Origin of the sequence: Chryseobacterium oleae, assembly GCF_900115055.1 — a bacterium.
Lineage (GTDB): Bacteria > Bacteroidota > Bacteroidia > Flavobacteriales > Weeksellaceae > Chryseobacterium > Chryseobacterium oleae.
Genome location: NZ_FOVD01000007.1, coordinates 115,343 through 230,685, shown reverse-complemented (window position 1 = coordinate 230,685; position 115,343 = coordinate 115,343). Strand labels below are relative to the sequence as shown.

Here is a 115,343-nt window from a genome sequence, read left to right as displayed (position 1 = left end):
GGCTATAGGAGCTTCTTTAGCTCATCCGGGCAGAGAAGTAATTGCCCTGTGCGGAGATGGCGGATTGTCTATGCTTCTCGGAGATATGGCAACGATATTTCAATATAAACTTCCGGTCAAATTAATTGTTTTCAATAACAGAACCCTCGGAATGGTAAAACTGGAAATGGAAGTAGGCGGAATGCCGGATAATGAAACGGATATGATCAACCCGGATTTTGCCATGGTCGCACAGGCGATGGGCTATCCCGGAAAAAATGTTCACAAGCCGGAAGAAGTGGAAGACGCGATAAAAGAATGTCTGGCTTATAACGGACCATACCTTCTCAACATCTTTACGAATCCGAATGCACTTGCTCTTCCTCCGAAAATAGATTTCGATCAGGTGCTGGGGATGACGAAATCTATGGCTCAGCTCATGTTGGGTGGAAAAATGGAAGAAGTTCTGGATACGGTTAAAACGAATTACAAACATATTAAAGGACTGCTGTAATGAGTGCTTCCTTAAAAAGATTTTATATTATCGCCTGGGTATTCGGGCTGGTGTTTTACTTTCTGGATTATGTAGTCCGTTCGGCACCGGCAGTAATGATCCCGGAATTGGTCAGCAATTTCAGTACAACAGAACTGAAACTGGTCAGCCTGATCGGAACCTATTATTATACGTATTCCACCTGTAGCCTGATTGCGGGAATAGCTCTGGATAAATTCGGAGGGAAAAGGTCTCTTTTTGCAGGAGCTTTAATTCTGGGAATCGGCTGTCTGCTTTTTCTCGCGTCTGCCTATTCCGGTGGTGTAGCGGGAAGGCTGCTTCAGGGAGCGGGATGTGCTTTTGCGTTTCCGGGATGTGTCTATCTGGCAAGCAAAGGATTTTCTTCAAAATCCCTGGCAACGGCCGTTGGATTTACACAATGCATCGGAATGCTGGGCGGAACTGCCGGACAGTTTGTGGTAGGACCATGGGTTGAGGAAGGGATTAATATTGATACTTTCTGGCTTTGGTCCGGGATTATTACCGTAATTACAGCATTCTGTCTGTTTCTGGTCATTCCCGGCGAAAAACAATCTGAGGTACAGTCTGGAGAAGAAGTTAAAAAAGTAGGATATCTAGAACCGTATAAGATCGTTTTTAAAAACCCGCAATCCTGGCTGTGCGGCATTATTTCGGGACTTCTGTTTGCACCAACTACGATATTTGCCATGACCTGGGGCGTTGCATTCTTCGAAAAAGACAAAGGATTTGTATTTCATGATGCTGCTATAACGAGTGCTATGGTGGCTTTTGGCTGGGTATTCGGATGTCCGCTTTTAGGATTTATTACAGATAAAATAGGAAGAAGAAAACCCGTTCTGATGGGCGGGGCAATTCTGATGATTTTAAGCTTTCTGCAACTGATCTACTTTCCTGAGCTTTATCCTGCGAAGATCAGTATGTTTATTTTCGGGCTTGGTTCCGGAGCTGCAATGATTCCATATTCTATCATTAAAGAAGCGAATCCGGATTATGTGAAAGGAAGTGCTACAGGTGCTATTAATTTTATTACTTTCGGAGTAACTACCTTGGTGAGTCCGCTATTCAGTATATGGTTCGGGAAAAGTCTGGAAACTTCATCTGGAGAAATGCATTTTCAATATTCCATATTATTTTGGATCGCAGGAATTGTGCTGGCGGTTTTGATTTCATTTATGTTAAAAGAAACGGGAAGCAAAGCACAGACGCAAGCTTTGAATGCTTAAAAGAAATTTAAATAATTTATCAACTTCAGGTGAAAGCCTGAAGTTTTTCTTTTTAGTAAAGCATTTAAATAATTAACTTTGTATTAATAATCAATGAATACGGATCTATGAAAGCTTTTACATTATTTATAGCACTCCTTGTTGCCAATTTTACATGGGCTCAACAGGACGTTGAAGACAGAGACGATAATCCGATCACGGAGATCAATAAAAACTTATTGAAGATAGATATTAAGGAGCCTCTTTTACAGGTTGCGATTAAAAACTGTAACGATTTTAAACCTGCAGCATTTGAAGGCGGTGTTACGGTTTACAAAGAAACACTGCGAAAATTCATGTATGATTATCTGAATTCAGATTTTTACGTTCTGAACGGAGATTTTACATTCACTCTTACCGTAGATCAGACCGGAAAAGTAACCAATATCGAAGGAAGCCCTAAAGTTTCCAACAGTGCTTACTTTTTTGATGATATGAAATATGTGGTAAGACGTATCAAAAAAAGCTGGGTTCCTGCTTCATGCAACGGACAACCCGTTTCTTCACAAATCAAACTTAAAATGAGTTTCTCCTCTATAGCCACAGATCTCTAAACTCATTCTATGAAAAAATACCTTTTATTAGTGCCTTTATTGTTCATTGCAATTAATGGCTTCTCTCAACAGGCGACACAAACTGAAGTAACTTATACTCAGAAAGCAGAATTTCCGGGTGGTGATGAAGCTTTCCGTAAGCAGTTCATGGATATGCTTTATGCGTATGTAGATACCCAGAGCTATGCGATTAACGGGAAAGTTATTTTTTTAATCAATATCGCTCCGGATGGTAAAATGAATCGCCTGGATGTTCTTCCCAAAATTAAAAACAGTGAAATGTTTATAGATGATGTGAAGTATGCAATGAAAAAGATCAAAGGAAAATGGAAGCCGGCCATGAAAGAAAATACACCTGTAGATTCTAAAATTACGGTGAAGGTTAATTTCAGTACCCATGGTTATGATCATGATTAGAATACTGTTTTTATTGCTGACCGTGTTTTCTCTGAAAGTTTCAGGACAGGAAGCGCCAGTAGATTATCCAAAAGGGATGGATTCCTACGATGGTGGAGAAGTACAGTTTTATCGTGACTTTCACCAAATACTTATAGATAAAAGATTGAAACCTTGCAAAGACAAGAATGAGTTGTATAATCTTAAGTTAGTTGTATACGAAGATGCCTCTGTAAAATATGGTATAGATAATTCATCAGCCGCATCCAACAATAAATGTGCTTTCGAATTGGGAATAAAAGTTCTGGAGTACATGAACAAATGGAAACCTGCAGTTATTAATGGAATAAAAAAACCGGCAGTAACAAGTTTTCTTATTTCACCTGATATTATGTTCAATAGATATAAAGATGGATATACTACACAGGACATTGCAACAATCCTGGAAATGCCAGGAGGGATGAGCCGTTTTAGAGCAGAAGTGGCAAGGCAGATTGATATCAGTGATTTTGTGTGGAACAAGCCTTTTAAGCTCGTGGTAACTTTTGTCGTTAGCAATGAAGGGAAAATGGAGAATGTACAACTGAAAGAATCTTCAGGAAATTCTGAATTCGACCAAAGGATACTGGATGGTATTAAAAGAATGCGAAAGAAAAAGTGGACTCCTGCAAAAAGAAACGGAGAGCCTGTAGAGTCCTTTTATACACTTCCATTAAACTTTAATCCGCCAAGGTAGAAATAAGTTTGTCGTCTCTGTTCAGTATAATCCAAATATCAAAATCATGATGAAAAAATTATTTAAGATCATTTTTTTTCTATTCATATCTGTTTTCGTCAAAGCGCAAACCTTTGACCTTCTGCCTGAAAACACGAACCCCTATGAAGGCGGCCCCGTTCAATTTTATAAAGATTTGAACGATATTCTGATTAAAAATAATTTTAAGCCATGTAATAATAAGCCATCTGAAATGTTTTTGGCTGCCATAGAAATTGTAAATGGTGAAGCAAAAGTTGTAAATAAAAAGTTCAATGAAGATTGTGTTACAGAACTTTTTTTGAAAGCTTTTCAAGAAGTGAATAAATTGAAAAAATGGAGTGATAATTCGGGAAAACAAAAGAAATTTTCGATCCTGTTTTATCCAATAGATTATTTTGCAAATTTTAAAGAAGGCTATACTACGGAAGGATTAAAAAAAGAAGCTCAATTTCCTGGTGGGATAGAGGCGTTTAAAAGTAAGCTAAGTAACAACGTAAAAAAGCAAAAAATCAAAAATGCCAACGGATTGAAGGTGAATATTAGATTTAAGGTAAATCAGGAAGGCATTCTCAATAATATATATGTTGAATCTGGCGATCTGGATTCATTAGACAAAGAAAAAATTGTAGAAGCGGTAGAAAAAATTGATAAAAAATGGAGCCCGGAAACATTCAGAGGCCAGCCACTAATTTCAACTTATCAACTGTCGTTAAGTCTTTAATTTTCTCAAAATAATCTCCTGCCATTCTGTCACAATATTTTGTATCTTTGCAGACTAATCTGTTTAGGAGTGAAAATTCATGAATCAAGACTGAACTTTACCTCTTAAACATTGAACTTAAATTGATCATTGTGCAGGAAAAATATATAGACGAAACAAAACAGGGAGAAGCTTTTGCTATCGCTGAACGTCCTGAGAATTCTAAAAAGCTCTTTCTGGAAAGCTACGGCTGCCAGATGAATTTTTCTGATTCTGAGATTGTTGCATCTATTCTTAATGAGCAGGGGTACAATACCACGCTGAAAGTAGAAGAAGCAGACCTTATCCTTTTAAATACCTGTTCTATCCGTGAAAAAGCGGAGCAGACCGTAAGAATGCGCCTTGCCCAGTTCAAAAGACTGAAGAAAGAAAAACCAAGCATGACGGTTGGGGTTTTAGGGTGCATGGCAGAACGACTGAAAACCAAATTCTTAGAAGAAGAACAGCTGGTAGATCTTGTTGTAGGCCCTGATGCGTACAGAGACCTTCCGAACCTGCTTAAGGAAACGGAAGACGGAAGAGATGCCATCAACGTAATCCTTTCCAAAGAAGAAACGTATGCAGATATCAACCCGGTCCGTTTAGGCGGAAACGGCGTTACGGCATTTGTAACCATCACCAGAGGCTGCGATAATATGTGCACGTTCTGTGTGGTTCCGTTTACCAGAGGAAGAGAAAGAAGCCGTGATCCGCACTCTATCATTGAAGAATGTAAAAATCTTTTAGATAACGGATATAAAGAAATTACCCTTTTGGGCCAGAATGTAGACTCTTACTTATGGTACGGAGGAGGTCCAAAGAAAGACTTCGTTAAAGCTTCTGAAATGCAGAAAGCTACAGCGGTTAATTTTGCACAGCTGCTTGATTTAGTGGCTAAAGCCGTTCCGGAAATGAGAGTGAGATTCTCTACTTCCAACCCTCAGGATATGAGTCTGGATGTATTCAGAATGATTGCAAAACACGACAACATCTGTAACTACGTTCACCTTCCTGTACAGAGCGGAAGCAACAATATGCTTCTTGCCATGAACAGACAGCATACCCGTGAGGAATATTTAGATTTAATCAGAAAAGCAAAGGAGATCGTTCCAGATATTGCTTTTTCCCAGGATATGATCATTGGTTTCTGTAATGAAACGGAAGAAGATCACCAGGATACACTAAGCCTGATGAAGGAAGTGGAATATGACTACGGTTATATGTTCGCTTATTCAGAAAGACCGGGAACGCCTGCGCATAAAAAGATGGAAGATAATATTCCATTTGAAGTGAAGCAGAGACGTCTGAATGAAGTGATCGAGCTTCAACGTGAGTTATCCAGAAAAAGAATGGAGACTTACGTAGGAAGAACACACCAGATTCTGATCGAAGGGACGTCCAGAAAAAATGAAAACCAGTGGAAAGGAAGAAACTCTCAGAACGCGGTTTGTGTATTTGATGTGCTGGAAGGACAGAAAATAGGTGACATTGTGAACGTTTTTGTCTATGACAATACACAGGGCACACTTTTAGGGAGAACAGCAGAATAATTTGAGATCTTGATCAGGGCGGTTTGTTTTTTTGCATTATTTTCTTTTGTGCTGATGTCATGTCAGACCGAAAAAAGCATGAGCAAATATCCTTTAACCGTTGGAGATATCGAATTTGATGAAAAACTGGATGATCCTGCATTTAAAAGATGCACCACGGAAAAGCTGGTCAATCTTCAGTATTATCAGGGATCAAAAGAGTTTGACTATAAAGGAGAGAAAATCGCCATTATAGAAAAACTTGAAAAAGAAAAAATATCTTCCGAAACTAAAACGAACGGGTACATTACCGTAAGATTTTTAGTAAATTGTGAAGGAAAAACAGGACTGTTCAGAGTTCAGCAAATGAATGCAGAGCTAAAGGAAACAGTTTTAGATAAAGAACTGGGAGACCGTTTGCTGAGGTTTACAAAATCTCTGGACGGCTGGATCCCGAAAGAGATAAAAGGTTTTAAAGTAGGCTATTATCAGTATTTAACCTATAAAATTGAAAATGGAAAAGTTTCAGAGGTATTACCTTAGCTTTTTGATGCTTATCGTTTACACCAATACTATTGCGCAGGTCAACTGTAACGCAGTAGAGGGTGAGAACTGCAAAAAAGCTTGTGAGTTATACAACTGGGCTTCGGACAGACAGGGCAGCAGGGAATCTCAGGAAGCTTTTGATAAAGCCATCGGATTGTGCCCCGATTTCTCTAATTCCTATATGGAAAAAGCCGTTCCATATCTTAAGAACGGAGATTTTGTAACCTGGAAAGTCCTTATTGATAAGGCGGTTGCCGTAGATCCTAAAATGCATCTGGGCTACAGAGGCTGGTGTAAATTCCAGTTTCTGCGCGATTACAACGGAGCTGTTCAGGATTTAGAAGCATTAAAAAAATACTATCCTGAAGACTTAGGAAGATCTTTAAACGGAGATTATCACCTGGAAGTGGTGAAAGCCATGGCTTACAGTGCTTTGGGGCAGAAAGAAAAATCGGCAGCCATCATTGAAAAAGCTTTATTGTCAAAAGGCTATTTCAAAGGGATGTATGACCATTACCAGCTGGGAGTGACCTATTTCGAGCTGGGCAGATACGACAAAGCTTCAGAAAATTTCGAAAAACAGAGCAAAGAATACGACTTTGCGGAGAATATATATTTTAAAAGTAAAGTTTCTAAGATCAGAAACAAAGATTATTTGGATTTAAAAACCTTAGCATTAAGGACTTATGATGAGGGCAAGACCATGAAAGATGTCTACACTCATCACTTTAACAAAGTCTACAGGAAACAGATTGAGGCCCTGTAGATTATTATTAAATCAATAATCAAAAATTTACTTATGAGCAACGACTTACAAAACATAAAAAACCGCTTTGGAATCATCGGAAACTTTCCTGCACTGAACAGGGCACTGGAAAAATCAATTCAGGTGGCACCTACAGATATTTCCGTTCTGGTCATCGGAGAAAGTGGAGTAGGGAAAGAATTTATCCCGAAAATCATCCATTCAGAATCCAAAAGAAAACATCAGCCTTATATCGTCGTCAACTGTGGAGCTATTCCGGAAGGAACGATAGATTCTGAACTGTTCGGGCACGAAAAAGGTGCATTTACCGGAGCTACAGCCACCAGAAAAGGATATTTTGAAGTAGCAGACGGTGGAACCATATTCCTTGATGAGGTGGGAGAACTTCCCCTTCAGACCCAGGTTCGTCTTTTGAGAGTCCTGGAAAGTGGTGAATTTATGAAAGTGGGTTCTTCACAGGTTCAGAAAACCAATGTGAGAATTGTAGCAGCTACGAACGTCAATATGATGAAAGCCATTCACGACGGACGATTCCGTGAAGATTTATTCTACCGTTTAAATACCGTTCAGATCGATATGCCTCCTTTGAGAGAAAGAAAAGGAGATATTCACCTGCTATTCAGAAAGTTTTCTATAGATTTTGCAGAAAAATACAGAATGCCGGAACTGGAGTTGGAGCCTAGTGCCGTTCATTATATTGAAAATTATACGTTCCCGGGAAACATCCGTCAGTTAAGAAATCTGGTAGAGCAGATGACTGTGGTAGAAAGAAACCGCGAAATAACAGTGGAGAAACTCGCTGAATATATTCCCATGGAAACCCATCTTCCGATGGTGGTCAATAATCAGAACTCTCAGAAGCAGAGTGATTTTGGAAGCGAAAGAGAAATCATGTATAAAATTCTCTTCGATATGAGAAGTGATATTAATGATTTAAAATCGCTAACTTCAGAACTGATCAAAAACAAAGGAACCGCTGATCTGAGTAACCAGGAGAAAAACCTGATCAATAGGATCTATTCTGCAGAACAGAATCAGCCTGTAGCACAGAATTCACTGCTCTATTTCGAAGATAAATCGCCGGTGGTACAAACGTCGCCAACCATTATTTCAAATGCTGATGACAGCTACGAAGATATTGAAGATATAGAAATAGAAGAGAACAGACCGGAATCCTTATCGCTTCAGAATAATGAAAAAGATTTAATTATCAAAGCGTTAGAGAAGCATAAAGGGCGCAGAAACAGAGCTGCGGACGAGCTTGGCATTTCACAGAGAACATTATACAGAAAAATAAAACAATATAACTTAGAAGACTAATACACAGGAATGAAGAATTTAGAAGTAAAAGATTATGATTTTAATATCGGGAAATATGTATCCCGGGGAACAGATCTGTTCAAAAAAGATATTGGTGGCTTTATCGTAGCTACACTGCTCCTGTTTGTCATAAGCTTTATCCCTTTCTGTGGGATTCTTGGACTGGGCAACTTCTATAAGATCTGCAAAAAAGTAGATGAAGGTCAGCAGGTTTCAGCAGGAGATATTTTCGACTTTACGGATTTCGTAGTGTATCTGAAATTGTTTCTGCTTATTTTCGCGATATGTATGGTGGCCATGATTCCGATACAATTTATACTAGTCCCGTTTTTGATTGCTGCCGATAATGAAGGTGGACAGGTGTCAGATACCGGTGCAGCCTTACTGGCAGGTGGAATGGGATTGTGGGTGATGCTGATTATGATATTTATTATGATTCTGTCCATATCTATGTATTTTATACAGCCTTTGATCTCGCTGTATAGAATCACAAGCGTAAGAGAAGCATACAGACTTTCCTGGAAAATTGCCAAGAAAAACTTTTTTATGATCCTTTTATTCTCAATTGTAGTAGGCTTTATATCTCAGCTTGGAATCATCGCATGCGGAATAGGAATCCTGTTTTCTATACCTTTGGGAATCTGCATTAAGTATGCTGCTTATAAAGATGTTTTGGAGTCTTTAAATCAAAAAATGGTATGAGTAAATTAAAAATAATATTTGGGTTGGTCATTCTTTCGCTGTTTCATCAGTGTTACTCATTTACAGGATCTTCACTGACGGATGAGAAGACCGTTCAGATCAATGAATTTCCCAATAATGCAGCCCTTGTGAACCCAACACTTTCCCAGCAGTTTTCTACGGATATCCAGAACAGATTCCTGCAGAGAACCACTTTAAAAGGAACAAAATCAAATCCTGATATTTTGATAGAAGGTGAAATTTCCGACTACGGTTTCTCACCTACTACGATCAGCTCCAATACCACACAGAACCCTTCGGGTGGTGTAGTACAGCAGGCACAGAGCAAACTGACGATCAGTGTGAAAGTACATTACGAAAACAAAGTACATCCGGATTCCAGTTTCGACAGAACCTATACGGATGAAGCGGTTTTCAACAGTGACCTGACGCAGAGTCAGATAGAAGCTTCCCAGGTGAAGCTGGTGACAGACAGAATTATTAACAAGATATTTAACGATATTGTAGCCAATTGGTAAGATGAATCCCAGAGTTTTAGAATTATTAAAGAACCCCAAAAATATTCAGTCAGAAGATCTCGGTCTTTTGAAAGAAGAAATCCATGCTTTTCCTTATGTCCAGAACATCAGGGCACTTCATTTGTTTGGGGTACACCTTTATGATAAAGAAAACTATCAGAAAGAACTTTCTACAACGGCGGCCTATACCACCGATAAAAAACTTCTTTATCAGCTGATCAACGGGAAGATTCAGCGCGAACCGAAACCAGAAACGGCAGAAGAAAAACAGCCTTCCAAAACCACAGAAAAGGCTGTGAAATATTCCTACAAAGACAAAGCTTTCCCTATAAAGAGAGAAGAGCCTTCCGATAAAAAGCAGGATCAGTATGAGGCAGTGGCCTCTATGATACCGCCTGTTCAGGAGATCAAACATATCCATGTGGATGGCGAGAGAAACAGAATTCTTTTTGAAGGAGAAGAAAACTTCCTGGATGAAACCCATTCCGAAGTCATAGATCTTGAATCCACACTGGAATCAGGGGTAATTGTGACTCAAAAAACAGAACCTGTTACAGAAAATCTTAAAGAAGAATCTGTACACGAAGTAGAAGCAGAAAATAATGAACCGTCAGAAAATTCAGAAGCCGGAGTAGAATTCACTCCTGAATTGATTATTGATGAAGATCAAATCGATGAACCAGTTGAGGAACAGGAAATCGATAATAAGGAAGAAGTAAGCTTCCACGAAGTAGAAGCAATCGAACCGGAAACAGAAGAACAGAAAGAAACTGTTGAAGAACCGGTAGTCATTGAAGCAGAGGAGGACTCTGAAGTTATTGCTGAAGCTGAAAATGAAGATGAACCGCATGCGGAAATCAGTTTCCATGGAATGGATGAATTCCTGCCGGACGTTAAAATCCAGGCAAACAGTGATGATGAAGCGATAGCTCCGGAAGTCTCTAAACCGAATGTGAATAAGCATGAGGAAGAAATGAGACGCCTGATCGAAGAGGTCGAAAAGAAAATGAAAGAAGCTCAGTCAGCTCCAAAGGTTGACCATGAGGAACCTGAAACTGCCGACCACGAGATCAGTTTTGCCGAGACCCAGAATTTCCACTTCTGGTCCACTGAAAAAGAAGAACCGAAAACGACTGAGGAATCTGCTCCTGAAAAACAAGAAGAGACCACAGAACAGCCTATACAAAATGAAGAGCCGGAAGTAATAGTAGAAAAATCGGAAGAACAGAAGATCGTCGCTCAGGAAGTCTCCGCATGGAAACCTATGAGCCTGGAATCTAATGTACCGGATTCTATGATCTCCAAAGAACAGACAGTTCCCGCTCCTAAAACTGAAGCTCCAAAACAGGAGGATATCTCTGTTGTAGAAGAAAAGCAGGAAGAAGTTGCTGCAGAAATGACCGAAGAGCCTCAAAAAGAAGCTGAAACAGTTTCAGAAGAGCAAATTGTACCTGCCGCAGAAGAAACGCCTGAAACGATAGAAGAACAACATACAGATGGTAAAGTCTCTGAAGAAGTTACTGAAATAAAAACACCTAAAGGAGAAGAAGCTCCTGTGATGAATGTTTCTTTCTTCGGTTCAGATATCTCAAGTTTATCCGTAGAAAAAAGAGAAAAAGAAAACATACAGCCAGAAGAGCCCGTTCAGGAAGTTAAAGCTCAGAATACTGTACAGACACCGTCTGACAGCAATGTTCCCGGTTTTATCAATACATGGCAGAGCTGGCTTAAAATAGACCGACCAGCAGAAGAAGAGGTTGTTGTACAGAAAGAAGAGGTAGAAGAAGAAATAATCCCTATCCAGGAAAAGGTTATTGAAGCCTTTATCGAAAACAATCCTAAGATCAGTCAGTTAAGAGACGAAAGTACCTATGTTGTCAGAGAAAAGAACGATGATATTTCTCACCTGATGACAGAAACACTGGCCAATCTGTATCTGGAACAAAAACTGTATTCAAAAGCCATTAAAGCCTTTGGTATTTTAAAGAAAAAATATCCTGAAAGAGTTGCTTATTTCGACAGCAGAATTGAAGAGGTGAATATCATCAAAAGCGGAAAATAAATGATTGTACGCTTAGTCTGTATTTTTCTGTTTGCTTGTTTATCCTTTGCTTCGGCACAGGTAAATCCGGGTGAAGTATTTCCCGTAGCTACTTTGACTCATGAATTTACAGTTCCTGCAAAGAACCTTAAGGAAGAAACCGTGATCACGAGACTCCTTGAAATACCAAGGGCAGCACTATTTAAAAATAAAGACTGGAATGAATCATCATCTTCCTTTACTTCATTTGAAAAAATAGAATCGGTAGTCATTTTTCAAAAAATAAATAAAACAAAAGACAGGAATTATAATTTTTCCTGCGCAGCTACCATACATTATGTGAAAGGAGAGTTTCAGGTAGAACTGATTACCCATAATTTCGAAAAATTTCTTGAATCAGACGGAAAACCCAATTCTTTCTATGATGTTAAGTATCTTGAGTATTACCAGGCCATGTCACAGGAATTTAAGTCCTTGGTGACCAAATACCTTTCAGGAAACACCACTGCTGCCGAAAATAGAGATATTCAGCTGAATAAAGCAGCTGACCTTACATCGTCCGGAAAGAATGAAGATGCTTTAAAAATCAATAACAAAATTCTGGCATCGGATCCTCAAAACAGCCTTGCTCTTTTCAATAAAACTCAACTTCTTTTTGCCAAGAAAAAATATGCAGAGACTCTGAATACGATTAACTTAGCGGAGAAGAATACAGAATTGGATGACTTTGAGATATTGACCTATAAAAATATTAAAATCCAATCTTTTATGGCGACCGGACAGAATCAAAAAGCTCTTGAGGAAACCCATAAAACAGTACAGCTCACAGCTGAAATAGATCCCGAAAAAGCTTTTGAAACCATTGAGGATGAGAATGGAAAAGAGACCTTTGCTCCTACAGACAGGACAAAATTACTGTTGCTAAGTGTGTTCAATTATGAGCAGCTTAAAAAAAATAAAGAAGCTGTAGAAAGTCTGAAAAAATTTGAGGCCCTTATTCCCAACAATGATGTTAGTCTTTTAACAAAGGTGTTTAAATTCTACTGCCTTCTGAAATCCAGAGAAAATACAGAAAGAGTCCGTTCAATAATTCTCAAAGATAGCCCCAAAGCGAATCTTCAATGTAAGAATTAAAGCTGTTCTACATTTTTTTTCCTGAATTTCCGCCATATTTTCCGGCCGAAAACAACGATCAGAATAATCAGAATAACAGCAAACAAAGCCGCAATCACCGGTGCTGCCATTGCCAGTATGGACATAATGCCCGCTCCGGCTGTTTCAGTAGTTCCCACCACCGAATTTCCCAAACCACCCGTTGTAGCGGTAGAAGCCGCCCGAATCCCCGCAAAACCCGAACTTATCGTAGCTGCAGTTCCTCCCCCGGCAATCAGTGCAAGACCCCACTGTGGAAAAGTTCCCAGATCTGCAAACTGACTGGCAAATAAAACAGAGCCTGCTACAGTCGCCAGAGGAACCGAAATGGTATCCAGCAAATGATCTACAAAAGGGATGTAATACGCTAATATCTCAGCGATAGTCGCAATACCGGTGGTAATAAGTGCAGGAAGGCCGGAAAGCCATTCAAAATGCTCATTCATCGGGATCCAGTGGAAATAAGAAGCGAGACTTACCGCAAACATTGGCAGAAAAACTCTGAAGCCGGTTGCCGCTGCCAACCCGATACCGATAAAGGCACTCAGAACGTAAGAGAGGTAGGGAATATGATCTAACATTTTAATTTTCAGATTTATTGTTTTCCCTAAAATTACAAAAACTATACAAGTTTTTACAAAAATTTAAACCTCTATCATTTTTTTAATAGACAAATACCCGAATTCCTTTATAAAATTTCGTGCATCGTGACAGAAAAAAGTGACGGTATATTTTGGAGAAGGAACATTTATTTCCCCCTTCCCATCTGTGAAAATCTGTGTAATCCGTGGTGAAAAAATAAAAAAGCATTAAGCAAAAACAAGTCTCAGTTTTCAGCTTTCCTCAGTGAAATATGTCTAATCAGCGGGGAAAAATAAAAAGCCTCACATCTTACGCATTATTTCATTGGTAAACTTTTACACTGCTCCATTGTTACATTATTAAGATCTTTTCTGCATCTGGCACAGCTTAATAAACTGCTCCTCTACATCCTGAAACTTAGCCGGCATTTCAGGTGAAACCCAAAACATCATCGCCAGCGTTTTTTCTCCGAAAGCCTCTTTAAATAAATCTTTATTCAGACGGTAACATTCTCTTAAAAGCCTTTTGACACGATTTCTGTGCACCGCCTTCTTAAAATATCTTTTAGAAACAGAAACTCCAAATTTATGGCTGTCTACCTGCAGGTTGGGTTTATCTTTCAGAATGATAATCCTTAGATTTCCACAGGTTCTCCATTTACCTTTGTCAAAAAGTAAAGCAATCTCAGTGTTTTTCTTGAGTTTTTCTTCTCTGGAGTAGGTGTAGCTCATTAATCTTGTTTCACTAAATAATTAATCACTTCAGCAGCTGCATACAATCCGAAGATCGCAGGAATATAGCTGATAGTGCCGTAGAAAGACCTTTTATAGTTGGCCCCGTCTGTTAATTTCAGACTTTCCTCCTGTTGAAGTTCATTGGAAAAAACACATCTGAAACCTTTATTGATATTTTCTTTTTTAAGTCTTTTTCTGATTTGTCTGGCAAGGAAACAGTTCTGCGTTTTGCTGATGTCTCTTACCATGACCTTACTTGGATCTGTTTTTCCGCCGGCTCCCATAGAGCTCACCAGTTTTATTTTTCTTCTTTTGGCGGCTTTAATTAAAAACAGTTTTGGCGTAATGCTGTCAATACAGTCTAAGATATAATTAAATTTATCAGAATCAAGCACTTCGTCCATTCTTTCCGGATTCAGGAATTCATTGATTTTGATTAATTTAAGATCCGGATTGATGTCCAATAGTCTTTCTGCCACGACTTCTACTTTATGCTGTCCTACTGTCGAGCGCAATGCCGGAAGTTGCCTGTTGATGTTTGTAATGTCTACGGTGTCGCCGTCTACAATCGTCATATGTCCCACACCTGCTCTGGCCAAAAATTCTGCAGCGAAAGAACCTACGCCTCCTAAACCTATAACCAGGACATTGGCCTTATTAAGCTTTTCCAGTCCTTCTTCTTTCATCAGGAGCTCCGTTCTCTCCAGCCAGTACTTATCCATTCTTTATCGTGTCTAAATTTTCTAAAATCTGTTCGTTCAGTTGTTCCAAAGAAATCCCCTTTAACTCCGAAACTTTTGAATACAATTCTTCAATATTAAAGCATTCATTATCAGTTTCTAAAAACATTTTGTCCAGGGGAGTATTCCTTACAATTTCCTGCAAAGATAAATGATACAAAACAGCTTTTCCAAAACTCAAATAAAAATTATTTTTCAGCAGGTCTTCCGCAATACGTTCCTTTTTGTTGAAACCATGAATAATAACGGCCTGTCTGGCTTTCTTTTTAAAAGAAATCACCTCATAAAACTTTCTTACACAGTGTATAATCAGAGGTTTTTTGATCTCGTTGGAAATAAGAATCTGTCTTAAAAAAATCTGTTCCTGGATCTTTTGAGGAATCGGAACCATGGAATCCAGCCCGCATTCTCCGATGGCAAGGCAGTTTTCAGTGATGTTTGATTCCAGCCAGCTGAACTGTTCCTCCACAGAATCCACAGTGATATCTTTAGGATGTATGCCTATAGAATAAGGAGATTCCGGGGGAACCGTTCCGAAGTCTATATTGTAAATCCCATAGAGCGTATTCTTCTTATGGTGGTGAAAATCAAAAAAATCCATTAACAAAAGTACGATTATTCAGAAAATTAATTTAAAATTATTAAACGAACGTTTATAATTGTGTTAAAAATTTCTTAACTTTACTCAAAGTGCACTTCATGAGAAAAAAATTTACGGAAAAACAGATCCATATTCTGGACATTGCAGAGGAACTTATTGCCAAGAAAGGGTATGAGGGAACTTCTGTAAGAGATATCTGTTCCAAGGCCAATATCAATGTGGCCATGATTTCCTATTACTTTGGTTCCAAAGAAAAAATGATGTCTTACCTCTATCAGTACCGGGTGCTGAAGACCAGAGAGAACTTTTCAGAATTTGCAGATACCATTAAAGACGGTAAACCGGAAATGCAGCTGAGAGAGATCATCAAATATATTGTTTCCCAACTATTCAAATATAATTATTTCCACGGATTTGTCACTCAGGAGCTCAGACATACGGAAAATTTAAAAGACGAGCTGCTGGACTTCTATCAGCTGTTTGTAAAGAAACTGGATGATGTGATTAAAAAAGGTGTGGCTTCGGGCGTATTTACTTTCACTCCCAAGCCTGAAGATATCCTGACGATGATCATTGGTTCTACATTATTTGTTATCCGGAATAAAAATTTCTACGAGCTGTATGTTCCGAGTAAAAATGAGGAAGCTTATACAAAAGAAGCGGAGAAAAAAGTAAGAATGAATCTTTTGCTCAGTGTTTTTGCCATTTTGGGATACGCTGCAGACTAAATTTACGTTAAATATTCATAAAAAAAAATCTATTGACAAAAAAGTTATATTTTTGCAAATTAGTAAATCGGCTGTAGAATCCGAAAACTGTTGAATTTTTTATATGAAAAAATATATTTTAGGTCTTTTTGCTGTAGCAGTTGTTTCTTCATGCGTAAGCCAGCAGGAAAGGGCAATGAAGAGTGCTGACAAGAACGTCATCTTAAAAGCAGCGAATGAAAATTTCGCCAAAAAGAATTGGAAAAATGCATTAGCTCTCTATGACAGGTTGACTAACCTGGTAGCGGGAACGGATGATTTTCCAAACGTAGGTTTTAATACTGCTTATGCCAATTATTATGAGAAAAGCTATAAACTGGCAGGACACCAGTTTAAAAACTTTGCCGTAAACTTCCCGAAAGACCCAAGAGCTGAAGAAGCTGCATATATGTCTGCATTATGCTACTACGAAGGTTCTATGGATTATAATCTGGACCAGTCTACTACAGAAACAGCGATCAATGAGCTTCAGGACTTCCTGACGAATTATCCTAATTCTGAGCGATCTAAAAATATCAGCCAGCTGGTGGATGAACTGTCTTATAAATTAGAATTCAAAGCATACGAAAATGCAAGACAGTATTTCAAAATGGGTGAGTATAAAGCGGCTAATGTGGCTTTAGAAAACGTACTGGAAGATTTTCCAAGTACAAAACTTCGTCCGAAGATCTATGACTTTATCATGAAATCCCGCTATGAACTGGCTGCAAAATCAGTCTATGACCTTAAAGGAGAGCGTATAGAAAGTGCTTTGGCTTATACCAGAGTGGTAGAAAAAGAACTTCCGAATACAGAATATTCCAAAACAGCATTGGATCTGAGAACAAAACTGGAAAAGGAAAAAATCAATTTTGCAGTTGTAAAAAAACAAAATGATGCAAGAATTGCAGCATTAACGGCAAGACAGAAAAAAGAGGCGGAAAAGACGGCTGAAAAAAATAAAACGGAGCAGCAGATCAAAGATCAGATCAGCAATGAAAAGAAGGCAATGCAGATCCAGAGGGATAGTGCGGCACTTAGTACCCCTCCTCCGGCGGCCACTTTCAAAATCCAAAGATAATTCGTAAATTTGCCATCTTAAAATAAAATAATTTTCTCAAAATGAGTGTAAAAGATACAAAAGCAGAAGTAAATACTATTACTTACGATAAAGACAAGATTGAAGATAAAGTAGGTTCAATCTATGAAGCTATTGTTATCATGGGAAAGAGAGCAGAGCAGATCAACGCGGAGATCCGTACGGAACTTCACAATAAATTAGACGAGTTTGCTGTGCACAATTCTACATTGGAAGAAGTTTTCGAAAACAGAGAACAGATTGAAATCTCTAAACATTACGAAAAACTTCCTAAGCCTACTTCTATTGCTATCGAAGAATGGCTGAATGAAGATATCTATTTCAGAAAGACAGAAGACAGAAAATAATTATTTTTGTTTTTAATCATATGAAGGTCATAAGGGAATTCAATTCTTTTATGACCTTTGTCTGTTTGTACCCGTCTTTGTGCGAAAAAATAAGTAATTTAGTATTTCAAAAATTAAAACTAAATGAGTGTTTCCGGTAAAAAGATACTTATCGCTGTTTCTGGAGGAATTGCGGCCTATAAAATTCATTTCCTGATCCGGGATTTTGTGAAAAAAGGTGCCGAAGTTCAGGTGATTATGACGCCCGATGCAGAACAGTTTGTAACGAAACTAAGTCTTTCAACGCTTTCAAAAAAGCCTGTATATTCAGATTTTTACAGTGATAACGGTACCTGGAACAGTCATGTGGAAATGGCCCTTTGGGCAGATGTCATCATCGTTGCGCCATGCACGGCCAATACATTAGCCAAGATGATCCACGGAATGTGTGATAACCTGGTGATTGCCACCTATATGTCTGCGAAATGCCCCATATTTATCGCTCCAGCCATGGATCTTGATATGTATGTGCATCCTTCCACCAAGCAGAATCTTGAAATGGCGGAAGATTACGGACATTTTATCATTCCGGCAGAAAGTGGTGAGCTCGCCAGCGGCCTGATCGGGCAGGGAAGAATGGCGGAACCGGAGACGATTTTTAAAACCGTTGACCAATTTTTTACTTCGCAAAATCACAGCAAAAGCCTTGAAGGAAAAACAGTGCTGATCACGGCCGGTCCTACTTATGAAGCCATTGATCCTGTAAGATTTATCGGGAATCATTCCTCCGGGAAAATGGGGTTCTCTCTTGCGGAAGAAGCTTCAAAGAGAGGGGCAGAAGTGATCCTGATCTCCGGACCTAGTTCTCAGACGACTACTGATAAGAATATTAAACTCCATAAAGTAACCTCTGCCAAAGAAATGCTGAATAAAGTTTTTGAATTTTATGACCGCGTGGATATTGGTATTGCGAGCGCTGCAGTAGCGGACTACGCTCCAAAAGAGGTGGCAAAAGAGAAAATTAAAAAGAATGATGATAATTTAACCATCGAACTGGTGAAAAACCCGGACATTCTTAAAACCATGGGCGAAAAGAAAACCCATCAGTTTCTGGTAGGCTTTGCGCTGGAAACCCAGAATGAAGAAGAAAATGCGAAAGGAAAGCTGGAAAAGAAAAACCTTGACATGATCGTCCTGAACTCCCTTCGTGATGAAGGCGCAGGCTTTAAAAATGACACCAATAAAATCAAGATATTTACCAAAACTGGAAAACAGGAATTCGACCTGAAGTCCAAAGATGAAGTGGCTAAAGATATTCTGGATTTTGTTGAGTCTCAGATTTTAAAATAATTTTAATAAATTTCCGTTCTCAATTTTTAATAGATAATGAAAAAAATCATAAGCCTATTCTTGCTGCTTTTTATATATAATCTGAGTTTTTCCCAGGAACTGCTTGCAACAGTACAGATCAACTCCCAACAGCTGGGAGGAAGTAACCAGCAGGCCTATAAAGCGCTGGAGAAAAGTCTTAGAGACTTTATCAACAATACCAGCTGGACGGGGAAAAAGCTTCAGAATTTCGAGAAGATCAAATGTAATTTTGCAGTCGTAGTTGCTGAAAGAGACGGAAACCGTTTTAAAGGAAGCATTGTGATCCAGGCTGTGCGTCCGGTGTACAATACAAGTTATGAGTCACCGTTAGTCAACCTTCAGGACCAGAGATTTGCATTTGAATATGTGGAAAATGAAAACCTGGTGTTTAATGAAAGACAGTTTTCTGGAAAAAATCTTATTGATGTGATCAGTTTTTATGTTTATGTCATCTTAGGGTATGATGCAGACAGCTTCCAGTCTATGGGAGGAACGGCATGGTTCTCAAAAGCACAGCAAATTGCTCAAAATTCGCAGAACAGAAACTATGAAGGGTGGAATGTCATCAATGAGCCGCGAAGCCGTACCATACTGATCAATGAGATCATCAATCCGAACTGGAGCCAATTAAGGTCTACGATGTATACCTATCACAGGGCAGGTTTGGATAATCTGTTCAATCAGGATCAGACGGCCGCAAAAAAAGTGATCTTTGACGCACTCATGCAGTTGAAAATGTATGAAAACTCATTCCAGCAGTCTTATTACTTCAATCTTTTCTTAGATAATAAAAGTGACGAAATTTTCAATGTTTTCAATTCAGGAAACAATGGAGGGCTTGTCATGAATGACCTTAAGCAGCTGATGATGATCTTTACGCCCAAATATTCTGAGAATAAATGGAGCAAGTGGAAATAAAATCCACCGGCTTTAGCCATTGAATACCGAATACTAAATTCTATATTTGCATTACTTAAAGTAATCAGCTAATCCATGCTTTCGAGAATTTACATTAAAAATTTTGCCCTGATTGATACCCTTGAAGTATCACTGAATAACGGTTTGCAGGTAATTACCGGGGAGACCGGAGCTGGTAAATCCATTATTTTAGGGGCCTTAAGGCTGATCCTTGGCGAAAGGGCAGAAGTAAAATCTATTTCCAAATCGGAAGAGAAAAGCATTGTAGAGACCGAATTTGATCTCAATAACCAGTTCAAAAAATTCTTTATCGAAAATGACCTGGACTATGAGCATCACACCATCATCAGAAGGGAAATTCTTCCTTCGGGGAAATCCAGGGCGTTCATTAATGATGTGCCGGTGACCCTTGATGTGCTTAAAGAACTGTCTTCAAAACTGATCGATATTCATTCCCAGTTTGAAACTTCTAACCTTTTTACTTCAGAATATCAGTTTAAAATTATTGACGGACTTTCTGAAAACAAGAAGGGCATTGAAGACTATCAGAATGAATTTTCAGACTACCAGAGTTTAAAAATACAGCTTAAAAAACTTCAGACCCAGCTTTCTGAGAACAGAAAAGAAAGTGATTACAAAGATTTTCTCCTGAACGAACTGGAAGAACTGAAACTGGATGATGTAGATTATGAAGACCTTCAGAATCAGTTATCTATTCAGGAAAATGCGGAGATGATTTCCGAAAATCTGGTACAGATCCTTTCCAGATTTCATCAGGAAGAAGTAGGAATTCTGTCGTTTTTTAACGAAGCTAAACATAAACTTTCCAGAATTGCAGAAGTATCCAATGGTTTTTCAGAACTTGATGAAAGGCTGGAAACCTCTTTTGTAGAACTGAAAGACATCATTTCCGAACTTGAAAATGAATCGGAAAGAATAGAAATCAATCCGGCCAATCTCGCGATTCTTGTTGAGCTTAATAATAAAATCAATGCTTTATTTCTGAAGCATAGTGTTTCTGATCTGGATGAACTGAAAGCGCTCAGAGATCAGCTGGCAGGTGAGCAGAAAGGTGCTTCGGAACTCGAAGATCATATTGCGGAGATTGAGGAAAATATTTCCAAAAAAGAAAAAACACTTCAGACTCTTGCTGAAAAACTCTCAAAAAACAGAAAAAAATCCGTTCCTGTCTTCATCAAAAAAGCAGAAGGGCTTCTGAAAAAACTGGGTCTTGAAAAAGCGAAAGTGGATATTGAACTTCAGGATACAGCTGAGTTTAATGCATTCGGAAAAGAAAATATACAGTTACTCTTCCAGGCTAACTCAGGTTTTCCTTTAAAACCTATCCAGACGGCTATTTCCGGTGGTGAAAGATCCAGAGTAATGCTTGCGGTGAAAAAGATCATTGCAGAGAGCGATGAACTTCCAACCCTGATTCTGGATGAAATTGATACCGGAGTTTCAGGGAAAGTAGCCGAAGAAATAGGAAATCTGATGCGAGAAATGTCTGCGGATATGCAGCTTATCGTTATTTCCCATCTCGCACAGGTTGCAGCCAAAGGAAATGACAATTATAAAGTTGTAAAACGTGATATTTCCGGCAAAACACAATCTACCATCATTCCTCTGAATGACGAAGAAAAACTAAACGAAATCGCCCAGCTTCTGTCCGGAAGCAAAATTACTGAGGCTGCTCTGGCACAGGCAAAAGAGTTAATTGGCTAAAAAACTGTAACATATTTTACTTTATATTTACTAATATAAAAAAACTAAGATATGTTTCTAAAGTTCCTCAGACTGGAAATCAAGAGCTTTTTCCGCGGTACTTCTGTAGGCGTGAATCTGGCCATGAAAATCCTTCGTTTTATAGGAATCCTTTATTTTATGGCCTGTCTGGCAGGAGGCGCTTTTGCAGTGTTCTTCTACGTACGGGACGAAATGCATCAGGATCCTTTAAAAGTTGTTTCAAAATTTTTAGTAATAGCATGGGCTGCAGATTTGATTTTCAAGTATATCTGGCAGGAAATGTCCACCCAGAATATCAAGCCTTTCCTGACCCAGAATATTCCCAAAAATACGCTGGTCAATTATATGCTTGTGAAAACCTTTCTTTCCGCATTGAGCTGGCTGAATTCCCTGTTCTTCATTACATTTTCGATCATTGCAATGTTCAATGGATACAGTATTGTAGGTATTTTAACCTGGTTCATCGGAATTTCCTTTTTATTTTATCTGAATAATTTTATCAATATCCAGTTCAATGATAAAGAAACGATTGCGATCATCATAGGCTGTGTATTTGCCGGGGTGGGTGCGCTTGGCTATTACAATATTGTACCCGTACTTTCTTACTCGGAAAAATTTATTTATAGTTTCTACCAGACTCCTTACTGGATTATAATTCCAATTGTTCTGTTCTTTGGCTTATGGCGAATCTGTTTCAGCTACGTTCGTAAAGAATTCTATCTGGATCAGGGACTCGAAGCGAAGAAGCAGTTTGGGAAAACTGAAAATATTGCCTTCCTAAATAAATACGGTGTCATCGGAACATTTATCAACAACGATATCAAAATGCTGAGAAGGAATAAAGTCACCAAAGGAATTCTGATCGGAAGTTTTTTCTTCCTTTTCTACGGATTGCTGATGTTCTCTTCTACAATTTACAAAACACCGGCCATGATGATGTTTATGGGGCTGTTTGTGACCGGAGGTTTTCAGTTTCTTTTCGGGCAGAGAGTTCCTTCGTTCGACAGTTCTTATTACCCCTTAATGATGACTCTGAATGTTCCTTACAAAGAATATCTCAAAGCAAAATGGTGGCTGATCAACATCATGACAGCAGCTTCAATTATCATTGCCTTATTTTACGCCTATTTTGGTTGGGAGCTTTATATCACATTTTTTGCAGCAGGGATTTATAATATCGGGGTGAATTCCCAGCTTACCCTATGGTCTGGTGCGTATAATAAAACGCAGATCGATCTTAATTCAAAAGAAAAAAGGATAGGACAGAAAAACAGTTTTAATCTGAAATCTATGCTCCTTCTGATTCCGAAAATGTTACTTCCTATGGGCGTTTTTGCTCTGTCAAAATACTTCTTTGGAATCACGGCAGGTGTTGTAAGCATTGCTATTTTGGGACTTGTAGGATTTATGCTGAGAGAAAGAATATTCGATATCATCGTTAAACAATACAAACGCGAAAAATACAGTACGCTGGACGCATTTAAAAACAAAGACTAAATTATGATTACCATCAATAACTTATCCAAGACCTACGGAACTGCTACAGTTCTTAATATTGAGCATCTTGAAATTCCTAACGGTGAAACTTTTGGGCTGGTAGGAAATAATGGAGCCGGGAAAACGACGCTTTTTAGTCTTATGCTTGATCTGATCCAGCCTACGACAGGTTTTGTAAGCATCGAGGATATTAAAGTCAATGAATCTGAAGCCTGGAAAAACAAAGTGTCTGCTTTTGTAGATGATACTTTCCTGATCGGCTATCTGACGCCTGAAGAATATTTCTATTTCATCGGAGAACTGAGAGGGCAGAATAAAGCTTCTGTAGACGAATTTTTAAAACCTTTCCATGATTTTTTCAATGGAGAAATTCTTAATTCTGGAAAATATGTCCGTGATTTATCAAAAGGAAACCAGAAAAAGGTAGGAATCATAGGAGCTGTCATCGGAAATCCGGAAATCATTATCTTAGATGAACCTTTTGCGAATCTGGATCCATCAACCCAGATTAAACTTAAAAACTTAATTAAAGAACTTTCAAAGCAGGATGGGGTTACTTTTCTGATCTCTAGCCATGACCTTTCCCATACGACAGAAGTCTGTAACAGAATTGTTGTTGTGAATAAAGGACAGCTTGTGAAAGACATCAAGACCAATCCGGAAACATTGAAGGATCTTGAACAGTATTTTGCAGATCAGGTGTCTACGCCGGCAGAAGTTTAACTGATATAAAAAATAATGAGTATAGAATCACAAAACGTCACAGACTATCCTAACAGCAACACTATTTTCATGGTGTGGAAACTGAATAACAGCCCGCAGCTGAAAGATGTTTTCCAGCAGCTTTGTGCTTTGGTCCTCAATCTTAATAATTCAGCTTTTAACAGGTTTCCGGACAGTAGAGTAAGCTGCGTGATGGGAATTGGTGCTGATGCCTGGAAAAAACTGGAACTTCCGACACCGTTGCCGAAAGAACTGATCAGTTTTGAAGAAATTAAAGGCGTAAAACATACGGCCGTTTCTACGCCCGGAGATCTTCATTTTCATCTGAGAGCAGATAATAAAAGTCTTATTTTCGATATGGCGATAGAGATCTCAAAACTTTTGAGCTCCGTTGCCGAAAGTATTCTTGAAATCCATGGATTCAAATATTGGGATGCCCGTTCTATTCTTGGCTTTGTAGATGGAACTGAAAATCCGCATGGAGAAGACCGGGATTATTTTGCAAAAATCGGGGATGAAGATCTTCAGTATAAGGGCGGCAGCTACTTATTTGTTCAGAAATACCTTCACAATATGGATGCCTGGAAAGGGCTGTCCACAGAAGAGCAGGAAAAAGTGATCGGAAGGTCAAAAGAAAATGATATAGAAATGTCGGATGCTGTAAAACCATCCAATTCCCATATTGCTTTGGCTAATATTGAAGGGGAAAACGGGGAAGAGCTTAAGATTGTAAGAGACAATATGCCTTTCGGAAACCCTTCTTCCAATGAGTTCGGAACGTATTTCATAGCTTATGCCAGTACATTCAGCACAACGAAGAAAATGCTGACGAATATGTTCATCGGAGATCCACCGGGCAATTACGACAGAATTTTAGATTTCAGTACAGCAGTTACCGGAACGCTTTTCTTTGTTCCTACCAGAAATATGCTGGATGAATTTTCAGGATAAATAAAAAGGCCGGAAACAAGTTCCGGCCTTTCCATCAATTATTTTAAATAGGATCTTCCTCGATCGGTGTAGCACACATATCAACATGCACCATACACATTCCCTGGCAGGGATTGTCTGTAGGAACGCTACAGCATGCGTAATAACCGTTATATTGGACAAGATACCAGTTCGGCGGACAGCGTGGAACAACAGCCCCTCCAAATACTTCTTTCAGGCTGGCTCTGTTGAATTTTTTCAGGTTTTTCATGGGAAAATAGTTTAATTAAAGTTTTATTTTACATTGGATCTCCTGAACACGTTCCTTCTTCAATAAGACATAATGTCCCTTTACATGGATTACCACCGGGAGGCATTCTGATGCAGCAGACATGATACCCGTTATATTGTAAATGAATCGTAGTACCCGGACAGGTGTGCCCTCCTAGAACTTCTTTTAAGAGATTTCTGTTTAGTTTTTTTAAATTTTTCATAGGGAAATAGTCTAATTAGCGTTTTATCTTACATAGGTTCACTGGAACACATTCCCTCAGGAATAAAGCAGAATTTTCCTTTGCACGGATTTCCTTCAGGAGGCATATTCAGGCAGCATGCATGATAGCCGTTAAACTCTACATGAACGAGATTGTTCGGGCATGTATGTCCTCCCATTACTTCTCTTAAATGATCTCTGTGTAATTTTTTTAAATTTTTCATAGATTAAGTTTTGTATATCACTAATATAGGAAAAAATAAAATTATAGCATATGTTTTTATAAAAAATTGTACGTCAGTGTTTTACTAAAAATAAAAACCCCAGAATTTCTGAGGTTTTCTTATTGTTCAATCTATTTAAATGTAAGGGAAATTAAAGTTGTTATGGTCTAAAACATACTACAAAGCATTTTTATTAATTCTTAAATCACACTTGATATATTGTAAGGGATCTCTTAAAAATTAATGGCGAATAGTATCTTCCAGCCTCCATCGTCCATCTCCCAAACCTTTATCTATTTAAGGCTTCCCACCATATCTTCCGGCTTCACCCATTCGTCAAACTGCTCAGCTGTTAAAAAGCCAAGGCCTACAGCTTCTTCTTTTAAAGTCGTTCCGTTTTTGTGGGCTGTTTTTGCAATCTTCGCTGCATTTTCGTAACCTATGTGGGTATTTAAGGCGGTAACAAGCATTAATGATTTGTCTACCAGTTCTTTAATTCTCTCATGATTCGGTTCAATACCTTCCGCACAGTGATCATTGAATGAAATACATGCATCCGCGATTAACTGAGCAGACTGAAGGAAGTTGTACGCCATAACAGGTTTGAACACATTAAGCTCATAATTCCCCTGAGTTCCTGCAAAAGAGATTGTCGTATCATTTCCAAGAACCTGAGCGCAAACCATAGTCATTGCTTCATTCTGCGTAGGATTTACTTTCCCGGGCATAATAGAAGATCCCGGCTCATTTTCAGGAATATGAATTTCCCCGATTCCCGAACGTGGACCTGAAGCCAGCAATCTGATATCCTGAGCTATCTTGAATAAAGAAACAGCCAGTTGTTTTAAAGCACCGTGGGATTCCACAATAGCATCGTGAGCAGCCAGAGCTTCAAATTTATTCTCAGCTGTAACAAACGGGTGATTGGTAAACTTCGCAATATATTCAGCAACTTTTACATCATAACCATTTGGGGTGTTTAGTCCCGTACCTACGGCAGTTCCGCCCAAAGCAAGTTCAGAAAGGTGAGGAAGGGTGTTTTTCAACGCTTTCAGACCATATTCAAGCTGAGCTTTGTAGCCTGAAAATTCCTGTCCAAGCGTAAGGGGAGTGGCATCCATAAGGTGAGTTCTCCCGATTTTTACAATATCTTTAAATGCTTCCGCCTTTGCTGCAATTGTATTTTTTAATTTTTCAACAGCCGGAATCGTTACTTCAACCACTTTTTTGTAAGCAGCAATATGCATTGCCGTTGGGTAAGTATCATTGGAAGACTGGGATTTGTTCACATCGTCATTCGGGTGAATTTCAGATTTATCGCCTAAAGTTCCGCCATTATTTACGTGAGCTCTGTTGGAAACCACTTCATTGATATTCATATTGGACTGTGTCCCTGAACCCGTCTGCCAGATCACCAGAGGAAACTGGTCGTTAAGTTTTCCTTCCAGGATTTCGTCACATACTTTAGCGATCATATCTCTTTTTTCTGCGGGAAGAACACCAAGATCCGTATTGGTATAAGCAGCTGCCTTCTTTAAAAATGCAAAAGCTTCAATGATTTCGTGAGGCATAGAACCCTCAGGTCCGATCTTAAAATTGTTTCTTGAACGTTCAGTCTGTGCTCCCCAAAACTTGTCAGCAGGCACCTGAACCTCCCCCATAGTATCCTTTTCTATTCTGTAATTCATTGTGATTGAAATTTTTATAAAGTTAATCATAAACGCAGAATCCCGCAATTTATAACCATTATAAATATCAATATGGATGAGTGATTTTACTCATGTTTTTTTAAGGATGACGTATTTTTGCACAAACAAAAATTGAATGGATTTTAGATATCAGGATCCGTATCCGATCCAGAAAGATGATACGGTGTATAAAAAATTGACATCAGACTATGTAAAGGTTGAACAATTAGGAGAAAGAGAGATCTTAACCATTGATCCGAAAGGACTGGAGCTTTTGGCCGAAGAAGCTATGGCGGATGTTTCTTTCATGCTTCGTTCTTCTCACCTTGAAAGTCTCAGAAAAATCATCGATGATCCGGAAGCTACAGATAACGACAGGTTCGTTGCTTACAATCTCTTGCAGAATGCTGCTGTGGCGGTGGAAGGCGCTCTTCCTTCTTGCCAGGACACAGGTACGGCGATTGTCATGGGTAAAAAAGGAGAAAGTGTTTACACAGGAGTGGATGACGGAGAATACCTGAGCAAAGGAATTTACAATACTTATCAGAAAAGAAACCTAAGATATTCTCAGGTGGTTCCTTTGACGATGTTTGACGAAAAGAATTCCGGTTCTAATCTTCCGGCACAGATTGATATTTATGCTAAAAAAGGAGATTATTACGAATTTTTGTTTTTAACGAAAGGAGGAGGATCTGCCAACAAAACATTCTTATACCAAAAGACAAAATCATTATTGAATGAAAAGTCTCTTGAAGCATTTGTAAAAGAAAGAATCTCAGACCTTGGAACGGCTGCATGCCCGCCTTATCACCTGGCGCTTGTCATCGGGGGAACTTCTGCTGAAGCGAATCTTGCTGCTGTGAAAAAAGCATCTGCAAAATATTACGACAACCTTCCGACAGAAGGAAATGAAGGCGGACAAGCTTTCAGAGACCTTGAATGGGAAGCTAAAGTTCAGAAAATCTGCCAGGAAAGTGCTATCGGAGCACAGTTTGGAGGGAAATACCTTACCCATGATGTAAGAGTGATCAGGCTTCCGCGTCATGCTGCTTCTTGCCCTGTAGGAATGGGAGTTTCATGTTCTGCAGACAGAAATATCAAAGGGAAAATTACAAAAGAAGGTATTTTCCTAGAGCAGTTGGAAGAAAATCCGAAGAGATTCTTACCGGATACGCCACCACACCTGGAGGAAGCTGTTGAAATCAATCTGAACAAGCCAATGCCTGAGATATTGGCTGAGCTGTCTAAATATCCTATCAAAACAAGATTAAAATTAAACGGAACGCTTATCGTTGCCAGAGATATTGCCCACGCAAAAATCAAAGAAATCATCGACAGCGGACAACCGATGCCGGAATATTTCAAAAATCACCCGATCTATTACGCAGGACCTGCAAAAACTCCGGAAGGAATGGCTTCAGGAAGTTTCGGACCTACCACTGCCGGAAGAATGGATGTTTATGTAGACGAGTTCCAGAGCCATGGCGGAAGCATGATCATGCTGGCCAAAGGAAACAGAAGTAAAGACGTGACCACGGCTTGCGGTAAATACGGAGGCTTCTATCTGGGATCTATCGGCGGACCGGCAGCGATTCTTGCCAAAGACAATATTGTGTCTGTGGATATCGTAGACTTCCCTGAATTAGGGATGGAAGCAGTAAGAAAGATCGAAGTAAAAGACTTCCCGGCGTTCATCATTACGGACGATAAAGGCAATGACTTCTTCGCTGATCTTGCCCATTAATTAGTTTAAAATCAAAATAAATTAGAAAATAGGGCGTGTATGTTTTGTGTACAACGCAAAAAAGTCCTATTTTTGCCTAAAATCTTTAAGAGAATGATAACGATTTTATCAGCATTTTGGCCGTTCTACCAGTTCCTATGGACTGTATTCTTTATAATTATGTTCTTAGTAGGGTTCTGGTGTATCTTCATGTTCTTCGGTTTGGTAATCCCTATGTGGTTAACTGAAGGTCTGAAAGAATATTTCGGAAAAGTAAAACCTTTTGATCCTGAAGATATCAGAAGAAAAGAACTTAATGAGCAGGAAGGCGTAGAAGTAGTCTTCAGCAATCCTAAAGGAAACGGACCTTTCCTACACGATCACGGACATCATCATTAATTGACTGTCATTGCTTTTTCACCTTAATTCTGAAAAAGTAATATCAAAGCAAAACAACATATATAAACCGCTTAATTTTTTAGGCGGTTTTTCTATTTATTATCCGTTTCTCAGTTTTTCCGGAGAAACCCCGAATTTTTTTTTGAATGCCCGGGTGAAGTTCTGCACATATTCATAGCCGCATTCAATCGCAATTTCTTTGATCATAATACCTTTGTCGATGATCATTTTCTTCGCTTTCAGCATTCTCAGTTCTGAAATATAATCGGAAACCGTCATCTGATATTGGGCTTTAAATTCTTTCCTGATCTTATTCTGATTGATTCCGGTAAGCTTTCCGATATCTTCCGCACGGATATTTTTATGATAATTTTCATCAATGAATTTTTTAATCACAAACGAAGTTCCAGGCTCCGTCTGTATGGTGTTTTTTTCATTGAACTGTTCAAAAATTAAAATTAGCAGCTTAATGATCTTGGCTTCTACAAATAACCGCTGCACCATTCCTTTTTTAGAATAACTGATCAGCTCGTTCAGGATCATATGCATTTCCACAGTCATATAAGGTGGCGTTCTTTGATGAAGAAAAATATAATTGTTCCGGATCATGTTTTCCAGAATATCTGCATTTTCCTTGCTCGATTCCGGATCGATGAGGTTAAAAATATATTGATAATTAATCTGAATCTGAAAATATTTTAAGGCTTCCTGGCTTTCTGTCCAAAGCTCTGCGGTACTTTCCTGTGATGAATAATGAAGAATATACTGGTTTTTCCTGAACAGAAATTTGGTCTCACAGTCATTGGCTTCCAGTTTAATATTGGGACTTAGCAGAAAAAGGAGGCTGAAACTTGCCCTGCTTTCAATCATATGCAATCTTGAAAACTTTTCAGGCTGTGGGTCTTCCTGCATGACGATCTTGATGTTGTCGGAACTGAATAACAGTCCATTCCTGGAGAGATTCTTCATAGGAAATGATTTTACGGGTAGGGTACAATTTGAAACAAAAGCCTTACATCAGATAACAAAAAGTTTGGAAATGATAACTCAGGGTTAAGAATGTAAAGTAATTTTGCGCAAAATTAAATTAAATTTAGAATAATTAAAAATAATATTAGATATGTTTCAAAATTTACATTTTGCGATCCGTAAAATAGGAGCAGGTTTGGCCTTGCTAACCATCGCAGGAAGTTATCTATATGCCCAGCAATGGGAAGATGTAGGAGGTGCGCAGGGAGTTTCAGCAGGAGGAAGCAGCTATAACAATCTGGCAGTAGATCAGGCTGGGAACTATTATCTTTCTTATTATGATACCTCAGTGGCTAAAGGTTCTGTGCAGAAATTCAACGGGACTTCATGGTCTTATGTAGGAGGTACAGCAGGAATTACAGAGGGTACAGCAACCTTTAATTCATTATCTCTTGACGGTTTAGGAAATATTTTTTACACCAATCAGGTAGGATATCCGGGATCCGGAATTGCAGTCCGTCAGTTTAACGGTACTTCATGGACACAGCTTCCAAAAGCTACGGAATCTGCTGCCAACTATCATGCTTCCGCGGTTTCTCCATCCAATGTACTGTTTACATTCGGGGGACAGAACTCAGGAACTGTACAACGTTATGCAAACGGAGCCTGGGAGCAGGTAGGAAATACAGGCTTTTCAAACGGAGCATCATTTGCAGAAATGGTGATTGGGTCCAATCAGAAAATTTATACATGCAATATCGCATCGGGTGTAAGAGTATATGAGAACAGTACATCAGCGGTAGCTACAGATACGTGGACATTGGTGGGAGGAACGATCGTAGATGCGGCTTCTTCTTCAGAACAGTATACCTCTGATATTGCGATCGATGGTAACAATAATCTTTATGTGGCTTACGTTGCCAGTTCAGCAAACGGTCAGAAACTTAACGTTAAGAAATTTAACGGAAATGCATGGATACAGCTTGGTCAGGCTGATTTTTCTAGTGGGAGAGTACAGCATGTAGCGATTACAGTGACGGCATCCGGAGAGCCTTTTGTAGTAGCCAGCCGTTTTGAAGACAACGACTTATTAAGAAATACGGTCTATAAATTCGATACTGCTGCGCAGAATTGGGTAACCTATGGTGGAGATTTTATTTCCACAGGAGAAGCTAAATATAATGACCTTGCAATTGATAAGGCTAATAATTATTTAGTACTTGCTTATTCAGAAGATGGTACCAAAGTGAAAAGAATTCCACTGAACGGAACGCCTCCGGGATGCACCAATACAGATCCTGGAAACAATGCAGGAGATACGGGTTGTGTAACTTTTACTTATCGTGGACAAACGGTAACGTATTCAACGGTAAGAGGAGCCGAGGGAAATATCTGGATGCAACAGAACCTTGGAAGTTCCCAGGTAGCATCTTCATTAGGGGATGAAGCATCGTACGGAGATCTTTTCCAGTGGGGAAGATGGGATGATGGTCACCAGCTGAGAAATTCGGCTACGGCAGCGCCTACAACACCGAATTCACCGGACGGACTGGCTGGTTCTAATGCTTTCATCATCGGATCATGGTGGAGTACTTTTGCCGCTACCGACAAATGGACGGCTTCCAATGCAGCGAATGTTTCCAACAATGTAGGAGTAGATCCTTGTATGGCTGTAGGACCGGGTTGGAAAATGCCTTCCCAGGCTGAGTGGGCAGCCGCTGTGGAGTCAGATCATATTGCAAATCCGGGAACGGCCTACAACAGTTACCTGAAGCTGCCTGCATCAGGATACAGAAGCTCTTCCAACGGAGCCCTTACGTTCGCAGGGCAAAGAGGATATTTCTGGAGCTCTGACACCTCCAACTCAGGTGGGAAATACCTATACATAGGGGCTACTATTGCCAATCCTTCTTCAGGAGCGATGAGAGGGCAGGGGTCTGCAGTAAGATGCATCAAGACAGGTTCTGCTTTAGGAACATCAGATATCATCAAAAATACATCAGCAGTAGGATTTTATCCAAACCCTACGAACGGTGTTCTTAATATCAAAGCAGATGCATTGATCGAAAGCGTCAGTGTCATCAATATGGTAGGACAGAAACTGAATAATATCCAGTTTTCCAATAACCAGATCCATATGAACGGACTTCCGAATGGAATTTATATTGTAGAATTAAAGTTAAAGAACGGACAGGTTTTTTCTAAGAAAATTATTAAAAACTAAGTCCCGATACGTTTGATTGATCAGCAGGGGCTTTTTTAGGAAAGCCCTTTGTTGTAAAGGCATACATTGATTTATTTTAAAAAAAGTTCATTACAATTACTTTTATCGTAAAGGCTCATGGAATTTTTCATGGGTCTTTTTTTATGACTTATTTTTTCACTGTGAAATGAAGTATAAAAAAGAAAATTAATACTATATTCGATAAAAATAAAGAAATGAAGAAGTTTTATTCCCTTGTTTATCTGCTTGTTGCAGCGTTGGTTTTCGGGCAGATCAATTATACCGTTACTCCCAGTCCGTTCAATGAAACGGATGCGGTTACCCTAACCATTCCGGGAGATCAGATCGATGAATCAGCCTGGAATGTTTCAAATAATGCCATCTACATTTGGTCATGGTCATTTGATACCAATTATCAGAACAGCCAGGATTGTCCTACCAATGGAAGCTGGAACAGTTCCAGTGATCTGAATAAACTCACTTACAATTCAGCTGCAGATACCTATTCCTTAACCATGACTCCAACAGCTTTTTTCGGAAGAACGGGAATCGGGAGGTTTGGATTTCTGCTAAAAGATAAAACGGGCTCCCATCAGACCTCCCCGGATATTTTTGTTAATGTTGGTCTTTTAAATTTAACGCTGACCAACCCGGCAGCGAATAGCCTGACTACAATTCCGGCAGGAACGTCTGTTAATATTACAGCGACGACTAATGTAGATGCGACGTTTCAGTTAAAGGCAAACGGAACAGTTGTGAATACTGCATCTGCTCCTTCACAATCTTACACCTATAGCTATACGGTGACTCAGGATGCCAACATGGAACTGATTGCTACTGATATAAATTCCAACTCAAAGAACGCTGCTTTCCTGCTGCAGATTCCCAGGACTGTAGTTTCAGAAACTATTCCCGGCTGGATCAGACAGGGGATTAATTATCATTCTTCAGACCAGACGAAAGTGGGACTTGCCCTGTACGCGCCTCATAAAAATTTTGTGCACGTTATCGGAAGTTTTAATAACTGGGCGGTAAATGATGCTTATTTAATGAAAAGAGATACCGCGAATCCTGATCTTTACTGGATTGAATTAAATGGCCTGACTCCACAACAGTTATATACTTTCCAGTACAGAACCAATGATCTTAAAAAAGTGGCGGATCCTTATTCACCGCAGATTTTATCGTCCTATGATGATCAGTGGATTTCAAGCACAACCTATCCCAATTTACCTCCATTTCCTGCAGGTCAGGGCTTTGAAGTTTCAACCTTTAAAACCGGTCAGACTCCTTACAGCTGGCAGGTGACCAATTTTCAGAGACCGGCAAAGGAAGATTTGGTGGTGTATGAATTATTACTGAGAGATTTTACACAAGAAAAAAACTGGCAGTCACTCATCAATAAGATTTCCTATTTGAAAAACTTAAACATCAATGCCATTGAACTGCTTCCGATTATGGAATTTGAAGGCAACTTATCCTGGGGTTATAACACATCTTTTCACTATGCGCTGGATAAAGCGTACGGAACGCCTGAAAAATTCAAAGAATTTGTAGATCTATGCCACCAGAACGGAATCGCTGTTATTTTAGATATCGCCTTTAATCATGCAACAGGACGCTCTCCACTGGCCAGACTGTGGAATATAGATCCTGATGGAGATGGTTTCGGGGAGATTGCAGCCAACAATCCTTATTTCAATCAGGTTCCCAAGCATTCCTATAATGTATTCAATGATTTTAACCACACAAGTCCTTCAACTCAATATTACGTTGAAAGAAGTCTTCAGCAATGGCTGACTGAATATCATATCGATGGATTCCGTTGGGATTTAACGAAAGGTTTTACCCAAAACTGTTCAGAAAATGATGAAGCCTGTACCAATGCTTACCAGCAGGACAGAGTAGATATTATGAAACATTATGCAGACAGGCAGTGGGCCATAGATCCTAATTCTTATATGATTTTCGAACATTTGGGAACAGATGCGGAAGAGCAGCAGTGGGCGAACTACAGAGTTGCTGAAGGAAAAGGCGTAATGCTGTGGAATAAGCAGACTGATCCATACAATCAAAACACGATGGGGTACGCAGAGAACAGCAATTATGACAGAATGAATCACTCCCTTCACGGCTTTACCAATATGCATGCTGTAGGATATGGAGAAAGTCACGATGAAGAAAGACTGATGTTCAAGAACCTTGCGTACGGAGCGGTGAACGGAGGCTACAATGTCACCAATCTGAACACGGCTCTTGAAAGAATGAAGACATTCGGGGCGACCTTCTTTACCATTCCAGGCCCGAAAATGATCTGGCAGTTTGGAGAACTGGGGTATGAATTCAGTATCAACCGTTGTGCAGACGGAAGCATCAACAGCGGTTGCCGTACAGATGAAAAGCCTGTTGCCTTCACATTGGGCTATGATACCAATGCAAACAGAAAAGCGGTTTATGATACCTGGGCTAAAATTATCAATATAAGAAAGACTTATCCCGTTTTCAAGTCAAAAACCTATACGATAGAATCAAATAACCTGACCAATGATCCGCAAGGTCTTATTACAAGGATCTATGTGTACGATAATACCATAAACGGAATGAAAAATGTGGTGGTTCTTGCCAATTACAGCACTTCGGCGCAGAATGTAGTCCCTTATTTTCCATACGCAGGGCAATGGCAAAACTTAATGGATCAATCCATCTCAAATTTTGCTTCTACAACAGCTCCGGTTATGCTGCAGCCGGGAGAGTTCAGGATTTTTGGAAATTACACAGGAGCATTGTTAACAATGGATGTGAATGCTGCCAACAAATTATCCCTTCAGATTGCAGATAATCCTGTGAAAAACGGCTCTGCAAAATTAATTTACCATAAAGCGAAGAACGGAGAGATCGTCATTTTTGATTTGAGTGGTAAAAGAATGGATTCATTTAAATTAAATCAGGAAAACGGAACCTATGAACTCAAAGCGGATTACCCACCGGGAACCTATCTCGTTCATCTCCGCTCTGAAACAGGTACAGCCATTCAGAAGATGATCATTCAATAATAAAAACAAAAGGGGTAATGAAAATTATCCCTTTTTATTTTTTTAGACCCCTAATTTCTCAGATGTACATACATGATTGAATCAAAATTAATATTCATCTATAAATTATACTGAATAAAACAACCTTAATAAAGTGCAAACATCTGTGTGCATCTGAGAAATCTGTGGTTAATTTAAATTATTTTTCGGATCATTATTTCAGCGATTCCTCTTTTGGTCAATTAAAAATATTAGTCTACTTTTGCAGTAGATTTATCAAGAAAGGTGGAGGGATTTGGCCCTATGAAACCTTAGCAACCTGCACGTCTCTAAAAAGTGTAAAGGTGCTAATTCCAGCCCGTTGCGGGGAAGATGAGCAAAAGTCACTATTCTGACAGCAATTCCATTTCTTGAAGTCTTTTTTATTAACTGCGGATCAGGTCTGCGGAAGCATTTTATTATTAATTTACAAGAACGAAAGATGAAAAAATTAAGTCTGTCTGTGATACTCCTGGGAGCTGTTTTGGTGAATGCACAGGAGCAGGAGAAAGGAACTCAGATCGAAGACGTGGTAATCGTAGGAAACCGGAATGCCAAAAGAACAAAACTGGAAACCCCGGTTCCCGTAGACATTATCAATATAGAAAAGCTGCAGAGATCTGCTCCTCAGACTACCGTTCAGGACCTTCTAAACTATGTGATACCATCATTTAATGCCGTGCGACAATCTGCTTCAGATGGTACGGAACATATCGATCCGGTGACTTTAAGAGGAATGGGGCCTGACCAGGTTTTGGTGCTGATCAACGGCAAAAGAAGACACAGTACTTCATTAGTCAATTATCAAAATACGGTAGGAAACGGGTCTGTAGGAACGGATTTAAGTACCATTCCTGTGATTGCTATCGACAGGATTGAAGTGTTAAGAGATGGAGCCGCCGCTCAGTACGGTTCAGATGCAATCGCAGGAGTGGTGAATATTATTCTCAAAAAAGACATCGGAGCATCAGCTTCTGCGTCCTACGGAATCAGTGGGAGAAATGATGGGGAAACCTATCAGGCAGGAATCAATTACGGATCTTCTTTGGGTAAAAAAGACAGCTATGTGAATCTTTCACTACAGCTGAGTCACCGGGGAAAGACAACAAGAACTCAAAATCATGATCTTGACATCTTCGGGGAAAATTTTGCCTATGAATTTGCAGATGACCCGGAAGGAGCGAGGGCACTTGATGATCAGAAATTAATAGAAAGAGGGCTTACCCGTGATGATTTTAATTTTCAGATTGGCGATGCACAGATCAGACAGGCACAGTTATTTTTTAACTCCGAATATCCGTTAAGTGAAAGCCTGAAACTCTATTCTTTCGGAGGTTTCAGTATTAAAGAAGGAAAAGGGTTTGGCTTCAGAAGACTTCCAAGTGAAACATCCAATGTGGTGTCTTCTATTTATCCCAACGGCTTCCAGGCTTCTCTGGGCTCGCAGGTTTATGATTTTTCATATGCTGTAGGCGCAAAATACAATGTGAATAACTGGTTCGTTGATTTAAGCAACACATTCGGAAGCAATACATTCAATTACAATGTTAATAATACGAACAACGCTTCATTAGGCGCAAAGTCTCCCACCAGTTTTTATGCCGGGGCGCACAGTTTTCTTCAAAATACGGTTAATCTTGATGTTTCTAAAAACCTGAATAAGTTTAATATCGCATTTGGTGGAGAATTCCGTTTTGAACAGTATGAGATCAAGCCGGGAGATGAAGCATCTTATACACGCTATGACATCAATGGAAATCCGGCCGTTCCGGGTTCTACAGTGGAAGGAAATGGAGGTTCACAGTCGTTTATCGGTTTTTCACCGGATAATGCTGTAAAAAAATCAAGACATTCAGCGGCGGTGTATGCCGATGTTTCTTATGATATCGCTAAAAAGTTCAATATAGACCTGGCCGGAAGATTTGAAAATTATTCAGATTTTGGAAATACCTTGAATGGAAAACTGGCGGTGAGGTATGAGTTTGTAAAAAACTATGCGGTACGGGCGGCTGTGGGAACAGGTTTCAGAGCACCTTCTCTTCAGCAGCAGTATTTTAATAATTCCTACGCAGATATTTCTACTTCAGGATCGGGAATTGTGACCAAAGGAATTTTCAGGAACGACAGTGATGCGGCAAAAGCACTCGGATTTGATCAATTAAAACAGGAAACTTCTGTAAATGCCAGTGCAGGATTTACACTGAAACCTGCCAACAGATTGTTTATAACCATTGATGGATATTGGATCAAAGTAAAGGATAGAATTGTCATCACGAGTAATATCGAAGATCCCAGACTGGCTCAGTACAATGTAGAGAGCGGAAGATTCTTTGCGAATGCCATTGATACTGAGACAAAAGGAGTTGATGTTGTGGTCACTTACGACTGGAAACTCGGCGGCGGAAATTTGAATATCAACTTAGCAGGAAATTACACAGAAACGAAGATCAAAGATTTCCATTTTCCTGAAAAGCTCGTGCCTACGCAGGATCAGTTTTTCGGCCCGGATCAGATCAACATCATAGAAACCCTTTCACCCAAGACAAAAGCTTCACTGGGACTGAATTATGGCATTGGAAAATTCAATTTCATGGTAAGAAATACGTATTTTGGTCAGGTCATCAGAGACGGTTATCCGTTCGGAAAAGTACAGAACTTCTCTCCAAAGGTGGTAACGGATGTGAGCGTGGGATATGACATAACGAAAACCATCAACCTGACCGTCGGAGCCAATAATGTATTTGATGTTTTCCCGGATCTTCAGATCTATGCGAATTCTTACTATGGTGTGTTTAAATACGCGCCGGTTCAGATGGGAACGCTGGGGAATTACTTCTTCGGAAGGCTTAATTTTAATTTTTAACAGATCAATGAGTACTTCTACACACCAGATCGGCTGGAAAACCGCTGCTGCTATCGTCGTTTCCAATATGATTGGGACGGGGATATTTACCACTTTAGGTTTTCAGCTGTCTGATATTACCAATACCTACAGCATTTTCCTGTTGTGGATCATTGGCGGGATTCTCGCTTTGTTCGGGGCATTTTGCTACGCGGAGCTTGGATCCTATTTCAAAGGAAACGGGGGAGATTATATTTACCTCAAAGAAACTTATCATCCTGTTTTCGGATATCTGGTCAGCTGGATCTCCCTGATTATCGGATTTTCTGCACCGGTTGCTCTGGCTGCCCTGGCGATGTCAAAATACCTCTCAGCTTTTAATTACACTTTTGGAAACGGTTTTGCGATCGGATTCATATTTCTGGTGGCTGCGACATTATCATTCAGCCTGAAGACTTCGAGCAGGTTTCATAATTTTTTCACCTTTATCAAAATTGCTTTTATCATTGTTCTGGTCATCCTTGGTGTTGTACTTCCGGGATCTGCGGCAGGAAACAGTCTGGAATTTGGAAACAGCTGGCAGGATGAAATCATGCTTCCCGCTTTTGCCACCTCGTTGGTTTTTGTCACTTATTCTTACACAGGTTGGAATTCTGCATCATACATCGCAGGAGAAATAAAACAAGTTCAGAAGAACCTTCCCAGGGCTTTGATTGTGGGAACGGTATTCGTAACGGTAAGTTATCTTCTGGTCAATTTTATTATGCTGAAACATGCGCCTGTAAGTCAGATGGCCGGAAAAGAAGATGTGATGGGTGAAGCAGCCGGAAATATGTTGGGAATCGGTTTCGGAAAAATCGTCAACATTTTTATTGCCCTGCAGCTGATTGCGACGATCAGTGGTTATTTATGGGTAGGATCAAGGCTGACGCAGGCGTTTGCGAAAGAAAATCATTTGTGGAGATCACTGGCTGTTAATAATAAAAAGGGAATTCCGGTGAGAGCCATTTTTGCCCATGCAGTGATAGCTTCGGTGATTATCCTGACGGGAAGTTTTAAAGAGATCTTTGTTTATACCGCATTTATTCTACAACTGTTCGCCAGCCTCTCTATTTCTACGGTTTTCTTCCTTAAAAAAGATCAACGGAAAATTTTTAAATCCAATCTGTTTTATGTATTTCCGGCCGTTTTTCTGCTTTTCAGCATCTATATTCTCTATTTTACCCTCATCCATAATCCTAAAGAAAGCATCATTGGACTGGGGATTGTAGCGTTTGGACTTGTTTTATATGTTGTTGATAAAAAGTTTTTTAAAAAGCCATCTGAATAATAATTCAATAGAACAGGTTATTCGGTTTTAAGCTAAAACAGCATTTAATTATCTTAAAAATATCATAAACCTAAATGGTTCAAAAAATTATGCTGATTTGATTGTATAAAGGAATTTTAATTTGAATTAATAATTCTTATCTTTGCACTCTCAAAAATTGCAGAATGTCTAAATCATTAATTCCAAAACTAGAAGCTATTAAACAAAGATATAATGAGGTTGCAGACCTTATTATACAGCCTGATATCATTTCAGATCAAAAAAAATATTCTTCTCTGAACAAAGAATACAGTGATTTGGGAAAGATTGTAAGAGTATATGATCAGTATAAAGGTGCTTTAGATAATATTGCAGAATCTGATGAAATCATCGCGGATGGTTCAGACAGAGACCTTGTAGACCTGGCTAAAGAAGAAAAAATGGAAGCTCAGGCTAAACTTCCGGGACTGGAAGAAGAGCTGAAAGTTTTACTGATTCCTAAAGATCCTGCAGACGACAAAAACATCATTGTGGAATTGCGTGCCGGTACCGGTGGTGATGAAGCGGCTATTTTTGTGGAAGATATTTACAGAATGTACAGCATGTACTTCAAAACAAAAGGCTGGAGACATGAAGTAACGGATTCTAATGAAGCAGCAAAAGGCTACAAAGAACTGATCATGAAGGTGGAAGGAGAAGGCGTTTACGGAATTATGAAATTCGAGTCCGGAGTTCACCGTGTACAGCGTGTTCCTGAAACGGAATCTCAGGGTAGAGTTCATACCTCTGCGATTACAATTGCCGTATTACCGGAAGCAGAAGAAGTGGATTTTGAACTGAATCCTGCCGATATTGAAATGCAGACATCCCGTTCAGGTGGAGCCGGAGGTCAGAACGTAAACAAAGTTGAAACGAAAGTTCAGTTGACGCACAAACCTTCAGGAATGGTGGTTGTTTGTCAGCAGGCACGTTCGCAGCTGGCTAACCGTGAATTGGCAATGGAAATGTTGAGAACCAAACTATACGACATCGAATTGCAGAAAGTTCAGGGTGATATTGCAGCACAACGTAAATCAATGGTTTCCACCGGTGACCGTTCTGCAAAGATCAAAACCTATAACTATCCTCAGGGAAGGGTGACAGATCACAGGATCAACAAATCCATGTATAATCTGGATGCCTATATGAACGGAGATATCTCTGAAATGATTGATGCCGTGATCATGGCAGAAAACGCAGAGAAAATGAAGGGAGAAGAAGAGAATTATTAAAAACAGATATATCAATCAGGCTCTTGAATTTCAAGAGCTTTTTTTTGCTTTAAATTCAGCATATTAAAAAACTACCCTATGAAAGGAACGATGAGAATTGTATTTCTGATGCTGCTGTTGTGTATTCAGAATCTGTCCGCACAAATGGATGCTGTGAAACCGGAGCACGTATTCGGGATGTATTTTAATACTTTTGTAAAACAGGATGAACGTGCGCTTCAACAGCTTAATGAATATCTTGTACCATTCCTCGGAGCAGAAAATACGTATACAATAGACATGAACAAATCTTTTAATGATGAGGTTCAAAATCTTACCGAAAGTTTCCTTGCCCATCTTCCAAAAGAGACGGCAGCCGGATGCAGGCCAGAAGCGCGAGAATATTTCAGGGCTCTTTTAAACAATGTAAAGAATACCGGATACGTTGTGAAAAATATAAAAGAAGTCAAAAATGAATATGCAGATAACAGTTGGGTGACAGAACTTAGCGTGGATCTCAGTTTTCCTGTTCCTGCAAACGTTTCTGCGTTAAAACTTGAAGAGGCCAAAAAAATGACTGCAGAAGATTTGAAGAGCTATTTGAAAAACAAAACGAAAGCTTTTGCAAAATCAGAGAAGAAAACTACAGTACAGCAGACCTTTAAACTATATCAGGTTAAAAAAGAAGGGAATACCTATTACTGGAATGGCGGCCCGCAGGAGTTAGTCTGGAAGCTGAATGATTCCTATTTTAAAAGCTTAAATCATTAAAAAACTAAATATCAATATGAAAAATTTTAAGATTATTATATTGCTGATGCTGGCTGTTCTAAGTCAGAATCTGATGGCGCAGACCGAGGTGAAAAAACCGTCGGAAGTCTTTGAAATGTACTTTGGTACTTTCGTGAACAATGATACCGCTGTTCTGAATAAACTAAACGATTATTTAAGACCAACTGTAGAAGGGGAAACGGCTTACCAGGTTGATTTTAATACTGTATCGCTGGAAATGATGAAAGAAAGCACTGATCATTTTTTATCCGTTTTTTCCAAAGAAACTGCTGATGCCTGCAGAAAAGAAGCAGAAGGATACTTTAGTGCGATGATGGAGAATTTCAAAAAAGGAAAACTTACTGTAAAAGATGTGAAAATAGTCCAGAATGAACATGTTGAAGATCAAAAAATTGCAGAGGTGAGTTATTCTGTAAGTTTCAAGGTTCCTGCAAAATTTTCCGATATTCCATCTGGTGACATTAAAAATGTAAAGCCTGAAGAGCTGAAAAAATACCTGCTTCAAAGCGTAAGAGATTTCAAAACTGCTGATAAAACGGTAGTTACAGACCAGAAGTTTAGTCTGTATCAGTTGAATGAAGATGGAAAAACATACTATTGGAATGGCGGTCCTGATGAAATAGTTTCAGGGTTAACCGATTTTTACTTTGAAAGTTTCGGATCTAAATAACGATCTGTAGAAAATATTTCTATATTAAAAGCTCTGGTTTCAGGGCTTTTTTTTATTTCGTATACTTTACGTATTTTTGAGAAAACCCTTGATTATGAATTTTAAACCTCTTTTATTAACCGCTGGAGTCTTGTTTTCAGCAACTTTTTATGCTCAAAAAATGAATTATCCTAATGCCATAAAAGGAAGTCAGACAGATACCTATTTCGGTACTGCAGTGGCTGACCCTTTCAGAGATCTTGAAAATGATTCTGATGCTACAAAAAAATGGGTAGATGATGAAGTAGCCTACAGCCAGAACTATCTGTCTAAAATTCCGTTCAGAAATAAGATCAAGGATCAGCTGAGAGATATCTGGAATTATGAAAAAATTTCAGCACCTTTCAAAGAGGGAGATTACACCTATTATTACAAAAATGACGGCCTTCAGGCGCAGTCTGTCCTATACAGAACAAACAATAAGACCAAAGCAACGGAAATCTTTTTAGATCCGAATAAATTTTCAGAAAAAGGAACCACTTCACTTTCCAATCTGTCATTCAACAAAAAAGGAAACCTGGCTGCCTATTCCATTTCTGAAGGCGGAAGCGACTGGAACAAGATCATCATCATCGATGCGATCACTAAAAAGCAGATCGATGAAACACTTGTTGATGTAAAATTCAGTGGAATTTCATGGCAGGGTGATGACGGATTCTATTATTCAAGCTACGATAAGCCAAAAGAAGGAACCGTACTTTCCGGAATGACGGATAAACATAAAGTGTTTTTCCATAAATTAGGAACAAAACAGTCTGCAGATCAATTGATTTTCGGAGGTGATAAAACGCCTAGAAGATATCTTGGAGCCGGTGTTTCCGAAGACCAGAGATACCTGATTATTTCTGCTGCCAATGCTACGAATGGAAATGAATTGTACATCAAAGACCTGAAGAAAGGCGGTGATTTTGTACAGATCAACAAAGGCTTTGATATCAATGTCAATATTGTGGATACGGATGGTGATAATCTTTTTATTTTTACTGATAAAGATGCTCCTAATATGCGTCTTGTAAAAACAAGCATTGCCAATCCTTCCCCTGAAACCTGGAAAGATGTCATTCCACAAACAGACAATGTTTTGGGAATTTCTTCAGGTGGTGGATATTTCTTTGCCACTTACATGGTGGATGCTATCGACCAGGTAAAACAGTTTGATAAGGCCGGAAAACTGGTAAGAGAAATTACACTTCCGGGAAAAGGAAATATTGGCGGTTTTGGTGGTAAAGAAGAAGAAAAAGAGCTTTATTTCTCTTTCAGCAACTATATCACACCGGGAACTACATATAAATTTAATGCAGATTCAGGAAAATCGGAAGTGTATCAGAAGCCGAAAGTGAAATTCAATCCGGATGATTACGTTTCTGAGCAGGTATTCTATACTTCAAAAGACGGTACGAAAGTTCCTATGATGATCAACTATAAAAAAGGAACCAAGCTTAATGGTAAAAATCCTACGATTCTTTACTCTTACGGTGGATTCAACATCAGTCTGCAGCCTTCATTCTCTGTAGTGAATGCCATCTGGATGGAAAACGGAGGAATTTATGCCGTACCGAATATCAGAGGTGGTGGTGAATATGGTAAAAAATGGCATGATGCGGGTACGAAGACTCAAAAGAAAAATGTTTTCGAAGATTTCATTGCTGCAGGAGAATATTTACAGAAGAAAGGCTATACGTCAAAAGAATATATGGCGCTGTCCGGAAGATCAAACGGAGGGCTTCTTGTAGGTGCTACCATGACGATGCGTCCTGATCTTGCTAAAGTAGCTTTCCCGGGTGTAGGCGTTCTGGATATGCTGAGATACAATAAGTTCACTGCCGGAGCAGGCTGGTCTTATGACTACGGAACGGCGGAAGACAGCAAAGAAATGTTTGAGTATCTTAAATCCTATTCTCCCGTTCATAATGTGAAAAAAGGAACATGCTATCCATCCACAATGATCATTACCAGTGATCATGATGACAGGGTAGTTCCTGCGCATTCATTCAAATTCGGAGCAGAACTTCAGGAAAAACAAGGATGCAAAAATCCTATTTTACTAAGAATTGAGAAAAATGCAGGTCATGGTGCAGGAAGAGCCACTGAACAAGTAATCAGTGAAAATGCGGACCTTATTTCATTTGCTTTATATGAAATGGGAATTAATAAATAGTTATCAATAACAAAAAATAAACCAAAATGGCTAATTTTATTAAAATTAGCCATTTTTTTTGATGGTACTATGCATTAAATTGTTACTTTTGTTCTGGATATTTAAAATTTATTAATTCTATTCATGTAGTTCAGTTATGAAAAAAAGAATTTTACTAGTTTGTGCATTGGCCGGCAGTTTGGCGAGCCTTAATGCACAGAGGTGGTCACCTGCCTCACAAAAAACTTCTGAAATCAGAAAAGAAGTTGAAGTTCAGTACTCTTATAAAGTGGATCTTTCTTCACTGAGAGATCTGTTAAAAGATGCAGTAGAAACAGGTAAAGGAGCAAAATCTGTTGTTGTTTCTCTTCCTACAGTGGAGGGAAAAATTGAGAAATTTGCGGTATACAGCGACCCTGTTGTTGTACAGTCTTTAGCAGACAGATATCAGTTAGGTTCTTATGTAGGAGTAGGGGTAGATGATCCTTCCAAATACATCAGATTCAGTGTGGCTCCAACAGAGATGCAGTCTATGATCATCAAGGATGGTGTATTCCAGTTCATTGAGCCGATCAGTACAGATAAGCAGACTTACGGAGTATTCTACAAAACGAAGAGAACAGCAAGCGATCACGGATTTGAGTGCTCTACGGAAGAAAAAGAAATCATTAAAGATATCAAGTCGTTGGAAGCTAACGGAAAGAAAAATCTTTCTAACGTAGGAATTACGCACAGAGCTCCAATTACAAAATACAGAACATACAGACTGGCACTTTCTACTACCGGGGAATACACAAAGAAATTTGACCCTGCAGGAGGAATTGTAAATACATTGGTGCAGATGAATGCTACCATGACCCGTGTAAACGGTATTTTTGAAAAAGAATTCGGTATTAAAGCCATCATTCAGGATCTTCCGGGGATCATATTCCTGGATCCTGCAGCAGATCCATATACCAACAACCTAAACCTTCAGCTTCAGCAGACTTTAACTTCTCAGGTAGGTAATGCCAATTACGACATGGGACACGTATTTCATGCTGTGGGAGGAAACGGAAACGCTGGTTCTATCGGATCAACTTGTGTGAACCCTGCTACTGCTACGAGCTTAGCTAAGGGATCTGCCTTTACTCAGAATTCAGACCCTACAGGAGATCTTTTTGATATTGATTATGCTGCTCACGAAATGGGACACCAGTTGGGAGCTAACCATACATTCTCTCACGTTTCAGAAGGTTCAGGTGTAAATATTGAACCTGGTGGAGGTACAACGATCATGGGATATGCAGGAATTACAGGAGATAACGTACAGAATACTACTGATGCTTACTTCCATTATTCTTCTATTAACCAGATCTTGAACAGCCTGGATAGCAAGACTACTTGTGGTACTTCAGAAACGATTACAACAAATACTGCCCCTGTAATTGCCCCACTTACAGCTTACAGCATTCCTAAGGGAACTGCGTATTATCTGGAGGCTTCTGCTACAGATGCTGACGCTATCAAGTATGCATGGGAACAGTATGACAGTGTTGATTCTTACAATTCTATCTCTGGAGACAGCGGATGGGGTTATAGTGCACAGGGAGCTTTAACAAGATCTTATTTCGGAACAGCTAGCGGAAGAAGATATTTCCCAAGCTTACCATTAGTAATGAGCGGTGTTTTAACTAATAAAACGGTTGCTGGAGCTGCTACAACGCCAAGTTGGGAAACTGTATCTTACGTTCCTAGAACTTTACATTATGCAGTGACTGTAAGAGATGAGAACGTAGCAAGACCTATGCTTTCTTCTTCTGAAACTACGGTTACCGTTGGAAATGACGGACCTTTTAAATTCTCAGGACTTACAGCTTCTTCAGTGCTATATAATAATGCATCCAATACAATTACATGGGATGTTGCCAATACCAATGCAGCACCGTATAATGCACCTAATGTAAAAATTGAATATACTACAGATCTTGTAAACGGAGCAACGTGGACAGAATTGGTAGCTTCTACTCCAAATACAGGAAGCTATACTGCTCAGATGCCTGCATCCCTAACAGGTGCTGTGAAATTGAGAGTTTCTGCTATCGGAAATGTATTCTTTGCAGTATCTCCGCAAGTAACTGTAGGAACTGCTCCTACTTCTACTACGGCTGCACCTACAGGTGTTGCTGCTATAAAATCTGAAATTTTCAAAACGACAGCGAGAGTATCTTGGAACAGCGTTCCGGGTGCAACATATTCAATCAACTACAGAAAAGTAGGTACAACAAACTGGTCAAATGCAACCAGCCCTACAAACTCAGTGGTGTTGAACACTCTTGAAGATGAAACAAATTACGAAGTACAGGTTGCTGCTGTAGTAAACACAGTTCCTGGAGCATTCTCTAGTAACTATGCTTTCAAGACTAAAGGTCTTACAACAGGAGTAGATTACTGTTTGATGACAACTGGAGGAAACAGTTTTGCAAGCTTTAGCTATAACAGTGGTCTGGCTCAGATGAATGTAGCTAACTTAGCCTTTTCAGATTTAACTTACAAAAACATTTTCAGCACCTATAGAGACTATAGTGAAGATGCAACTAAGGTGATCAATTTGACAAAAGGAACACAATACACATTGTCTTATTTCAATGTAGGTAACGGAACAGTTACTTATAATGACAATATGGAAGTGTGGATTGACTTTAACAGAAACGGAGTTTTTGAAGCGTCAGAAAAAGTAGGATCTGTAGCTACTGTTCCACCGGCTAGTAATGGTCAGTATACAGGAAACTTTACATTTACCGTTCCGGCTACAGCTTATGCGGGTGATAAGCTTTTAAGAATGAGAGTAGCCAATACGTTCTTTAACAAAGCTACCGGACCATGTGGATACCCTTCTGTTCCTGTAAACGGAGGAGGAGTTATTTCTCAAGGTTCATTTAAAGATTTCTCTGTAAAAATCACAAGCGGATTGGCAGTAGACGATGTAAGCGGACCAAAAACATCTGAAGTTTCTATCTATCCAAACCCTGCAGATACTTTCGTGGAAGTGAAGAACCTGAAAGGAAAAGCTGACTACAGCATCTTCAGTGCAGACGGAAGATTAGTTCAGCAAGGTCAGACAGATGGTAACAACAGAATTAATGTTGCTTCACTGATCAAAGGAATGTATGTGATCACTCTTAAAGATGACAAAAACACATACAATACTAAACTTATCAAAAAATAATAAGTAAGTATATCTATAATAAAGACCGGGCATTTGTCCGGTCTTTTTTTTGACCTAAAATTCACGAAAACTGAATGTTAACATAAGTTTCATGTTTCGTTCAAAAAAATTAACTTTACGCTGACAAAAATTATTGGAATGCGAAAGACAATTTCTGTGAAAAAACCGGATTTTAACGTAGACCCTCTGGAAAGAGAGATCTATAATTTTGAAAAAGACGGATTAGAGTTAAAATCATCTTACACCCAAAAAGATGTAAAAAATGAATCTTTAACACAGACTTCTCCAGGAACTGCTCCTTATCTCAGAGGTCCGTATTCCACCATGTATGTACAGAAACCATGGACGGTGAGACAGTACGCCGGTTTCTCCACCGCAGAAGAATCCAATGCATTTTACAGAAGAAATCTAGCCGCAGGGCAGAAGGGACTATCCGTTGCTTTTGACCTCGCCACACACAGAGGATACGATTCTGATCATTCAAGAGTAGTAGGTGATGTTGGTAAAGCCGGAGTAGCCATCGATTCTGTGGAAGACATGAAGATCCTGTTCAATGAGATTCCATTAGATCAGATCTCAGTATCCATGACGATGAACGGGGCTGTGCTTCCTATTTTGTCCTTTTATATTGTAGCTGCTGAAGAGCAGGGTGTAAAACAGGAACTTCTTTCCGGAACCATTCAGAATGATATTTTGAAAGAGTTCATGGTAAGAAATACCTACATCTATCCGCCGGCTCCTTCCATGAAAATCATTGCAGATATCTTCGAGTACACTGCACAGAATATACCTAAATTCAACTCTATTTCCATCTCAGGATATCATATGCAGGAAGCGGGTGCCACTCCGGTACTGGAAATGGCTTACACACTTGCTGACGGTCTTGAATATGTAAGAACAGGAATCAAAGCCGGAATGAATGTAGATGATTTTGCTCCGAGACTTTCATTTTTCTGGGCGATCGGGATGAATCACTTCATGGAAATTGCAAAAATGCGTGCTGCAAGATATATTTGGGCAACGCTTTTAAAACAGTTCAACCCACAGAATGCAAAATCTTTAGCATTAAGAACCCACTCTCAGACTTCAGGATGGTCGCTTACCGAGCAGGAACCATTTAATAATATTACCAGAACGGCTATTGAGGCCCTTTCTTCTGCTTTAGGCGGAACCCAGTCATTGCACACCAATGCCCTGGATGAAGCCATTGCTCTTCCTACCGACTATTCAGCGAAGATTGCAAGAAATACCCAGATTATCCTTCAGCAGGAAAGTGGAATCTGTGATGTGGTAGATCCTATGGGCGGAAGTAACCTTGTGGAAAGCCTTACTCAGCAGATGATCGAGGAAGCGATGAAATACATCGATGAGGTAGAACAGGAGGGAGGAATGACCAAAGCCATTGAGGCCGGAATTCCAAAAATGAGGATTGAAGAAGCTGCAGCCAAAAAACAGGCTAAAATAGACAGCGGGGAAGAATTCATCATTGGTGTGAATTCATTCAGAACGACATTAAAACAGGACGGAATTGAGATCCTGGATATTGATAATACAGAAGTCCGCAGAAAGCAGATCGAAAGACTTGAAAAAATAAAAGCAGAAAGAAATCCTGAAGCCGTTACGGAAATCCTGAACGAAATCCGTGAAAGTGCCAAAACAGGAAACGGAAACCTTCTAGCTTTATGCATCGAAGCCGCAAAAAGAAGAGTAACTCTTGGCGAAATGAGCGATGCCATGGAAGAAACTTTCGGAAGATATAAAGCCAATATCAGAACAATCTCTGGAGTATACGCTATGAATGCCGGGAAAAACGAATATTTTGAAAAAGCCCTTCATCTGACCCAAAAATTTGAAGAAGCAGAAGGCCGTCGTCCAAGAATTATGGTCGCTAAGATGGGGCAGGACGGACACGACAGAGGGGCCAAAGTAGTAGCTACCGCATTTGCAGATATGGGATTTGACGTCGATGTGGCGCCATTGTTCCAGACCCCTGAAGAAGTAGCAAAACAGGCCGTAGAAAATGACATCCACATCCTTGGAGTTTCTTCTCTCGCAGCAGGACATAAGACACTTGTTCCTCAGGTCGTGGAAGAACTTAAGAAGCTTGGAGCTGATGATGTAACGATCGTAGTAGGAGGCGTTATTCCGCAACAGGATTATGAATTCCTGTACGCCAACGGTGCCGATTTTATTTTCGGTCCGGGAACCAACCTTCCGAAATGTGCGGTGGAAATCCTGCAGAAATTCTTAGAAAACTAAAATAAAACTTCACTCGCTGTGCAGATTGGTTGAAAAGTACTAATTTCAGTCCTCCAATCATAAAGTACCGTGAGATGAATTTTAAAAATATAACAAAGCCTGCAGCCAGTAAGATCATTATTGTTGCAGGCTTAATTTTTATAGCTGTGTTTTGTTTCGCGGCAGACTCCGGAAACAGGCCGGTTCAGAAATCTCCGGTACCGGCAGATATCAATTTGGTTAAAAGCCATCTCACAGCCCTTACACAAACCCCTGAATTCAGGAATCACAAAAACATAGATCAGCTGAATGCCATTGCGGATTATATTAAACAGGATTTTAGCAAATACGGGGACAGTACGACCTTTCAGGAATATGATGTTGAGGGTAAGATCTATAAAAACGTCATCACGTCTTTCGGTACGGAACATCAAAAAAGAATCATTATCGGTGCCCATTATGATGTTTGCGGAGATCAGCAGGGAGCAGACGACAATGCTACCGGAGTGACCGCCCTTCTGGAGCTTGCCAGAATGCTTAAGGACCAAAAACTGAATTACAGAATAGATCTTGTAGCCTATACATTAGAAGAACCTCCCTATTTCAGGACTGAAAATATGGGAAGCCACATCCATGCTCAGTATTTAAAAGATAACAACATCGACGTATACGGAATGGCTAGCGTGGAAATGATCGGGTATTTCAAGGATGAAAAGGACTCACAAAGCTATCCGTTAGGGGTTTTATCATGGGTTTATGGGAATAAAGGAGATTTTATAACATTGGTTAAAAAGTTTGGAGCCGGGGATTTTGTAAATAATTTCAGGACTCAGTTTAAAGAAGCCAACCAGATCAAAACAGAAACTTTTACCGCTCCGAAATTTATAAAAGGAACAGATTTTTCGGACCATCTTAACTATTGGAAATTCGGTTATTCTGCCCTCATGATCACAGATACCTCTTTTTTCAGAAACAAAAATTATCATGAGACGACAGATACTGTGGAAACACTGGATCTTCCTAGAATGACCAAAGTAATAGACGGTATTTTTCTGAGTCTGATCCACATGAAGTAAAAAAAATAATTTGATATTCAGAAAAAATATTATATTTGCACCTGAAAATAAAGTTTAACCAATAAAAAAACAACGAAGCAATGTTCAAAACGAATCAAAATTCTTCAGCTGGAGTACCGCTTATGGTGGTAAGGCTTCGTGGTTTGGTATACTCTTAGAATAATAGTACAACGAAATATCAAAACCCGAAGTCGTAAGATTTCGGGTTTTTTATTGCGCAATATCTAAACTCCAGTTTACCCGAAATTTTTTAGTGTCATTTAAGAATAAAATGAAAAGATCACGTACGATCATGTTTCATGCTGTTCAATATCGTAAAACAAATCAACTTAAAATTTAGTTGATCAAGGAATTGTTGTGACTTGTCAGAACTAAATTCTAACATCTCACATCTAATTTCTGTTTCATCACATATGAAACTTATCTTATCAAAAGCAGGAAATATACCGACTGCATTATGTCTGCAACAGAGCTTGCAGCCTATTTTGAGGACTTATAAAGTCCAATATGATTTAAAACAAAAACAATGGGAAATTTAAAACTAAAAGGAAAAGATATATTAAAACTGGGATATCCAAATAATCAAAGCGTCAACGTGGCTTTGGAGGTCATGAAAAGAAATTTTGCAACGAAGAACATTCACCATGTAAAATCTATTTTAAAAGAGGTCCTCCTGAATCCGGAGAACTTTGAAAAAGACCTGACTTTCGGGCAGATTGCAGAATCACTGCTTTCATCCAGAAAAACAGAAAAAAGAATGCTCAACACCCAGCGCGCTTCATTCCAGATCTTTGGAACCAATATTTCGGAAGAAGCCAAAAACCAACTGTATACGGCTTTAAAACTGCCGATTTCAACGCAGGGCGCTCTAATGCCCGATGCACACAGCGGTTACGGATTGCCGATAGGAGGGGTTCTGGCGGTAGAAAACGCAGTAATTCCCTACGGAGTAGGAATGGATATCGGCTGCAGGATGAGCCTCAGTATTTTGGATATACCGGTTTCATATCTGGACGGAGCAAGAGATAAATATGAAAAAGCGCTTGCGGAACATACGAAATTCGGGATGTACGAAACGCATAAATCTCACATAGATCATGAAATCTTTGAGAGAGATACGTTCGATATGATCCCGATTTTAAGAAGATTAAAAGGAAAAGCCATTAAGCAGATGGGCTCATCAGGAGGCGGAAATCATTTCGTGGAATTCGGAGAAGTGGAGATCACGGAAGAAGATGATCAGATCGGGTTGCCGAAAGGAAAATACCTGGGAATACTTTCTCACAGTGGTTCCAGAGGCTTGGGAGCTGAGATTGCGCAATACTACTCAAGGGTAGCTGCAGATCAGTGTCCGCTGCCAAAAGAGGCGCAACAGTTTGCCTGGCTGGATCTGAATACCCATCTCGGTCTGGAATACTGGACGGCGATGAATCTTGCCGGTGACTACGCTTCTGCGTGTCATGATGATATTCACAGAAGGTTGGTAAAAGCTGTCGGTGGAAGGGTAAGAGCCAGGATAGAAAATCACCACAATTTCGCATGGAAGGAAATCCATAACGGAAAAGAAGTGATTGTCCACAGAAAAGGTGCAACACCAGCCAATGAAAATGAATTAGGGATGATTCCCGGATCTATGACGGCAAAAGGTTTTATCGTCCGTGGAAAAGGAAACCCGGATGCTTTGAACTCAGCATCACATGGAGCAGGAAGAGCCCATTCGAGAGGGGAATGCAGGAATCTTTTCACTCAGAATGACATCAAAAAAGAGCTGAAACTGAAGAAAGTCACCTTGATGGGTGGTAATACAGAAGAAGCTCCGATGGCTTATAAAGATATTCACGAAGTGATGAATGCACAGAGTGAATTGGTAGACATTCTCGGAACATTTCAGCCTAGAATTGTGAGAATGGATAAATAATGAAGTTGCTGGTTTATAGTTGTCAGTGAGAAGAACTCTGCTTTCAATTATAAACCTACAACTTTCAACCTTATAGGTTTCAAAGAACCTATAAGGTTTTATAAATAATGATGTTAATAAAGATTCTTATCAGTATTAATCAAAAAAAACAGAAAAAATGGGAGCACCTCATAATATAAAAAGATACGGAGAAGTCTGGCCGGAATTTAGAATCCACCACGGACTTGAAATTTTAAATAAATTAAAGGATAAAGTCATCATATCCGGTGGCTGGGCGTGGCATTTTATGTCAGAAAAAGGACATACGGAATACAAACATGCCCACGACCATAAGGATATTGATATTTTTGTAAAAAAAGAAAATGCCGCAGAAGCGGTCATGGTCATTCAACACGAAGGTTTTCACAAAGTATGGACCCGGTATGATCATCTGCAGAGTGAAGAAAATTTCAGGAGATATGAGAAAACGGTAGAACTCGAAAACGGGAAATCTCATAGAATCACCATAGATTTCTTTGAAAAAAATGATCTCGAAACGATTGTGATAGATGGCTTTACTGTTGTTAAGCCGGATATTTTGCTGACTTTTTACAGAAACATCCATTCCAGTGATAAATGCTGGGCTGTAATGGCTGCCAAAGATTTGCTGGAAAAAGGAATTGACCCTGTTGGTCATCCTAAATTAAATGAAATTCCTAAAGTAGATTAAAATGGAAAAACTCATACAAATAACCTCGGGAAGAGGACCTTTAGAATGCCAGTGGGTGACTGCTAAAGTACTGAAGGCCTTCCTTGAGGAAGTGAAAAACAATACAATAGATTACGAAATTATTCACCGCGAAAATGGTGATGAAAACCTTACTTTGAAGTCCGTAACCCTACTCTTAAAAGCAAAAGAATTGGATGTATTTCTAAAAACATGGTTAGGAAGCATATGCTGGAGCGGAAAAAGTACATTCAGGAAACTGCATAAAAGAAGCAACTGGTTTATCGGTGTTTTCGAGCTGGAAGGGCTGGAGAAAATCAATTTCAATGAAAAAGATATTCAGTTTCAGACTACAAGAAGTCAGGGAAGCGGAGGACAGAATGTGAATAAAGTAAATACAGCGGTTCGGGCAGTTCATGTACCCACCGGAGAAAGTGTATTTGCACAGGATTCGCGGTCGCAGCTGGAGAATAAAAAACTGGCCATTATGCGGTTGAAAGAAAAAGTAACCGGACTTTATATCAAACAGCTTGAAAAAAGAATGCAGGACACGTGGAACAATCATCTGCAGGTGCAGAGAGGAAATCCGGTCCGTACATTTTCAGGAACAGATTTTAAAAAGAATCATCAGGATAAATCCTTTAAAAAGCAACGGAATATCCTGAAACAAGAATTAAAAAACGACAGATATGACCTTAACTAAAAGTAAATATTATTTTGAAGCTCTGGACAATTATCCATACAGCCTTCCGGATTGCCTGGAAGCATTGAATTATGCTTTGTCCTACGATCCCGAAGATGCAGACAGTCTGTGTCTGATGGGAAGAATATACAGTGAAATGCTTACCGATTATGAAAGGGCAAAAATGTATTTTGAAGAAGCCATGCAGTGCAATGTGTCTAATCTCAACACGCCTTTACATTACATCAAATGCCTTTTGGATAATGAGGATCTTGATGAAGCTGAAAAACTCATCAATTATGCGTTAAAAATCAAAGGAATAGATAAATCAAGGATCCTGATCCAAAAATCGTTGTTGTTTGAGATCAGATTTGAATATAAAAAAGCTTTGGAACCTTTGAAAGAAGCTGAAAAATACAGCTATAATCAAGCGATGATTGATTTTTTGAAGAGCAGAACTAAATTTGTCAAAAGCAAAATAGCGAAATCAAAGACGAAAAAGAAAAAATAAACCTCTTTTTACTTAAAACAGAAAAGGCTGTAAATATGGCTTATTCAATACAGAAGGATCTTTTTAAGATCCTTTTTTGTAGCTTTAAGTTATGGAACTGTATTTTGAACTTAAAACCCTTCAGTTAAAGGAAACCTTCTCCATTGCTTACGGAAACTATGACAAAAGAGAAGCCCTGCTGGTGGAATTATCTTATTTGAACGTTAAAGGCTATGGAGAATGTGTGGCCATAGATTATTATCAGATTGACATCAGAAAATTTGTTGTCAGATTAACGAAAATAAAGAGATTACTGGAAAACCAGGCCATCATTCATCCTGCAGAATTTTTCACTTTTCTTTCAACAATGGATTTACATCCTTTTTTATTATCTGCCTTAGATTGTGCCTATTGGGATTTGTTTGGAAAGCTTGAAAATAAGAGTTTTGTCGAATTAAATACGATTCCCTCCCCTAATTTAGTAGAAAGTTCTATTACGATTTCTGTAGCGGACATCAATGACCAGATCGGGAAAATAGAAAAGAGCAGCTGGAACAGATTTAAAGTAAAATGCAAAGGTCTGCATCAGGTTAATATTGAAAAACTGTTGAAATTAGATAGGCATATTGCCTTGGATTCCAATGCCAGTTTTACAGATCAGGATTGTCTTTGGCTTCAGGAAAATGAAAGGACTGCTCGGTTTTCCTATCTTGAACAGCCAAGACCAGTTGGAAATTACAAAATTCTTAATAAAGAAAGTCCGGCCAACTGGATGGCAGATGAAGACTGTCAGTATCTCAAATCCCTTGAAGAGCTGTTGCCATATTACAAAAGTGTCAATATCAAACTGATGAAGTGTGGCGGACTCACTCCAGCGTTGGAAATGATCAGAAAAGCAAAAGAATTGGGCTATAAAATCATGATCGGATGCATGACAGAATCCACCGTTGGTATATCCGCAGGCTGTGTACTGGCAGGTCTTACCGATTTTGCAGATCTGGACGGAGCCAATCTGATCTCCAATGACTATGCCACCGGAAATTGTGTAGAAAACGGAAAAATAATCCTATCCGACAAACCCGGCCTGGGAATCGGTTTGAAAGAGTTGTAAATTCTGAGTTATGAATGATAAGTTTTGCACAGCAATACTCTCCAACTCTCAAACCCCTCCAACGCTATTTTTTATTCACAGAAATCAGATAATCATAAACCATCTGATGCTGCTCATCGTTTAATTTAGCTTTCGGAGCCATTCTGCTTAATGTTTTGATCCATCCCTGATCGTCATGTTTAGCCGGATCAGGGAGTTTGTGACATTTGGCGCATGAATTTTCAAAAATAGTTTTCCCTTGAACCAGTTGTTCAGACGCAGTATACTTCGGTCCGGTGACAGCTGTACTTTTGGGTCCGCATGATACCATAAACACGGCACCTGCCACCATACTTAAGATTATTTTTTTCATACCCATATTTTGATTTGGTGATTATTTTTTCACAGAAACAATATAATCGTAAACCCACTGATGTTGCTCATCGGTCAGTTTCGCTTTTGGTGCCATAGAATTCATGATTCCTACCCACTGTACAGACGTGTGTGCTGTAGGATCCGGGAGTTTGTGGCATCTTCCGCATGCATTTTCAAAGATTGTTTTTCCTTGTGCTATTTGTTCTGCAGTAGAAACGGCAGGCCCTATAGGTCCGGCTGTGGAGGCCTTTGGAGTACAGGAAGCCATTAATAGGCAGATCAATAATGCCGCAGCGGATATTTTTTTCATGTTTCTTAATTTTGATGAATAACAAATGTAGGAATTTCCGCCTCCCGTTGATAAGACAACCTCTAGTTTTAATTTAGAAGAAATAAAATTAATGCCCGTTTATATGGGAGTTTGAAGGTTATTTTTATACTTTTGAATCAATGAAATTTTCTACAGAAGAACTAATTGAAGGAATAAGGTCAGGTAATAAACGCCTGATCGCAAAAGCTATTACATTAGTTGAAAGTAAAAAAGCCGAACACCGAGCTCAGGCAGAAGAGCTTTTGAAGCAGATTATGCCTTTTACAGGAAACTCCATCAGGGTTGGAATCACAGGGGTTCCGGGAGCAGGGAAATCTACTTTCATTGAGAATTTCGGAAGATTGGTGATTGCTAATGGAAAGAAAGTAGCGGTTCTGGCTATTGACCCCAGTTCATCTATTAATAAAGGAAGTATTCTAGGGGATAAAACCAGAATGGAAGAATTGGCCAAGGAGGAAAATGCCTTTATCCGACCTTCCCCGAGTTCAGGATTTCTGGGTGGTGTTGCCAATACCACTTTTGAAACCATGATGATCTGCGAAGCGGCAGGATATGATTATATTCTAATTGAAACAGTTGGAGTAGGACAGTCTGAAGTGCTGGTATCAGATATTACTGATGTGTTTTTATTCCTTAAAATCATTGGCGGAGGAGACGAGTTGCAGGGCATCAAACGGGGCATCATGGAAATGGTAGACGTTATTTTTATCAATAAGGTGGATCAGGACAATCTGCAGAAAGCAAAAAATACAAGACTCGAACTGAAGCGTGCACTGGATTTTATTCCACCCAAAGAAAAAGGCTGGAAAATTCCTGTTTTACTGGGCTCTGCTCTTTACAATGAAGGTCTCGATGAGATTTATACCAAGCTCTATGAATTCATTGATCTTAAAAAGAAAACCGGGCGTTTCAATGAAGTCCGTACCCAGCAGGCAGAAAAGCGTTTTGAATACTGGGTTCAGGAATATATTCTGGCCATGATGAAGAGAAGCAGCTCTGTGGAAGAAGCTTATGTACAGCACAGAAAAAATGCTTCAGAAATGGTTTCTAATCCCAGTACTGAAGCAAAAATATTTGTTGAAAAATTTTTATCTAAAGATTAAAGCTTTTCCTTTTCCTTAGGTTTTTCTTCGTTTTTTGAAACATACCCATCATAAGTAATCGGCTGTCTGTCATTACCTCTCATAGAAACGAAAGCTTTGCCGTTTTTAAAGATTTCAAGATTTATTTCATCGACATTTCTTACATCTTTTGGCTTAATTCTTAAAGTCCAGTTTCCTTTTTTATTTTGGGATTTGCTGATGATGAAATCCTTTGAAGTAAATCTGTAGCTGTTTTTACTTGGATCTCCGTAGCTTGGGTTGAATACTCTTCCGAAATAAGGAAGCACCACTTCCAGATTATCTTTGGCGAGTACAATGGTATAATCCCCATTAAGCTGCAGCATCCTTGTTGATGTGGAATTCGGCATTGAATTCATAACGTTGATCACATCATAGTTGGTTGGATTGGCGCGTTCTGCATAAAAAGTAAGTTCCTCAGAATTTACTAGTGCATCTACTGTTTTGGAATCTAATGAGCCCTGTGATGAACAGCTCTGAAAGAAAAAAAGAAATCCAAAAATAAATATAAGTGAGATATACTTTTTCATAACCATATTAATTGTTAAATTTAAATAGCAAAATGTATGCAAATATATTCCTTCTCAACCGTTTTGGAATAAAAATTGTAAATGTTGAATTATTAATACACGAACTATGAAATTTACACATCTATTAGGAATAGGAGCAGTTGCCCTGTCAATTGCAGCTTGTACGACTAACCCGATCACGGGAAGATCTTCATTACAGATTGCAAATAACTCTGAAATACTGACAATGTCTGCTCAGGAATATAAAACGACACTGTCTAAATCTAAGATTATATCAGGAACTGCAGACGCTAAAAAAATAGTAAGTGTAGGAAGCAGAATCAAAAGTGCAGCAGAAAGATACTATCAAAGCATTGGAAGATCGGCAGATCTGGCGAATTACAGCTGGGAATTTAATCTTATTCAGAGCAATGAACTGAATGCCTGGTGTATGCCTGGCGGGAAAGTTGCAGTATACACAGGAATTCTTCCGGTTACGAAGAATGACAACGGTCTTGCGGTTGTGATGGGACACGAAGTTTCACATGCCTTAGCAGGACACGGAAATGAGAGAATCTCTCAGGCTATGGTCGCACAATATGGAGGTTCAATTTTGGGTGGAACAATTTCCAACTCACAATGGGCCGGAATTTTCCAAAAAGTTTATCCGATCGGATCTCAGGTAGCATTATTAAAATACGGAAGAAACCAGGAGTCAGAAGCGGATCAGATGGGACTGTATCTGATGTCTATGGCAGGATATGACCCAAGAGAAGCGATCCCTTTCTGGAATAGAATGGAAGGAGCGTCTTCAGGATCAAGACAGCCTGAATTCCTTTCTACTCACCCGAATCCTGAAACAAGGATCTCAGATATCAATAGAGACCTTCCCAAAGCTTTGGAATATTATAAAGCTGCCGGAGGGAAAATATAACATCAGAATTTTTAATCTTGTATAGAGCCTTATTTAATTTTCACTAAATTGGGTAAGGCTTTTTTTTAACACCAACCACTAAACACAATATTTATGAAAAGTTTATCAATTACAGGACTGATCCTGCTGGCCGTTTCGGCACTGCTTTTTTATCTGACCACTGATTTTACGGTAGGGGGAATTACCATCTCCCATATGATGGGCGTAATGGCAGGAGTAGGAATAGGTCTTATTATCGGCGGAATGGTAGGATATGTAAGCAAAGGAAGTGCGCTGAAAGCTGAAGAGAAAAGAAAAGAATTCAAACAATTACAGAAAGACAAAGAAGAACTGGAAAAACAGGCGGCAGAAATTGCCCAACGTGAAGCAGAACTTCAGCGACAAAATCAAAACCCTCAAATTTAAATATTTGAGGGTTTTTTATAGATGTTATTTTCGAATTATTTAAACTTATAGCCTACACCTACTAAGAACAGGTTAGGTCTGTTGTCATATCTGATCTCCGAACCGGAAACCTTATTGATGAAGTTTCTTTCGTCTTTGCTGAATGAACCTTCATATCTTGCGTTGATAAGCAGTTTCTTGATTTCAAGCTGTGCTCCAAACTGATAGCCTACAGTGAAATTGTTTTTAACATTTTCCTTAAAATCGTTGTACGTATTTTCCTTGCTTAAATTATAGCTGGCTACAGGTCCTATGAAGACCCCAAGCATATCTCCCAGAACATTATGTCCTAAAAGAACAGGCATATCTAAACGGTTGCTTTTCACATCAAAAGTAGTATTCTCCGTAGTGAATTCATTTTTGAAGTGCGTGTAGAATAATTCCGGCATTACATAGAATGAACCCGGAAGTTTAACTTTTAATGAAAGACCCGCGTTGAAGCCTGCATTGTTCTTTCCTGTTCCCTCAATGGCGTCATTCACTGTTCCTTTGATGTTTTTCCATGAAGGAGAGCCCGTCGGGAATATTAAGTTAGCTTTTGCAGCCAGTGAAATCTGTGCAGAAGCGAACATTGAAAACCCGATTAACGCTATACTAAGTACCTTTTTCATTATCGTCTATTTTAGTGATTGTATTTTCAATCGTTTTATTATTTTCAAGTAAATATTCTCTCAGTTCTTTAAACAGTTCTGAAGAATAAACGAAGTCAATAAGATTTTTATTGCCTGCCGTGATCAGAACATCTTTGTTTCCTTCCCATTCTTTGATTCCCAATCTCAGGTATACAATTTTCTCCCCGATCGTCATCACAGAGTTCATATCGTGGGTATTGATGATGGTTGTCGTGTTGTATTCCTTGGTGATTTCAAGAAGAAGATCATCAATAATATTGGAAGTATAAGGGTCAAGTCCGGAGTTCGGCTCATCACAGAACAGATACTTCGGGTTGTTGACGATGGCTCTTGCAATGGCCACACGTTTCTGCATTCCTCCCGAGATCTCGGATGGGAATTTTCTGCCGGCTTTGTCAAGATGCACTCTTCCTATTACTTCAAAAACCCTTTTCTTTTTTTCACGGAAAGTAAGGTTCGTAAACATATCCAGCGGAAACATAATGTTTTCTTCCACGGTTAACGAGTCAAAAAGCGCACTGCCCTGGAATACCGTTCCGATCTCTGAACGCAGGTGCTGTTTCTGGTCTCTGGTCATCGTATTGATATCATTCCCGTCAAAAAGGATTTCTCCTGCTGAAGGCTGGTATACATTCAGTAAGCTTTTCAGGAAAACAGTTTTTCCCGAGCCACTCTGCCCGATGATCAGGTTCACCTTTCCTTTGTCGAAGGAAGTTGAAATTCCCTTAAGTACTTCGACATCACCAAAACTCTTCTTAAGATCTTTTACCTCAATCATCAGCTTAATATTAATTGGGTTAAAATTAATTCGGAAATGATAATAAATACCATTGTCCATACTACGGCTTGTGTACTGGCTCTACCTACCTCCAGTGATCCTCCTTTTACGTTATATCCGAAATAGGAAGGAACGGTAGCAATGATAAAGGCAAATACGGTAGTTTTTACAAATGCATAATACACGAATAAATTGGGCATATACATCTGAATCCCTACGATATAGTCGTTTTCCGTCCAGTTTCCGGTCAGCATACCTGCCAGATGTCCGCCGCCGATACCGAATACGATACTGATGGCAATCAAAAGAGGATTGAAAATAACGCAGGCACAAATTTTAGGTAATATTAGGAAGTTGGGAGAGTTCACCCCCATGATGTCCAGGGCATCGATCTGTTCAGAAACCCTCATGGTTCCTATACTGGATGCGATATATGATCCTACTTTACCGGCCAGGATAAGACTGATAATGGTTGGGGAAAATTCCAGAACCAAAACAGCTTTCGTAGCATATCCCACGAATGCTGGTGGGATGGGAAAAGAGGAAGAATCAAAGTTGTTGAACATCTGGATAGCGACTACCGCTCCCACAAATATAGAAGTGAAGATCACAAGCCCAAAAGAATTGACGCCGAGATCATTAATTTCTCTCATGAACAGCTTCCAAAAAACCCTCATTTTCTGGGGTTTCTGCAAGGATTTACCTAGAAGGATAATGTATTCTCCTACTGCTGTGAAAAACTTTTTTAACATGCTGCTAAATTAGACTTTTTTATTTAATTAAGTAAGGCTCAGTTGAAGGCCTAAAGTTTATTTAACCTTAGAAGCAAATATGATTCCTCAATTGTAATCTTAACCTTTTGTTTGATTTATTTTGCGTTTTTATCTCCTGCGATCACCAGTAAAACAGTCTTTAAAACAATGACCAGATCCAGTACAAAACTCCAGTTCCTTACATAGAAAGTATCTGCAAGGATTCTTTTTTTCATCTCCACTTCCACATCTCCATAATCTCCGCGAAGTCCGCTTACCTGTGCAAGGCCCGTAATTCCTGGAGAAACCATACTTCTTAAACTGTATCTTCCGATCTTTGGTTTGTAGTAATTGTCCACGGCCAGCATATGAGGGCGGGGTCCTACAATAGACATTTCCCCCTTCAGTACGTTGATGAACTGGGGAAGCTCATCAAGGCTGGTTTTTCTGAGAAACTTTCCAATGGTGGTGATTCTTGAGTCGTTTTCTTCCGTGGTTTTCGTTGCAGATTCATTATTAACGATCATTGTCCTGAATTTCAGGCAGGAAAACACTTCTTCATGGAAACCGTATCTCTTTTGTATAAAAAAAACAGGGCCTTTAGAAGTTGCTTTGATGAGAATAGCAATAACTGGAAATAGCCAGGAGCAGAGAAATACCAATATTGATATTGAAAATAAGATATCGAAAGTCCTTTTTACCAGAAAATTGGAATAATAGTCCAGTGGATATTTGGCCTGGCTTAGAACCGGCTGTGTCTGAATGTATCCAAGATCATACAGGAAAAAATCACTCTGTGTAATGCTCGGAATCAGGGAAACGTGGACCTTATTGTCTTCTGCAAGCTTGAAAATTTCTTTCTCCGTATCCTCATTGAACATATTTTCAGTAGATAAAAAAAGGGTGTGAATTCCGTTCTTTTTCCAGAAACCAACAAGTGTATTGGGATTGATGGCCGGGCCTTCATATTCGAATATTTTATATCCGTAATCCTTTCTGTCTTTAAATATATTCTTTAAAATCTCGGTAGAGCTTGTTTCTCCCAAAAACATGACATTTCTGTAATTAATCCCCAGTGAACGGAAATATTTTATGGTAAAATAGATGACCGATTTTGCAAGGAAAATAAAGAAAAACAGGTAAAATGAGAGCCAGTAAATATCTGAATTGAAAAAAACATTTTTGCTAACCCTTCCGATGAGGAGAACTCCCAGTATAAAAAACAGGAAATGAATCAGAAGGCGTTCCAAAAACAAAGTATACGTAAGATTCCTCTGAATGTTATAGATTTTTGTCCTGCCGCTCAGCAGCATCCAGAACAAAAAGAGTAGAATCAGTGAGAAAATATTTTCATACCATGTTTCTCTATGGTATCTTAAGTTTTCATTCCTGCTTATAAAAAAGAATATAAAGATAGATGCAATAACCATAAGGTCAAGCAAAATAATAATCGATTTCAAGTATCTAGAGTATCGAATTCTCTGCATCTATCGGTGTTTAAACGGATACGAAGAGCTAAGGTACATATTTTTTATGGTATATCTCATATTCGATGAATATTATCAATTTTCGTCCTACTACTTGGATACTTCATGAAGAAAACCATTCATAAGAATAAAAAATAATCTCATTCAAATTTGCTCTGTAGAATCTAAGGGAAGTGATCTTTATGGGATATTCAAATATTTATGAGTCTGAACCGAAGCCTGCCATTCCGGGTGAGCCAGAATAAAATCGGTGATCTTTGGGTACATTTCATCACGTTTGCTCCATTCGCTCTGAAGATATAACCTGCAGTTTTCAGAAACTTTTGCAGCCTGCTCGTCAGCAAATTTAAAATCATTATTATTAAAAATAATCATTTTAAGTTCGTGAGCTTTAGCATAAATTTCTTCTTTCGGAAGCCCGGTTTTCTTTGGTGAAAGGGTAATCCAGTCGATTTGTCCGCTTAAAGGATACGCTCCTGAAGTTTCAATATGTATCGTGCAGCCTAATTCTTTCAATTTAGAAGTTAAAATATCTAAATTCCACATTAATGGTTCGCCACCGGTCAGCACAATAATTTTACAGTGTTTTGCGGCAGTTTCTGCAATTTCTTCAGCATTCATCAAGGGGTGCAGCGTAGGATCCCAGCTTTCTTTAACATCACACCAGTGGCAGCCAACGTCGCAACCTCCCAGTCTGATAAAGTAAGCCGCTTTTCCGGTATGCGCACCTTCCCCTTGAATAGTGTAAAAATGCTCCATCACAGGGAGCATTTTACCTTCTTTTAATAAAATATCTTCTTCTTTATTCATTTTAAAATTAGTCGTTATAGACCGAAGTTTTGTATGCAATGATGGTGTTCTTCATCAGCATGGCTCTGGTCATTGGGCCTACACCTCCCGGTACCGGCGTGATCCAGCTTGCTTTGGCTGCACAGCTGTCAAAATCTACGTCACCCGCAAGGTAATATCCTTTTGGAGAGTCATCATCCACTCTTGTGATACCCACATCCACGATTACCGCACCGTCCTTAATCATATCTCCTTTCAGGAAATGAGGATCACCTAAAGCAGTAATAACGATGTCTGCTTTTTTTGTATATTCTTCGATGTCTTTTGTGTAAGAGTGTGTTAAAGTCACGGTAGAGTTACCCGGGAAATCTTTTCTTCCCATCAGGATGCTCATAGGTCTTCCTACGATTTTACTTCTTCCAATGATCACACAGTCTTTTCCTTTAGTTTCAATATTGTATCTTTCCAATAATGTCAGAATCCCGAATGGTGTAGCAGGAAGGAACGTATCCATTTCCAACGCCATTTTTCCGAAGTTTTCAGGGTGGAAACCATCCACATCTTTTCTTGGATCAATAGCCAGAATGATTTTCTCCTGATCGATCTGATCCGGTAAAGGAAGCTGTACGATAAAACCGTCCACTGATTTAGATTTATTCAGCTCATCGATTTTTTCCAATAATTCAGATTCAGAAACCGTACTTGGGAATTTGACAAGCGTAGAACGGAATCCAACTTCCTCACAGTCTTTTACTTTACTGTTTACATACGCCTTGCTCGCTCCGTTGTTTCCTACAAGAATCGCTACCAGGTGCGGTGCTCTTTTCTTGCTTTCAAGGATCTTTTCCACTTCAACCTTGATCTCCGCTTTTATTTCTTTGGATACTTTAAGTCCGTCAAGAATTTCTGCCATTTTTACTTTTTTTACTTTTATTTAGATTTTATTGAATACAACAATATCCTGGAACTCATCGGCACCTTCCTTTTCTACATCAGTTCTCCAGAACCCTCCTTTTACGGTCGTTACTTTTAGTCCTGCTTCTGCTGCCATCTGGTTCAGCAATGGAATGCTTACCGCGATATTGGCTGCGGTTACTTTATCATCCATAAGTCTGTATCCTTCATACTGATGAGGAAATGGCATGGTTCCAAATTCCTTTTTAGATTCATCATACAGGAAGAATGTGGCCAGACATTGTCCGCCGCTGTTCAAAACTCTGCTGATCTCGCTCAGATATCTTTTGATCTCAGGAATCTGCATGTGAGTGAAGACTGAGAAGAGAAATGCTTTGTCAAACTGGGCATCATCATAAGGAAATGTAAAATCTTCCGCTTTTTGGCTGAAAGTATTGTACAGATCATTATAAATCGGGGTAAACTTGAATTTAAAATTCGGATGTTTTTGGCCGATATTTTTATTGCACCAGTTGATTCCTTTTTCTACAGCATCAAAACCATCGTAAGTTCCTTTATCAATGATTCCGGTAAGGGCTACAGCGGTTCTTCCGATTCCGCATCCTACATCCAGCACACGATCGGTATTTTGTAAGCCGATATATTTTTTCAGCGCATTGGCCTGACGGATCCCGTGAGGAATAAAGTCGCTGCCTCCTACATAAATATCTCCCTTTTTAGGCTCGTTTTTAGATCTTTTTCCGGTAAACCCGTCATAGAGGTCTATCGGGAAGTAATAGAGCTTTCTCCCCAAAAGCCTGAGGCCCGGAGGAAGTTTATAATAATATGACCGTAATGCAGACATCTGCTATTTATTTCCTTTATAATAATTGATCAATCCGTTGGTAGAACTGTCATGAGAACTTACCGCCTCATTGTTTTCAAGCTCAGGAAGGATCTTATTGGCTAACACTTTTCCTAATTCCACTCCGAACTGATCGAAGCTGAAAATATTCCAGATCACACCCTGAACAAAGATTTTATGCTCATACAAGGCAATCAGCTGTCCCAGTGAAAAAGGAGTTAATTCCTTGAATAATATAGAGTTGGTAGGTGTGTTTCCGTGGAAGACTTTATAATTTAGAAGTCTGTCAATTTCTTCATCACTTTTCCCTTCATTTCTTAATTCCTGTTCTACTTCCTCTTCAGATTTTCCGAAAGCAAGTGCTTCAGTCTGAGCAAAAAAGTTAGCTAAAAGTTTCGGTTGATGATCAGAAACGGCATTGCTGCTTTTCGCATAAGCGATAAAATCGGCAGGAATAAGTTCTGTCCCCTGGTGGATCAATTGGTAAAAGGCGTGTTGTCCGTTGGTTCCCGGCTCACCCCAGATAATCGGTCCTGTTTCGTATTCCACGAATTCACCGTTTCTGTCTACGCATTTTCCGTTACTTTCCATATCTCCCTGCTGAAGATAGGCTGCAAATCTGTCCAGATATTGAGAATAAGGAAGGATCGCGTAAGTAGTGGCAGCATAGAAATTTCGGTACCAGATGCCTAAAAGCCCCATCAACACAGGAATGTTTTCTGAAAAATCTGCAGTCTGGAAATGCTGATCGGTGTCAGAAGCTCCTTTAAGAAGCTCTTCAAAATTCTCATATCCTACTGCCAGAACAATGCTAAGGCCGATAGCGCTCCAAAGAGAATATCTTCCGCCTACCCAGTCCCAGAACTCAAATATATTTTCTTCTGCAATTCCGAATTTTTTAACAGCTTCAACATTAGTGGATAAAGCCACGAAATGTTTCGCCACATCTTCCTCTTTTCCAGCTTTCAGGAACCAGTCTTTCGCAGAATTGGCATTCGTCATCGTTTCCTGAGTGGTAAAGGTCTTGGAAGCAATAATGAATAAAGTGGTTTCAGGATTCAGTTTTTTAACGGTTTCAGCAATGTGATTCCCGTCTACGTTTGAAACGAAGTGAACGTTTAATCTTGTTTTAAAATGTTTTAAAGCTGAACAAACCATCACCGGTCCAAGATCTGAACCTCCGATTCCGATATTCACAACATCAGTGATTTCTTTTCCGCTGAAGCCTCTGTGCTCTCCTGAAATGATTTTTTCAGAGAACGTTTTCATGTGATCAAGAACTCTTCTGATCTGAGGTTTTATGTTTTCATCGTCTACGATGATTTCTTTATCCGAAAAATCCCTCAAAGCTGTATGCAGAACTGCTCTTCCTTCTGTTTCATTGATTTTGTCACCTGAAAACATTTTGGAAATAGCGTCTTTCAGCTGACACTCTTCTGCCAGATGAAGCAGAAGTTCCTTAGTTCTTGAATCGATCAGGTTTTTAGAATAATCAAAAAGGAAATTGTCCTTTTGTATAGAAAATTCATTGAAACGCTCAGGATTGTACTGAAAAAGACTTCTCAAATCAAAGTCATTTCCTGCAAAATGTTCGTCAAGAGCCTTCCAGCTGTTGGTTTGTATAGGATTTATTTTTGATAGCATACTTTTGGAATTTAGTAGATTCAGAAAATGATGGGCTGGATCAAAATGTTTAAAATCCATATCATTTTATTTCTGATGTGCAAATTTAAGGAAAAATAAAACCTCAGATAAATTTGAGCACGATAAATAACATTTTTTTAAAAAACAAACCCCAGATCAGGTCTGAGGTTTGATGGTTATTGTTTGGTGAGAGATAGTGGGGAAAGTTATAATAATGTGTTCTCGCAGATTGTACGGATAAAGCAGATAAGCATTTTTTGACGCAAAGAAATTGATTATCCTAATGATAAAGGGAAGCAAAGAGCGGAATTAATTTCATTGATTCGATTGAGCAGATGCTTTATACCGATAGCTTCATTAGTGACGCAGTCACAGTCTTTGCCTTCCTTAAAACTAAATACTAACAAGATGAAGCTTTGCGTTAAAAAAAACTTGATCTCTTACCCAAGTTTTGCAGGTAATTTGAGTTATTCATCCATTTCGTTCAGGATATTTTCCAGACGTTTGGCATTTCTTCCGTAGATGTATTTTGTCCATAGTACAATGCTGGTGACAATGGCTACCGTTCCGATCAGAACGCTGATGATTAAAGCCTGCTGATAAGTGCTTGACATATCACCTAAAGATTCTCCTTTTTTCTCCAGTATATTATAGAATTCCAAACCAAGTGTGATCATAAAGTGTGGAAGAAGCAGGAATCCGAAAGACTGGTATCTTTCCATGTTCAACTTCAGTTCGTGGTATATTTTCCAGAGGCTGTTCTTGGTATTTCCGTCGTACAGTTCGGTCTGCTTATAAAATTTATAGAATCCGAACAGGTAGTAAGAGGAGATCACAACCAGCATCGCATACGAAGTGTAATAAATAATATATTGAGATTCCGGAAAACGGAGCTGCTGTGGAAAGAAGGCGATAAGAATGACGGCAATCACCTGCATTGGAAATTCCGCTTTCATGCTTTTCTGGATCTTTTCGATAGGATGTTTGCTTTTCTTGAGCTGTTCTATGGTGTTGGGAATGTTGACGCTGTCGCCGTCTTCGTTATTCCACTGTTCTTTTAATTGATCAAAATTCATAGCCTGATTTTTTTATGATTTGCTGTATTTTTTCTTTGGTTCTGTTAAGTTTTACACGGGCATTGCCTTCGCTAAGCCCCAGGTTGTCTCCGATTTCTTTGTGAGACATTCCTTCCATGAAATAAAAGATGACGGCTTTTTCCAGTGCTTTAAGTTCCTGGACTGCAGCGTAAAAAACTTCTAATTGCTTGTCCTTGGCAGGATTATAGTCTTCATTCTGGACCTCAAAATGATGGGGCACCTCGGTTTGATTATGCGTCCGCTGCTTTTCTTTTTTTAAATAAGTGATTGCGGTGTTGATGGCCACACGGTACATCCATGTAGAAAATTCACTGTTCCCCTTGAAGTTCTGGTAAGATTTCCACAGCTGAATAAGGATTTCCTGCTGCAGGTCTTCCCGGTCTTCCAAAGAATCCGCATAGATACGGGAGGCCTTGTACAGAATGCCTTTGTGCTGGTTGACGAGCTTTAAAAAAGCGGTTTCAGTTTGACTGCTCACGATGATTTCATGGTTTGGTTATACATTATAAGCTTGATACCGGTTTCACGGTGTATCCTTTCGCTTTCAGGAGATGGATCACACCGTTGTCACCCATAAGATGTGCGCCTCCCACGGCAAAGAAAGCACTTTCTTTTTTCATCATTTCCGGCATTTTTTCTGCCCAGTTTTTATTTCTGTCCGTAAGCATGGCTTTTTCCTGCTCGGCATTCATCATTTTATCATCTTTAAAGAGGGTGTAAAGGGAGTGTACATCTTCTTTTTTAAAGGCATTGACCATTTTGTTAAGCAGGGTTTCATATTCTTTTCCCATTTTTAACTGTTGAATGACTGCTTTCAGATCATAAGCTTTATTAATGGAGGTCATCTGATCCTCTACTTTTTCAAGCCCTGAGACTTTCTTTTTACTTTTCAACGCATTTTTGAGAAGTTCTATTTCATACATTTTTATGTCAGTCTGTGGACACGGTATAGCTTTCATTGAAATCAGAGCATATAATGCCTGTGAACTGGAATGGTCCATCTTCTTTAAATCTGTTCCGTAATCAGCGAGGATTTTATCCAGTTCCTTGGCTTCCGCAGGACTAAGCTGATCCGATAGTTTTTTATCCGTCTGATACATTTTCTGCATGGCTGTCATTTCAGCGGGATCTGTATAATTGATCTCCATCACAAACTGATCAGATTTTTCCAGAGCTTTCATTACTTTAGACTTAATCTCAAAATCCTTGCTGCACATCACATGACAGGTTCCTGCAATATAAGAAGGTTGGGTAAGGCCATTTCCGGAAACTTCCCAGAGTGTACTGTTTTCTGTGCCTGTATTCTGAGCCTTTGTGGTCATAAAGGTTGCCGATAATATTACTGCGAACCCAAGTTTTACTAAATTTTTCATATAATTAAAGTTTTTGATTATTCATTCTTTTAATCAGTAGGTAAGGGGAGTACAATGATCGTTACAGTTTTTTTTGAAAAAATAAAAAACCTCCCGGAAAAGGAGGTCTGTAAAATCTAAAATTATGATGATAACCAGCTGGTTAGGATTGCTTTTGTTATTCCTGAACTTTTGTGTGTTCAGACTTTGTCAATTTTCTTTTTCTCAAAAAATAAAGAACGACACCTAGGATTAAGACTATAGGCCAAATAGTGATAAGTCCCACAGCGATCTTTTGAATCAGGTAAAACCCTTCGACGAAGGCATTTTTAGCGTCATATATAAAATTGAATTTATATTGATTGTCAATGTTGCGGGTGTTGGTCACTGCAATTTCAGCAATACGAAGTTTAGGCTCTTTGATGTAAATGTCTATTGTGCTGTATTTGATGTTGTCACTAGTATCCATAGTAGCCAGCTGCTGCAGGTTTCCTTCCGCCATATTGTCGTTGTCAAGATTTACTTTGTCTTTATTCGTTTTAAGCTGATCAATATTTTCACCTGTCTTTTTAATTCTTTTACCTTCCATTTCTGCATACTTGATGTTGGAGGTTACATCTTCCGCATTGATGGTTCTGTAATTGAGGAATACTTTTTTATCATTAATTTTTGTAAGCAGTTCACCTAGCTTTTCCGTTGGAACGCGTACCTTCATCGTATTTTCTGTCTGGTATTTTTTGATCAGCATGGCTTCATTATCTGAAGTATTGTAGGTGTCTTCTGAAAGGATACTGCTTTGAAGATTGCTGTGGGTCACAAATCCTCCAAGATCCTGAACAGTCTTTTCAATAGAAACGGTCGCTTCGTACACGTCTTTGACTTCCATATTCACATCAGCGGTTTTAATGAACTGTCTGTCCTTTACTTCCATAGTGGCGGCAGAAGAAACACTGTCTGTAACCATGGCAACAGTAGAATCTGAAGCAGAAACTTCTGTGGCGGCCACTTCTCCTTTTTTACACGAATAGATTCCTAATAAAAGAACTGCTGACAGGGATAATTTAATGTAAGTCGTTTTCATAGCGTTGATTTTTGTGGGTTTTCTTAGGTCAAAGTTCTGCCAGGATCCTTTGTAATATTTGAAAATCAACCGCAAAAAGTTTGTAAAGAAATATTTCTGTTTTAATTTATTGTAAATGAGTGTTTTGTAAAACAGGTGGTCATGGAACAGCTTGTTTTCGGAGCAGTTTTTGCTTAACTTTTACAAATCAATCCCACAAAACATTACTATGTCAAATACTTTTTCCAAAATCAGAAACGCTATAGAATTATTCAGATCCATAGATTTTGAACAACTGAGTGCTATTTCTCAAAAAGTTGATCTGCCCAAGCTGATGCAGAATTTCTCCAAACTGGACGATAAACAGTTGAACGGAATGATGAAAATGCTTGATCCTAATAAGAAAAAGCGGGAACTTCCGCCTATTGATGGTGATTTTTACGACATCTATCATACACTGACTCCGGAGCAACGTGAGATTCAGCTTAAGGTAAGAGCGTTCATGGAAAAAGAAGTGAAACCTCTCGTGAATCATTACTGGCTCAGAGATGAATTTCCTTTTGAATTGATTCCAAAATTCCAGAAACTGAATATCTGCGGTGTGACCTATGAAGGATACGGCTGTCCGGGTATGCCTTTTCTGATGGAAGGGGTTATTGCGATGGAAATGGCGAGAATAGATGCTTCTATTGCTACATTCTTTGGCGTCCAGTCAGGATTGGCGATGGGATCTATTTATATATGCGGATCAGAAGAGCAGAAACAGAAATGGCTTCCCCAAATGCAGAAGTTTGAAAAAATAGGTGCATTCGGTCTTACGGAACCTGAAGTAGGATCCGGAGCGGCGGGTGGTCTTACGGTAACCTGTAAAAAAACGGAAGAAGGCTGGATCCTTAACGGTCAGAAAAAATGGATTGGAAATGCAACATTTGCAGACCTGATCATTATCTGGGCAAGAGATCTTGACAGTGGAGAAGTGAAAGGATTTATCGTAGAAAAAGATAATCCGGGCTATTCCGTTGAGAAAATCAAAGGAAAAATGGCACTCAGAATTGTACAAAACGGATTGATCACTTTGACGGATTGCCTTGTAACCGAAGAAAACCGTCTGCAAAACGCCAATTCATTTAAAGATACCGGAAAAGTTCTCCGCATGACCAGAGCCGGAGTAGCATGGATGGCCACGGGGTGTGCGAGAGGAGCTTACGAAAGTGCATTGCAATATACCAGAACCAGAGAGCAGTTCGGGAAACCGATTGCCTCATTCCAGATGATTCAGGGGCATCTGGTGGAAATGCTTTCTAATCTTACGGCCATGCAGACCATGGTGTTCAGATTGTCAGAAATGCAGGATGAAGGAATTTTAAAAGACGAGCATGCTTCGCTGGCCAAGGTTTTCTGTACCCTGAGAACCAGAGATATTGTCTCAAGAGCAAGAGAAGTGCTGGGAGGAAATGGTATTCTCCTCGAATATGATGTGGCAAGATTTGTTGCCGATGCTGAAGCCATCTATTCTTATGAAGGAACAAAAGAGATCAATTCACTGATTGTGGGAAGATCCATCACCGGATTCAGTGCATTTGTATAGGATTCAGGTGGCAGGTAGCAGATAATAGGTAGCAGGTAGCAGATGGTAGGTTGCAGGTGAATCTGCGCAAGGTTACCTGCTACCTGCAACCTATAATCTATTACCTAACTAAAGCTTTATATTTCTCCCGGTCATCAATAATTGCCCAAATATTGATCAGGAACATAACGACAGCCGTGATGATCCCCATCTGGTTCGGGTCTCTGTATATATTGTGAATAACGATTCCTACCATGACCGGAAGGAGGATAATAGCGCCCAAAGCTTTGGTCTTTTGGAAGATAAATAATACTCCGCCAACAATTTCTACGATTCCCACTAAGGGTAACAGCCAGCCGATTTCGCTGAATGCAGCAAAGATTTTGATCTGCTCATCAGACATTTTAGGCATGGGTGAATAGTGGAAGAATTTGTTCAGTCCTGCATTGATAAACATCAATGCAAATATGAACGAAAGAATAAATTTTACGATTTTCATGATTGTTGATTTTATATCAAATGTATAACAAAAATGATATTCGCGTATGTGTTTTTATTAAAATTTGTTAATGTTATTCCTTTATCCCGCTATTGTGATTAAATTATGATTTCCATTTGATATATTTGTTATTCAAATTAAACTAAACAATCGTATTATGTTGAAAAAACTTCAAAAATTAGATCGCGAGAATTTAAAGAAAATTAATGGAGGAGGAAGAGAGCCTATCTGTGATTTCGGACCAGTAGGTTGCCCTTGTAAAATTCCACCAGGAGATCCTTGCTTAGGAGGAGGTGGTGGCGGCACCAATCCGGGAACGGATTTAGGTTACTGTCCGGACAATCAGTCTTACATTCCATGCGACCAAACCTGTCCAAGCGGAATGAGCCCATTCTGCGCTCTTACAGTTTAAAAAAAATAATGGCTGTCTTTTTATAAGGCAGCCCTCTTTTTTATAAGTGATAAGTAATGAGCAATTAGTAATAAAGGAAACAAATAGTAGTCATTACCCATTATTCATGATCAGTCCATTTCCTTCAGCGTAATATTCTTGGAAATCTTGTAGCTCTTTTTCTTTTTGTTAGGTTTTTCTTCCTCGCCAAGCAGTTTACCCCAAGGTTTTAAACCTTCTACTCTTTCAAAAATGATTTTAATGATGGCAATCGCCGGAATACACAGAAACATACCTGCAATTCCCCAAAGATGTTCCCCTAAAATAATCCCGATAAAGGAAAATAAAGCATTGATTTTTACTTTTGACCCCACTACAAATGGAAGAACGATATTTCCATCAATAACATGAATAGCGATGTAACCAATAGCTACATAAACACAGGTAGATGGTGTTCCGGTGGCAAAGGCAATAAAGCATGAAATTAATAAGGAAATACAGATTCCCAGATAAGGAATGACATTGAGTAATCCCGTCAGAACAGCCAGAAGGATAGCGTATTTTACCCCTAAAATGGTAAGAACAATAGAAGAAAGAATAGAAACAATCAAAACCTGCAGACAAAGCCCGAAAATATATTTCTTCGTCATCACACGGATTTCGGTTACTACTTCCTGAACACTGGCTTTATGCTTTTCGTTAAAAACCGTTACAATGAAGTTATTAAGAATTCTTCTGTAATTTAAAATAAAGATGAAAAACAGGGTGAAAAATACGATAAACCCAAACCCGCTTGAAAATATCCCGAACGTGAAACCAAGAATCACTCCGGAAGAGGATAGCAGTTTATTCAATCCCTGATTAATATAATCAAGCTGTTCATCAATCTTTACATTGAATGTTTTTGAAATCCAGTGTTGCAGATTATTGAAAACGGTGGTCACCTGATCTCTCAGATGCGGCAGATCTTTACTGAAGTCAGAAAGCTGTGATCCGAAGAAGTAAATAATTCCGGCTAAAATAGCTAGCATCACAAAAACCGAAGTCATTGTCGAGATGGATCTTGGAAATCTTAGCCTTCTTTCCATAAAAGTAGCGGCCGGAAGAAACAGCATGGCCATTAAAAAAGCCAGGAAGAAAGGCGCTAAAATGCTCTGTCCAAGCGCTAACAGATAACCAAGACCAATGATGGAAATGGTAACCATTGTCAATTTAACAAGAAACGGGAGTCTAAGGAAATTCATAATTTTTCAAATCTGTCGGATAAAAATAAGAAAACACAGCTAATTAAAATACCCTTTTCGTTTAATTAACATAATTCTTTTTGATTGAGGAGATGCGCGATAATGCCGTGTGGTATGTCTTTATTTAATTTATTCTCCGCCTTTTTTATCATGAATGGCTTTTGTAAATTTCAAAAATATCACGCAGATTTCTCTGATTACACAGATATGTTTGTTTCGCTGAATAAAATCTTAGATTTTCATAAAACTTAAGTGCTCTTCCTATGCGCAATGTACTGAGCTTACAATCACTAAAATGTTAAAAAGCTTTTGCATCTTTTGTGGTTAAATAAAAAACGCACCCCAGACAAAATCTGAGACGCGTTTCCTTATTGAGAGTTGATATGTTCTGATTTATTTTTCGATCGCAAAATCGATTACCTCTTCCATTCTGTTGACGTAATGAACTGTCAGGTCTTTTAGATAATCTTTTTTGATCTCTTCCACATCTTTTCTGTTGGCCTCACAAAGGATCACTTCTTTGATGCCTGCTCTTGTAGCTGCCAGAAGTTTTTCTTTGATTCCGCCTACAGGAAGTACTTTTCCTCTTAACGTTATTTCCCCTGTCATCGCAAGATGAGGTTTCACTTTCTTATTTTTGAATGAAGAAACCATAGATGTCAGCATCGCGATACCTGCAGAGGGTCCGTCTTTCGGGGTTGCTCCTTCCGGAACGTGAACGTGGATGTTTTTCTTATCCAGATCTTCCTGTGGGATTCCCAGATCATCATGTCTGGCTTTGATGTATTCCAGAGCGATAGTGGCGGATTCTTTCATCACCGTTCCTAAGTTTCCGGTCATAGTAAGGCTTCCTTTTCCGTTGCTTAGAATACTTTCGATGTACAAAATATCTCCACCCACACTTGTCCAGGCCAAACCAGTCACTACACCAGGTACACCCGTGATTTCAGAGAGGCTTTTAGGTCTTGGTACGCCAAGGATCTCATCTATTTTTTCAATAGTGATTTTTGGATCATATTCTTTTATCAGAGCCGTCTGAAGAGCTACCCATCTTGCAATGGAAGCAATTCTTTTCTCTAAGGTTCTTACCCCGCTTTCTGAAGTGTGTGCTTCAATAATATGTTTAAGTTCAGGATTTCCAAGTTTAAATGATTTTGCATCCAAACCGTTTTCTTCCTGTTGTTTTTTTATTAAATGTCTTTTTGCGATCTCTGTTTTCTCTTCCATCGTATATCCGGCTATTTGGATGATTTCCGTTCTGTCCAGAAGAGGAGTCTGTATCGTGGAAAGCGAATTCGCTGTAGCAATGAACATCACTTTGGAAAGATCGTAGCCCATTTCTAAGAAATTATCATAGAATGCATTATTCTGTTCAGGATCAATAACTTCTAAGAGCGCAGAACTTGGATCACCGTGAAGTCCCTGAGCAATTTTATCAATTTCATCAAGAACAATTACCGGGTTGGAAGTGCCTGATTTCTTGATAGATTGCAAAATTCTTCCGGCCATAGCCCCGATATAGGTTTTTCTGTGTCCGCGGATCTCACTTTCGTCATGAAGTCCGCCCAGAGATAATCTTACATATTTTCTGCCTAAAGCATCAGCCACAGATTTTCCTAAAGACGTTTTTCCAACTCCCGGAGGCCCTACAAGCAATAGGATAGGGGATTTCATGTTGTTTTTCAGTTTCAAAACAGCCATGTGCTCCAGAATCCTTTTCTTAATATCTTCCAGCCCGAAGTGCGCTTTGTCTAAAGTTTTTTCAGCTTTTGCAATGTCGAAAACATCTTTTGTGTAAGTTTCCCACGGAAGATCCGTGAAGAAGTCAAGGTAATTTCTCTGAACATTATAATCCGGAGAATTAGGGTTCTGACGCTGCAGCCTGTTGATCTCTTTCTGGAAATGATCTTCCACTTCCTGGTTCCATTTCTTTTTTCTAGCCTTAATGATCAGGTCTTCCACATCGCTTTCCGGACCGCCTCCCAATTCATCCTGGATGGTTCTGATCTGCTGGTTCAGGAAATATTCTCTCTGCTGTTTGTCAAGATCCTTTGAAGTTTTCTGGTGGATCTGATTTCTCAGTTCCAGTTTTCTGAAATCCTCATGCATCATTTCATAGCACTTATTGGCCCTTTCCATCAGGCTTTTTTCTTCAAGAAGTCTTTGTTTTTCGATAGATGGGAAGCTTGAGTTCGTGCAGATGAAATTAAGTAGATCATCATTGTTATTGATATTCTTGATCGCAAAATTGGCTGCATTCGGAATATTCGGATCCAGTTCAATAATTTTTAATGCAAGATCCTTGATGTTCTCAAGCAGAGCATCATATTCTTCCTTATTTTTCGGCTTCGAATCTTTTAATTTGGTGATTTCTGCTTTGAAATAAGGCTGGCTTTCTACGATTTTTTTGATTTTAAATCTGTGGAAACCTTTAGTAATCGCGGTGATGTTACCTTCTGGTAATTTGATGATCTTAATAATCTTGGCAAGCGTTCCGGTCTGATACATATCTTTCTCGGCAGGCTGCTCCAGATCTGAGTTTTTCTGACTCACGATCCCAATAAAATCACCATTTTTCTGTGCTTCTTCAAGCAGCTGTATCGATGTTTTTCTTCCGGCAGTAATAGGAATTACTACGTTTGGAAACATGACCATATTTCTTACGGGAAGTATAGGGAATATTCTCTGTTCGGAATTCTTATCAGTCTCCGAAAAGTCTGAAAGATTGATCTCCTCGGCTACAATGTCAAACCCATCGCTGATCATTTCCTCTAAACTGATATCTTCAAATTCTGTCATAGTTCATGAAATGACAAATTGTCATCTTCGTTTTAAATCGTTAAAATGATATTTTACAATATGCGCTGAAAACGTGCAGCGTATTATGGTTCTCTAAATTGCACAATACCTATGCCATTTGTTTTTTGCTAAAAAATATGGTCAAAATTTCCTTTTTTCAGTAATCTTTCATTTTAAAAATTAAAATAAAGGACTTCTGCTTCTCTAATTTCTTAAAAATGTGTATTTTCGCAAACTGATAAAAAACTATAATATATAAAATGGCAATTTTAGGACAGATTAGGAGTAAGCCTTGGCTTTTGATGGGAGTGATCGCATTGGCGCTTTTAGCGTTTCTCGTAAACCCGGACAGTATCGACAAGGTTTTTGGAAAAAATCCTGATGTTTTAGGAAAAGTAAACGGTGAGAAAGTCACCCGCGAAGAGTTCAATGATCAGCTTTTCGTACTGCAGCAGCAGGCTGAACAACAGGGCCGTCCAAAAACGGGACTTGAAGAGCAGGCTTGGCAGTTACTTGTACAATCTAAACTTATCAAGCAACAGTTTGAGAAATTGGGCTTTGAGATGACAGATGACTATTTCTGGAATCAGATCCAGTATGATCAGATGTTTGCCCAGCAACAGCAGTTCTTTGATGAGAAAGGTAATTTTAAAACTCAAGAACTTAAAAAAGAAATTGAAACATTAAAAAGCACCAACCCGGAAGGCTACAACCAGTGGCTGAAAACCAGAAAAACTGTTGAATACAGACTGATGGCAAGACAGGTGTTTACTAATATTTCAGCAGGTATCACTACTGGCAAGAAAGAAGCTGAAGAGCTTATGAAGCAGAGAGACCAGTTAGCTGACATCGATTTTGTAAAGATCGACTATGCAGCATATCTTCAGAAAACGAAGATCAACGTTACTACGGCAGACCTTGAAAATTACATCAAGCAGCACCCTGTAATGTTTAAAGCAGAGCCTAGCAGAAATGTTGGAATCGTATATTTCCCTTCTACACCTAGCCCTGCAGATGATGCAGCAGCACAGAAGGAAATCGATAAATTATTCTCAGGAGGTACAGATGCAAGCGGTGGAGCAGAAAACTTCCAGAACACGAAGAATGACTCTATGTTTGTAATGGCGAATTCTGATATGCCTTTCAATAATCAGTATTCAAAACCGAACCAGTTGCCTCAGAATATTCAGGGACAGATTGCTACTGCAGCTATCGGACAGACTTTTGGACCATACAAGGAGCAGAACTTCTATGTAGTTTCAAAACTTTTGGATAAAAAGACTTCTGATTCTACATTGTCAAGACACATCCTTATTGCTTTCAAAGGAAGCCCGGCAGGAGAAGGGGTAACAAGATCCAAGGAGCAGGCTAAGAAATTGGCAGACTCTATCGGAGCTATCGTTAAAGCTACTCCGGCTAAATTTACAGAGTTCCTGAAACTTTCTAATGACCCAAGTTCAGCAGCTCAGGCAGGTAGCTTAGGATGGACTACTCCGGAAACGCCTTTCGTTCCAGAGTTCCTTACTTATTTGGCTAATAACCCTAAAGGTGCTACAGGTGTTGTAGAAACACAATTCGGATATCACATCATCAACATTGAAGATAAAAAAGCAGGGTCTATGAGCTATAAAGTAGCTAACCTTGTGAAAGAAGTGAAGCCTTCAGATGCTACAGAAGCAGAATCTGATAAAAAAGCAAGAAGATTCATTCAGCAGGTTCAGGGGAAATCTTTCAACGATTTCGTGAATATTGCTAAAAAAGGAAACTATCAGTTCTCCAATCCTAAAGCAGCCAAAAGATTTGATGGCCAGCTTCAGGGTCTTGGTACAGATAAAGACGGAGAAATCTTAGCTTGGGCTTTCGATAAGAAAAGAACAAAAGGAGACACAGAATTCTTTACGGTAGAAGGTACAGGAGACAAGATTGTAGTATATCTTAACGGAAAACAGGAGGCAGGTCTTGCAGATCCTGAATCCGTAAGAGATCAGATCGAAGTAATTGTTAAAAATAAATTGGCAGCAAAACAAATCTCTGATAAAATTGCAGGAGCTAAAGCTTCTAACTTAGATCAGATTGCTAAATTATTTGCTTCTACAAAACAGGCAGCTCAGGTTAATATGCTTAACCCTTCAGTAGCAGGTTCTATGGAACCTAAAGTGGCCGGTGCAGCATTCGGTGTGGCGAAAGGAAAACTTTCTAACCCTATCGAAGGTGGAACAGGAGTTTATGTTCTGATCAAAAAATCTGAAACCGTAAACAAGCAGCCGGGTGACCTTAAGCAGTTTACTGAGTCTATTACCCAGAGAAGTGCAGGAATGTTCGGACAGGCTTGGATGAAGAGCCTTCAGGATAATGCAGACATCGAAGATTACAGAATCGAGATCTGGAACAAGATCGGAAACCAACAACAGTAAGAAATTAATTTTTACAGATATAAAAGCGGCAGAATTTTCTGCCGCTTTTTTGTATTTAACGCAGAACAATAAAGAAAAAGATTAATTTAAAATGTGTTATATTTGCTTATTAGAAAAAAATTAGCAAGTGAAGTTCAGTAAAGAATTAAAAGCTGGTGTGATCGCACTTTTAGCTATTGTAGGTTTTGTAGTGTTGTTTCAATTCATGAAAGGCAGAAGCCTTTTTACTACCGATAATATATTTTACGCAAAATACGATAACGTAGAAGGACTGGCACAGTCGTCTGCGGTTTCCATCAATGGTCTGAAAGTAGGGCAGGTCGATAAGATTATCCCGAGAACAGCAAAAGACGGAAAAATCAGTTTTATCGTAAAAGTTACGGTAGATGACAAATTCGAGTTTTCGAAAAATTCAACCCTTGAAATCTTTGAACCGGGTCTTATGTCCGGAAAAGAGATGAGAGTTAACCTTATGTACGGCGGTCAGACAGCAAAAGATGGAGATACGCTTCAGGGAGCTTTCAAACTGGGAACTTTGGGAAGTCTTTCTTCTCAGGTAGGTCCGGTGAAAGATCAGCTGCAGACGGTTTTACATCGTGTAGACTCTTTGATGGCTAACGCAAATCTACTGGTAGACGGACAGAACAGAGCAGAGATCAAAGCTTTACTTTCCAACCTTAACAAGACTGTAGGTGCTTTGCAGACTACTGCAGGAAGTGTAAACAGCCTTGTAGGACATAACGATCCTAAACTTCAGAAGGTACTTGATGACGCAGCGGTGACGATGCAGAGCGGAAAGGTAACATTGGATAAATATGGTAACCTTGCAGAAAGCATTGATACTAAAAAATTGAATGCAGCCATCTCCAATTTAGATGCTACCGTAGGAAAACTGAATCAGGTAATCGCCGGAGTTGATAACGGACAAGGAAGCTTAGGTAAGCTAATGAAGGATGAGCAGCTTTACAATAATCTGAATTCTGCCTCCACAAACCTGAATTCATTGATTGAAGATATGAAAGCCAATCCTAAGAGATATATTAATTTCTCAGTTTTCGGTAAGAACAATAAAGACTAATCACCTTATGCAGTACATCGATAACATTATTTTTCTGATCTTATTAGTTGCTGGATTTGGGCTGTTTGCAAAAAGCCTGCTCAAGATTTACAGAAATATCAAGCTGGGACGAGAAATCAACAGAAGCGACAGGAAATCTGAGCGCTGGGAAACCATGGCACGAGTGGCGATGGGCCAGAGCAAAATGGTGAAACGCCCTGTAGCGGGTATTCTCCACCTTTTTGTATACGTAGGTTTTGTGATTATCAATATCGAATTGATTGAAATTATCGTTGATGGAATCTTTGGGACCCACAGATTCTTAGCTTCAATTTTCGGACACGGTTTCTACAATTTCTTTACAGCGACTTTAGAAGTTCTGGCGTTGCTTGTAGTAATCGGAGTGGTGGTGTTTTTCATCAGAAGAAACTTTTATGGCGTTAAAAGACTGACCATGAAAGAACTTTTCGGATGGCCGAAAAACGATGCCAACTGGATCCTTATCATTGAATTTGCGCTAATGATGGCTTTCTTTAGCATGAATTCTGCAGATTACGTTCTCCAGATGAGAGGTGTTCTTGCGGAACATGGAAGCTTTCCGATCAGTGAAATGACATTGGTTCCGTTTTTAGAAATTTTCAGTTTTGATAACGGGTTTCTGATGTTTGTTGAAAAAGGAGCATGGTGGTTCCACTTTGTGGGGATTCTATTCTTCATGAATTATCTTTATTACTCAAAACACCTTCATATCATTTTGGCATTTCCAAGCACTTGGTTTGCGAATCTTGATAAAAAAGGAAAATTCAATAACCTTGATTCTGTAACCAAAGAGATTAAGCTCATGATGGATCCTAATGCTGACCCTTACGCCGCACCGGCTGAAGGAGATGCTGCAGATGTTCCGTCTAAATTTGGAGCTGAAGACATCTTTGACCTGAATCAGGTACAGTTGCTTAATGCCTATTCCTGTACAGAATGTGGTAGATGTACTTCGGTATGTCCTGCCAACATCACCGGGAAAAAACTTTCTCCGAGACTGATCCTGATGAAAACCAGAGACAGACTGGAAGAGGTAGGCCGGAATATCGACAAGAATGGGAAATTCGAAGACGATGGTAAGAAGCTTCTGAATGATTATATCACCAAAGAAGAGCTTTGGGCGTGTACTACCTGTAATGCATGTACAGAAGCCTGTCCGGTATTGCTGGATCCGCTTTCTATTATTTTCGAAATGAGAAGATTCCTCGTGATGGAACAGTCCGCTGCGCCTCAGGAACTGAATCTGATGATGACGAATCTAGAAAACAATGCCGCTCCTTGGCAGTATAACCAGGCAGACCGTTTGAACTGGGCAAATGATTAATTAGTGTAACAATGTAAAATAATGTAGCAATGTAGCAATCATTGGTAAACTGGTACATTGACATATTGGTAAATTTGAAAAAATGGATTTCAATATAAAAACAATGGCAGAATATGCTGCCGAAGGAAAATCCCCGGAAGTGTTATTTTGGGTGGGATGTGCAGGAAGTTTTGACGACCGCGCCAAAAAAATTACGAAAGCATTTTGCAAGATATTAAACAAGATAGAAGTTGAATTTGCAGTTCTGGGACAGGAAGAAAGCTGTACCGGAGATCCTGCAAAAAGAGCCGGAAACGAATTCGTTTTTCAGATGATGGCCCTTACCAATATTGAGGTCCTGAATGCTTACGAAGTTAAAAAGATCGTTACCGCATGCCCTCACTGTTTCAACACGCTTAAAAATGAATACCCGAGTCTGGGAGGACATTATGAAGTGGTGCACCATACTCAGTTCCTGAAAACCTTAATGGAAGAAGGAAGACTGAAGATTGAAGGAGGAGCCTTTAAAGGAAAAAAGATCACTTTCCATGATCCTTGTTATCTGGGAAGAGCCAATAACGAGTACGAAGCGCCAAGAATTCTTCTTGAAAAACTGGATGCCGAGCTTGTAGAAATGAAACGTTGCAAAACCAACGGTTTATGCTGTGGAGCAGGAGGTGCACAGATGTTTAAGGAACCTGAAAAAGGAAATAAAGACATCAATATTGAAAGAACGGAAGAAGCATTGTCTTTCGAGCCTAAAGTTATTGCTACAGGATGTCCGTTCTGTAACACGATGATGACAGACGGTGTAAAGCACTTCAACAAAAACGAAGAAGTAGCCGTAAAAGATATTGTAGAACTTCTTGCGGAAGCGGAAGATTTGTAAAATTTGAATTAAGAAATCTAAGAATTTAGAAATTCAACGCTGAGAATCTTTAAATCTCTTAATTTTTAAATCTTTTAATTGTATCACAATGAAAATTGAAGAATCCAGTATAGTAGAAACCAACGACTACAGAGTCATTATATACCCTGCATCAAGACCTTTTGAAACAAAGGAAGCAAAAGCAATCACAGAAAAACTGTTTGATTTCCTTGCAACTTGGGCTGCACACGGAAAACCGCTTGATTCATCCTTTAAAATCGAGAAAAACCAGTTTATCGTGGTATGTGTAGACGAAGAGAAAGAAATGGCTTCAGGATGCAGCATTGATGCCTTAGGGAAGATCATGCGCGAGATTGACGAACAGTACCAGCTTGGCCTGTTCGACAGAATGAAAGCCAGTTTTGTGCATAATGGAGAAGTAAAGACCCTGAAACTTCTGGAATTTAAGTCTCAATTGAGAAGCGGAGAATTACCGAAAGATATTCAGGTATTTGATTTCTCTAAAAATACATACTTAGACTTTTTAAGCCACTTCGTTCTGCCTTTGGAGAAAAGCTGGGCCAACGGGATCGTTTAATCCTATATAAAAAACAATCTACTAGAACTTTAGATTGACGCCTTCAGGAAGTTTTCTGTTAAAAACAGTCTTTGTGAAGTCTTCAATGTAAGGTTCTTTTTGTTTGATAACCTTGCACGGATTTCCCACAGCGATAGAGTTGGAAGGAATATCTTTGGCAACAATAGAACCCGCCCCTATCACTACATTATCCCCAATCTGCACGCCCGGAAGGATGACGGAATTGGTTCCTACAAAAACATTATTTCCTATAACAATTGGTCCACACTCATCATGGAGGCTGTGATCATTATGGTTATGATTGGCTGAAATTAAAGACGTTCCCGCTCCGAAACCTACATTGTGTCCGATAATGATGCCGTTATTCGCCTGGATATAGATATTAGGGTTATCCCCCGGATCACATAGAATTCCTTTCTTAATTTTCGTGTGATTCCTTACTTCTGAAGTAAAATGGACCGGCCACGGAACCTGTCCGTTAATTCTCAGTATTTTTTGAGGAACCAGATAATGGAAAAAAAGAACATGGGGAAGCATGTACTCATACTTTTGTCGGTAATATTCCGGATAGAAGAAGTTATTAATTCTATGGAAAATCTGGTATTCAATAAATTTTTTAAGCGGATTCATTTTTCTTCAGAATAAACATGATGTAAAAATACAAAAATCCATAGCCTATAAATAAAAACAGGGAAAAAATACCCACCAGATAGGTGATTCCTTTCTCTTTTCCGATGAAGATTGCTGCAATATTGGCCAGGAATAAATAGATATTAAAGATCAGCGCTACATTGTTTCTCTTTACGATGGTAAGAATATCTGCAATAGGATTGATGAGACTTCGGGTAAGATATCCGAAAGACATAAGGAAAATAAACAGTCCCAAATGCTCCCAGTTTTTATTGAAAAATAGTTCCAGGAGAGGAATTCCGGCTACATTCACCAGGATGTATAAAGCGAGAATAATGTAAAAATTCATTAAGCTCATCTTTTTGGTATAGGCAAACAGTTCACTTCTGCTTCGGCCTCTGTTGCTAAGCTCTGCAGCTCTAGGATAATACACTGTAGCGATGGAAGATGAGATCAGAAGAAGCGGAACAGACATGATTTTTACGGTTAAAGAATATTCTCCCAGCAGCGAATCTGCAAAATAAAGAGAAATCAGGATCGGCATAATATTGTTCCCCAAAGCATTGATGAGCGTAGAAGGATAGGAATATCTAAAAAGTTCCGGCCGTTTTTTCGCATTGGCGATATATTTTTTTAAATCCGGTTTTACAAAATATTTTCTGGCACAATAAATAGCGGCGAGAAAAGCAGCAATATACCCGATCAGACTCCCGATCACAAGGCCGTTTTCGATCTTAATAAACACAAATACCACCTGAAACAGAAAGCTCACCACAGAATCTACAATCGTAAGCACTGAAACCAGCTTGAACATTTTCTTTTTGGCTAAAAGAAACTTTGCATTATTGGTGAATAAATAAAGAAAACCAGATAAGATACCAAGAAATATGATGTTTTTAGGAATGTCAAAAGGGATGAAGACCAGTAGAAAAGTCAGAATCATCACTGCTGCTGAAATAATGCCTGCCGTACTGAAATTATTATTCACTTGCTCAGCATCGCCTTCAAGCATGATCAGATGTTCCTGAGCAAGGCTGAGTACGACTGTGAATATACTCATGATACTGAGATAGATACTGAAAATACCATATTCGGAGGAGCCATAATATTTAGCCAGCAGAAGCCCTCCCATGACCAGAACAAACTTGGAAATAAAGTTCCCCTTAAAGATGGTGGAGATGTGGCTGCCGTTTAATCTTTTGAGTTTGTTTAAAAACATGGTAAAATATTACGAGAACAAATATATAATTATACATTTGCATAAAAAAGATTATTGAAAATTAACGGAAGATGAAATCTAAGCTAAATCATATTTTCATACTTAAACTTATAGCCGTCCTTTTTTTAACGGTTTCATGCGGAAGTGATGATGATTCTTTACAGAGAATTGATCAGGTTATGAATTTCTCCATCAAAAATGTGGCAGGACAGGATCTGATGAACCCTAAAAAGGCAGGTTCCTACACCAGCTATTCTGTGAATGACTTTAACGGAACTACGGCTGTAGCACCGGTATCCATTTCCCTGAGAATGACGACGGATTCCTTATATTATTTTGAGTACATTAAAGGAGCCAAGAGGATTACTCTGGATTCTATCAGCCCTGAAAACAGAACCTACAAATCGAATCTGACTTTTACACTGAGCAAAATTGTAAATAATCAGACGGTTAGTGTTACTGATCAGATGGAAATCCGTTACCGCTGGACACCGACCGTATTTCAAGTTTCTCAGGTACTCTACAATAATAAAGAGGTATTTTCAAAGACTGCGGATGCACCCAATGCGATAAATACCTTTATTATCACAAAATAATTTAAATTTGTAAAACGGTTAGCTTAATATGTAAGTTAATCATCTAATATTTAACATCTAAATAAAATGTTACAAGTCAATTTTTTACGCGACGATAAAGAACGCGTTTTAGAAGGTCTTAAGAAAAGACAATTCAAGAATCTTGGGTTGGTAGACGACGCTGTTGCTGCTGACGACGAAAGAAAAAGAATTCAGTTTGAATTAGATTCCCAACTTTCAGAAATGAACAAAATCTCCAAAGAGATCGGGCTTTTGATGAAAGAAGGTAAAAAAGAAGAAGCGGAATCTGCAAAATCTAAAACACTTCAATACAAAGAATCGAGTAAAGAACTGCAATCCCAATTAGATGTAACGGAAAAAAAATTACTGGATATTTTATATCAGATTCCAAACGTTCCTTACCAATTGGTAAAAAGCGGAGTTTCTGCGGAAGATAACGAGAATATTTATCAGTCTCACGATGTGGAAGGCCTTGGAGAAGGCGCTATTCCTCACTGGGAGCTTGCTAAAAAATATAACCTGATTGATTTTGAACTGGGAGTGAAAATTGCCGGTGCCGGTTTCCCTGTTTATCTGGGTAAAGGAGCAAGGCTTCAGAGAGCTTTGGTTCAGTATTTCCTGGATAAAAACATTGACAAAGGTTATATGGAGGTGAATCCTCCTCACGTTGTGAATGAAGCTTCAGGATATGGAACAGGACAGCTTCCTGACAAAGAAGGACAGATGTACCACATTGGTCTGGATGATTTATACCTTATTCCTACGGCAGAAGTTCCGGTAACGAATCTTTACCGTGATGTATTGCTGGAAGAAAAAGAACTTCCGATCAAAAATACGGCTTTCTCTCAGTGTTACAGAAGAGAAGCGGGAAGCTACGGAGCACACGTAAGAGGTCTGAACCGTCTTCACCAGTTTGAAAAGGTAGAGATCGTAAGACTTGAAAAGCCTGAAAATTCTTATGCTGCTTTAGAAGAAATGGTAGAGCACATCAAAGAAATCCTTACCGACCTTGAACTTCCGTTCAGAGTATTGAGACTTTGTGGTGGTGATACAGGTTTTGCAGCTGCAATGACTTATGACTTTGAAGTATGGAGTGCAGCTCAGGAAATGTGGCTTGAAGTAAGCTCTGTGTCCAATTTTGAAACTTTCCAGTCTAACCGTCTGAAATGCCGTTTCAAAACAGACGGAAAATCTCAGCTGGTACATACCTTAAATGGTTCAGCAATGGCTCTTCCAAGAATTATGGCAGCATTGCTTGAAAACAACCAGACAGAAGAAGGCATCAGAATTCCTAAGAAGATTGCAGAATATGCAAGATTCGATCTGATCAACTAAAAGATAAGATTACTTTTAATCTCAATAAAAAACCACTGAAATTTTTCAGTGGTTTTGTTATTTTTATCTGATTCAGGGTATGAGTTAAGAATAGAGATGCTAGATTTCAGACATCAGACATCAGACATCAGACATCAGACATCAGACATCAGACTGGGCTGGAACAATCCCTAAACCCATTAACTCTCAAACCCTAAAACTCTCCAACACGTACCCCGTATCCCGTAACTATCGAATTATTTCCCTTCAAAGTTTTCTATTGAAATAATACTGGCCTGGTTGTCCATTGCTCTGGGATAAGCTAATGTCTTTACATCCGATCTGTAAAGTAAAGCCTGGCTATATGCCTCGCCACCTCCAAAATAAGGGTCTTTACCCGATGTTTTAGGAAGTGAAGGAATTATTTTGCCACTGTTGCTGTCAAAATTAATAGCCGACAGACTTAATAATGATCCGGCTTTAAAAATATAATTCCCTTTTATATTCACCAGTCCAAAAGAGTGAATTTCCAGATCAGAAAGTCTGTCACTGTTTAGCTTTGTTACAGCGTCTATTTTGCCTGTAGCGGTGTTGATTGCTACGATTCTTGGGTCACCTGTTTTATAAGACGTTTCACTAATCATCATGGTTCCCATAGGAGATTTTACCTGTTTTGTTCCCGCGTCAAGTTTACTTTCTGTGAAAATATAGATTTTATCCCCGCTTACATAAGTATAAGGAATGAAGACATCTGTTATTTTGCTGCCGTCATTGTATTGTTTAACCACTTCGTTGGCAATAATTTTTCCTTCTTTAATATCATACAACATTAAATTTTCGAAATTGCTGGCATTAAACTTTACCGTTTTAGGCGTACTGTTAAAGGCAACTAAATAATCTTTATCACCAATAGATACAGCCGTTTCACTGATGACCTTCATTTTCTCTGTAAAGAATTTCTCTTCCTGCCCTGAAGGCGTTACAAAAAGGAGGGAGGCATTTTGATTGGCTGATCTTAATAGTCCGATATTTCCTGAATTGGTCACAAAAAAATCGGTATCAGAACTTCCTGCTTCTCCGGTAACTTCTTTGGTCCATGCAGATTTCAGACTTCCGGTGTCGATGACATTGATGCTTATTTTTACAGGTTCTTTTCTTGGAGCGTGCTGATAGAAGACCACAGCACCATATCTGCCATTTTCGGATTTCTCGAAATAAGCAGTTCCTGATTTCATCGTAGATTCGATAGAGTAGGAAGCCAGTAGTTCACTGGCAAATGTGGCTGTAGTTTTATCGAAAATAATTTTATAGATATCCTTCTTTTTTACCTTTCCTGCATACGTTTCTGTAATGAAAACAATTCTATTTCCAGATTCAAAGCTTCCCAGATAATTAATAGGAGCATATTTTTCTATTTGAGGCATCTCGTAAGAATAAGTCTGCTTCAGGTTATTAGAATTATCAAACTTCCTTACCAGTATTTTATTGTTGCTGCGGATACTGTTCTCGTTAATGCTGCTTTGCATAAAATACGTGTCAGTATCTCCGGCAATCAGTTTCACATCTTTTTCCTGAGTAACGTCAAAATCAAACTTATTTCCGTACTTATAATTGCTCTGCGCCCATGTGATAGAAGAGAGGCAGATCGCTAGTGCTGTAAATGTTTTTAGTTTCATAAGATTATTTATAAATCTGGTTTTCCAATTGCTTTAATTCTGCTTTCTCGTTGTAGGACAAATCCAGATCTACAAGTTTTTCCTGCATCTCGTTAAGATACTTTTCTGCATCCTTTTTATTTTCAAGGGCTACATTCAGTCTTATTAAGTTGAAATTGATGTATTTACCGATTTTAGCGTTGTAAGGAGCTTTTTTGTCTTTATAATTGACTTTCTTAAGGGTTTGTTCCCAGATATCCGTTCCTTTTTTCATATTGGCAAAAGCAATATTATTGTTGGTCTGATCAGAATTGGCCTGGAGCTTTCTTAAATTAGTGGTTACATAGATATGTGCTTTTTCTAAATCATCAAACTCCCCTTTGTTTTTCACAAATTCCAGTTTTACCTGCTTGTTAAGCGTCTTGTATCCGTAATTATCATTAAGGAAAGTATTGATCGCCTTAATGTTGTTTCCAAGATATTTCTTTTCTTCTGCAGGCTTGTTGATGTTATCAGAAGGCTGGGAAGATACGAAAGTGAAATCCTGAGAAATGGTTGTATTGATTTTCTCCGTTCCGTTTTCTTTTACAACGATTTTTGTCGGCTGGTTGGCATAAGTCTGTCCCGCATTATCCTGGAAGTTTACTTTTTCCATGGTTACGTAAACATCTACATTCGGATTTCCTTTTTTATAACCGTCAATAGCAATTTGAGAAGCCAGAACATTATTGTCTACGATGAAATAGTCATTCAGATTAGGCTCTCTGTATACAGGAGGAGACGGCTTTGAATAAACAGGCTTGGAAGGAAGCTGAAGCTGTGGCTTTAGTCCTTTTTCCTGTAAAGTCAGACGCTCCAGAAGGGTCATTTTTTTAAATTCTGCCGATTCTAACGCAAATTTTTCTTTTGCTTTTATGATTTCTTCATTGTAATCTTTAAGAGACTGCTGATAATCGCTTTGACTTTCTGCAATGGTATTGCTGAAGTTGGCAACAGCTTCCTGATGCTCCTTTTTAGCTTGTTTTATTACATCTTCCTTTGTCAGGTTATAAGGAGAATTGACTGTAATATTATAAGTTCGGGAGTTTTCGCTAATGGAAGTTTGTGGTGCTTTTAAAACACGAAAATCAACCGTTTCAGAATTAATGCTTTGCGCATGTACACTGAGTGCTGAAATTACACTAAGAGATAGTAAAAATTTTCTCATGGTTATTTATAAATTAAGATTCAAAGATAATATTTTTAAGCAAAAACTAAAATTTGTTAACCTGTTATGATGAATAGGCTAAATTCTGGATAAGGACTGTTTAATTTTAATGAAGATCAGAAAGTCTGAACTTACTTAAGTCTTGGTAGTTGTGTTAGCCATGTCAAGGTTCAAAACCTTGACCTGGTTAGTAACAAAAAACGACTGATATTCAGCCGTTTTTTATTGTTATTCTGTGACAATGATGATCTTTTTGTCTGTATTTTTTAATTTCGCTTCCGGGTCATACATCGCCTTGAGATCGTAATCTATTTTTACGGTGTAATTATCGATTTTTTTTACCCAATCATGTTTTCCGGTGATGGACTTTATCTTGTTTTCAAATTTAAGGGTGGTTCCGATGCTTTTGAAAAACATAGAGATCATTCCTTCTACTTTTTCGGCTTCCTCTTTTGAGGTTTTGCTCTTAAGGGTTTCTTCAATGTTTTTAAGATTGAAATTTTCTGTACTGATGGTCAGCGTTTTTCCGTCCCAGTCGTTGAAAATATTCTGATCTAATGGAAGCTTTTCCTTTTTGTTGTAGTTGCTCAGTAATTGATAATCAGCCTGCGTAAAGTGGTCCATTTTTAAAGAAAAACCAGCCGGCTCATTATTTTCTTTATTGGTCTTCATGAAAATCTTTTTCATGATCCTGATAGAATCCGGGTCTTTTGTTTTCAGCTTTCCTTCCTTCTGCTGTATATCCAGAAAACTTGTCCAGACCGTTGGAAGCTTATCGAAATCTCCGAATTCCTTCTGTTGTTTCAGAGAATCAGGAGTCATGGCCTTCATTTCGGATATAAACTGTCTCATGTCGATATCTGTCACCGAAGTGGATGCGGCATCTTTGTGGTATACAATTTCAGAATTGATGGTACACGACTGCAACACAAAAAGTGCTGCCGTGAATAAAAAGAGTATTTTTTTCATGGAATTAGTTAGTTGTATTAATGACAGTTCGTCGAACTGTGGTCGTGTCCCTCAATATGACAGTTAGCGCCATTATGATCTTTGGAAATCGTCATGGCTTCAGCTCTTGGAGAAATGTAAGGAATTCCCAGTTCAAGACCTCTGAGAATAAATAATCCTCCCAGAATAATCATGATCACCGGAACCGCTTTTAAAACCTTTACTCTGAAAGCCTGATTCATAAGGTTTCCGGCTAAAACTACGGCAAACATGAATGGAAGGGTTCCCAGCCCAAATAAAGCCATGTATGAAGCTCCCTGCCATATTCCTCCGCTTGCCAGACTGGCTGTAAGAGCCATGTAAACCATTCCGCAGGGTAGAAAGCCATTCAGAACCCCTGTAGAAAATCTTGAACGGTAATCTGCCTTCTGCAGTAATTTTCCTAAATTCAGTTTTACAGAATACAGGAATTTAGAGAGAAAGGGAATTTTTGAAGCGAAATCTTTTCCGCCGAACGAAAATAAAGCCATGATGATCAGAAGAATTCCTGCACCGATCGTAAGATACTGCTGAAATCCCGCCATTTCAAAACCTTCACCTATAATTCCAAGAATCGCTCCCAATAATGAATAGGTGAAGATTCTGCCGAACTGATAGGTCAGATTCTGAAGATAAAAATTGGTGGCTTGTTTTTTCGTCAATCCCATCGATAAAGCAATAGGTCCGCACATTCCGATACAGTGAAAACCGGAAGCGAATCCTAATGCAATGGCCGATAAAATGAGTCCTATTTCCATATCACATCATAATCCATTCTGTAGTCTGCTTTGTCTTTTGTCCACATCAGTCTTAGCGTGTAGTTTCCTACTTTTAATACCTGTGCAGGGATCATGAAAGACTGTGCGGCATCAAGCTGAACAGGTTTTTTGATATCCAAATTCTGATCGTCGGTTCTGTTTAAAACAAATTTTACCGTAGTATTGCTATTGTTATAGTCTTTTGGAAAAACAATTTTGATTCCGTTTTTTTCCTGGCTGTATACAGGCTTTTCCTGTAAATCATCAGCTCTTTTTTTAGCATCAATAACATCCTGATACTTAAGTTCCTCTTCGTAATAATTATCGGTTACCATTTCAGAATTCTTCTGCCCGTTCGGGAAAAGAAACATCATGGATAATATAAAAACAATGAATGCAAATAATGCGATTACCACACCGTGTCCCCAACTAAAGTTTTTCATTTCTTCCGGATTTTTTATTTTTTATGGTCATAAGGAGCCTCAATATTTTTACATCTTGAAGACTCCTTACGATTAGAATTGCAGTTTGAATGGTCCCTCGAAGTACGTCTGGTAAGAATCGACAAGTTTGCCCTTCATATCATACACTCCGATGGTTATATTTTGTTTTGAAAGTTTCATATCGTCTTCAGGGAAGCTGATATTGATGGTTCCTTTCGAGATTTTGTCTCTTTCTACCTGGATCTTGCTGGATGCACTGTACGTGATCTCACCATGAGCCGGTTCCAATACTTTTATCGTAACGATTTTCTTATCGTTGGTCTTGTTCAGGAACGTATAGTTGTACGTGTTGGTGATTTTTCCGTCTCTTACAAAGAAGGTACTTCCTGCTGGTTTAATGAATTTAGCTTCCATTTCACCTCTGCTGTAAAGAAGGAATCCTAAGAATCCTACCAACAACACAAGAACCACCGCGAAACCTTTCATTCTTCCTGTAAATTTAAACTGAGTCTGATTCTCAATTTCATTCTCGGAAGCATATCTTACCAGTCCTTTCGGAAGGCCTACTTTTTCCATCACCTCGTCACAAGCATCAATACATGCGGTACAGTTGACACATTCAAGCTGCTGGCCATCTCTGATGTCAATTCCTGTGGGACAAACCACTACACACTGGTGACAGTCGATACAGTCTCCTTTTCCTGCAGCTTTACGGTCTTCCCCTTTTCTCCATTTTGATCTGTTTTCTCCTCTTTTAAAATCGTAGAAAACGTTGATGGTATCTTTATCAATCAAAACACCCTGTAGTCTTCCGTATGGGCAAACCAGTGTACAAACCTGCTCTCTGAACCATGCGAATACAAAGTAGAATGCAGAGGTGAAGAGCACCATAACGATAAAATTGGTAGGATGAGCAAACGGTCCTTCTGAGATGATTCTTAAAATTTCCTCATAGCCTACAATATACATCAACATAAAGTGGGTGATGATCAGGGAAATAATAATGTAAACCGTCCATTTCAAGCTTCTTTTCCAGATCTTTTCGCTGTTCCACTCCTGTCTGTCCAGCTTCATTTGCTTGTTTCGGTCACCTTCAATAAGATATTCAATTTTACGGAAGATAGATTCCATAAAAATTGTCTGAGGGCATATCCACCCGCAGAAAATTCTTCCGAATGCAATCGTAAAAATGATAATAAAAATTAAAGACGCGATAGCACCTAAAGTAAGGATAAAAAAGTCCTGTGGATAGAAAGGCTGTCCAAGAATGAAAAACTCTCTGTCTATAACATTGAATAAAAAGAAAGGGTTGCCATTGATCTTGAGGAATGGCACCGTAAAATAAATGATTAATAAAGCATAGCTTACAAGGTTTCTGTAGTTGGTGTATTTCCCTTTTGGTTTTCGGGGGAATACCCATCTTCTCTTACCGGATTGCTCCATTGTCCCGATAGAATCTCTGTAAGTCTCAGGGTCCAGAACCTGTCCCTGTCCGCCGCGTACTTCTATTTCTTCTATATCTGACATTTCGTAATAGGTTTAAAAAAGAAAAAACATAATTCGTTACTATTTTTAGTTAATAACAAATTATGTTTTTTTCATATGTTTCTAATTTTTTAAAATTATTCTTTTTCCCAATGCGCTTCAGTTCCCTGAGGAGCTGCTCCTCCCTGAGCCTGCGTCACTGGTGGTTGTTCCTGATTGATATGATATACATACGCTGCAATCTTCTCAATCTCTGCTCCGGAAACCTCTCCGTTTTTACCGAAGGCTCTCATCGCAGGGTTAGTAGGGGAACCATTCCAGTCCATGTGGAAAACTGTTTTAAATAAAGTCTTCTCAGGCTGGTTGATCCAATAGTTATCCGTAAGGTTTGGACCGATACCACCACTACCGTCTTCTTTGTGACAAGATGCACAGTTGGTTTTGAACAGTTCTTTTCCGTCTGCGATATTATCAGCAGAGTATTTTGCCGTTTCTATCGTTACAGGAGGCTGAGATTTTTCGTATTCTGCAATACTGGCCATCTGCTCTTTATATTCCTGCTCATATTCGCTCAATGGGTGTGCGAAATCTGTGAAAGAATAAGCTGCGATATATACAATACAAAAAGCAGTCCCAAAATAGAATAATCCTACCCACCATTTCGGAAGCTGATTATCTAATTCCATAATCCCGTCGAAACCGTGGTCGATAAGGATATCCTTTTCTTCAGTTTCAGATTGCTTCTTGAATGCAGCATCGTACATTCTTCTCAGGAAAGGCACTTTCTTTTCTGCCAGATAAGCTGCCTTTTCTTCCGGAGATAATTTTTTGAATTTATTGTTTTCAATCAAATCCCCGATAGAGCTGTGGATGTATGCCAAAATAGCACTGATCACCACAGTTCCCCAGAAATAAGGTGAAGCTAGGAACGAGTAGCTTTGTACAAACAAATAATAAAAAACTATTAGAAGTCCGGTTATTATTAAGATGTTTACAACAACAGGTGTTCTTTGTTTCATAATAAATAGTTTAATTTTTTAAATTAAAATCGTCATCCTCATCATCCCCAAGCGGTGCTTGCTCTTCTTCTCTGTAATATTTTTTAGGCCTGCTAAAAACATAGATTACCAGAGCTACGAAGAATAGCATAAAGAAAATCAGAGCCAGCGTCTGGTATAGACCAGCGTTTTCTGTATTGGATAATATATCTTTAAAGTTCTGAGGAATCATGTGAACCTTTTAATGTTTAGTTAGTACTTGCTGTTTTAATTTCTGTCGTCTTGATATCTGTACCTAATCTCTGAAGGTAAGAGATAAGAGCTACAATCTCTTTTTTCTCTAGTTCTCCCTGAGGTCTCTTTGCATAAGCCACTTTAAGGTCATTTGCTTCAGAGAAGATATCTTTTACAATCTTCGTTGCCTGGTTGTCTGCCCATGCGTTGGCAGAATCTATCTGAGCTTTTGTATAAGGAACGTCAAATGCATTCTTCATAAGCTTCATTTTGTCTACCATTTTAGATCGGTCTAAGTTGGTAGCAATTAACCAAGGGTAACGAGGCATGATAGAACCGGCAGATGTAGATCTTGGGTTATACATGTGTTTGTAGTGCCAAGAACTTGGGTTTTTCCCTCCTTCTCTATGTAAATCCGGTCCTGTTCTTTTAGAACCCCATAAGAATGGTCTGTCATAAACGAATTCTCCCGCTTTGGAATACTGTCCGTTCTTACCGTTGAATCTCGTGATCTCATCCCTGAACGGTCTGATCATCTGAGAGTGACAGGCATTACATCCTTCACGGATATAAAGATCTCTACCTTCTAATTCAAGCGGTGAATATGGTTTTACAGCTGAAATCGTAGGGACACTTTTCTTTAAGGATAGTGTAGGGATGATTTCAATTGAACTACCTATTGAAATGGTGATGAAAGATAGAATACCTAATAATACCGGCATTCTTTCAAGCCATAAGTGAGTTCCTTCACCTTCTTTACGTTTGTTTCCGATGTTCGCTAAAGCAGGTGCTTCAGCAGGAACTTCTTTCTGGAATGAACCTTGTCTTACCGTAGCAACTACGTTCACAATCATTAAGATCATTCCTGAAATATAGAATAAACCTCCTACGAATCTCATTTTGAAATATGGAATGATAGCAGTTACTGTATCCAACCAGTTTTTCCATAATAGAGTTCCGTCCGGGTTGAACTGCTTCCACATTAACCCTTGTGTAAATCCTGAAATATACATTGGTACTGCATAGAAAATAATTCCTAATGTCCCTAACCAGAAATGCCAGTTAGCTAATTTTACAGACCACATTTTTGTTCTCCACATGATGGGTACCAGGTAATAGATAACCCCGAATGCCATGAAACCATTCCATCCTAGAGCTCCTAAGTGTACGTGACCGATAACCCAGTCTGTAAAGTGACCAATTTTGTTGATGTTTTTAGTTGCTAAAAGCGGACCTTCAAATGTTGCCATACCGTAGCATGTAACCGCCACTACGAAGAACTTAAGGATAGGGTTTTCCCTTACTTTATCCCATGCTCCTCTCAGTGTAAGAAGTCCATTTAGCATTCCTCCCCAAGACGGTGCGATAAGCATGATAGAGAAACCAGTTCCCACAGCCTGCGCCCATGCAGGAAGAGCTGTATACTGAAGGTGGTGAGGACCAGCCCAGATATATACGAAAATTAATGACCAGAAGTGAATAATAGACAGTTTATAAGAGAAAACCGGTCTGTCTGCTGCCTTCGGAAGGAAGTAATACATGAGACCAAGAACCGGAGTCGTCAGTACGAATGCAACCGCATTGTGACCGTACCACCACTGTACAATAGCATCTTTTACCCCTGCATATGCTGAATAAGATTTCCAGCCTGTGAAAGATAATGGAACCTCAAGGTTGTTGAAGATGTGAAGCATTGCTACTGCAATCCAGGTACCGATATAGAACCAGATGGCTACATAAAGGTGTCTTACTCTTCTTTTTGCAATCGTCAGGAACATATTGATCCCGAAGATGATCCATGAGAACGCAATCAATATGTCGATCGGCCACTCGTGTTCAGCGTATTCTTTTGAGGTATTGATCCCCATAAAGAAGGTAACGAACGTAGCAACGATCATAAACTGCCAAGTCCAGAAATGTAACCAGGATAATGTATCACTGTACATTCTTGTTTTTAATAATCTCTGTAATGAGTAATAAATACCGGTATAAACGATATTACATACAAATGCAAAGATCACGGTATTGGTATGAAGCATTCTGATTCTACCAAAACCAAATGCACCATGAGTGTTTATTAACCCTTGAATATTGCCTGATGCAAGACTCTTGATGGTTGTATCATCAGTACCGAATACAAATTCCGGTAATTCAGGGTAGAAAAGCATTAATGCCGCCGTAAGCCCGAACGTAAATCCTATAAGACCGAAAACTAAGGTCGCATAAAGGAACGCACGGACAATACTGTTGTCATAACTAAACTTTTGTGTTTCCATATCAACTATTCACTTTTTTCTTCAATTTTATTATTCTCTCCTATTTTTTTCTCGTCTTTATCTTTGTTGCCCTCGTCCTTTTCCTTGATTTCTCCACTATCAAAAAGGATTCTGACAGCCGGAGATTCGTCATCTTCAAACTGTCCTTTTCGGGCATACACTATAAATACGACCAAGAAAATCGCAGCCAAAGAAACACTGCAGAGGATCATTAAATATAGAATATCCATTGGACAACAAAATTAACCTATTTTCGGGGTTCAAATTTAGTGAAAAATAATGACATTCATCACGAAATGCCGATTTCAGCTAATTTAAAATCAGTCTAAATAAGGGCTTCTACGCCTGCTTTTTGAAATGTTTTCGGCCCAAAATCCAGGTCGAAAGAGTAGTGAATGTTACCACTGTGATCGAACTGATTGGCATGATGATTGCTGCGAAGAGCGGATGCATATGGCCTGTAACTGCGTAACTTAAACCGACAATATTGTACAAGAAACTGATTATGAATGTCATTTTTACAATAGTAATCGAGCCTTTGCAGACACTCAGGTATTTGTCCAGAGTCACTACTTTATCCCCATTCATGATGACATCAGACGATGGTGTGAAGCTGTTCGTATCATCCGCAATAGCAATTCCTACGTTACTCTGCTTAAGGGCACCTGCATCATTCAGTCCATCTCCCAGCATGGCTACTTTCATCTGCTGATCCTGAAGGTTTTTGATGTAGTTCAGTTTGTCTTCAGGGCTTTGGTTGAAAGCCATTCCTTTGTAGTTCGGGATCAGTTCTTTAAGTTGATTTTCCTCAGAAGAATTATCACCGCTCAGAATGAATATTTTGTACGTGCTTAGCTTGGTAAATAGCTCTTTTAATTTCGGACGGTATTCGTTTTTGAAAATGAATTTACCTACAAATTCACCGTTTTTGCTGATATAAACCGCTGTCTCCAGATTCTTAGGTTCCTGATTGTTGTAACGGGCAGAACCAATCTTATAAAGGCTTCCCCTTACGCTGGCTTCATATCCTTTTCCTGAAATTTCCTGGAATTTTTCAACAGGATAATAGTCGTCATTCACCTCAATGAATTCGTATAATGATTTGGAAAGCGGGTGATTGGAATTTTTCAATAACGTTTTGATATTCAGTTGGTCAAAATCATTGATTTCAATACCTTCATATCTGATATTAGATTTTTTTCTGTGCGTAATAGTTCCTGTTTTATCAAAAACAATCGTATCCAGTTTCGCAATCTTTTCAATCGTTAAGGTATCTTTTACGTAAAACTTATTACGTCCTAAAATTCTCATAATGTGCCCGAAAGTAAACGGAGCAGACAATGCCAGTGCACATGGACACGCAATGATCAGAATGGCTGAAATAACCTGGAACATAACATTCAGGTCAATAAACGCCCAGTAAGTTCCCGAAACGACTGCAATGCCTAAAATAATGAATGTGAAATATTTGCTGACGTTGTTGGTCAGTGTGTCAAGGCCTGTTTCATGTTTTTTGAACGCTTCTTTATTCCAAAGCTGTGTCAAATAACTCTGGTCAACATCTTTGATTACTTCCAGTTCCAGTGATGATCCGATCTGTTTTCCACCGGCAAAGATTTTATCACCGGGCTGCTTGCTGATGCTTTCGCTTTCCCCGGTAATGAAACTGTTGTCTATATTTCCTTCCCCGTTGATCAGAATGGCATCCACCGGAATGATTTCCTGGTTTCTTACCAGAATTCTGTCGCCCACTTTGATTTCAGAAAGAAGGATGTTGTCCTGCTTGCCTTCGAAATCTACTTTAGTAACGGCGATAGGGTAGAATGATTTATAATCTCTGTCGTAAGATAATGCGCTGTACGTTCTTTTCTGGAAAATTTTCCCCATTAGCATAAAGAACAACAATCCACACAGGGTATCGAAATATCCGGGACCGTAATCGGTAACCACTTCATAAATGCTTCGTCCGAAAAGAACAAAAATTCCCAGTACGATCGGAACATCAATATTCACGATCTTATTTTTTAATCCGTACCATGCCGATTTATAATAATCCGACGCGGAATAAAATACCACAGGACATGCCAGTAAGAACATTAACGTTCTGAAAAGCCCTTTATAATGCTCCATCCAGAAATCTTCACCTCCCACATATTCCGGGAAAGCCAGGAACATTCCGTTTCCGAATGCAAAACCTGCAATTGCGAATTTTATAAGAAGAGATTTATCAAGATGATCTACATTTTTATCGGCAGTTTCAAGGCTGATAACGGGCTTGTAGCCGAGATTGGTTAAGAAATTAGCTAGTTCGCTTAATTTGAGATCATTATGGTTGAATGAAATCTGTAAGGTCTTTCTGGTGAAATTCACCTGAGAATAGTTGATATGTTCATGCAAAGTATGAAGGCTTTCAAGAAGCCAGATGCATGAAGAACAGTGTATTACTGGGATTTTAAAAGTAACGAGACTGGTCTTTCCTTCTGAGAAATCGGTGACCTTTTCGAAGATCTCCGGTGTATCAAGATATTCGAACTGCGAAGAGCTCTCGTCGCTGGGACGGATTCCGGCTCTTTTATTAAGCTCGTAGAAATTAGTTAAATTATTGATATTCAGAATTTCATAGACAGACTTACATCCGTTGCAACAGAAAGTCTTTTCATCAAACAAAATTCTCTCTTTTTCTATCCCTTGACCACAATGAAAACAGTTCTCGCTCACCACATAATATATTGAACGACAAAATTATAACAATTTTTTTTGTTTATCGTGTTAAAAAGTTCTATTTTTGTGATAAATGTCATATAAAATGTCGCAGGAACAACAGATTGCAATTGAAGAGAGGTTCGCCAGAGTTTTTAATGATAAATCATTTAAGGAAAGACTTTCTAGCACTGATTTTGAAAAATATATTAACGGCAAGAAAAGATTGAGTTTTCAGAAGCACGATACCATTTTCGAGGACGGAGAAACACCGAAAGGAGTGTTCGTTTTAGAAAAAGGGGCAGCTAAGCTGTCAAAATCGGGAGCGTTTGGAAAAGACCAGATCCTGAGATTTATCAAAGAGGGGGACATCATCGGCTATCGTTCATTGCTTTGCGGGGAAAATTTCCAGGCAAAGGCAGAGGCTATGACAGATATTGAATGCATTTTCCTTCCCGCTGATATCTTTATGTATCTTCTGGAAGTAGATCCGCAGCTTTCTTTTGCAATGCTTCAAAAAATCTCTTACGAATTAGGAGAATCATCCAACACCATCACGTTCCTTGCTCAGAAAACAGTAAGAGAAAGACTGGCAGAAATTCTGATCCTTCTGGAACAGAAACTGGGTGTAGATCCTGAAGGGTTTATCAAGATCTCGCTTACGAGAGAAGAAATTGCCAACATCATTGGTACTGCTACAGAAAGTGCCATCCGTTTGATCTCTGAATTCAAACAGGACAGTCTCATAGAAGTAGACGGAAGAAATATCAAAATTCTCAACCACGACAAACTGATGAAACTAGGTCACGTAGTTTTATAACCATCATACAAAAACTTAAGTCGGCGAAAGCCGACTTTTTAACTTTTAAAAAAATAGATAAATTATGTCTGTTCACTCTGAAATTAAAAAAGTTACGACTGAAACCTTGCGAAAAATGAAATTCGACAAGGAAAAAATAACAATGCTTACGGCCTACGATTTTACCACCGCTAAGATGGTAGACGCAGGAGGAGTTGATGCAATTTTGATCGGAGACTCTGCAGCCAATGTAATGGCGGGATTTGAAACAACCCTTCCTATCACATTGGACCAGATGATCTATCATGCTCAAAGTGTAGTAAGAGGAACTGACAGAGCTCTTGTGATAGCGGATCTTCCATTCGGAACCTATCAGAGTAATCCTGAGAAAGCATTGGAGTCTGCGGTAAGAATGATGAAAGAAGGAGGTGCTCATGCCGTAAAAATTGAAGGAGGAAAAGAGATCTCAAAATCTATCAAAAAAATCATCAATGCAGGAATTCCTGTCATGGGACATTTAGGATTGACACCACAGTCGATTTATAAATTCGGAACCTATAAGGTAAGAGCAAAAGATGAAGCGGAAGCAGATAAATTAATTGCTGATGCGCAACTTTTAGAAGAACTGGGATGTTTCGGTATTGTTTTGGAGAAAATCCCTGCTGATTTGGCTAAAAAAGTAACTGAAGCCATTTCAATCCCTACCATAGGAATCGGAGCCGGTTCTGATTGTGACGGACAGGTTCTTGTATACCACGATATGGTTGGAATGAACAAAGGTTTCAGCCCGAAGTTCTTAAGAAGATATCTTGATCTGTACACAGAAATTACCGGAGCCGTTGCTCAGTATGTAAAAGACGTGAAAAGTGTAGAGTTTCCTAACGAAAATGAAAGCTACTAATTGATGAAAAACCAACAGTCTATACAGGGAATTTTATCAATCGCAGCACTAATCTGCCTTGGAGCAGGGTGGCTTAATTTATTTTCCCCGGAAATCAATCATTTACTTTCCAGGAAAATTTTTTATTACCTGATCGGAGCCAGTTTCATCGTTCAGGCGCCTACGCTTACCAATAAAAATTTCACATATGCCATGTACGCGGCAGCTTTGCTGTGTGTGGTAGGAGCTTCTTTACCAGAAGAATCTAAACTTTCAGTTCTTAAAACAATCGGCCTTCTTGGAGGAATTGCTATTTCTTTTACCAACAGACCGAGACGTTCGTAAATTATGGAGGAGCAGATTGCATATGAAGATAACCACCTTCTGGTGGTGAACAAAAAAGTAGGACAGCTTGTTCAGGGCGATAAAACCGGCGATGAATCTTTGCTGGAGTCTATCAAACATTTTATAAAGAAAAGAGATGACAAGCCGGGAAATGTTTTTCTCGGTTTGGTTCATCGTATAGACCGCCCGACTTCGGGTCTGGTTATTTATGCTAAAACTTCCAAAGCACTTACCCGTCTTACCCAGATGGTGAAAAACAGGGAAGTAAAGAAAACCTATTGGGCTGTCGTGGGAAAAGAAATGATTCCTCAGAGCCAGAGATTGGTGCATTACTTAAAGAAGAATGAAAAAAACAATAAGGCGAGCGTTTTTCCAAAAGTAACCGAAGGTGCAAAAGAAGCCATCCTGACTTATCATGTCATCAAAACATTAGATAATTATATGCTTCTGGAAATCGATCTGGAAACCGGAAGACATCATCAGATCCGTGCTCAGCTCTCTAAAACGGGAATTCCCATCAAAGGAGATCTGAAATATGGAGCACCCCGCTCGAATCCGGATGGTGGAATCAATCTTCATGCGAGAAAGCTGGAGTTTATTCATCCCGTTACCAAGGAAAAAGTAGAAATTATTGCTCCCGTTCCGCAGAATGATGCCATATGGAGAGCCTGTGAAGAATAAAAAAATAATCCTGCATATCCAGCAGGATTTTGTTTTTGTACGTTTTAAAGTTCGGGTATTGAAGGAAATTTATCCATCGGTTTTTCCAAGACTAGTGATAAATTAACTATTATTTGTCGTTTTCATTGTTGATAATTCGTTTAAATCTGTTTTTTATTTAATTATTTGTAAAAATTCATATCTTAGTTGGGAATTTAATCCATCGTATATGAAACATTTTTACAATTTTTTCTCTAAACGTAACGAAAAAGCTAATTATTTAAATAGAGCTTTATTCGGTTTTACGGTATTGCTTGGAGGTGGCAGTTTAGTATCAGCACAGGTAAGCGCTTACAATTTTGCCCAGTCCTCAGAAACTTATACCTCTATTACGGGAACCGTATTGGCTGAAGCTACAGGAAATACTTCAGCAACAAATCTTGACAGTAATTTTTATCCTGTAACCCTGCCATTTGGCTTTGTCTTTAATGGAACATCCTATACTTCCCTGAACGTCTCCACAAACGGGTTTATTACATTTGGAGCCACAGCACCAGCAACCTCAACCAGCAGTCCGATATCGGGAACTGTGGCATATGATGGCGCTGTTTCCGCCTGGGGAAGAGATCTCAGTACCGTATTTGATATCAATGGTACTACCGGAAACATAAGTTGGGAAACCGTAGGTTCTGCTCCCAACCGGGAGATCGTGATTCAATGGAAGAATTTCAGACCAGCCTATAGTGCTTCCACCACCGCAGCCTATACATTTTCTTTCCAGATAAGACTTCAGGAAACATCCAATGCCATAAAGATGGTGTATAACAGTGGAGCATTTTTAGTGGGCAGTACGGCTATAGCGACTACAGCTCAAATAGGTTTGAGAGGCAGCACAAATACAGATTTTAATAACAGACTTAACGCGACCACCCTGGAATTTATAAACTCCACAGCCGGGACCGCAAACAGCAGTACCCAAGCTGCTAATACAACGAATGCAATTCCGGGAATGCCGCCAGCGGGTTTGACCTATACGTGGTCAGTTCCTACATGCTGGATGCCGTCAGGGGTCAATGTTACAGGGGCTACAACCAATTCGGCTACCGTAAACTGGACGGCTCCTTCACCGGCCCCAGCCAATGGATATGAAGTCTATTATTCTACTTCAAATACTGTACCTACAGCCTCTACACCGGCTACGATAACAGGGATTACAGGGTTATCCACACCATTAAGCCCGCTGCAGCCCGCTTCCAACTATTTCGTATGGGTAAGATCTGTATGCAGTACCTCAGATAAAAGCAACTGGACGCCTCTTACCAATTTTACCACACAGTGTGATGCGCTTCCAGGATCTTATTTTGAGGGATTTGAAGGGTACACCGGTGTGACCAACGGAAATGCAGGCATTCTGCCGGTCTGCTGGACTAATTTAGGATCCAATAATGGTGGCCATATTTCAAACAGTACAACGATTACCGGAAGCAATACACTGTATATGTGGACATCAGGAACCCGTATTGCCTATGTTGCTCTTCCTGCAATGAGTACCCTGCAATCTGGAACTTATAAACTGAAATTTGATGCAAAAGCTTCAGTAACGGCAAACGGAATTCTTCAGGTAGGATATGTAGATCCATCAAATAATTTTGTACAGCTCACAACTTTCAGTGTAACCACTACGAATACAGTATACCCGTTCACTTTTGATATCCCTGCATTACCGGCAGGGGTAACCCAATTGGCTTTAAAGAACTTAGGAACACCTGCGAACAGTCTTTCTATTGATAACATTTCTTATGAGCCAAGGACGTTAAGTACTCTGGAAACTGCTAAAAAAGAGGCGCTGAAAATTTATCCGAATCCATTCAGTGATAACATTAATATTTCTGATGTTGATAAAGTAAAATCTGTGATTGTTGCTGATGTTTCAGGAAGAATTGTTAAAATGATTGACAATGTTTCCTCCAGTGTGAATTTATCAGAATTGAAAACCGGTTTATATATTCTGAATGTGCAGTATAAAGATGGAACAAAGTCTTCTCATAAAATAATCAAGAAGTAATCAAAACAAATATTTAAAATTAAAAGCGATGGATTCCATCGCTTTTTTTGTTGTATTCACTGAGATTCGATAAACAGGATAGAAAAACAAAATTTTGCGCGTTCTGAAAAAATACCTACCTTCGTTGCAACTTTAGGGGTGTCTGTAAATATACAGACTGAGACTTTACCCTTTGAACCTGATCTGGATGATACCAGCGTAGGGAAAAGTAAATGACTTTTGCTGTACATTCTACTGTACAATAAGGGCCATTCCTAAAGTATATATAAAATAATTAGGAATGGAACTTACAATCAACCACACAACGAAAACATTTGAAGTACTTCCCGATACTCTGGAAGCGCTTATGGCTATGGAAATACCCGGAAAGAAAAAAGGGATCGCCGTAGCTGTGAACAACCGTATTATTCCACTGTCCGCCTGGGCAGAAACCCTCCTTAAAGACAAAGATTCAGTATTAATCATTACTGCCACTCAGGGCGGATAATTCTCATTTAATAAAACAAAAATTTATGGCTCATTCAATCACATGTTCGCCATTTTCGAACGCCAAGAAAATTTATGTTGAAGGAAAAATACATCCTATCAGCGTGGCAATGCGTGAAATTCACCTTAGTCCTACCAGGCTTACGAACGGCAGTCTGGAAGAAAATCCCCCGGTTACCATTTATGATACCTCGGGACCTTATACGGACGAAAATGCATCCATCGATATTATGAAAGGACTTCCAAGAATCCGTGAACAGTGGATTCTGGACAGAAAGGATGTAGATATCCTGAACGGGATCACCTCAGAATATGGAAAAGCACGTTTAGCAGACACGCGTCTCGATGAATTGCGTTTTGCGTACGACCACAAACCAAAAGTAGCCAAAGATGGAATGGAGCTTACGCAGCTTTACTACGCCAAACAGGGAATCATCACGCCTGAAATGGAATATGTGGCGATCAGGGAAAATCAGCGAATCGAACAGCTGGATAGTGTTTCCAAAGAAATGGCATTTCAGCATCCGGGAAACAGTTTTGGAGCAAATACACCAAAAAGCAAAATTACTCCCGAATTTGTAAGAGACGAAATTGCAGCCGGAAGAGCAATCATTCCGAATAATATCAACCATCCGGAAAGTGAACCGATGATCATCGGGCGAAATTTCCTGGTTAAAATTAATGCTAATATAGGAAACAGTGCCGTTTCATCCAGTATAGATGAGGAAGTAGAAAAGGCTGTTTGGGCCTGCCGTTGGGGTGCAGACACCATTATGGATCTTTCCACAGGAAAAAACATCCACGAAACAAGAGAATGGATCATCAGAAACAGTCCGGTACCTATCGGGACGGTTCCTATTTATCAGGCGCTGGAAAAAGTAAAAGGAGTTCCTGAAGATCTCACGTGGGAAGTTTTTAAAGATACTTTGATCGAGCAGGCGGAACAGGGCGTTTCCTATTTTACGATTCATGCCGGAGTATTGTTGAGATACATCCACCTTACCGCAAAAAGAGTAACGGGAATTGTTTCCAGAGGTGGCTCTATTATGGCCAAATGGTGTCTTTACCATCATAAAGAAAACTTTTTGTATACCCATTTCGAAGAGATCTGCGAGATCATGAAGAAATATGATGTGGCTTTCTCACTGGGAGATGGTCTGCGTCCGGGGTCTATCGCAGATGCGAATGATGCGGCCCAGTTTGCAGAACTGGAAACTTTAGGTGAACTCACCAAGATTGCATGGAAACATAACGTGCAAGTGATGATTGAAGGGCCTGGCCACGTTCCGATGCATATGATCAAAGAAAATATGGAGAAGCAACTGGAAGTTTGTCAGGAAGCTCCGTTTTATACTTTAGGCCCATTGACGACGGACATTGCTCCGGGATATGATCACATCACTTCTGGAATCGGGGCTGCCATGATCGGTTGGTTTGGTTGTGCGATGCTGTGTTATGTAACGCCAAAAGAACATTTAGGCCTTCCCAATAAGGAAGATGTGAAGGTGGGAGTGATTACTTACAAACTTGCTGCTCATGCTGCAGATCTGGCAAAAGGTCATCCGGGTGCTCAGTACAGAGACAATGCATTAAGTAAAGCCAGATTTGAATTCAGATGGGAAGATCAGTTTAATCTTTCGTTAGATCCGGATACAGCAAGAGCGTATCACGACGAAACATTACCGGCAGAAGGCGCTAAAATTGCCCACTTCTGTTCCATGTGTGGTCCGAAATTCTGTTCCATGAAAATCACTCAGGAGATCAGGGATTCCGCAGAAAAAGGAATGTTGGACAAGTCTCAGGAATTTATTGAAAAAGGAAAAGAAATTTATATATGATCGTCGTGATCACTCCTGAAGTTTCTGTTCAAAATGAGGCTGAAATAATTAACCAGCTGTTCCAGGAAGGATTGGATCTGCTGCATATCAGGAAACCTATGTTCATCCGGGAAGAAATGAAAAGCTTCCTGGATACTATTGATAAGACATTTTATGCTCAATTGGTATTGCATGGATTTTATGATCTTGCAATGGAGTATCCCGTTTCCCGGTTTCATTTCAGAGAAGCAGACCGTCTGACCGGAGGTTTTAAATCTTACGCAAACGAATATATTATTTCAACCTCGGTGCATGATATTCAAACCTTTAATACGCTGGGAAAAGAATGGGAATATGCATTTATAAGTCCGGTTTTTCCAAGTATTTCCAAAAAAGGATATGGTGAGCAATCTGCTGTGATGGAAGACCTGAAACACAGGAGAAATCATGATGTCAAACTGATTGCTTTGGGAGGAATTAATGAAAATAATATCAGTAAGGTCTTTGAAAACGGAGCAGACGGAGCAGCACTTTTAGGAGGAATATGGGAAAGTGAAGAACCTGTACATTCATTCAGAAAGTGCAGAAAGAAAATCATAGATCATTCATTTTAATTAATCATGGAAAAATTACAATACATATCACAGGGGCAGACAAGGCAGGAGCAGGAACTCAATATCCGGACTGCGCTGGACAATGGTATACAATGGGTTCAGGTTCGCTGGAAAAATGCTTCAGAGAAAGAATTAACCGAACTCTGCACCGTATCAAAACAGCTCTGCTCAGAATATCGGGCGGTCTGTATCATCAATGATCATGTTCAGATCGCGAAAGAAATTGATGCAGACGGTGTTCATTTAGGCTTAAATGATGTATCAATCGAGACGGCAAGAACTGTTTTAGGAGCTCATAAGATCATCGGAGGGACAGCCAACACAGTGTCGGATGTGATTCAAAGAATAGAAGAGCAGTGCGACTATATTGGTCTTGGACCCTTGAGATTTACTTCTACAAAAGAAAAGCTCAGCCCAATTTTGGGGTTTGAAGGCTATCAGCATATGATTAACAGTTTAAAAGAAAAATCCATCACCATTCCGAGGATCTTTGCGATTGGAGGAGTTGTGCTTGAGGATATAGAACTGCTGCAGCAGATTGGAATCTATGGAGTGGCGGTATCGGGACAGATCACCAACCGTCCTGCTGCCATCAGTGAATTTAAAAAAGCAATGATATGAATAATCAAAAATTAATAATAGCAGACAGAATATTTGAGTCAAGACTGTTCCTCGGGACCGGAAAGTTCGGAAACCTCGATGAAATGGCAACTTCTGTGATTGCGTCAGGAACAGATATGGTTACCATGGCCTTGAAAAGAATAGATTCCGGTGCGGCAGAAGACGGACTGCTGGATTCCTTAAAAGAAACCCATGTTCATCTTCTTCCCAACACCTCGGGAGCCAGAACCGCGAAAGAAGCCGTACTAGCAGCTCAGCTTGCAAGAGAAGCCCTGGAAACCAACTGGGTAAAACTGGAAATCCATCCCGATCCGAAATACCTTCTTCCAGACCCTATCGAAACACTTTATGCCACTGAAGAATTGGCCAAACTAGGGTTTATCGTAATGCCTTACATCCATGCCGATCCTGTTCTGTGTAAACGTCTGGAAGATGCCGGAACCGCTGTGGTAATGCCTTTGGGTGCTCCAATCGGGACTAATAAAGGATTGAGAACACTAGATTTCCTGGAGATTATCATCAGTCAAAGCAATGTTCCTGTGGTGGTAGATGCTGGAATCGGGGCGCCTTCAGATGCGGCAAAAGCAATGGAAATGGGAGCTGATGCAGTTCTTGTGAATACAGCAATTGCCGTGGCAAGAAATCCTGTCAATATGGCTTTAGCTTTTAAAGAAGGCGTTATTGCCGGAAGAAGAGCTTTTGAATCAGGGCTGGGAGCTATAGCGGATCACGCTGAAGCTTCAAGCCCTTTGACCTCGTTTTTATTTGAATAATACAGCGGATACATAATGAACAGCTTTAAAGATGTTTTTGAACGCTATCAGTGGGATGAGGTAAAAGCCAGAATCGGAAAAGTCACTCATTCAGATGTAATGAACAGCCTTCAGAAGAAAAACAAAACATTGGATGATTTTCTCAATCTGCTTTCTCCGGTTGCCGCACAGGAACTGGAACTGATGGCCAAAATGACCCGTCAGCTTACCCAGAAACGTTTTGGGAAAACCATTCAGCTATATGCACCGATGTACCTCAGCAATGAATGTCAGAATATCTGTACGTATTGCGGTTTTAGCCTGGATAACGATGTGAGGAGGAAAACCCTTTCTGATACGGAAGTAATGATAGAAGCCTCTGTTCTGAAATCAATGGGTGTTAATCACGTTCTGTTAGTCAGTGGAGAAGCCAATAAAACCGTAGGAATTTCCTACTTTTTGAACGCAGTCCGCCTGATGAGACCTCATTTTGCCAATATCTCGATTGAGGTGCAGCCTTTATCGGAGAATGAATATCTGCAGCTGCATCAGGAAGGCGTTTATTCAGTGTTGGTGTATCAGGAAACCTATCATCAGGAAGTGTATAAAGAATACCATCCCAAGGGGAAAAAATCCAATTTCCATTTCCGCTTAGACACTCCTGACAGAATAGGAAGAGCAGGAATTCATAAAATAGGGCTCGGTGTTCTGCTTGGACTCGAGGACTGGCGTGTAGACAGTTTCTTTAATGCTCTTCACATTGATTATCTGCAGAAACAATACTGGAAAAGCCGTTTTTCAGTTTCCTTTCCAAGACTCAGACCTGCAGAAGGAATCATTGAACCTAATTTTATCATGGAAGATAAAGACCTGCTGCAACTGATCTGTGCCTACAGAATATGGAATGAAGATCTTGAAATCTCCATATCTACGAGAGAAAATGAGAAATTCAGGAACAATATCATCTCACTAGGAGCAACAGCTATGAGTGCCGCTTCGAAAACAAATCCCGGAGGTTATGCTGTAGATGTAGAATCTCTGGAACAGTTTGAAACCAGCGACGAAAGAAGCATGGAAGAAGTGAAAACCAGCATCAGAAAAGCAGGCTACGATCCGGTAATGAAAGACTGGGATCCTGCGTATAGTGGATTTAAAAAATTAAACCATTAATAAGATTGAAGTCATTAAGTTTAATTAAGAAAAAATCAAATAGATTTTAAATCTTAAAGCACAGCTCATCTTAATATTCCTTAATAGCTTAAAAAACCTTAATGGGTTAAATAATTATAGCAAAATGAAAAGCGAAGATATTTTTGAAAGATACAGCCGGCAGATATTCATAGAAGAAATCGGACTGGAGGGACAGAAGAAAATAAGCTCGTCCAAAGTTCTTGTCATTGGAGCAGGAGGCTTGGGAAGTCCGGTTATTCAGTATCTGGCAGCGGCCGGAGTCGGAACTTTAGGTGTGGCAGATTTTGATGAGGTGGAACTTCACAATCTGAACCGCCAGATCATTCATAATGAAAATACAGTTGGGGTTTTGAAGGTCAAAAGTGCGGAAACCTTTGTCCATAATCTGAATCATCAGGTGAGTTTTATAGGAATTGATACAAAAATCAACAGCTTAAATGCAGAAGATATCCTTTCTCAGTACGATATTATTGTAGACGGGTCCGATAATTTTACCGCCAGATATCTGATCAATGATACCTGTGTAAAACTGGGGAAACCTTTGGTCTACGGAAGTATTCTGGGTTTTGCAGGACAGACTGCTGTATTCAATTACAAAGGAAGTAAAAATCTCAGAGATCTCTTCCCGGAGCCGCCTTTTGATGAAGATATCCCGGACTGTGACAGTCTCGGAGTTTTGGGAGCGCTGCCGGGGATTATTGGGAGTATGATGACGATGCAGGTTTTAAAGATCATCACAGAACTTCCCGTACATCCGGATCAGCTTACCCTTGTTGATACTTTGCACTGGAGATTCCAGACTATAGATTTTTAAATTATATTGTTTTTAAATAAATGAGGCAGTAAAATTTCTTTACTGCCTCATTTTATTTGGATAAGTTACTGGGGAGCCTGCATGACACCCGAATCTTCTTTTTTAGTACTGTTTAAGATACTGGCATCTTCTTTTGCCAGCTTATTCTTTGTCGGAATTTTGTAGTTAATAGACAGTCCGAAATTTCTTGTGTCATATTTACTTCTCAATATTACAGCATCGCCTGCTGGCGGGTTAGAACGTACCTGCATCACCTGTCCGTTGAAAATATCATTAGCGAAAACAGAAAGAGTCAGTTTGTTGTTCAGGAATTTCTTCGTTAAAGTAATGTCCACATTATTGTTAAATGGCTTTTCTGCCGTAAAGTAGAAATAACCGGCTTTAGGAGTCAGATAACTGTAATTGGCCGTCATTTTTATGCCTTTGGGAAGGATCAACTGAGCCATTACATTAAAAATCCAGAAACCTTTATTGTTGAGGTTGTCAATTTCATGTTTCTGATAGCCTGCATACAGATACATAAAGTTAATTTTGTCCGGATTGAAATCAAACTTCATAATTTCACTGATCGGTTTGCTGAAGATCATAAACGGAACCGGAAGTCCGACATTGAAGTTGTGAATTCTCATATTGGAAATATTCACCTGCTGATTGTAAAGATTTTTACCATCTTTCATAATGATCTGTGCGACCTGATCCTTCGCAGAACTTACACTGTATCCGATAAATGCATAATCAAAAGCAGAGATTTTTAACTCGTAATTGTCAAAAATAGTAGGCTGAAGATTGGGGTTACCATTTATCTGCGTGTTAGGACCCGAAAACGTTACGTTATTGGGATTCAGGGCAGAGATGCTTGGTAAGCTGATCTTCTTATTATAGTTGGCCGCAATATATACCTGATTCATCAGATTATACTGTACACTTGCATTAGGGAAAATCTTAAACTTATTGAACGTTCTCAGATCTTTCTGTACCACAAGACCGGCACTGTCCTTTCTGGCTATTCCGGAAATATCATAATTTTCAGCACGTGCCCCTAAGGTGAAATCAAATTTTTTCAGTTTAGCCTGAAGCTCAAGATAGGTAGAAGCAGTCTGTCTCTGATATTCAAGGTTTTTAAGTCCTTTGCTTTCTGTTTCAAAATCTTGTCTTTCGTATAATCCACCGGCACTTACCTTTCCACCGTCCAGAAGTTTAATAGGCTGTGAATAATCGATCTTGAAATTGGCAACCCTCATATCCGATTTATTGTTAAGGATATCATTGGCGCCAGGATTATTGAACGTTTGACCATCATCTGTAAAATTACCTCTTTGGAAGAAATTATCCTGGGCAAACTTACTGTCAGATTTTGTATAACCAAACTGGAAATCCAGTTTTTGAGACTTATCGCTAAAACGTTTTTGATAGGTAGCAACAGCTTCCTGTCGTAGATTATTGGTTCGGGCAGCATCAAAAGCATTAAAATCCGCTTCTCTGAATTTATCTTTTTCTTTATCAAAAATTTCTGCAAGACCATTACTCGCAGTATAATTGTCATTATTATTATGATAGATATCGTAGTTTAGCAATAGCCTGTCGTTCCCAAGGTCAAAAGTCATTCCTGATTTGGCAAAATATCCGCGGCCGATTCGGTCTGTATTACTGTTCAACAATACATCCTGCATGGTATTCAGCATACTTTCACGGTAATTCTGGCCTACATTCAGCTGCCATCCGAACAGTTTATTTCTGGCATTCAGGTTCAGGGAATGGGTGGTTCTGCTTCTGAATTTATCGTAATTCGTAAAAGAGTAGTTTCCGGAATACGTTGCCGTTAAATATTTATTGGCATTTTTATTCGTAATGATATTCATGATGGCACCTCCCGAAGTGGCAGGATATTCGGCACCCGGCTGCGTGATCACTTCAATTCTGTCTACCGAATTGGCAGGCATTCCTTCAAGGAAAGAATTCAATTCATTGGAAGTGATATTTAAAGGTCTTCCGTTCAGATACACATCCAGAATTTTCCCCTGATACATCATTCCTGCAATATCGGTAGAAACCAATCCCGGAAGTTTTTTTATTCCCTCCAGAACGTTACCGTTATTTAGCTGTGGCTGTTCCGAAAAATCGAAAATAGTACGGTCTGCTTTCTGTTCAACGGCTTTTTTAGTTTTGGTGATTACTACACCTTCAATTTGCTTCTCCTTCTCCGTACCGCTGTTGGCCTTCTCCTGTGAATAGGCGAAAAAAGATCCCAACAGAGATAAAGTTAATATAGTTTTTTTCATAATGTTTTTTTCCTACTCTCCAGTTAGACGTAAAAAAGAGTAATTTGTTACGGCAAAATTTGCGAAAAGTTAAATTTTTAAGCAATTATTTTTTTATTTCCGAAATAATTATATCTTTGCCAGGTAATTATCAAGAATCTCATAGATGGGATAGCAACCTGCAAAAACAAGCAAGGTGCTAAAATAGATAAGCCGGTATGCCCGGAAAAAATGTTTATTCTCTATTTTCTCCCCATCTTGACATTTTTGTTTTAAAAATAAAATCAATGTTTAAAGACAAGGGAAACCACAAGACCAATTTAAATTTTCGTTTCTCAGATCATGAAGTACCGCTTCATTATTCTGACCTTTTTTCATACCATTTCCACATGCGTATGTGTTGTTGTTTCTAGACTTTGGATCAACTTCAAAACCTGTGTAAGAGATAAGCTTTTTTTGACGCAAAGAAATTAATTATTGTATTGATAAAGTGAAGCAAAGGCGGAATCAATTTCATTGATTCGATTAAGCAAGTGTTGTAAACCGATAGCTTCATCAGTGACGCAGTCACATTCTTTGCCTTCCTCAGAGCTAAACGTTAACAAGATGAAACTTTGCGTTAAAAATCATTTTCTCCTTCCAAGTTTTGCATATGATCCCAGACTTCTCTAAAAAATAATTTAAATATTCCGGCTTTATAGAGCGACCTGAAATAGAGGTTGCAGGAAAACTATGGCCTGAAATCAAACCAACAATCAGTAATAAAAAAATAGAAAACACATGCGCAATTTCGAGAAAAAAACAATCATAGCTTCGGCAGCATTTATATCAGCATTTTACTTTGGACAGTCGGATTCCACCTCATCCAAAAAGATCGATGATGTAGTGATCCTGGGATCAAGAGGATCAGGAAGGTCTCTTACAGATACTCCGGTACCGGTAGATATCATCAATATCTCAAAGATTTTAAGACAAAGTCCGGTTAACAATATCAGTCAGGCCCTCAACTATGTGGTGCCTTCATTCTCATCCACTTCACATACCGTGAATGATGGAACCGATTTTGTAGATCCGGCCCTTCTCAGAGGACTTGGCCCGGATCAGGTTCTGGTCCTGCTTAATGGAAAAAGGAGGTACCAGTCTTCTCTCATCAATGTTACTCTAACTCCCGGAAGAGGTTCGGTAGGAACAGACCTTAATGCAATTCCTGCGTTTGCACTGGAAAAAATTGAAGTCTTAAGGGACGGAGCTTCTGCACAATACGGTTCTGATGCCATCGCAGGTGTTGTGAATTTAGGACTTAAAAAAAGACTTGGACTTTCAGGACAGGTTTTCCTGGGAGGATATGCTTCATCCGTTGCCAAAAATTTTTCCGGAGGGATAGACGGACAGACCATTTCTGCAGATCTGAACTATGGAGCAAAAATTGGGGAGAAAGGCTTTATTAATGTAACAGGTTCTGTACAGTACCGCGATCCGTATTCAAGGGCGGGTGTACGTCAGGGGGATATTTTTAATGCCTATAACGCGATTAATTACAGAGCATTGCAGAGCGGAGTGAATATCGACGGACTGTATAAGAATATTAACAATACATCCAACAGCCAGCAAATTATCAATACGGTCAAGCAGTATGCGTCGCAGGTCGA

The 115,343-nt window shown here is 39.2% G+C and carries 107 protein-coding genes and 3 riboswitches (2 of these 110 running past the window's edge); of the genes, 66 read left to right on the top strand and 41 right to left on the bottom strand.

The window, feature by feature from the left end; translation table 11 throughout:
• From BM143_RS19660 to BM143_RS19595, 14 genes are all read left to right on the top strand, one after another.
• Nucleotides 1-493, top strand: partial view of a thiamine pyrophosphate-dependent enzyme gene (locus BM143_RS19660; protein WP_090026608.1) — the 3' portion only. The gene continues 1,241 nt to the left of window position 1, outside the view; 493 of the gene's 1,734 nt are visible here — the last part of the coding sequence; its start codon lies off the left edge, out of view; its stop codon occupies nucleotides 491-493.
• Complete coding sequence (locus tag BM143_RS19655; protein WP_090026605.1) at nucleotides 493-1,737, top strand: MFS transporter; 1,245 nt, start codon at nucleotides 493-495, stop codon at nucleotides 1,735-1,737. Before BM143_RS19660 ends, BM143_RS19655 begins: the two co-directional genes overlap by 1 nt.
• Before the next feature lie 107 nt (nucleotides 1,738-1,844).
• Nucleotides 1,845-2,330, top strand: a complete 486-nt coding sequence (locus tag BM143_RS19650; protein ID WP_090026603.1) for an energy transducer TonB — start codon at nucleotides 1,845-1,847, stop codon at nucleotides 2,328-2,330.
• A 9-nt stretch (nucleotides 2,331-2,339) separates the two neighbouring features.
• The gene (locus BM143_RS19645; protein WP_090026601.1) at nucleotides 2,340-2,747 is read left to right on the top strand and encodes an energy transducer TonB; all 408 of its coding nucleotides are present in this window, start codon (nucleotides 2,340-2,342) and stop codon (nucleotides 2,745-2,747) included.
• Complete coding sequence (locus BM143_RS19640) at nucleotides 2,740-3,462, top strand: energy transducer TonB (RefSeq protein WP_167375319.1); 723 nt, start codon at nucleotides 2,740-2,742, stop codon at nucleotides 3,460-3,462. Before BM143_RS19645 ends, BM143_RS19640 begins: the two co-directional genes overlap by 8 nt.
• A 49-nt stretch (nucleotides 3,463-3,511) precedes the next feature.
• Entirely contained in the window at nucleotides 3,512-4,204 is a 693-nt protein-coding gene (locus BM143_RS19635; protein ID WP_139222077.1) for a hypothetical protein, read from the top strand.
• Between the two features lie 131 nt (nucleotides 4,205-4,335).
• The gene (gene miaB / locus BM143_RS19630) at nucleotides 4,336-5,772 is read left to right on the top strand and encodes a tRNA (N6-isopentenyl adenosine(37)-C2)-methylthiotransferase MiaB (RefSeq protein ID WP_090026690.1); all 1,437 of its coding nucleotides are present in this window, start codon (nucleotides 4,336-4,338) and stop codon (nucleotides 5,770-5,772) included.
• Nucleotides 5,773-5,850: 78 nt separating this feature from the next.
• On the top strand, nucleotides 5,851-6,294 hold the full coding sequence (locus BM143_RS19625; protein ID WP_139222076.1) for a hypothetical protein: 444 nt from the start codon (nucleotides 5,851-5,853) through the stop codon (nucleotides 6,292-6,294).
• Nucleotides 6,266-7,063, top strand: coding sequence for a tetratricopeptide repeat protein (locus BM143_RS19620; RefSeq protein ID WP_090026593.1), 798 nt, complete (start codon nucleotides 6,266-6,268; stop codon nucleotides 7,061-7,063). The genes BM143_RS19625 and BM143_RS19620 overlap by 29 nt, the downstream gene beginning before the upstream one ends.
• Before the next feature lie 33 nt (nucleotides 7,064-7,096).
• Complete coding sequence (locus tag BM143_RS19615) at nucleotides 7,097-8,383, top strand: sigma-54 interaction domain-containing protein (protein WP_090026591.1); 1,287 nt, start codon at nucleotides 7,097-7,099, stop codon at nucleotides 8,381-8,383.
• A gap of 9 nt (nucleotides 8,384-8,392) precedes the next feature.
• Nucleotides 8,393-9,085 carry a DUF4013 domain-containing protein gene (locus BM143_RS19610; RefSeq protein ID WP_090026590.1) on the top strand — a complete coding sequence of 231 codons (693 nt, stop codon included), beginning with the start codon at nucleotides 8,393-8,395 and terminating at the stop codon, nucleotides 9,083-9,085.
• Nucleotides 9,082-9,603, top strand: a complete 522-nt coding sequence (gene lptE, locus BM143_RS19605) for an LPS assembly lipoprotein LptE (RefSeq protein WP_090026588.1) — start codon at nucleotides 9,082-9,084, stop codon at nucleotides 9,601-9,603. Before BM143_RS19610 ends, lptE begins: the two co-directional genes overlap by 4 nt.
• 1 nt (nucleotide 9,604) lies before the next feature.
• Entirely contained in the window at nucleotides 9,605-11,665 is a 2,061-nt protein-coding gene (locus tag BM143_RS19600; RefSeq protein ID WP_090026586.1) for a hypothetical protein, read from the top strand.
• Entirely contained in the window at nucleotides 11,666-12,778 is a 1,113-nt protein-coding gene (locus BM143_RS19595) for a tetratricopeptide repeat protein (RefSeq protein ID WP_090026584.1), read from the top strand.
• Here BM143_RS19595 and BM143_RS19590 read toward each other — a convergent pair.
• From BM143_RS19590 to BM143_RS19575, 4 genes are all read right to left on the bottom strand, one after another.
• Nucleotides 12,775-13,377 (bottom strand): DUF4126 domain-containing protein, encoded by a 603-nt coding sequence (locus BM143_RS19590; protein WP_090026581.1) that lies wholly within the window; start codon nucleotides 13,375-13,377, stop codon nucleotides 12,775-12,777. The two genes, BM143_RS19595 and BM143_RS19590, sit on opposite strands and share 4 nt — an antisense overlap.
• 360 nt (nucleotides 13,378-13,737) lie before the next feature.
• Nucleotides 13,738-14,109, bottom strand: a complete 372-nt coding sequence (gene rnpA, locus BM143_RS19585; RefSeq protein WP_090026579.1) for a ribonuclease P protein component — start codon at nucleotides 14,107-14,109, stop codon at nucleotides 13,738-13,740.
• Entirely contained in the window at nucleotides 14,109-14,834 is a 726-nt protein-coding gene (locus tag BM143_RS19580) for a tRNA threonylcarbamoyladenosine dehydratase (RefSeq protein WP_034726868.1), read from the bottom strand. Before BM143_RS19580 ends, rnpA begins: the two co-directional genes overlap by 1 nt.
• A complete protein-coding gene (locus BM143_RS19575; RefSeq protein WP_090026577.1) occupies nucleotides 14,827-15,453 on the bottom strand; it encodes a TatD family hydrolase in 627 nt (208 codons plus the stop codon). The genes BM143_RS19580 and BM143_RS19575 overlap by 8 nt, the downstream gene beginning before the upstream one ends.
• A gap of 98 nt (nucleotides 15,454-15,551) precedes the next feature.
• Here BM143_RS19575 and BM143_RS19570 point away from each other — a divergent pair, with 98 nt between their 5' ends.
• The 9 genes from BM143_RS19570 (at nucleotide 15,552) to BM143_RS19530 (ending at nucleotide 24,830) form a co-directional block, all read left to right on the top strand.
• On the top strand, nucleotides 15,552-16,181 hold the full coding sequence (locus BM143_RS19570) for a TetR/AcrR family transcriptional regulator (RefSeq protein ID WP_034726870.1): 630 nt from the start codon (nucleotides 15,552-15,554) through the stop codon (nucleotides 16,179-16,181).
• Between the two features lie 103 nt (nucleotides 16,182-16,284).
• Nucleotides 16,285-17,280, top strand: coding sequence for an outer membrane protein assembly factor BamD (locus BM143_RS19565; protein WP_090026574.1), 996 nt, complete (start codon nucleotides 16,285-16,287; stop codon nucleotides 17,278-17,280).
• 41 nt (nucleotides 17,281-17,321) lie between these two features.
• Nucleotides 17,322-17,645, top strand: coding sequence for a DNA-directed RNA polymerase subunit omega (locus BM143_RS19560; protein ID WP_027372958.1), 324 nt, complete (start codon nucleotides 17,322-17,324; stop codon nucleotides 17,643-17,645).
• Nucleotides 17,646-17,768: 123 nt separating this feature from the next.
• Nucleotides 17,769-18,974 carry a bifunctional phosphopantothenoylcysteine decarboxylase/phosphopantothenate--cysteine ligase CoaBC gene (coaBC, locus tag BM143_RS19555; RefSeq protein ID WP_090026572.1) on the top strand — a complete coding sequence of 402 codons (1,206 nt, stop codon included), beginning with the start codon at nucleotides 17,769-17,771 and terminating at the stop codon, nucleotides 18,972-18,974.
• A gap of 36 nt (nucleotides 18,975-19,010) precedes the next feature.
• The gene (gene porD, locus BM143_RS19550; protein WP_090026569.1) at nucleotides 19,011-19,913 is read left to right on the top strand and encodes a type IX secretion system protein PorD; all 903 of its coding nucleotides are present in this window, start codon (nucleotides 19,011-19,013) and stop codon (nucleotides 19,911-19,913) included.
• Nucleotides 19,914-19,988: 75 nt separating this feature from the next.
• The gene (locus BM143_RS19545) at nucleotides 19,989-21,638 is read left to right on the top strand and encodes a DNA repair protein RecN (protein ID WP_090026567.1); all 1,650 of its coding nucleotides are present in this window, start codon (nucleotides 19,989-19,991) and stop codon (nucleotides 21,636-21,638) included.
• A 51-nt stretch (nucleotides 21,639-21,689) separates the two neighbouring features.
• Nucleotides 21,690-23,156: a DUF5687 family protein gene (locus tag BM143_RS19540; RefSeq protein WP_090026565.1), complete on the top strand. Its 1,467-nt coding sequence runs from the start codon at nucleotides 21,690-21,692 to the stop codon at nucleotides 23,154-23,156.
• 3 nt (nucleotides 23,157-23,159) lie between these two features.
• Complete coding sequence (locus tag BM143_RS19535) at nucleotides 23,160-23,879, top strand: ABC transporter ATP-binding protein (protein WP_090026563.1); 720 nt, start codon at nucleotides 23,160-23,162, stop codon at nucleotides 23,877-23,879.
• A 15-nt stretch (nucleotides 23,880-23,894) separates the two neighbouring features.
• On the top strand, nucleotides 23,895-24,830 hold the full coding sequence (locus tag BM143_RS19530) for a Dyp-type peroxidase (RefSeq protein ID WP_090026561.1): 936 nt from the start codon (nucleotides 23,895-23,897) through the stop codon (nucleotides 24,828-24,830).
• Nucleotides 24,831-24,873: 43 nt separating this feature from the next.
• On the opposite strand, the gene BM143_RS19525 is transcribed toward BM143_RS19530, so the two are convergent.
• From BM143_RS19525 to fumC, 4 genes are all read right to left on the bottom strand, one after another.
• Entirely contained in the window at nucleotides 24,874-25,080 is a 207-nt protein-coding gene (locus BM143_RS19525; RefSeq protein WP_090026559.1) for a bacteriocin-like protein, read from the bottom strand.
• A 28-nt stretch (nucleotides 25,081-25,108) separates the two neighbouring features.
• Nucleotides 25,109-25,303 (bottom strand): hypothetical protein, encoded by a 195-nt coding sequence (locus tag BM143_RS23790; RefSeq protein WP_139222075.1) that lies wholly within the window; start codon nucleotides 25,301-25,303, stop codon nucleotides 25,109-25,111.
• Nucleotides 25,304-25,331: 28 nt separating this feature from the next.
• On the bottom strand, nucleotides 25,332-25,526 hold the full coding sequence (locus BM143_RS19520; protein ID WP_047452765.1) for a hypothetical protein: 195 nt from the start codon (nucleotides 25,524-25,526) through the stop codon (nucleotides 25,332-25,334).
• Between the two features lie 293 nt (nucleotides 25,527-25,819).
• Nucleotides 25,820-27,214 (bottom strand): class II fumarate hydratase, encoded by a 1,395-nt coding sequence (fumC, locus tag BM143_RS19515; protein ID WP_034726879.1) that lies wholly within the window; start codon nucleotides 27,212-27,214, stop codon nucleotides 25,820-25,822.
• Nucleotides 27,215-27,350: 136 nt separating this feature from the next.
• Here fumC and BM143_RS19510 point away from each other — a divergent pair, with 136 nt between their 5' ends.
• Both BM143_RS19510 and BM143_RS19505 read left to right on the top strand, forming a co-directional pair.
• Nucleotides 27,351-28,958 (top strand): fumarate hydratase, encoded by a 1,608-nt coding sequence (locus tag BM143_RS19510; RefSeq protein ID WP_034726880.1) that lies wholly within the window; start codon nucleotides 27,351-27,353, stop codon nucleotides 28,956-28,958.
• A gap of 93 nt (nucleotides 28,959-29,051) precedes the next feature.
• Nucleotides 29,052-29,336: a hypothetical protein gene (locus tag BM143_RS19505; protein ID WP_175548930.1), complete on the top strand. Its 285-nt coding sequence runs from the start codon at nucleotides 29,052-29,054 to the stop codon at nucleotides 29,334-29,336.
• 99 nt (nucleotides 29,337-29,435) lie between these two features.
• On the opposite strand, the gene BM143_RS19500 is transcribed toward BM143_RS19505, so the two are convergent.
• A complete protein-coding gene (locus BM143_RS19500; protein ID WP_090026557.1) occupies nucleotides 29,436-30,305 on the bottom strand; it encodes a helix-turn-helix transcriptional regulator in 870 nt (289 codons plus the stop codon).
• A 151-nt stretch (nucleotides 30,306-30,456) separates the two neighbouring features.
• Here BM143_RS19500 and BM143_RS19495 point away from each other — a divergent pair, with 151 nt between their 5' ends.
• The 16 genes from BM143_RS19495 to BM143_RS19420 all read left to right on the top strand — a co-directional run bounded on the left by BM143_RS19495 (nucleotide 30,457) and on the right by BM143_RS19420 (nucleotide 56,068).
• On the top strand, nucleotides 30,457-32,529 hold the full coding sequence (locus BM143_RS19495; RefSeq protein WP_090026555.1) for a T9SS type A sorting domain-containing protein: 2,073 nt from the start codon (nucleotides 30,457-30,459) through the stop codon (nucleotides 32,527-32,529).
• Between the two features lie 215 nt (nucleotides 32,530-32,744).
• Complete coding sequence (locus BM143_RS19490; protein WP_090026553.1) at nucleotides 32,745-35,582, top strand: alpha-amylase family glycosyl hydrolase; 2,838 nt, start codon at nucleotides 32,745-32,747, stop codon at nucleotides 35,580-35,582.
• A 249-nt stretch (nucleotides 35,583-35,831) separates the two neighbouring features.
• Nucleotides 35,832-35,940: riboswitch (SAM riboswitch) on the top strand.
• A gap of 102 nt (nucleotides 35,941-36,042) precedes the next feature.
• Nucleotides 36,043-38,463 carry a TonB-dependent receptor plug domain-containing protein gene (locus BM143_RS19485; RefSeq protein ID WP_090026551.1) on the top strand — a complete coding sequence of 807 codons (2,421 nt, stop codon included), beginning with the start codon at nucleotides 36,043-36,045 and terminating at the stop codon, nucleotides 38,461-38,463.
• Nucleotides 38,464-38,470: 7 nt separating this feature from the next.
• Complete coding sequence (locus BM143_RS19480; RefSeq protein ID WP_090026549.1) at nucleotides 38,471-39,772, top strand: APC family permease; 1,302 nt, start codon at nucleotides 38,471-38,473, stop codon at nucleotides 39,770-39,772.
• A gap of 164 nt (nucleotides 39,773-39,936) precedes the next feature.
• Complete coding sequence (prfA, locus tag BM143_RS19475; protein ID WP_090026547.1) at nucleotides 39,937-41,022, top strand: peptide chain release factor 1; 1,086 nt, start codon at nucleotides 39,937-39,939, stop codon at nucleotides 41,020-41,022.
• Nucleotides 41,023-41,100: 78 nt separating this feature from the next.
• Nucleotides 41,101-41,772, top strand: a complete 672-nt coding sequence (locus tag BM143_RS19470) for a hypothetical protein (RefSeq protein WP_090026545.1) — start codon at nucleotides 41,101-41,103, stop codon at nucleotides 41,770-41,772.
• A gap of 16 nt (nucleotides 41,773-41,788) precedes the next feature.
• On the top strand, nucleotides 41,789-42,463 hold the full coding sequence (locus BM143_RS19465) for a hypothetical protein (protein WP_090026543.1): 675 nt from the start codon (nucleotides 41,789-41,791) through the stop codon (nucleotides 42,461-42,463).
• Nucleotides 42,464-42,557: 94 nt separating this feature from the next.
• Complete coding sequence (locus BM143_RS19460) at nucleotides 42,558-44,660, top strand: prolyl oligopeptidase family serine peptidase (RefSeq protein ID WP_090026541.1); 2,103 nt, start codon at nucleotides 42,558-42,560, stop codon at nucleotides 44,658-44,660.
• Nucleotides 44,661-44,796: 136 nt separating this feature from the next.
• Complete coding sequence (locus BM143_RS19455) at nucleotides 44,797-47,847, top strand: reprolysin-like metallopeptidase (protein ID WP_090026539.1); 3,051 nt, start codon at nucleotides 44,797-44,799, stop codon at nucleotides 47,845-47,847.
• Nucleotides 47,848-47,985: 138 nt separating this feature from the next.
• Nucleotides 47,986-50,106 (top strand): methylmalonyl-CoA mutase, encoded by a 2,121-nt coding sequence (gene scpA, locus BM143_RS19450; protein WP_090026538.1) that lies wholly within the window; start codon nucleotides 47,986-47,988, stop codon nucleotides 50,104-50,106.
• A 74-nt stretch (nucleotides 50,107-50,180) separates the two neighbouring features.
• A complete protein-coding gene (locus tag BM143_RS19445) occupies nucleotides 50,181-51,161 on the top strand; it encodes a M28 family peptidase (RefSeq protein WP_090026535.1) in 981 nt (326 codons plus the stop codon).
• 526 nt (nucleotides 51,162-51,687) lie between these two features.
• Nucleotides 51,688-53,079 carry an RtcB family protein gene (locus tag BM143_RS19440; RefSeq protein ID WP_090026533.1) on the top strand — a complete coding sequence of 464 codons (1,392 nt, stop codon included), beginning with the start codon at nucleotides 51,688-51,690 and terminating at the stop codon, nucleotides 53,077-53,079.
• 157 nt (nucleotides 53,080-53,236) lie between these two features.
• Complete coding sequence (locus tag BM143_RS19435) at nucleotides 53,237-53,788, top strand: hypothetical protein (protein WP_090026531.1); 552 nt, start codon at nucleotides 53,237-53,239, stop codon at nucleotides 53,786-53,788.
• Between the two features lies 1 nt (nucleotide 53,789).
• Nucleotides 53,790-54,488, top strand: coding sequence for a peptide chain release factor H (gene prfH, locus BM143_RS19430; protein ID WP_090026529.1), 699 nt, complete (start codon nucleotides 53,790-53,792; stop codon nucleotides 54,486-54,488).
• Nucleotides 54,475-54,978: a tetratricopeptide repeat protein gene (locus BM143_RS19425; RefSeq protein ID WP_090026527.1), complete on the top strand. Its 504-nt coding sequence runs from the start codon at nucleotides 54,475-54,477 to the stop codon at nucleotides 54,976-54,978. The genes prfH and BM143_RS19425 overlap by 14 nt, the downstream gene beginning before the upstream one ends.
• Nucleotides 54,979-55,069: 91 nt before the next feature.
• On the top strand, nucleotides 55,070-56,068 hold the full coding sequence (locus BM143_RS19420; protein ID WP_090026525.1) for an enolase C-terminal domain-like protein: 999 nt from the start codon (nucleotides 55,070-55,072) through the stop codon (nucleotides 56,066-56,068).
• Nucleotides 56,069-56,132: 64 nt separating this feature from the next.
• Here BM143_RS19420 and BM143_RS19415 read toward each other — a convergent pair whose 3' ends face one another.
• Together BM143_RS19415 and BM143_RS19410 are read right to left on the bottom strand one after the other, a co-directional pair.
• Entirely contained in the window at nucleotides 56,133-56,420 is a 288-nt protein-coding gene (locus BM143_RS19415) for a cytochrome C (RefSeq protein WP_090026688.1), read from the bottom strand.
• A gap of 21 nt (nucleotides 56,421-56,441) precedes the next feature.
• Nucleotides 56,442-56,732 (bottom strand): c-type cytochrome, encoded by a 291-nt coding sequence (locus BM143_RS19410; protein WP_090026523.1) that lies wholly within the window; start codon nucleotides 56,730-56,732, stop codon nucleotides 56,442-56,444.
• A 140-nt stretch (nucleotides 56,733-56,872) separates the two neighbouring features.
• On the opposite strand from BM143_RS19410, the gene meaB reads away from it, so the two are divergent.
• Complete coding sequence (meaB, locus tag BM143_RS19405; protein WP_090026521.1) at nucleotides 56,873-57,856, top strand: methylmalonyl Co-A mutase-associated GTPase MeaB; 984 nt, start codon at nucleotides 56,873-56,875, stop codon at nucleotides 57,854-57,856.
• Here meaB and BM143_RS19400 read toward each other — a convergent pair.
• A complete protein-coding gene (locus tag BM143_RS19400) occupies nucleotides 57,853-58,404 on the bottom strand; it encodes a DUF4251 domain-containing protein (protein WP_090026686.1) in 552 nt (183 codons plus the stop codon). The two genes, meaB and BM143_RS19400, sit on opposite strands and share 4 nt — an antisense overlap.
• A 106-nt stretch (nucleotides 58,405-58,510) precedes the next feature.
• Here BM143_RS19400 and BM143_RS19395 point away from each other — a divergent pair, with 106 nt between their 5' ends.
• Together BM143_RS19395 and BM143_RS19390 are read left to right on the top strand one after the other, a co-directional pair.
• The gene (locus BM143_RS19395; protein ID WP_047452744.1) at nucleotides 58,511-59,317 is read left to right on the top strand and encodes a M48 family metallopeptidase; all 807 of its coding nucleotides are present in this window, start codon (nucleotides 58,511-58,513) and stop codon (nucleotides 59,315-59,317) included.
• 93 nt (nucleotides 59,318-59,410) lie between these two features.
• Nucleotides 59,411-59,722 carry a hypothetical protein gene (locus BM143_RS19390; protein ID WP_034726902.1) on the top strand — a complete coding sequence of 104 codons (312 nt, stop codon included), beginning with the start codon at nucleotides 59,411-59,413 and terminating at the stop codon, nucleotides 59,720-59,722.
• Between the two features lie 35 nt (nucleotides 59,723-59,757).
• Here BM143_RS19390 and BM143_RS19385 read toward each other — a convergent pair whose 3' ends face one another.
• The 12 genes from BM143_RS19385 to BM143_RS19330 form a co-directional block, all read right to left on the bottom strand.
• Complete coding sequence (locus tag BM143_RS19385) at nucleotides 59,758-60,372, bottom strand: outer membrane beta-barrel protein (protein WP_034726903.1); 615 nt, start codon at nucleotides 60,370-60,372, stop codon at nucleotides 59,758-59,760.
• Nucleotides 60,356-61,171, bottom strand: a complete 816-nt coding sequence (locus BM143_RS19380; RefSeq protein WP_090026519.1) for an ABC transporter ATP-binding protein — start codon at nucleotides 61,169-61,171, stop codon at nucleotides 60,356-60,358. The genes BM143_RS19385 and BM143_RS19380 overlap by 17 nt, the downstream gene beginning before the upstream one ends.
• On the bottom strand, nucleotides 61,171-61,923 hold the full coding sequence (locus BM143_RS19375) for an MlaE family ABC transporter permease (RefSeq protein WP_090026517.1): 753 nt from the start codon (nucleotides 61,921-61,923) through the stop codon (nucleotides 61,171-61,173). The genes BM143_RS19380 and BM143_RS19375 overlap by 1 nt, the downstream gene beginning before the upstream one ends.
• Nucleotides 61,924-62,039: 116 nt before the next feature.
• Complete coding sequence (locus BM143_RS19370; RefSeq protein ID WP_090026515.1) at nucleotides 62,040-63,410, bottom strand: exopolysaccharide biosynthesis polyprenyl glycosylphosphotransferase; 1,371 nt, start codon at nucleotides 63,408-63,410, stop codon at nucleotides 62,040-62,042.
• A 180-nt stretch (nucleotides 63,411-63,590) separates the two neighbouring features.
• Nucleotides 63,591-64,220 (bottom strand): 7-carboxy-7-deazaguanine synthase QueE, encoded by a 630-nt coding sequence (locus tag BM143_RS19365; RefSeq protein ID WP_090026513.1) that lies wholly within the window; start codon nucleotides 64,218-64,220, stop codon nucleotides 63,591-63,593.
• Nucleotides 64,221-64,227: 7 nt separating this feature from the next.
• Nucleotides 64,228-65,112, bottom strand: coding sequence for a bifunctional 5,10-methylenetetrahydrofolate dehydrogenase/5,10-methenyltetrahydrofolate cyclohydrolase (locus tag BM143_RS19360; RefSeq protein ID WP_034726908.1), 885 nt, complete (start codon nucleotides 65,110-65,112; stop codon nucleotides 64,228-64,230).
• Nucleotides 65,113-65,133: 21 nt separating this feature from the next.
• Nucleotides 65,134-65,958: a class I SAM-dependent methyltransferase gene (locus tag BM143_RS19355; RefSeq protein WP_090026511.1), complete on the bottom strand. Its 825-nt coding sequence runs from the start codon at nucleotides 65,956-65,958 to the stop codon at nucleotides 65,134-65,136.
• A gap of 3 nt (nucleotides 65,959-65,961) precedes the next feature.
• Nucleotides 65,962-67,602, bottom strand: a complete 1,641-nt coding sequence (pgi, locus tag BM143_RS19350) for a glucose-6-phosphate isomerase (RefSeq protein ID WP_090026684.1) — start codon at nucleotides 67,600-67,602, stop codon at nucleotides 65,962-65,964.
• Nucleotides 67,603-68,069: 467 nt separating this feature from the next.
• Nucleotides 68,070-68,678 carry a hypothetical protein gene (locus BM143_RS19345; protein ID WP_034726909.1) on the bottom strand — a complete coding sequence of 203 codons (609 nt, stop codon included), beginning with the start codon at nucleotides 68,676-68,678 and terminating at the stop codon, nucleotides 68,070-68,072.
• Nucleotides 68,668-69,177, bottom strand: coding sequence for an RNA polymerase sigma factor (locus tag BM143_RS19340; RefSeq protein ID WP_034726910.1), 510 nt, complete (start codon nucleotides 69,175-69,177; stop codon nucleotides 68,668-68,670). The genes BM143_RS19345 and BM143_RS19340 overlap by 11 nt, the downstream gene beginning before the upstream one ends.
• A gap of 25 nt (nucleotides 69,178-69,202) precedes the next feature.
• A complete protein-coding gene (locus BM143_RS19335; RefSeq protein WP_090026509.1) occupies nucleotides 69,203-70,072 on the bottom strand; it encodes a TraB/GumN family protein in 870 nt (289 codons plus the stop codon).
• A gap of 157 nt (nucleotides 70,073-70,229) precedes the next feature.
• A complete protein-coding gene (locus tag BM143_RS19330; RefSeq protein ID WP_090026681.1) occupies nucleotides 70,230-71,132 on the bottom strand; it encodes a DUF4349 domain-containing protein in 903 nt (300 codons plus the stop codon).
• A gap of 208 nt (nucleotides 71,133-71,340) precedes the next feature.
• On the opposite strand from BM143_RS19330, the gene BM143_RS19325 reads away from it, so the two are divergent.
• Nucleotides 71,341-72,699: an acyl-CoA dehydrogenase family protein gene (locus tag BM143_RS19325; protein ID WP_090026507.1), complete on the top strand. Its 1,359-nt coding sequence runs from the start codon at nucleotides 71,341-71,343 to the stop codon at nucleotides 72,697-72,699.
• 100 nt (nucleotides 72,700-72,799) lie between these two features.
• On the opposite strand, the gene BM143_RS19320 is transcribed toward BM143_RS19325, so the two are convergent.
• The gene (locus tag BM143_RS19320; RefSeq protein WP_090026505.1) at nucleotides 72,800-73,177 is read right to left on the bottom strand and encodes a DoxX family protein; all 378 of its coding nucleotides are present in this window, start codon (nucleotides 73,175-73,177) and stop codon (nucleotides 72,800-72,802) included.
• A gap of 157 nt (nucleotides 73,178-73,334) precedes the next feature.
• Between BM143_RS19320 and BM143_RS19315 the strand changes: the two genes are divergently transcribed.
• On the top strand, nucleotides 73,335-73,589 hold the full coding sequence (locus BM143_RS19315; RefSeq protein WP_090026503.1) for a hypothetical protein: 255 nt from the start codon (nucleotides 73,335-73,337) through the stop codon (nucleotides 73,587-73,589).
• Nucleotides 73,590-73,699: 110 nt separating this feature from the next.
• Here BM143_RS19315 and BM143_RS19310 read toward each other — a convergent pair whose 3' ends face one another.
• Together BM143_RS19310 and lon are read right to left on the bottom strand one after the other, a co-directional pair.
• Nucleotides 73,700-74,812: an AI-2E family transporter gene (locus tag BM143_RS19310; RefSeq protein WP_090026501.1), complete on the bottom strand. Its 1,113-nt coding sequence runs from the start codon at nucleotides 74,810-74,812 to the stop codon at nucleotides 73,700-73,702.
• A 393-nt stretch (nucleotides 74,813-75,205) separates the two neighbouring features.
• Complete coding sequence (gene lon, locus BM143_RS19305) at nucleotides 75,206-77,611, bottom strand: endopeptidase La (RefSeq protein WP_090026500.1); 2,406 nt, start codon at nucleotides 77,609-77,611, stop codon at nucleotides 75,206-75,208.
• 260 nt (nucleotides 77,612-77,871) lie between these two features.
• On the opposite strand from lon, the gene BM143_RS19300 reads away from it, so the two are divergent.
• From BM143_RS19300 to BM143_RS19280, 5 genes are all read left to right on the top strand, one after another.
• Entirely contained in the window at nucleotides 77,872-80,025 is a 2,154-nt protein-coding gene (locus tag BM143_RS19300; RefSeq protein ID WP_090026498.1) for a peptidylprolyl isomerase, read from the top strand.
• A 127-nt stretch (nucleotides 80,026-80,152) separates the two neighbouring features.
• A complete protein-coding gene (locus BM143_RS19295) occupies nucleotides 80,153-81,103 on the top strand; it encodes an MlaD family protein (RefSeq protein WP_090026496.1) in 951 nt (316 codons plus the stop codon).
• 7 nt (nucleotides 81,104-81,110) lie between these two features.
• Nucleotides 81,111-82,445 (top strand): 4Fe-4S dicluster domain-containing protein, encoded by a 1,335-nt coding sequence (locus BM143_RS19290; RefSeq protein WP_090026495.1) that lies wholly within the window; start codon nucleotides 81,111-81,113, stop codon nucleotides 82,443-82,445.
• Nucleotides 82,446-82,527: 82 nt separating this feature from the next.
• The gene (locus tag BM143_RS19285; RefSeq protein WP_090026493.1) at nucleotides 82,528-83,313 is read left to right on the top strand and encodes a (Fe-S)-binding protein; all 786 of its coding nucleotides are present in this window, start codon (nucleotides 82,528-82,530) and stop codon (nucleotides 83,311-83,313) included.
• Between the two features lie 88 nt (nucleotides 83,314-83,401).
• Nucleotides 83,402-83,890, top strand: coding sequence for a hypothetical protein (locus BM143_RS19280; RefSeq protein ID WP_090026491.1), 489 nt, complete (start codon nucleotides 83,402-83,404; stop codon nucleotides 83,888-83,890).
• 21 nt (nucleotides 83,891-83,911) lie between these two features.
• On the opposite strand, the gene BM143_RS19275 is transcribed toward BM143_RS19280, so the two are convergent.
• A complete protein-coding gene (locus BM143_RS19275; protein ID WP_090026489.1) occupies nucleotides 83,912-84,520 on the bottom strand; it encodes an acyltransferase in 609 nt (202 codons plus the stop codon).
• Complete coding sequence (locus BM143_RS19270) at nucleotides 84,507-85,739, bottom strand: oligosaccharide flippase family protein (protein ID WP_090026487.1); 1,233 nt, start codon at nucleotides 85,737-85,739, stop codon at nucleotides 84,507-84,509. The genes BM143_RS19275 and BM143_RS19270 overlap by 14 nt, the downstream gene beginning before the upstream one ends.
• Nucleotides 85,740-85,810: 71 nt before the next feature.
• On the opposite strand from BM143_RS19270, the gene BM143_RS19265 reads away from it, so the two are divergent.
• Nucleotides 85,811-86,335: a hypothetical protein gene (locus BM143_RS19265; protein ID WP_090026485.1), complete on the top strand. Its 525-nt coding sequence runs from the start codon at nucleotides 85,811-85,813 to the stop codon at nucleotides 86,333-86,335.
• Between the two features lie 66 nt (nucleotides 86,336-86,401).
• Nucleotides 86,402-87,670 (top strand): serine--tRNA ligase, encoded by a 1,269-nt coding sequence (serS, locus tag BM143_RS19260; protein WP_034726923.1) that lies wholly within the window; start codon nucleotides 86,402-86,404, stop codon nucleotides 87,668-87,670.
• A gap of 236 nt (nucleotides 87,671-87,906) precedes the next feature.
• Here serS and BM143_RS19255 read toward each other — a convergent pair whose 3' ends face one another.
• The 11 genes from BM143_RS19255 to BM143_RS19205 all read right to left on the bottom strand — a co-directional run bounded on the left by BM143_RS19255 (nucleotide 87,907) and on the right by BM143_RS19205 (nucleotide 100,410).
• A complete protein-coding gene (locus BM143_RS19255) occupies nucleotides 87,907-89,325 on the bottom strand; it encodes a hypothetical protein (RefSeq protein WP_090026483.1) in 1,419 nt (472 codons plus the stop codon).
• Between the two features lie 4 nt (nucleotides 89,326-89,329).
• Nucleotides 89,330-90,511, bottom strand: coding sequence for a hypothetical protein (locus BM143_RS19250; RefSeq protein ID WP_090026481.1), 1,182 nt, complete (start codon nucleotides 90,509-90,511; stop codon nucleotides 89,330-89,332).
• A gap of 228 nt (nucleotides 90,512-90,739) precedes the next feature.
• Complete coding sequence (locus tag BM143_RS19245) at nucleotides 90,740-91,480, bottom strand: hypothetical protein (protein ID WP_090026479.1); 741 nt, start codon at nucleotides 91,478-91,480, stop codon at nucleotides 90,740-90,742.
• 17 nt (nucleotides 91,481-91,497) lie between these two features.
• Nucleotides 91,498-92,256 (bottom strand): sulfite exporter TauE/SafE family protein, encoded by a 759-nt coding sequence (locus tag BM143_RS19240; protein WP_047452721.1) that lies wholly within the window; start codon nucleotides 92,254-92,256, stop codon nucleotides 91,498-91,500.
• Nucleotides 92,247-92,699 carry a FixH family protein gene (locus BM143_RS19235; RefSeq protein ID WP_034726928.1) on the bottom strand — a complete coding sequence of 151 codons (453 nt, stop codon included), beginning with the start codon at nucleotides 92,697-92,699 and terminating at the stop codon, nucleotides 92,247-92,249. The genes BM143_RS19240 and BM143_RS19235 overlap by 10 nt, the downstream gene beginning before the upstream one ends.
• A gap of 72 nt (nucleotides 92,700-92,771) precedes the next feature.
• A complete protein-coding gene (ccoG, locus tag BM143_RS19230; protein WP_034726929.1) occupies nucleotides 92,772-94,226 on the bottom strand; it encodes a cytochrome c oxidase accessory protein CcoG in 1,455 nt (484 codons plus the stop codon).
• Between the two features lie 95 nt (nucleotides 94,227-94,321).
• Nucleotides 94,322-95,203, bottom strand: a complete 882-nt coding sequence (locus BM143_RS19225; protein ID WP_034726930.1) for a cbb3-type cytochrome c oxidase N-terminal domain-containing protein — start codon at nucleotides 95,201-95,203, stop codon at nucleotides 94,322-94,324.
• Nucleotides 95,204-95,213: 10 nt separating this feature from the next.
• On the bottom strand, nucleotides 95,214-95,414 hold the full coding sequence (locus tag BM143_RS19220) for a cbb3-type cytochrome oxidase subunit 3 (protein WP_034726931.1): 201 nt from the start codon (nucleotides 95,412-95,414) through the stop codon (nucleotides 95,214-95,216).
• 16 nt (nucleotides 95,415-95,430) lie between these two features.
• A complete protein-coding gene (gene ccoN / locus BM143_RS19215) occupies nucleotides 95,431-97,692 on the bottom strand; it encodes a cytochrome-c oxidase, cbb3-type subunit I (RefSeq protein ID WP_034726932.1) in 2,262 nt (753 codons plus the stop codon).
• Nucleotides 97,693-97,697: 5 nt separating this feature from the next.
• A complete protein-coding gene (gene ccoS / locus BM143_RS19210) occupies nucleotides 97,698-97,922 on the bottom strand; it encodes a cbb3-type cytochrome oxidase assembly protein CcoS (RefSeq protein ID WP_034726933.1) in 225 nt (74 codons plus the stop codon).
• 109 nt (nucleotides 97,923-98,031) lie between these two features.
• Nucleotides 98,032-100,410 carry a heavy metal translocating P-type ATPase gene (locus BM143_RS19205; RefSeq protein WP_090026679.1) on the bottom strand — a complete coding sequence of 793 codons (2,379 nt, stop codon included), beginning with the start codon at nucleotides 100,408-100,410 and terminating at the stop codon, nucleotides 98,032-98,034.
• Nucleotides 100,411-100,498: 88 nt separating this feature from the next.
• Between BM143_RS19205 and BM143_RS19200 the strand changes: the two genes are divergently transcribed.
• The 12 genes from BM143_RS19200 (at nucleotide 100,499) to BM143_RS19145 (ending at nucleotide 111,436) form a co-directional block, all read left to right on the top strand.
• Nucleotides 100,499-101,212, top strand: coding sequence for a Crp/Fnr family transcriptional regulator (locus BM143_RS19200; RefSeq protein ID WP_090026477.1), 714 nt, complete (start codon nucleotides 100,499-100,501; stop codon nucleotides 101,210-101,212).
• A gap of 64 nt (nucleotides 101,213-101,276) precedes the next feature.
• Nucleotides 101,277-102,092, top strand: coding sequence for a 3-methyl-2-oxobutanoate hydroxymethyltransferase (panB, locus tag BM143_RS19195; protein ID WP_090026475.1), 816 nt, complete (start codon nucleotides 101,277-101,279; stop codon nucleotides 102,090-102,092).
• A gap of 3 nt (nucleotides 102,093-102,095) precedes the next feature.
• Nucleotides 102,096-102,416 carry a hypothetical protein gene (locus tag BM143_RS19190; protein WP_090026473.1) on the top strand — a complete coding sequence of 107 codons (321 nt, stop codon included), beginning with the start codon at nucleotides 102,096-102,098 and terminating at the stop codon, nucleotides 102,414-102,416.
• A 3-nt stretch (nucleotides 102,417-102,419) separates the two neighbouring features.
• Complete coding sequence (locus tag BM143_RS19185; protein ID WP_394332582.1) at nucleotides 102,420-103,097, top strand: RluA family pseudouridine synthase; 678 nt, start codon at nucleotides 102,420-102,422, stop codon at nucleotides 103,095-103,097.
• A gap of 208 nt (nucleotides 103,098-103,305) precedes the next feature.
• Entirely contained in the window at nucleotides 103,306-105,141 is a 1,836-nt protein-coding gene (locus tag BM143_RS19180; RefSeq protein ID WP_090026471.1) for a T9SS type A sorting domain-containing protein, read from the top strand.
• A gap of 124 nt (nucleotides 105,142-105,265) precedes the next feature.
• Nucleotides 105,266-105,363, top strand: a riboswitch (TPP riboswitch).
• 58 nt (nucleotides 105,364-105,421) lie between these two features.
• Nucleotides 105,422-105,628: a sulfur carrier protein ThiS gene (gene thiS / locus BM143_RS19175; RefSeq protein WP_034726939.1), complete on the top strand. Its 207-nt coding sequence runs from the start codon at nucleotides 105,422-105,424 to the stop codon at nucleotides 105,626-105,628.
• A gap of 25 nt (nucleotides 105,629-105,653) precedes the next feature.
• Nucleotides 105,654-107,465, top strand: coding sequence for a phosphomethylpyrimidine synthase ThiC (gene thiC, locus BM143_RS19170; protein ID WP_090026469.1), 1,812 nt, complete (start codon nucleotides 105,654-105,656; stop codon nucleotides 107,463-107,465).
• A complete protein-coding gene (locus tag BM143_RS19165) occupies nucleotides 107,462-108,058 on the top strand; it encodes a thiamine phosphate synthase (RefSeq protein ID WP_090026467.1) in 597 nt (198 codons plus the stop codon). Before thiC ends, BM143_RS19165 begins: the two co-directional genes overlap by 4 nt.
• Nucleotides 108,059-108,064: 6 nt before the next feature.
• Nucleotides 108,065-108,679: a thiamine phosphate synthase gene (locus BM143_RS19160; protein WP_090026465.1), complete on the top strand. Its 615-nt coding sequence runs from the start codon at nucleotides 108,065-108,067 to the stop codon at nucleotides 108,677-108,679.
• Nucleotides 108,676-109,452 carry a thiazole synthase gene (locus BM143_RS19155; RefSeq protein ID WP_034726943.1) on the top strand — a complete coding sequence of 259 codons (777 nt, stop codon included), beginning with the start codon at nucleotides 108,676-108,678 and terminating at the stop codon, nucleotides 109,450-109,452. Before BM143_RS19160 ends, BM143_RS19155 begins: the two co-directional genes overlap by 4 nt.
• 15 nt (nucleotides 109,453-109,467) lie before the next feature.
• Nucleotides 109,468-110,601, top strand: a complete 1,134-nt coding sequence (gene thiH, locus BM143_RS19150) for a 2-iminoacetate synthase ThiH (protein ID WP_090026463.1) — start codon at nucleotides 109,468-109,470, stop codon at nucleotides 110,599-110,601.
• Nucleotides 110,602-110,725: 124 nt separating this feature from the next.
• The gene (locus BM143_RS19145) at nucleotides 110,726-111,436 is read left to right on the top strand and encodes a HesA/MoeB/ThiF family protein (RefSeq protein WP_090026461.1); all 711 of its coding nucleotides are present in this window, start codon (nucleotides 110,726-110,728) and stop codon (nucleotides 111,434-111,436) included.
• Nucleotides 111,437-111,501: 65 nt separating this feature from the next.
• Here BM143_RS19145 and BM143_RS19140 read toward each other — a convergent pair whose 3' ends face one another.
• A complete protein-coding gene (locus BM143_RS19140) occupies nucleotides 111,502-113,715 on the bottom strand; it encodes an outer membrane beta-barrel protein (protein ID WP_090026459.1) in 2,214 nt (737 codons plus the stop codon).
• A 122-nt stretch (nucleotides 113,716-113,837) separates the two neighbouring features.
• A riboswitch (SAM-I-IV-variant riboswitch) is annotated at nucleotides 113,838-113,936 on the top strand.
• 538 nt (nucleotides 113,937-114,474) lie between these two features.
• Between BM143_RS19140 and BM143_RS19135 the strand changes: the two genes are divergently transcribed.
• Nucleotides 114,475-115,343, top strand: partial view of a TonB-dependent receptor plug domain-containing protein gene (locus BM143_RS19135; protein WP_090026457.1) — the 5' portion only. It continues 1,876 nt past the right edge of the window; 869 of the gene's 2,745 nt are visible here — the first part of the coding sequence; the start codon lies at nucleotides 114,475-114,477; its stop codon lies beyond the right edge, outside the window.

Excerpts from the sequence above, each read along its gene's own strand:
- BM143_RS19370 (WP_090026515.1), bottom strand. The coding sequence starts at position 63,410 with ATGCAGAGAATTCGATACTCTAGATACTTGAAATCGATTATTATTTTG.
- BM143_RS19290 (WP_090026495.1), top strand. The coding sequence starts at position 81,111 with ATGCAGTACATCGATAACATTATTTTTCTGATCTTATTAGTTGCTGGA.
- BM143_RS19415 (WP_090026688.1), bottom strand. The coding sequence starts at position 56,420 with ATGAAAAAAATAATCTTAAGTATGGTGGCAGGTGCCGTGTTTATGGTA.
- prfA (WP_090026547.1), top strand. The coding sequence starts at position 39,937 with ATGTCTAAATCATTAATTCCAAAACTAGAAGCTATTAAACAAAGATAT.
- BM143_RS19480 (WP_090026549.1), top strand. The coding sequence starts at position 38,471 with ATGAGTACTTCTACACACCAGATCGGCTGGAAAACCGCTGCTGCTATC.
- BM143_RS19560 (WP_027372958.1), top strand. The coding sequence starts at position 17,322 with ATGAGTGTAAAAGATACAAAAGCAGAAGTAAATACTATTACTTACGAT.
- BM143_RS19330 (WP_090026681.1), bottom strand. The coding sequence starts at position 71,132 with ATGAAAACGACTTACATTAAATTATCCCTGTCAGCAGTTCTTTTATTA.
- BM143_RS19590 (WP_090026581.1), bottom strand. The coding sequence starts at position 13,377 with ATGTTAGATCATATTCCCTACCTCTCTTACGTTCTGAGTGCCTTTATC.
- BM143_RS19315 (WP_090026503.1), top strand. The coding sequence starts at position 73,335 with ATGTTGAAAAAACTTCAAAAATTAGATCGCGAGAATTTAAAGAAAATT.
- serS (WP_034726923.1), top strand. The coding sequence starts at position 86,402 with ATGTTACAAGTCAATTTTTTACGCGACGATAAAGAACGCGTTTTAGAA.
- BM143_RS19180 (WP_090026471.1), top strand. The coding sequence starts at position 103,306 with ATGAAACATTTTTACAATTTTTTCTCTAAACGTAACGAAAAAGCTAAT.
- BM143_RS19570 (WP_034726870.1), top strand. The coding sequence starts at position 15,552 with ATGAGAAAAAAATTTACGGAAAAACAGATCCATATTCTGGACATTGCA.
- BM143_RS19375 (WP_090026517.1), bottom strand. The coding sequence starts at position 61,923 with ATGTTAAAAAAGTTTTTCACAGCAGTAGGAGAATACATTATCCTTCTA.
- BM143_RS19155 (WP_034726943.1), top strand. The coding sequence starts at position 108,676 with ATGAATAATCAAAAATTAATAATAGCAGACAGAATATTTGAGTCAAGA.
- fumC (WP_034726879.1), bottom strand. The coding sequence starts at position 27,214 with ATGAATTACAGAATAGAAAAGGATACTATGGGGGAGGTTCAGGTGCCT.
- BM143_RS19140 (WP_090026459.1), bottom strand. The coding sequence starts at position 113,715 with ATGAAAAAAACTATATTAACTTTATCTCTGTTGGGATCTTTTTTCGCC.
- BM143_RS19345 (WP_034726909.1), bottom strand. The coding sequence starts at position 68,678 with ATGAATTTTGATCAATTAAAAGAACAGTGGAATAACGAAGACGGCGAC.
- BM143_RS19545 (WP_090026567.1), top strand. The coding sequence starts at position 19,989 with ATGCTTTCGAGAATTTACATTAAAAATTTTGCCCTGATTGATACCCTT.
- BM143_RS19355 (WP_090026511.1), bottom strand. The coding sequence starts at position 65,958 with ATGTCTGCATTACGGTCATATTATTATAAACTTCCTCCGGGCCTCAGG.
- BM143_RS19520 (WP_047452765.1), bottom strand. The coding sequence starts at position 25,526 with ATGAAAAATTTAAAAAAATTACACAGAGATCATTTAAGAGAAGTAATG.
- BM143_RS19420 (WP_090026525.1), top strand. The coding sequence starts at position 55,070 with ATGGAACTGTATTTTGAACTTAAAACCCTTCAGTTAAAGGAAACCTTC.
- BM143_RS19625 (WP_139222076.1), top strand. The coding sequence starts at position 5,851 with ATGAGCAAATATCCTTTAACCGTTGGAGATATCGAATTTGATGAAAAA.
- BM143_RS19435 (WP_090026531.1), top strand. The coding sequence starts at position 53,237 with ATGGGAGCACCTCATAATATAAAAAGATACGGAGAAGTCTGGCCGGAA.
- meaB (WP_090026521.1), top strand. The coding sequence starts at position 56,873 with ATGAAATTTTCTACAGAAGAACTAATTGAAGGAATAAGGTCAGGTAAT.
- BM143_RS19485 (WP_090026551.1), top strand. The coding sequence starts at position 36,043 with ATGAAAAAATTAAGTCTGTCTGTGATACTCCTGGGAGCTGTTTTGGTG.
- BM143_RS19505 (WP_175548930.1), top strand. The coding sequence starts at position 29,052 with ATGATAACGATTTTATCAGCATTTTGGCCGTTCTACCAGTTCCTATGG.
- panB (WP_090026475.1), top strand. The coding sequence starts at position 101,277 with ATGTCTGTTCACTCTGAAATTAAAAAAGTTACGACTGAAACCTTGCGA.
- BM143_RS19640 (WP_167375319.1), top strand. The coding sequence starts at position 2,740 with ATGATTAGAATACTGTTTTTATTGCTGACCGTGTTTTCTCTGAAAGTT.
- ccoS (WP_034726933.1), bottom strand. The coding sequence starts at position 97,922 with ATGGATATTCTATATTTAATGATCCTCTGCAGTGTTTCTTTGGCTGCG.
- BM143_RS19500 (WP_090026557.1), bottom strand. The coding sequence starts at position 30,305 with ATGAAGAATCTCTCCAGGAATGGACTGTTATTCAGTTCCGACAACATC.
- BM143_RS19185 (WP_394332582.1), top strand. The coding sequence starts at position 102,420 with ATGGAGGAGCAGATTGCATATGAAGATAACCACCTTCTGGTGGTGAAC.
- BM143_RS19540 (WP_090026565.1), top strand. The coding sequence starts at position 21,690 with ATGTTTCTAAAGTTCCTCAGACTGGAAATCAAGAGCTTTTTCCGCGGT.
- BM143_RS19225 (WP_034726930.1), bottom strand. The coding sequence starts at position 95,203 with ATGAAACAAAGAACACCTGTTGTTGTAAACATCTTAATAATAACCGGA.
- BM143_RS19525 (WP_090026559.1), bottom strand. The coding sequence starts at position 25,080 with ATGAAAAACCTGAAAAAATTCAACAGAGCCAGCCTGAAAGAAGTATTT.
- BM143_RS19580 (WP_034726868.1), bottom strand. The coding sequence starts at position 14,834 with ATGGATAAGTACTGGCTGGAGAGAACGGAGCTCCTGATGAAAGAAGAA.
- BM143_RS19620 (WP_090026593.1), top strand. The coding sequence starts at position 6,266 with ATGGAAAAGTTTCAGAGGTATTACCTTAGCTTTTTGATGCTTATCGTT.
- lon (WP_090026500.1), bottom strand. The coding sequence starts at position 77,611 with ATGACAGAATTTGAAGATATCAGTTTAGAGGAAATGATCAGCGATGGG.
- ccoN (WP_034726932.1), bottom strand. The coding sequence starts at position 97,692 with ATGGAAACACAAAAGTTTAGTTATGACAACAGTATTGTCCGTGCGTTC.
- BM143_RS19655 (WP_090026605.1), top strand. The coding sequence starts at position 493 with ATGAGTGCTTCCTTAAAAAGATTTTATATTATCGCCTGGGTATTCGGG.
- BM143_RS19380 (WP_090026519.1), bottom strand. The coding sequence starts at position 61,171 with ATGATTGAGGTAAAAGATCTTAAGAAGAGTTTTGGTGATGTCGAAGTA.
- BM143_RS19335 (WP_090026509.1), bottom strand. The coding sequence starts at position 70,072 with ATGAAAAATTTAGTAAAACTTGGGTTCGCAGTAATATTATCGGCAACC.
- BM143_RS23790 (WP_139222075.1), bottom strand. The coding sequence starts at position 25,303 with ATGAAAAATTTAAAAAAACTAAACAGAAATCTCTTAAAAGAAGTTCTA.
- BM143_RS19465 (WP_090026543.1), top strand. The coding sequence starts at position 41,789 with ATGAAAAATTTTAAGATTATTATATTGCTGATGCTGGCTGTTCTAAGT.
- scpA (WP_090026538.1), top strand. The coding sequence starts at position 47,986 with ATGCGAAAGACAATTTCTGTGAAAAAACCGGATTTTAACGTAGACCCT.
- BM143_RS19535 (WP_090026563.1), top strand. The coding sequence starts at position 23,160 with ATGATTACCATCAATAACTTATCCAAGACCTACGGAACTGCTACAGTT.
- BM143_RS19235 (WP_034726928.1), bottom strand. The coding sequence starts at position 92,699 with ATGAAAAACTTTAGTTGGGGACACGGTGTGGTAATCGCATTATTTGCA.
- BM143_RS19440 (WP_090026533.1), top strand. The coding sequence starts at position 51,688 with ATGGGAAATTTAAAACTAAAAGGAAAAGATATATTAAAACTGGGATAT.
- BM143_RS19275 (WP_090026489.1), bottom strand. The coding sequence starts at position 84,520 with ATGAATCCGCTTAAAAAATTTATTGAATACCAGATTTTCCATAGAATT.
- rnpA (WP_090026579.1), bottom strand. The coding sequence starts at position 14,109 with ATGAGCTACACCTACTCCAGAGAAGAAAAACTCAAGAAAAACACTGAG.
- BM143_RS19645 (WP_090026601.1), top strand. The coding sequence starts at position 2,340 with ATGAAAAAATACCTTTTATTAGTGCCTTTATTGTTCATTGCAATTAAT.
- thiS (WP_034726939.1), top strand. The coding sequence starts at position 105,422 with ATGGAACTTACAATCAACCACACAACGAAAACATTTGAAGTACTTCCC.
- BM143_RS19160 (WP_090026465.1), top strand. The coding sequence starts at position 108,065 with ATGGAAAAATTACAATACATATCACAGGGGCAGACAAGGCAGGAGCAG.
- BM143_RS19410 (WP_090026523.1), bottom strand. The coding sequence starts at position 56,732 with ATGAAAAAAATATCCGCTGCGGCATTATTGATCTGCCTATTAATGGCT.
- BM143_RS19265 (WP_090026485.1), top strand. The coding sequence starts at position 85,811 with ATGAAATCTAAGCTAAATCATATTTTCATACTTAAACTTATAGCCGTC.
- BM143_RS19245 (WP_090026479.1), bottom strand. The coding sequence starts at position 91,480 with ATGAAAAAAATACTCTTTTTATTCACGGCAGCACTTTTTGTGTTGCAG.
- BM143_RS19300 (WP_090026498.1), top strand. The coding sequence starts at position 77,872 with ATGGCAATTTTAGGACAGATTAGGAGTAAGCCTTGGCTTTTGATGGGA.
- thiH (WP_090026463.1), top strand. The coding sequence starts at position 109,468 with ATGAACAGCTTTAAAGATGTTTTTGAACGCTATCAGTGGGATGAGGTA.
- BM143_RS19280 (WP_090026491.1), top strand. The coding sequence starts at position 83,402 with ATGAAAATTGAAGAATCCAGTATAGTAGAAACCAACGACTACAGAGTC.
- BM143_RS19565 (WP_090026574.1), top strand. The coding sequence starts at position 16,285 with ATGAAAAAATATATTTTAGGTCTTTTTGCTGTAGCAGTTGTTTCTTCA.
- BM143_RS19600 (WP_090026586.1), top strand. The coding sequence starts at position 9,605 with ATGAATCCCAGAGTTTTAGAATTATTAAAGAACCCCAAAAATATTCAG.
- BM143_RS19325 (WP_090026507.1), top strand. The coding sequence starts at position 71,341 with ATGTCAAATACTTTTTCCAAAATCAGAAACGCTATAGAATTATTCAGA.
- BM143_RS19400 (WP_090026686.1), bottom strand. The coding sequence starts at position 58,404 with ATGAAAAAGTATATCTCACTTATATTTATTTTTGGATTTCTTTTTTTC.
- porD (WP_090026569.1), top strand. The coding sequence starts at position 19,011 with ATGAAAAAAATCATAAGCCTATTCTTGCTGCTTTTTATATATAATCTG.
- BM143_RS19595 (WP_090026584.1), top strand. The coding sequence starts at position 11,666 with ATGATTGTACGCTTAGTCTGTATTTTTCTGTTTGCTTGTTTATCCTTT.
- BM143_RS19165 (WP_090026467.1), top strand. The coding sequence starts at position 107,462 with ATGATCGTCGTGATCACTCCTGAAGTTTCTGTTCAAAATGAGGCTGAA.
- thiC (WP_090026469.1), top strand. The coding sequence starts at position 105,654 with ATGGCTCATTCAATCACATGTTCGCCATTTTCGAACGCCAAGAAAATT.
- BM143_RS19425 (WP_090026527.1), top strand. The coding sequence starts at position 54,475 with ATGACCTTAACTAAAAGTAAATATTATTTTGAAGCTCTGGACAATTAT.
- BM143_RS19495 (WP_090026555.1), top strand. The coding sequence starts at position 30,457 with ATGTTTCAAAATTTACATTTTGCGATCCGTAAAATAGGAGCAGGTTTG.
- lptE (WP_090026588.1), top strand. The coding sequence starts at position 9,082 with ATGAGTAAATTAAAAATAATATTTGGGTTGGTCATTCTTTCGCTGTTT.
- BM143_RS19320 (WP_090026505.1), bottom strand. The coding sequence starts at position 73,177 with ATGAAAATCGTAAAATTTATTCTTTCGTTCATATTTGCATTGATGTTT.
- BM143_RS19470 (WP_090026545.1), top strand. The coding sequence starts at position 41,101 with ATGAAAGGAACGATGAGAATTGTATTTCTGATGCTGCTGTTGTGTATT.
- BM143_RS19615 (WP_090026591.1), top strand. The coding sequence starts at position 7,097 with ATGAGCAACGACTTACAAAACATAAAAAACCGCTTTGGAATCATCGGA.
- BM143_RS19650 (WP_090026603.1), top strand. The coding sequence starts at position 1,845 with ATGAAAGCTTTTACATTATTTATAGCACTCCTTGTTGCCAATTTTACA.
- BM143_RS19460 (WP_090026541.1), top strand. The coding sequence starts at position 42,558 with ATGAATTTTAAACCTCTTTTATTAACCGCTGGAGTCTTGTTTTCAGCA.
- BM143_RS19270 (WP_090026487.1), bottom strand. The coding sequence starts at position 85,739 with ATGTTTTTAAACAAACTCAAAAGATTAAACGGCAGCCACATCTCCACC.
- BM143_RS19395 (WP_047452744.1), top strand. The coding sequence starts at position 58,511 with ATGAAATTTACACATCTATTAGGAATAGGAGCAGTTGCCCTGTCAATT.
- BM143_RS19610 (WP_090026590.1), top strand. The coding sequence starts at position 8,393 with ATGAAGAATTTAGAAGTAAAAGATTATGATTTTAATATCGGGAAATAT.
- BM143_RS19190 (WP_090026473.1), top strand. The coding sequence starts at position 102,096 with ATGAAAAACCAACAGTCTATACAGGGAATTTTATCAATCGCAGCACTA.
- BM143_RS19285 (WP_090026493.1), top strand. The coding sequence starts at position 82,528 with ATGGATTTCAATATAAAAACAATGGCAGAATATGCTGCCGAAGGAAAA.
- BM143_RS19145 (WP_090026461.1), top strand. The coding sequence starts at position 110,726 with ATGAAAAGCGAAGATATTTTTGAAAGATACAGCCGGCAGATATTCATA.
- prfH (WP_090026529.1), top strand. The coding sequence starts at position 53,790 with ATGGAAAAACTCATACAAATAACCTCGGGAAGAGGACCTTTAGAATGC.
- BM143_RS19250 (WP_090026481.1), bottom strand. The coding sequence starts at position 90,511 with ATGAGAAAATTTTTACTATCTCTTAGTGTAATTTCAGCACTCAGTGTA.
- BM143_RS19255 (WP_090026483.1), bottom strand. The coding sequence starts at position 89,325 with ATGAAACTAAAAACATTTACAGCACTAGCGATCTGCCTCTCTTCTATC.
- pgi (WP_090026684.1), bottom strand. The coding sequence starts at position 67,602 with ATGCTATCAAAAATAAATCCTATACAAACCAACAGCTGGAAGGCTCTT.
- BM143_RS19385 (WP_034726903.1), bottom strand. The coding sequence starts at position 60,372 with ATGAAAAAGGTACTTAGTATAGCGTTAATCGGGTTTTCAATGTTCGCT.
- BM143_RS19445 (WP_090026535.1), top strand. The coding sequence starts at position 50,181 with ATGAATTTTAAAAATATAACAAAGCCTGCAGCCAGTAAGATCATTATT.
- BM143_RS19200 (WP_090026477.1), top strand. The coding sequence starts at position 100,499 with ATGTCGCAGGAACAACAGATTGCAATTGAAGAGAGGTTCGCCAGAGTT.
- BM143_RS19390 (WP_034726902.1), top strand. The coding sequence starts at position 59,411 with ATGAAAAGTTTATCAATTACAGGACTGATCCTGCTGGCCGTTTCGGCA.
- BM143_RS19240 (WP_047452721.1), bottom strand. The coding sequence starts at position 92,256 with ATGGAAATAGGACTCATTTTATCGGCCATTGCATTAGGATTCGCTTCC.
- BM143_RS19455 (WP_090026539.1), top strand. The coding sequence starts at position 44,797 with ATGAAAAAAAGAATTTTACTAGTTTGTGCATTGGCCGGCAGTTTGGCG.
- ccoG (WP_034726929.1), bottom strand. The coding sequence starts at position 94,226 with ATGTCAGATATAGAAGAAATAGAAGTACGCGGCGGACAGGGACAGGTT.
- BM143_RS19510 (WP_034726880.1), top strand. The coding sequence starts at position 27,351 with ATGGATTTTAGATATCAGGATCCGTATCCGATCCAGAAAGATGATACG.
- BM143_RS19530 (WP_090026561.1), top strand. The coding sequence starts at position 23,895 with ATGAGTATAGAATCACAAAACGTCACAGACTATCCTAACAGCAACACT.
- coaBC (WP_090026572.1), top strand. The coding sequence starts at position 17,769 with ATGAGTGTTTCCGGTAAAAAGATACTTATCGCTGTTTCTGGAGGAATT.
- BM143_RS19575 (WP_090026577.1), bottom strand. The coding sequence starts at position 15,453 with ATGGATTTTTTTGATTTTCACCACCATAAGAAGAATACGCTCTATGGG.
- BM143_RS19310 (WP_090026501.1), bottom strand. The coding sequence starts at position 74,812 with ATGAATTTCCTTAGACTCCCGTTTCTTGTTAAATTGACAATGGTTACC.
- BM143_RS19365 (WP_090026513.1), bottom strand. The coding sequence starts at position 64,220 with ATGAATAAAGAAGAAGATATTTTATTAAAAGAAGGTAAAATGCTCCCT.
- BM143_RS19490 (WP_090026553.1), top strand. The coding sequence starts at position 32,745 with ATGAAGAAGTTTTATTCCCTTGTTTATCTGCTTGTTGCAGCGTTGGTT.
- BM143_RS19635 (WP_139222077.1), top strand. The coding sequence starts at position 3,512 with ATGAAAAAATTATTTAAGATCATTTTTTTTCTATTCATATCTGTTTTC.
- BM143_RS19220 (WP_034726931.1), bottom strand. The coding sequence starts at position 95,414 with ATGATTCCTCAGAACTTTAAAGATATATTATCCAATACAGAAAACGCT.
- BM143_RS19360 (WP_034726908.1), bottom strand. The coding sequence starts at position 65,112 with ATGGCAGAAATTCTTGACGGACTTAAAGTATCCAAAGAAATAAAAGCG.